The sequence below is a fragment of the Arthrobacter sp. FW306-1B-F12A genome (assembly GCF_058781865.1).
On sequence record NZ_JBYSXD010000004.1, the window covers coordinates 49020 to 160830 of the forward strand.

General features: G+C 64.2%; 113 protein-coding genes and 1 riboswitch (1 of these 114 running past the window's edge). Of the genes, 69 read left to right on the forward strand and 44 right to left on the reverse strand.

From position 1 onward, the window contains the following. The coding region (locus tag AC3WJU_RS03280) for an LGFP repeat-containing protein (protein ID WP_492259105.1) at window positions 1-605 on the reverse strand (605 nt) is incomplete at its 3' end. 400 nt (window positions 606-1005) lie between these two features. On the opposite strand from AC3WJU_RS03280, the gene AC3WJU_RS03285 reads away from it, so the two are divergent. Beyond that, the gene (locus AC3WJU_RS03285; protein WP_306964576.1) at window positions 1006-3654 is read left to right on the forward strand and encodes a DUF4118 domain-containing protein; all 2649 of its coding nucleotides are present in this window, start codon (window positions 1006-1008) and stop codon (window positions 3652-3654) included. Further along, on the forward strand, window positions 3651-4328 hold the full coding sequence (locus AC3WJU_RS03290; RefSeq protein WP_284988923.1) for a response regulator: 678 nt from the start codon (window positions 3651-3653) through the stop codon (window positions 4326-4328). The genes AC3WJU_RS03285 and AC3WJU_RS03290 overlap by 4 nt, the downstream gene beginning before the upstream one ends. On the opposite strand, the gene AC3WJU_RS03295 is transcribed toward AC3WJU_RS03290, so the two are convergent. Further along, window positions 4318-6204 carry an ABC transporter ATP-binding protein gene (locus AC3WJU_RS03295; protein ID WP_492259106.1) on the reverse strand — a complete coding sequence of 629 codons (1887 nt, stop codon included), beginning with the start codon at window positions 6202-6204 and terminating at the stop codon, window positions 4318-4320. The genes AC3WJU_RS03290 and AC3WJU_RS03295 overlap by 11 nt on opposite strands. Before the next feature lie 100 nt (window positions 6205-6304). Between AC3WJU_RS03295 and AC3WJU_RS03300 the strand changes: the two genes are divergently transcribed. From AC3WJU_RS03300 to AC3WJU_RS03310, 3 genes are all read left to right on the forward strand, one after another. Further along, window positions 6305-6736, forward strand: coding sequence for a MarR family winged helix-turn-helix transcriptional regulator (locus AC3WJU_RS03300; protein ID WP_284988925.1), 432 nt, complete (start codon window positions 6305-6307; stop codon window positions 6734-6736). Window positions 6737-6919: 183 nt separating this feature from the next. Beyond that, entirely contained in the window at window positions 6920-7198 is a 279-nt protein-coding gene (locus AC3WJU_RS03305) for a hypothetical protein (protein ID WP_284988926.1), read from the forward strand. A gap of 247 nt (window positions 7199-7445) precedes the next feature. After that, entirely contained in the window at window positions 7446-7760 is a 315-nt protein-coding gene (locus AC3WJU_RS03310; protein ID WP_492259107.1) for a carboxymuconolactone decarboxylase family protein, read from the forward strand. A gap of 71 nt (window positions 7761-7831) precedes the next feature. Here the strand turns inward: AC3WJU_RS03310 and AC3WJU_RS03315 are convergent, their stop codons facing one another. Both AC3WJU_RS03315 and AC3WJU_RS03320 read right to left on the reverse strand, forming a co-directional pair. Next, a complete protein-coding gene (locus tag AC3WJU_RS03315) occupies window positions 7832-8275 on the reverse strand; it encodes a tautomerase family protein (RefSeq protein WP_492259108.1) in 444 nt (147 codons plus the stop codon). 62 nt (window positions 8276-8337) lie between these two features. Continuing rightward, on the reverse strand, window positions 8338-9492 hold the full coding sequence (locus AC3WJU_RS03320; protein ID WP_492259109.1) for a hypothetical protein: 1155 nt from the start codon (window positions 9490-9492) through the stop codon (window positions 8338-8340). Between the two features lie 177 nt (window positions 9493-9669). Here AC3WJU_RS03320 and AC3WJU_RS03325 point away from each other — a divergent pair, with 177 nt between their 5' ends. Continuing rightward, window positions 9670-10611, forward strand: coding sequence for an NAD-dependent epimerase/dehydratase family protein (locus AC3WJU_RS03325; protein ID WP_492259110.1), 942 nt, complete (start codon window positions 9670-9672; stop codon window positions 10609-10611). On the opposite strand, the gene AC3WJU_RS03330 is transcribed toward AC3WJU_RS03325, so the two are convergent. Together AC3WJU_RS03330 and AC3WJU_RS03335 are read right to left on the reverse strand one after the other, a co-directional pair. Continuing rightward, window positions 10612-11316, reverse strand: a complete 705-nt coding sequence (locus tag AC3WJU_RS03330) for an alpha/beta fold hydrolase (protein WP_492259111.1) — start codon at window positions 11314-11316, stop codon at window positions 10612-10614. A gap of 74 nt (window positions 11317-11390) precedes the next feature. Then, window positions 11391-13307 carry an FAD-binding monooxygenase gene (locus AC3WJU_RS03335; protein ID WP_492259112.1) on the reverse strand — a complete coding sequence of 639 codons (1917 nt, stop codon included), beginning with the start codon at window positions 13305-13307 and terminating at the stop codon, window positions 11391-11393. Between the two features lie 206 nt (window positions 13308-13513). Between AC3WJU_RS03335 and AC3WJU_RS03340 the strand changes: the two genes are divergently transcribed. The 7 genes from AC3WJU_RS03340 (at window position 13514) to AC3WJU_RS03370 (ending at window position 20677) form a co-directional block, all read left to right on the forward strand. Next, window positions 13514-14971, forward strand: a complete 1458-nt coding sequence (locus AC3WJU_RS03340) for a fumarylacetoacetate hydrolase family protein (protein WP_492259113.1) — start codon at window positions 13514-13516, stop codon at window positions 14969-14971. Beyond that, window positions 14964-15638, forward strand: a complete 675-nt coding sequence (locus tag AC3WJU_RS03345) for a GntR family transcriptional regulator (RefSeq protein WP_284754785.1) — start codon at window positions 14964-14966, stop codon at window positions 15636-15638. The genes AC3WJU_RS03340 and AC3WJU_RS03345 overlap by 8 nt, the downstream gene beginning before the upstream one ends. Window positions 15639-15693: 55 nt before the next feature. Then, the gene (gene hpaE, locus AC3WJU_RS03350) at window positions 15694-17217 is read left to right on the forward strand and encodes a 5-carboxymethyl-2-hydroxymuconate semialdehyde dehydrogenase (protein WP_492259114.1); all 1524 of its coding nucleotides are present in this window, start codon (window positions 15694-15696) and stop codon (window positions 17215-17217) included. A gap of 147 nt (window positions 17218-17364) precedes the next feature. Further along, window positions 17365-18453 (forward strand): 3,4-dihydroxyphenylacetate 2,3-dioxygenase, encoded by a 1089-nt coding sequence (hpaD, locus tag AC3WJU_RS03355; RefSeq protein WP_307053200.1) that lies wholly within the window; start codon window positions 17365-17367, stop codon window positions 18451-18453. 53 nt (window positions 18454-18506) lie between these two features. Continuing rightward, complete coding sequence (gene hpaH, locus AC3WJU_RS03360; RefSeq protein ID WP_492259115.1) at window positions 18507-19292, forward strand: 2-oxo-hept-4-ene-1,7-dioate hydratase; 786 nt, start codon at window positions 18507-18509, stop codon at window positions 19290-19292. Next, on the forward strand, window positions 19277-20125 hold the full coding sequence (locus AC3WJU_RS03365) for an HpcH/HpaI aldolase family protein (RefSeq protein ID WP_492259116.1): 849 nt from the start codon (window positions 19277-19279) through the stop codon (window positions 20123-20125). Before hpaH ends, AC3WJU_RS03365 begins: the two co-directional genes overlap by 16 nt. A gap of 117 nt (window positions 20126-20242) precedes the next feature. Then, the gene (locus AC3WJU_RS03370) at window positions 20243-20677 is read left to right on the forward strand and encodes a hypothetical protein (RefSeq protein WP_284988937.1); all 435 of its coding nucleotides are present in this window, start codon (window positions 20243-20245) and stop codon (window positions 20675-20677) included. A gap of 1 nt (window position 20678) precedes the next feature. On the opposite strand, the gene AC3WJU_RS03375 is transcribed toward AC3WJU_RS03370, so the two are convergent. Further along, on the reverse strand, window positions 20679-21209 hold the full coding sequence (locus AC3WJU_RS03375; protein WP_492259117.1) for a hypothetical protein: 531 nt from the start codon (window positions 21207-21209) through the stop codon (window positions 20679-20681). A gap of 294 nt (window positions 21210-21503) precedes the next feature. On the opposite strand from AC3WJU_RS03375, the gene AC3WJU_RS03380 reads away from it, so the two are divergent. Then, a complete protein-coding gene (locus AC3WJU_RS03380; RefSeq protein WP_332602841.1) occupies window positions 21504-22712 on the forward strand; it encodes an aspartate transaminase in 1209 nt (402 codons plus the stop codon). A 45-nt stretch (window positions 22713-22757) separates the two neighbouring features. Beyond that, window positions 22758-23432 carry a 4-carboxy-4-hydroxy-2-oxoadipate aldolase/oxaloacetate decarboxylase gene (locus AC3WJU_RS03385; RefSeq protein WP_059388748.1) on the forward strand — a complete coding sequence of 225 codons (675 nt, stop codon included), beginning with the start codon at window positions 22758-22760 and terminating at the stop codon, window positions 23430-23432. 130 nt (window positions 23433-23562) lie between these two features. Here AC3WJU_RS03385 and AC3WJU_RS03390 read toward each other — a convergent pair whose 3' ends face one another. Then, the gene (locus AC3WJU_RS03390; protein WP_492259118.1) at window positions 23563-23766 is read right to left on the reverse strand and encodes a hypothetical protein; all 204 of its coding nucleotides are present in this window, start codon (window positions 23764-23766) and stop codon (window positions 23563-23565) included. Window positions 23767-23907: 141 nt separating this feature from the next. Next, window positions 23908-24834 (reverse strand): LysR substrate-binding domain-containing protein, encoded by a 927-nt coding sequence (locus AC3WJU_RS03395; RefSeq protein WP_059388746.1) that lies wholly within the window; start codon window positions 24832-24834, stop codon window positions 23908-23910. Between the two features lie 611 nt (window positions 24835-25445). Here AC3WJU_RS03395 and AC3WJU_RS03400 point away from each other — a divergent pair. Genes AC3WJU_RS03400 through AC3WJU_RS03420 form a run of 5 tightly spaced genes read left to right on the forward strand, consistent with a single transcriptional unit; the run spans window position 25446 to window position 30173 of the window. Continuing rightward, on the forward strand, window positions 25446-26234 hold the full coding sequence (locus AC3WJU_RS03400; protein WP_332602844.1) for a LamB/YcsF family protein: 789 nt from the start codon (window positions 25446-25448) through the stop codon (window positions 26232-26234). Window position 26235: 1 nt separating this feature from the next. Then, entirely contained in the window at window positions 26236-26958 is a 723-nt protein-coding gene (locus AC3WJU_RS03405) for a 5-oxoprolinase subunit B family protein (RefSeq protein WP_307053205.1), read from the forward strand. Then, the gene (locus AC3WJU_RS03410) at window positions 26955-27968 is read left to right on the forward strand and encodes a 5-oxoprolinase subunit C family protein (RefSeq protein WP_492259119.1); all 1014 of its coding nucleotides are present in this window, start codon (window positions 26955-26957) and stop codon (window positions 27966-27968) included. Before AC3WJU_RS03405 ends, AC3WJU_RS03410 begins: the two co-directional genes overlap by 4 nt. 57 nt (window positions 27969-28025) lie before the next feature. Further along, window positions 28026-29366: an MFS transporter gene (locus AC3WJU_RS03415; RefSeq protein ID WP_492259120.1), complete on the forward strand. Its 1341-nt coding sequence runs from the start codon at window positions 28026-28028 to the stop codon at window positions 29364-29366. 57 nt (window positions 29367-29423) lie between these two features. Next, window positions 29424-30173 carry an SDR family oxidoreductase gene (locus AC3WJU_RS03420; protein ID WP_059388741.1) on the forward strand — a complete coding sequence of 250 codons (750 nt, stop codon included), beginning with the start codon at window positions 29424-29426 and terminating at the stop codon, window positions 30171-30173. 177 nt (window positions 30174-30350) lie between these two features. Here the strand turns inward: AC3WJU_RS03420 and AC3WJU_RS03425 are convergent, their stop codons facing one another. Further along, window positions 30351-30785, reverse strand: a complete 435-nt coding sequence (locus tag AC3WJU_RS03425; protein WP_084784486.1) for an acyl-CoA thioesterase — start codon at window positions 30783-30785, stop codon at window positions 30351-30353. Window positions 30786-31011: 226 nt separating this feature from the next. Here AC3WJU_RS03425 and AC3WJU_RS03430 point away from each other — a divergent pair, with 226 nt between their 5' ends. Continuing rightward, window positions 31012-31905, forward strand: a complete 894-nt coding sequence (locus AC3WJU_RS03430) for a cytochrome c oxidase assembly protein (RefSeq protein ID WP_306964614.1) — start codon at window positions 31012-31014, stop codon at window positions 31903-31905. A 33-nt stretch (window positions 31906-31938) separates the two neighbouring features. Here AC3WJU_RS03430 and AC3WJU_RS03435 read toward each other — a convergent pair whose 3' ends face one another. The 3 genes from AC3WJU_RS03435 to purB form a co-directional block, all read right to left on the reverse strand. Beyond that, window positions 31939-32442 carry a GNAT family N-acetyltransferase gene (locus AC3WJU_RS03435; RefSeq protein ID WP_059388739.1) on the reverse strand — a complete coding sequence of 168 codons (504 nt, stop codon included), beginning with the start codon at window positions 32440-32442 and terminating at the stop codon, window positions 31939-31941. Window positions 32443-32566: 124 nt separating this feature from the next. Beyond that, the gene (locus AC3WJU_RS03440; protein ID WP_059388738.1) at window positions 32567-33226 is read right to left on the reverse strand and encodes a histidine phosphatase family protein; all 660 of its coding nucleotides are present in this window, start codon (window positions 33224-33226) and stop codon (window positions 32567-32569) included. A gap of 50 nt (window positions 33227-33276) precedes the next feature. Beyond that, window positions 33277-34719 carry an adenylosuccinate lyase gene (purB, locus tag AC3WJU_RS03445; RefSeq protein WP_284988944.1) on the reverse strand — a complete coding sequence of 481 codons (1443 nt, stop codon included), beginning with the start codon at window positions 34717-34719 and terminating at the stop codon, window positions 33277-33279. Window positions 34720-34911: 192 nt separating this feature from the next. Between purB and AC3WJU_RS03450 the strand changes: the two genes are divergently transcribed. Together AC3WJU_RS03450 and AC3WJU_RS03455 are read left to right on the forward strand one after the other, a co-directional pair. Further along, window positions 34912-35220, forward strand: coding sequence for a hypothetical protein (locus AC3WJU_RS03450; protein ID WP_306964618.1), 309 nt, complete (start codon window positions 34912-34914; stop codon window positions 35218-35220). Next, entirely contained in the window at window positions 35220-36590 is a 1371-nt protein-coding gene (locus AC3WJU_RS03455; protein ID WP_492259121.1) for a hypothetical protein, read from the forward strand. Before AC3WJU_RS03450 ends, AC3WJU_RS03455 begins: the two co-directional genes overlap by 1 nt. Before the next feature lie 52 nt (window positions 36591-36642). On the opposite strand, the gene AC3WJU_RS03460 is transcribed toward AC3WJU_RS03455, so the two are convergent. Continuing rightward, on the reverse strand, window positions 36643-37068 hold the full coding sequence (locus AC3WJU_RS03460; protein ID WP_059388735.1) for a phage holin family protein: 426 nt from the start codon (window positions 37066-37068) through the stop codon (window positions 36643-36645). Between the two features lie 120 nt (window positions 37069-37188). On the opposite strand from AC3WJU_RS03460, the gene AC3WJU_RS03465 reads away from it, so the two are divergent. The 5 genes from AC3WJU_RS03465 to AC3WJU_RS03485 all read left to right on the forward strand — a co-directional run bounded on the left by AC3WJU_RS03465 (window position 37189) and on the right by AC3WJU_RS03485 (window position 42728). Then, entirely contained in the window at window positions 37189-38307 is a 1119-nt protein-coding gene (locus AC3WJU_RS03465; RefSeq protein ID WP_492259122.1) for a histidinol-phosphate transaminase, read from the forward strand. Window positions 38308-38450: 143 nt separating this feature from the next. Then, complete coding sequence (gene pdhA / locus AC3WJU_RS03470) at window positions 38451-39659, forward strand: pyruvate dehydrogenase (acetyl-transferring) E1 component subunit alpha (protein ID WP_306964623.1); 1209 nt, start codon at window positions 38451-38453, stop codon at window positions 39657-39659. Beyond that, window positions 39659-40639, forward strand: coding sequence for an alpha-ketoacid dehydrogenase subunit beta (locus AC3WJU_RS03475; protein WP_284988948.1), 981 nt, complete (start codon window positions 39659-39661; stop codon window positions 40637-40639). Before pdhA ends, AC3WJU_RS03475 begins: the two co-directional genes overlap by 1 nt. Window positions 40640-40696: 57 nt before the next feature. Further along, the gene (locus tag AC3WJU_RS03480; RefSeq protein WP_492259123.1) at window positions 40697-42280 is read left to right on the forward strand and encodes a dihydrolipoamide acetyltransferase family protein; all 1584 of its coding nucleotides are present in this window, start codon (window positions 40697-40699) and stop codon (window positions 42278-42280) included. Continuing rightward, complete coding sequence (locus AC3WJU_RS03485) at window positions 42273-42728, forward strand: hypothetical protein (RefSeq protein ID WP_350224959.1); 456 nt, start codon at window positions 42273-42275, stop codon at window positions 42726-42728. Before AC3WJU_RS03480 ends, AC3WJU_RS03485 begins: the two co-directional genes overlap by 8 nt. Here AC3WJU_RS03485 and AC3WJU_RS03490 read toward each other — a convergent pair. The 3 genes from AC3WJU_RS03490 to AC3WJU_RS03500 form a co-directional block, all read right to left on the reverse strand. Next, complete coding sequence (locus AC3WJU_RS03490) at window positions 42725-43063, reverse strand: hypothetical protein (RefSeq protein WP_113990649.1); 339 nt, start codon at window positions 43061-43063, stop codon at window positions 42725-42727. The genes AC3WJU_RS03485 and AC3WJU_RS03490 overlap by 4 nt on opposite strands. 155 nt (window positions 43064-43218) lie before the next feature. Further along, on the reverse strand, window positions 43219-43647 hold the full coding sequence (locus tag AC3WJU_RS03495) for a universal stress protein (protein ID WP_059388730.1): 429 nt from the start codon (window positions 43645-43647) through the stop codon (window positions 43219-43221). Beyond that, the gene (locus AC3WJU_RS03500; protein ID WP_492259124.1) at window positions 43644-44951 is read right to left on the reverse strand and encodes an aminotransferase-like domain-containing protein; all 1308 of its coding nucleotides are present in this window, start codon (window positions 44949-44951) and stop codon (window positions 43644-43646) included. The genes AC3WJU_RS03495 and AC3WJU_RS03500 overlap by 4 nt, the downstream gene beginning before the upstream one ends. 114 nt (window positions 44952-45065) lie before the next feature. Here AC3WJU_RS03500 and AC3WJU_RS03505 point away from each other — a divergent pair, with 114 nt between their 5' ends. Next, entirely contained in the window at window positions 45066-45893 is an 828-nt protein-coding gene (locus tag AC3WJU_RS03505; protein ID WP_492259125.1) for an isocitrate lyase/PEP mutase family protein, read from the forward strand. Between the two features lie 9 nt (window positions 45894-45902). On the opposite strand, the gene AC3WJU_RS03510 is transcribed toward AC3WJU_RS03505, so the two are convergent. From AC3WJU_RS03510 to AC3WJU_RS03520, 3 genes are all read right to left on the reverse strand, one after another. After that, complete coding sequence (locus tag AC3WJU_RS03510; RefSeq protein WP_441433033.1) at window positions 45903-46289, reverse strand: GerMN domain-containing protein; 387 nt, start codon at window positions 46287-46289, stop codon at window positions 45903-45905. A gap of 486 nt (window positions 46290-46775) precedes the next feature. Next, window positions 46776-47174 carry a DUF1801 domain-containing protein gene (locus AC3WJU_RS03515; RefSeq protein ID WP_492259126.1) on the reverse strand — a complete coding sequence of 133 codons (399 nt, stop codon included), beginning with the start codon at window positions 47172-47174 and terminating at the stop codon, window positions 46776-46778. Between the two features lie 80 nt (window positions 47175-47254). After that, window positions 47255-47818, reverse strand: coding sequence for an NAD(P)H-dependent oxidoreductase (locus AC3WJU_RS03520; protein ID WP_306963624.1), 564 nt, complete (start codon window positions 47816-47818; stop codon window positions 47255-47257). Between the two features lie 123 nt (window positions 47819-47941). On the opposite strand from AC3WJU_RS03520, the gene AC3WJU_RS03525 reads away from it, so the two are divergent. The 5 genes from AC3WJU_RS03525 to AC3WJU_RS03545 all read left to right on the forward strand — a co-directional run bounded on the left by AC3WJU_RS03525 (window position 47942) and on the right by AC3WJU_RS03545 (window position 51860). Further along, window positions 47942-48553, forward strand: coding sequence for a TetR/AcrR family transcriptional regulator (locus AC3WJU_RS03525; RefSeq protein ID WP_059390272.1), 612 nt, complete (start codon window positions 47942-47944; stop codon window positions 48551-48553). A 42-nt stretch (window positions 48554-48595) separates the two neighbouring features. Beyond that, window positions 48596-49642, forward strand: a complete 1047-nt coding sequence (locus AC3WJU_RS03530) for a Gfo/Idh/MocA family protein (protein ID WP_492259127.1) — start codon at window positions 48596-48598, stop codon at window positions 49640-49642. 136 nt (window positions 49643-49778) lie between these two features. Further along, window positions 49779-50450 (forward strand): hypothetical protein, encoded by a 672-nt coding sequence (locus AC3WJU_RS03535; protein WP_492259128.1) that lies wholly within the window; start codon window positions 49779-49781, stop codon window positions 50448-50450. Between the two features lie 133 nt (window positions 50451-50583). Then, window positions 50584-51135, forward strand: coding sequence for an RNA polymerase sigma factor (locus AC3WJU_RS03540; protein ID WP_059388725.1), 552 nt, complete (start codon window positions 50584-50586; stop codon window positions 51133-51135). Continuing rightward, window positions 51132-51860 (forward strand): hypothetical protein, encoded by a 729-nt coding sequence (locus tag AC3WJU_RS03545; RefSeq protein ID WP_492259129.1) that lies wholly within the window; start codon window positions 51132-51134, stop codon window positions 51858-51860. Before AC3WJU_RS03540 ends, AC3WJU_RS03545 begins: the two co-directional genes overlap by 4 nt. Before the next feature lie 320 nt (window positions 51861-52180). Here the strand turns inward: AC3WJU_RS03545 and ald are convergent, their stop codons facing one another. Next, the gene (gene ald / locus AC3WJU_RS03550) at window positions 52181-53299 is read right to left on the reverse strand and encodes an alanine dehydrogenase (RefSeq protein ID WP_284988959.1); all 1119 of its coding nucleotides are present in this window, start codon (window positions 53297-53299) and stop codon (window positions 52181-52183) included. 220 nt (window positions 53300-53519) lie between these two features. Here ald and AC3WJU_RS03555 point away from each other — a divergent pair, with 220 nt between their 5' ends. Next, window positions 53520-54734: a PucR family transcriptional regulator gene (locus AC3WJU_RS03555; RefSeq protein ID WP_306963614.1), complete on the forward strand. Its 1215-nt coding sequence runs from the start codon at window positions 53520-53522 to the stop codon at window positions 54732-54734. 158 nt (window positions 54735-54892) lie between these two features. On the opposite strand, the gene AC3WJU_RS03560 is transcribed toward AC3WJU_RS03555, so the two are convergent. Both AC3WJU_RS03560 and AC3WJU_RS03565 read right to left on the reverse strand, forming a co-directional pair. Continuing rightward, window positions 54893-56008, reverse strand: a complete 1116-nt coding sequence (locus tag AC3WJU_RS03560; RefSeq protein WP_492259130.1) for a hypothetical protein — start codon at window positions 56006-56008, stop codon at window positions 54893-54895. Between the two features lie 14 nt (window positions 56009-56022). After that, window positions 56023-56168, reverse strand: a riboswitch (cyclic di-AMP (ydaO/yuaA leader). Between the two features lie 84 nt (window positions 56169-56252). After that, window positions 56253-57347, reverse strand: coding sequence for a flavin-containing monooxygenase (locus AC3WJU_RS03565; RefSeq protein ID WP_492259131.1), 1095 nt, complete (start codon window positions 57345-57347; stop codon window positions 56253-56255). Window positions 57348-57417: 70 nt separating this feature from the next. On the opposite strand from AC3WJU_RS03565, the gene AC3WJU_RS03570 reads away from it, so the two are divergent. Beyond that, on the forward strand, window positions 57418-58038 hold the full coding sequence (locus AC3WJU_RS03570; protein WP_441437720.1) for a TetR/AcrR family transcriptional regulator: 621 nt from the start codon (window positions 57418-57420) through the stop codon (window positions 58036-58038). Window positions 58039-58043: 5 nt separating this feature from the next. Here the strand turns inward: AC3WJU_RS03570 and AC3WJU_RS03575 are convergent, their stop codons facing one another. Beyond that, entirely contained in the window at window positions 58044-58439 is a 396-nt protein-coding gene (locus AC3WJU_RS03575; protein WP_059388722.1) for a helix-turn-helix domain-containing protein, read from the reverse strand. Between the two features lie 60 nt (window positions 58440-58499). Between AC3WJU_RS03575 and AC3WJU_RS03580 the strand changes: the two genes are divergently transcribed. After that, on the forward strand, window positions 58500-59276 hold the full coding sequence (locus AC3WJU_RS03580) for a TetR/AcrR family transcriptional regulator (protein WP_492259132.1): 777 nt from the start codon (window positions 58500-58502) through the stop codon (window positions 59274-59276). Between the two features lie 112 nt (window positions 59277-59388). Beyond that, on the forward strand, window positions 59389-60645 hold the full coding sequence (locus tag AC3WJU_RS03585; RefSeq protein ID WP_492259174.1) for an acyl-CoA dehydrogenase family protein: 1257 nt from the start codon (window positions 59389-59391) through the stop codon (window positions 60643-60645). 174 nt (window positions 60646-60819) lie between these two features. Here AC3WJU_RS03585 and AC3WJU_RS03590 read toward each other — a convergent pair whose 3' ends face one another. Together AC3WJU_RS03590 and ptsP are read right to left on the reverse strand one after the other, a co-directional pair. Continuing rightward, window positions 60820-61098, reverse strand: a complete 279-nt coding sequence (locus AC3WJU_RS03590; protein ID WP_492259133.1) for an HPr family phosphocarrier protein — start codon at window positions 61096-61098, stop codon at window positions 60820-60822. 41 nt (window positions 61099-61139) lie between these two features. After that, a complete protein-coding gene (ptsP, locus tag AC3WJU_RS03595; protein ID WP_492259134.1) occupies window positions 61140-62828 on the reverse strand; it encodes a phosphoenolpyruvate--protein phosphotransferase in 1689 nt (562 codons plus the stop codon). 117 nt (window positions 62829-62945) lie between these two features. Here ptsP and AC3WJU_RS03600 point away from each other — a divergent pair, with 117 nt between their 5' ends. The 3 genes from AC3WJU_RS03600 (at window position 62946) to AC3WJU_RS03610 (ending at window position 66841) form a co-directional block, all read left to right on the forward strand. Then, window positions 62946-63668 carry a TetR/AcrR family transcriptional regulator gene (locus AC3WJU_RS03600; protein ID WP_059388720.1) on the forward strand — a complete coding sequence of 241 codons (723 nt, stop codon included), beginning with the start codon at window positions 62946-62948 and terminating at the stop codon, window positions 63666-63668. A gap of 69 nt (window positions 63669-63737) precedes the next feature. Beyond that, complete coding sequence (locus tag AC3WJU_RS03605) at window positions 63738-65693, forward strand: PTS mannitol transporter subunit IICBA (RefSeq protein WP_492259135.1); 1956 nt, start codon at window positions 63738-63740, stop codon at window positions 65691-65693. Then, entirely contained in the window at window positions 65693-66841 is a 1149-nt protein-coding gene (locus AC3WJU_RS03610; protein WP_492259136.1) for a mannitol-1-phosphate 5-dehydrogenase, read from the forward strand. The genes AC3WJU_RS03605 and AC3WJU_RS03610 overlap by 1 nt, the downstream gene beginning before the upstream one ends. Before the next feature lie 219 nt (window positions 66842-67060). Here the strand turns inward: AC3WJU_RS03610 and AC3WJU_RS03615 are convergent, their stop codons facing one another. Then, window positions 67061-67549, reverse strand: a complete 489-nt coding sequence (locus AC3WJU_RS03615; RefSeq protein ID WP_284756083.1) for a MarR family winged helix-turn-helix transcriptional regulator — start codon at window positions 67547-67549, stop codon at window positions 67061-67063. 60 nt (window positions 67550-67609) lie between these two features. Between AC3WJU_RS03615 and AC3WJU_RS03620 the strand changes: the two genes are divergently transcribed. Further along, entirely contained in the window at window positions 67610-68341 is a 732-nt protein-coding gene (locus tag AC3WJU_RS03620; RefSeq protein WP_459342989.1) for an NAD(P)-dependent oxidoreductase, read from the forward strand. A gap of 181 nt (window positions 68342-68522) precedes the next feature. On the opposite strand, the gene AC3WJU_RS03625 is transcribed toward AC3WJU_RS03620, so the two are convergent. Beyond that, a complete protein-coding gene (locus AC3WJU_RS03625) occupies window positions 68523-69995 on the reverse strand; it encodes an amino acid permease (protein WP_059388717.1) in 1473 nt (490 codons plus the stop codon). Between the two features lie 158 nt (window positions 69996-70153). Between AC3WJU_RS03625 and AC3WJU_RS03630 the strand changes: the two genes are divergently transcribed. From AC3WJU_RS03630 to AC3WJU_RS03640, 3 genes are all read left to right on the forward strand, one after another. Continuing rightward, the gene (locus AC3WJU_RS03630) at window positions 70154-70657 is read left to right on the forward strand and encodes a GNAT family N-acetyltransferase (protein WP_059388716.1); all 504 of its coding nucleotides are present in this window, start codon (window positions 70154-70156) and stop codon (window positions 70655-70657) included. An 82-nt stretch (window positions 70658-70739) separates the two neighbouring features. Continuing rightward, window positions 70740-71186 carry a MarR family winged helix-turn-helix transcriptional regulator gene (locus AC3WJU_RS03635; RefSeq protein WP_306963595.1) on the forward strand — a complete coding sequence of 149 codons (447 nt, stop codon included), beginning with the start codon at window positions 70740-70742 and terminating at the stop codon, window positions 71184-71186. Between the two features lie 28 nt (window positions 71187-71214). Then, a complete protein-coding gene (locus tag AC3WJU_RS03640; protein WP_492259137.1) occupies window positions 71215-72441 on the forward strand; it encodes an MFS transporter in 1227 nt (408 codons plus the stop codon). Window positions 72442-72518: 77 nt separating this feature from the next. Here the strand turns inward: AC3WJU_RS03640 and AC3WJU_RS03645 are convergent, their stop codons facing one another. The 3 genes from AC3WJU_RS03645 to rraA all read right to left on the reverse strand — a co-directional run bounded on the left by AC3WJU_RS03645 (window position 72519) and on the right by rraA (window position 76479). Beyond that, window positions 72519-73979 carry a sugar porter family MFS transporter gene (locus AC3WJU_RS03645; RefSeq protein WP_492259138.1) on the reverse strand — a complete coding sequence of 487 codons (1461 nt, stop codon included), beginning with the start codon at window positions 73977-73979 and terminating at the stop codon, window positions 72519-72521. 258 nt (window positions 73980-74237) lie between these two features. After that, the gene (locus AC3WJU_RS03650; RefSeq protein ID WP_284988974.1) at window positions 74238-75890 is read right to left on the reverse strand and encodes an MDR family MFS transporter; all 1653 of its coding nucleotides are present in this window, start codon (window positions 75888-75890) and stop codon (window positions 74238-74240) included. 106 nt (window positions 75891-75996) lie between these two features. Beyond that, complete coding sequence (rraA, locus tag AC3WJU_RS03655; protein ID WP_492259139.1) at window positions 75997-76479, reverse strand: ribonuclease E activity regulator RraA; 483 nt, start codon at window positions 76477-76479, stop codon at window positions 75997-75999. Between the two features lie 163 nt (window positions 76480-76642). Here rraA and AC3WJU_RS03660 point away from each other — a divergent pair, with 163 nt between their 5' ends. From AC3WJU_RS03660 to AC3WJU_RS03680, 5 genes are all read left to right on the forward strand, one after another. Further along, on the forward strand, window positions 76643-77971 hold the full coding sequence (locus AC3WJU_RS03660; protein ID WP_332602871.1) for an MFS transporter: 1329 nt from the start codon (window positions 76643-76645) through the stop codon (window positions 77969-77971). A gap of 121 nt (window positions 77972-78092) precedes the next feature. Then, on the forward strand, window positions 78093-78695 hold the full coding sequence (locus AC3WJU_RS03665) for a TetR/AcrR family transcriptional regulator (protein WP_059388712.1): 603 nt from the start codon (window positions 78093-78095) through the stop codon (window positions 78693-78695). A 239-nt stretch (window positions 78696-78934) separates the two neighbouring features. Next, a complete protein-coding gene (locus AC3WJU_RS03670) occupies window positions 78935-80128 on the forward strand; it encodes an NAD(P)-dependent malic enzyme (RefSeq protein ID WP_492259140.1) in 1194 nt (397 codons plus the stop codon). A gap of 363 nt (window positions 80129-80491) precedes the next feature. Further along, entirely contained in the window at window positions 80492-81874 is a 1383-nt protein-coding gene (locus AC3WJU_RS03675; RefSeq protein WP_492259141.1) for a sensor histidine kinase, read from the forward strand. After that, window positions 81867-82541, forward strand: coding sequence for a response regulator transcription factor (locus tag AC3WJU_RS03680; RefSeq protein WP_332602874.1), 675 nt, complete (start codon window positions 81867-81869; stop codon window positions 82539-82541). Before AC3WJU_RS03675 ends, AC3WJU_RS03680 begins: the two co-directional genes overlap by 8 nt. A gap of 83 nt (window positions 82542-82624) precedes the next feature. Here the strand turns inward: AC3WJU_RS03680 and AC3WJU_RS03685 are convergent, their stop codons facing one another. Beyond that, window positions 82625-83095, reverse strand: coding sequence for a DUF4383 domain-containing protein (locus tag AC3WJU_RS03685; RefSeq protein WP_059388710.1), 471 nt, complete (start codon window positions 83093-83095; stop codon window positions 82625-82627). 198 nt (window positions 83096-83293) lie between these two features. On the opposite strand from AC3WJU_RS03685, the gene AC3WJU_RS03690 reads away from it, so the two are divergent. Together AC3WJU_RS03690 and AC3WJU_RS03695 are read left to right on the forward strand one after the other, a co-directional pair. Next, entirely contained in the window at window positions 83294-84286 is a 993-nt protein-coding gene (locus tag AC3WJU_RS03690) for a hypothetical protein (protein ID WP_492259142.1), read from the forward strand. A gap of 53 nt (window positions 84287-84339) precedes the next feature. Beyond that, on the forward strand, window positions 84340-84510 hold the full coding sequence (locus AC3WJU_RS03695) for a hypothetical protein (protein WP_492259143.1): 171 nt from the start codon (window positions 84340-84342) through the stop codon (window positions 84508-84510). A gap of 75 nt (window positions 84511-84585) precedes the next feature. Here the strand turns inward: AC3WJU_RS03695 and AC3WJU_RS03700 are convergent, their stop codons facing one another. Further along, window positions 84586-85221, reverse strand: a complete 636-nt coding sequence (locus AC3WJU_RS03700) for a LysE family translocator (protein WP_059388707.1) — start codon at window positions 85219-85221, stop codon at window positions 84586-84588. Window positions 85222-85324: 103 nt separating this feature from the next. Between AC3WJU_RS03700 and AC3WJU_RS03705 the strand changes: the two genes are divergently transcribed. Both AC3WJU_RS03705 and AC3WJU_RS03710 read left to right on the forward strand, forming a co-directional pair. Next, on the forward strand, window positions 85325-85780 hold the full coding sequence (locus tag AC3WJU_RS03705) for an Lrp/AsnC family transcriptional regulator (RefSeq protein WP_284989253.1): 456 nt from the start codon (window positions 85325-85327) through the stop codon (window positions 85778-85780). 125 nt (window positions 85781-85905) lie between these two features. Beyond that, window positions 85906-87693: an HNH endonuclease signature motif containing protein gene (locus AC3WJU_RS03710; RefSeq protein ID WP_492259144.1), complete on the forward strand. Its 1788-nt coding sequence runs from the start codon at window positions 85906-85908 to the stop codon at window positions 87691-87693. Between the two features lie 2 nt (window positions 87694-87695). On the opposite strand, the gene AC3WJU_RS03715 is transcribed toward AC3WJU_RS03710, so the two are convergent. Continuing rightward, window positions 87696-88154 (reverse strand): Lrp/AsnC family transcriptional regulator, encoded by a 459-nt coding sequence (locus tag AC3WJU_RS03715; protein ID WP_306963577.1) that lies wholly within the window; start codon window positions 88152-88154, stop codon window positions 87696-87698. Between the two features lie 266 nt (window positions 88155-88420). Between AC3WJU_RS03715 and AC3WJU_RS03720 the strand changes: the two genes are divergently transcribed. The 8 genes from AC3WJU_RS03720 (at window position 88421) to AC3WJU_RS03755 (ending at window position 96080) form a co-directional block, all read left to right on the forward strand. After that, complete coding sequence (locus tag AC3WJU_RS03720) at window positions 88421-89053, forward strand: RraA family protein (RefSeq protein WP_332602877.1); 633 nt, start codon at window positions 88421-88423, stop codon at window positions 89051-89053. Window positions 89054-89098: 45 nt separating this feature from the next. After that, complete coding sequence (locus tag AC3WJU_RS03725) at window positions 89099-90448, forward strand: MFS transporter (RefSeq protein ID WP_441433617.1); 1350 nt, start codon at window positions 89099-89101, stop codon at window positions 90446-90448. A gap of 114 nt (window positions 90449-90562) precedes the next feature. Continuing rightward, window positions 90563-91366 (forward strand): LamB/YcsF family protein, encoded by an 804-nt coding sequence (locus AC3WJU_RS03730; RefSeq protein ID WP_441433616.1) that lies wholly within the window; start codon window positions 90563-90565, stop codon window positions 91364-91366. A 47-nt stretch (window positions 91367-91413) separates the two neighbouring features. Further along, window positions 91414-92205, forward strand: a complete 792-nt coding sequence (locus AC3WJU_RS03735; protein WP_492259145.1) for a carboxyltransferase domain-containing protein — start codon at window positions 91414-91416, stop codon at window positions 92203-92205. Continuing rightward, a complete protein-coding gene (locus AC3WJU_RS03740; RefSeq protein WP_492259146.1) occupies window positions 92192-93229 on the forward strand; it encodes a 5-oxoprolinase subunit C family protein in 1038 nt (345 codons plus the stop codon). The genes AC3WJU_RS03735 and AC3WJU_RS03740 overlap by 14 nt, the downstream gene beginning before the upstream one ends. Before the next feature lie 111 nt (window positions 93230-93340). Continuing rightward, window positions 93341-94153 carry an SDR family oxidoreductase gene (locus AC3WJU_RS03745; RefSeq protein ID WP_492259147.1) on the forward strand — a complete coding sequence of 271 codons (813 nt, stop codon included), beginning with the start codon at window positions 93341-93343 and terminating at the stop codon, window positions 94151-94153. Between the two features lie 92 nt (window positions 94154-94245). Continuing rightward, window positions 94246-95415: a pyridoxal phosphate-dependent aminotransferase gene (locus tag AC3WJU_RS03750; RefSeq protein ID WP_492259148.1), complete on the forward strand. Its 1170-nt coding sequence runs from the start codon at window positions 94246-94248 to the stop codon at window positions 95413-95415. Window positions 95416-95489: 74 nt separating this feature from the next. Further along, a complete protein-coding gene (locus AC3WJU_RS03755) occupies window positions 95490-96080 on the forward strand; it encodes a TetR/AcrR family transcriptional regulator (RefSeq protein ID WP_268020064.1) in 591 nt (196 codons plus the stop codon). A gap of 334 nt (window positions 96081-96414) precedes the next feature. On the opposite strand, the gene AC3WJU_RS03760 is transcribed toward AC3WJU_RS03755, so the two are convergent. Then, window positions 96415-96732: a S1 domain-containing protein gene (locus AC3WJU_RS03760; RefSeq protein ID WP_492259149.1), complete on the reverse strand. Its 318-nt coding sequence runs from the start codon at window positions 96730-96732 to the stop codon at window positions 96415-96417. Between AC3WJU_RS03760 and gluQRS the strand changes: the two genes are divergently transcribed. From gluQRS to AC3WJU_RS03780, 4 genes are all read left to right on the forward strand, one after another. Then, the gene (gene gluQRS / locus AC3WJU_RS03765) at window positions 96731-97639 is read left to right on the forward strand and encodes a tRNA glutamyl-Q(34) synthetase GluQRS (protein WP_492259150.1); all 909 of its coding nucleotides are present in this window, start codon (window positions 96731-96733) and stop codon (window positions 97637-97639) included. The two genes, AC3WJU_RS03760 and gluQRS, sit on opposite strands and share 2 nt — an antisense overlap. Beyond that, entirely contained in the window at window positions 97640-98656 is a 1017-nt protein-coding gene (locus AC3WJU_RS03770; RefSeq protein ID WP_307053240.1) for an NADP-dependent oxidoreductase, read from the forward strand. Window positions 98657-98792: 136 nt separating this feature from the next. Next, window positions 98793-99920, forward strand: a complete 1128-nt coding sequence (locus AC3WJU_RS03775) for a serine hydrolase domain-containing protein (RefSeq protein ID WP_492259151.1) — start codon at window positions 98793-98795, stop codon at window positions 99918-99920. 9 nt (window positions 99921-99929) lie between these two features. Continuing rightward, window positions 99930-100463: an HD domain-containing protein gene (locus AC3WJU_RS03780; protein ID WP_492259152.1), complete on the forward strand. Its 534-nt coding sequence runs from the start codon at window positions 99930-99932 to the stop codon at window positions 100461-100463. A 27-nt stretch (window positions 100464-100490) separates the two neighbouring features. Here the strand turns inward: AC3WJU_RS03780 and AC3WJU_RS03785 are convergent, their stop codons facing one another. The 9 genes from AC3WJU_RS03785 to AC3WJU_RS03825 form a co-directional block, all read right to left on the reverse strand. Next, entirely contained in the window at window positions 100491-101030 is a 540-nt protein-coding gene (locus tag AC3WJU_RS03785) for a DUF1003 domain-containing protein (RefSeq protein WP_084784483.1), read from the reverse strand. A 95-nt stretch (window positions 101031-101125) separates the two neighbouring features. Then, complete coding sequence (locus AC3WJU_RS03790; RefSeq protein WP_113990647.1) at window positions 101126-101272, reverse strand: lmo0937 family membrane protein; 147 nt, start codon at window positions 101270-101272, stop codon at window positions 101126-101128. 171 nt (window positions 101273-101443) lie between these two features. Then, entirely contained in the window at window positions 101444-102637 is a 1194-nt protein-coding gene (locus AC3WJU_RS03795) for a type II toxin-antitoxin system HipA family toxin (RefSeq protein ID WP_492259153.1), read from the reverse strand. Then, window positions 102634-102867 carry a helix-turn-helix transcriptional regulator gene (locus tag AC3WJU_RS03800; RefSeq protein WP_113990646.1) on the reverse strand — a complete coding sequence of 78 codons (234 nt, stop codon included), beginning with the start codon at window positions 102865-102867 and terminating at the stop codon, window positions 102634-102636. Before AC3WJU_RS03800 ends, AC3WJU_RS03795 begins: the two co-directional genes overlap by 4 nt. Window positions 102868-103084: 217 nt before the next feature. Next, a complete protein-coding gene (locus AC3WJU_RS03805; RefSeq protein ID WP_492259154.1) occupies window positions 103085-104332 on the reverse strand; it encodes a low temperature requirement protein A in 1248 nt (415 codons plus the stop codon). A 3-nt stretch (window positions 104333-104335) separates the two neighbouring features. Then, window positions 104336-104995 carry a transmembrane-type terpene cyclase gene (locus tag AC3WJU_RS03810; protein ID WP_492259155.1) on the reverse strand — a complete coding sequence of 220 codons (660 nt, stop codon included), beginning with the start codon at window positions 104993-104995 and terminating at the stop codon, window positions 104336-104338. Window positions 104996-105074: 79 nt separating this feature from the next. After that, window positions 105075-106400 carry an ATP-binding protein gene (locus AC3WJU_RS03815; protein ID WP_492259156.1) on the reverse strand — a complete coding sequence of 442 codons (1326 nt, stop codon included), beginning with the start codon at window positions 106398-106400 and terminating at the stop codon, window positions 105075-105077. Between the two features lie 93 nt (window positions 106401-106493). Further along, entirely contained in the window at window positions 106494-107243 is a 750-nt protein-coding gene (locus tag AC3WJU_RS03820) for an SDR family NAD(P)-dependent oxidoreductase (protein WP_284991965.1), read from the reverse strand. Continuing rightward, a complete protein-coding gene (locus tag AC3WJU_RS03825; RefSeq protein WP_284991966.1) occupies window positions 107240-108151 on the reverse strand; it encodes a fumarylacetoacetate hydrolase family protein in 912 nt (303 codons plus the stop codon). The genes AC3WJU_RS03820 and AC3WJU_RS03825 overlap by 4 nt, the downstream gene beginning before the upstream one ends. A 144-nt stretch (window positions 108152-108295) precedes the next feature. Here AC3WJU_RS03825 and AC3WJU_RS03830 point away from each other — a divergent pair, with 144 nt between their 5' ends. The 3 genes from AC3WJU_RS03830 to AC3WJU_RS03840 all read left to right on the forward strand — a co-directional run. Further along, window positions 108296-109621: an L-fuconate dehydratase gene (locus AC3WJU_RS03830; RefSeq protein ID WP_492259157.1), complete on the forward strand. Its 1326-nt coding sequence runs from the start codon at window positions 108296-108298 to the stop codon at window positions 109619-109621. 57 nt (window positions 109622-109678) lie between these two features. Beyond that, on the forward strand, window positions 109679-110917 hold the full coding sequence (locus AC3WJU_RS03835; protein ID WP_492259158.1) for an ABC transporter substrate-binding protein: 1239 nt from the start codon (window positions 109679-109681) through the stop codon (window positions 110915-110917). A gap of 73 nt (window positions 110918-110990) precedes the next feature. Next, window positions 110991-111811, forward strand: the 5' portion of a protein-coding gene (locus tag AC3WJU_RS03840; protein ID WP_492259159.1) for a carbohydrate ABC transporter permease. The gene runs 139 nt beyond the window's last position; only the first 821 of its 960 coding nucleotides appear in the window; the start codon lies at window positions 110991-110993; its stop codon lies off the right edge, out of view.

A 111811-nucleotide genomic window follows, 5' to 3' on the forward strand; every position in this document is an offset into this window, starting at 1 on the left:
GTGTCTGCGGACAGCTGTTGGTAGCGGCCGTTGATCGCGCCCCAAACTGCGAACGTCCCGTATCCCGGGACGAAGTAGATGGATCCGCGTTGGAATTGCTGCCGGCACGCCCCTCCAGGCAGTCCGCATTGCTCGTCGCTGCTCGGGTACCCCAGACCGCCCGTGTCTGCGGACAGCTGTTGGTAGCGGCCGTTGATCGCGCCCCAAACTGCGAACGTCCCGTATCCCGGGACGAAGTAGATCCACCCCCTCTGGAATTGCTGCCGGCACGCCCCTCCGGGGAGATCGCACTGTTGCTCCGCAATCGCCGGGCCGAGTACGCCGGCGTCACCGCCGAGGCTTTCGTGCTTGGCGCCGATCGCGCCAGGGACGGCGAAGCCGGATGCCTTTACGGTTGTGGAGGAAGGTGCAGGGGTGGCTGACGTGGCGGGCGAAGGTTCGATTGCCTTTGGCGGCGTGGCGCCCGGTGTCGGAACCGGCGTCGCGGTGGGAGCCGGCGTCGGGGCCGGCCCGGTCGGCCCGGGCGCGGGTAACGTCGTCGATGATGGCGACGGCGTCACAGGCACCTGCGCGGGGACCCCGGTCCCGGGAACCTGTGGTGCCACGGAGTCCGTGGAGGCTGAGGGTGACGGTGCAGGTGTTGGGCTTGCCATGGCCGGGGCGGGCAACAGGGACAGGCAAACGCCAATTGCTATTGCGGCTCCGAATCGATGGAGGCGCTGTGTACGGGGGAATTGAAGGCGTGCGCGCCCGGTGGACATCCTGGGGCTATCTTGTATGCCAGTAATTGCTTTCTCCTTTACCGCCACGCTCAAACCGAAGCCACGGTCGGCAAGGACAGTGGCCGCGGTGACGCAGCCGTAAAGAGAACCATCCCCCGAGGCACATGTATTGCTGATCGTGAGACTACCGCTCCGAAAGTTCCCCGGCGGGCAGACGCGCCGGTCAAAAAGGCTGGCTTTCTTGCGGGCAACCGACGCGTTAAACAAGTGAAAGAATGACCACATGGCACGGGCAACGTTGCGCATTTTCCTCGGGGCAGCCCCGGGAGTAGGGAAGACCTACGCCATGCTTGAGGAGGCTCACCGGCTGCGCGGCCGCGGTGAAGACGTGGTGGTGGCCTTCGCCATGGACCATGGGCGCAGCGACACCCGTGCCTTGATGGACGGATTGGAAGTCATCCCGCCGCACACGATTGCGTACCGGGACACCAGCTTTGAAGAGATGGACGTCGACGCAGTCTTGGCACGCAAGCCGCGCATCGCCGTCGTCGACGAATACGCCCACTCGAACATCCCCGGAAGCCGCAACGCAAAGCGCTGGCAAGACGTCGAGGAACTGCTCGACGCCGGCATCAACGTCCTCTCCACCGTCAACGTGCAGCACCTGGCTTCCCTTGGTGACGTCGTGAGTGCCATCACCGACGTCCGGCAGGCGGAGACAGTGCCCGACGACGTCGTGCGGCGTGCCGATCAAATCCATCTTGTGGACATCTCACCGGAGCTGTTGCGGCAACGGTTGGGCGACGGCAAGATCTATTCGGCGGACAAGATCGACGCTGCCCTGTCCAACTATTTCCGGATGGGCAACCTGACGGCATTACGGGAACTGGCGCTGCTGTGGCTGGCCGACCGCGTGGACGAAGGGCTCGCGAAGTACCGTTCGGAACAGGGGATCGAGGCGAGCTGGCCCGCCCGCGAACGCATCGTCATCGGCCTCACAGGCGGGCCGGAAGGGGAGGTCCTTGTCCGCCGGGCCGCCCGGATCCTCAAGCGCGTCAATGGCGGCGACCTGCTCGCCGTGCACGTCCGCGCCGCTGATGGTGTGGCCTCGGAATCTCCGCAGGCGCTGGAAGCCCAGCGCCTGTTGGTCCGGGACTTGGGTGGCAGCTACCACACGGTGGCAGGGGAGGACCCGGCGAAGGCCTTGCTTGACTTTGCCCGCAGCGTGAACGCGACGCAGATCGTCGTCGGGATTTCCCGGCGCCGGAGCCTCGTCGCCAGGCTGACCGGGCGGGGGATCGGCAACCGGGTGGTGCGTGACTCCGGCGATATTGACGTGCACATGGTTTCGCATCCCTTGGGCGGCCGGGGCGTGGACCGTCCACGGCAGCGGGACCTTGGCCGCACAAGGGTGGTCGTCGGGTTTGCTATGGCGGTGGTCCTGCCGGTTCTTTTGCAGCTCCTGCTGGCGGCGAGTCCTTCCCACAACATCACGACGGCGGTGCTCCTCCAGTTGACGGGCTCGGTTGCCGTCGCCCTGGTGGGCGGGTTGTGGCCCGCTCTGCTCGGTGCCTTGTGGAGCAGCCTGTTGGTGAACTTCTTCTCCATACCGCCCGTGGGGACCCTGACCATCAGCGACCCCGAGAACATCATCGCGTTGCTGGTTTTCGTGGGCGTTTCAGCCGCTGTTGCGGCCGTGGTGGACGTCTCGGCCAGGCGCTCCAAGGAAGCCGCCCGTGCCCGTGCCGAGGCCACCACCCTGGGTGACCTCACGCGCGGGGCATCGAGCGCCGAGGACACCGTCGAAGGACTTTTGAAGCAAGCGTTGGACGTATTCCAGATGCGCGGGGCTGCGTTGTACAGGGCTGGCACGGCGGGCCCGGGCGGCGGGACGGCGGGCGGCTGGCGCCTCGTCGCCAAGGCCGGAGAGGCCGCACCCCTCCCTGCCGACGGCGGCGAAAACACCGAACAGATCGACGCCGGAACCCGCCTGGTCCTGTCCGGCCGCATCCTGCCAGCCAGCGACCGCCGCCTACTCAGCGCCTTCGGCGCGCACCTTTCGGCCCAGCTCGAGCGGCGGCAATTGGCGGCAAGCCGACGTGAAGTCAGGCGCTTGGCCGAAAGCAACACCATGCGAACCTCCATCCTGCGCGCGGTCTCCCACGACTTGCGGACTCCGCTGGCCGGGATCAAATTGGCCGTCGGCGGCTTGCGGCAAAGCAACGTCCACTACACACCGGAGGAGGAACAGGAACTGCTGGCAACCATCGAGGAATGCTCGGACAGGCTCGACGTCCTCGTGGGGAACCTCCTGGACATGTCCCGCATTACCTCGGACTCGGTGAACGCCCTCATTCGCCCGGTGCGCTGGTACGAAGTGATCCCCACGGCCCTCCACGGCATGCCGCCGGGGCGGGTGCGCGTCGACCTGCCCGGGAACATGCCGGAGATCGACGCCGACGCCGGGATGCTGGAACGCGTTATCGCAAACATCGTGGAGAATGCCATCAAGTACGCTCCGGATTCCGATGTTGTGCTGGTGGGAGCCGCTGGTGGCTTCAGCTCGTCCACCCTGGACGGGAGGCCGTCCGGAGAACTGCGCATCATCGACCACGGCCAAGGAGTCCCCGCCGAAAGCGTCGTCAGGATGTTCCAGCCGTTCCAACGGCTCAACGACGTCCCTTCCACCACCGGGGTTGGCTTGGGGCTCGCCGTGGCCAAGGGATTCACGGAGGCGATGGGAGGCACGCTCACCGCGGAAGAGACTCCGGGCGGCGGCCTGACCATGGTCATCCGGCTTCCGCTATCCACAGGGGTCGCGATCCCGCACGAGGAGGCGCAAGCTCCCTTGGAGGCGCAATCCGTTCTTTTGCAGCACCGCCACATGCCGCCGTCGGGCAGTCCGGATAGCGCCTCCGGGGAGGCGGGATGAGCCACGTCCTGGTGGTGGACGACGATCCCCACATCGTCAAGGCCTTGCGGATTACGCTCCAAGCCCACGGTTACACTGTGGCCACAGCGTCCGACGGCGAATCGGCCTTGCGCTCTGCCGCCCAGCACCCGGTTGGCGTCTTGATCCTCGACCTGGGGCTGCCAGACATCGACGGAACCACAGTCATCACCCGCTTGCGTGAGTGGAGTAGCGTACCCATCCTGGTCCTCTCCGCGCGTCACGGCTCGGACGACAAGGTGGAAGCCTTGGACGCCGGCGCGGACGACTACATCACCAAACCGTTCGGGCTCGACGAGCTGCTCGCGCGCCTCCGGGCGATCCTGCGGCGCACCTCTGACCCGGGCGAAGAAGCGCCCGTGCTGGTCACTGAATCGTTCACTGCGGACCTTGCCATGAGACGCGTGACGCGCGACGGCGAAGACGTCCGCCTCACGCCGACGGAGTGGAGGATCCTGGATCTTTTCGTGCGCAATCCCGAGAAGCTGATCACCCAACAGCAGCTCCTCAGCGAGGTGTGGGGCCCGGCCTACGCCAAGGAGGCCAATTACCTGCGCGTGTACATGGCCCAGCTCCGCCGGAAACTGGAACCGGAGCCCGGGAACCCGCGCCATCTGATCACCGAGGTAGGGATCGGGTACCGGTTCATGCCGTGAGCCTTGCTGCGGCAGCATGACCGGCAAACCCGACAGTCTCCCCGGCCTCGACAAGCCGCGCATACGCGCCGCCTGAATCGCGAAGGTTTCCGGGCGTTCCGAACTCCACGATGGCACCGCGCGAGAGCACTGCGAGCTGATCGGCTTTCTCCACGGTGGAGAGCCTGTGGGCGATGGTGAGCGTAGTCCGGCCGACGGCCAGCCGGTCGAGCGCCGCCTGGACATGGGCCTCGGTTGCGTTGTCCAGGGCGGAGGTAGCTTCGTCGAGGACCAGCACTTTCGGATTGCGCAGGATGGTTCGGGCAATCGCCAAGCGCTGCTGTTCTCCTCCGGAGAAGCGGTGGCCCCGAGCGCCGACCATGGTGTCCAGGCCGTCGGGCAAGCTTGCGATCAGGTTCGCGATCTGTGCCGAGGCCAGCGCGCTCCACAGCACTGCGTCGTCCGCGCCGGGTGCAGCCAGCAGCAGGTTTTCCCGGATGGTGTCGTGAATCAAGTACGTCTCCTGGGACACCACGCCAACGATTTTCGTCAGGTCCTCAGGGGCGATGTCGCGCACGTCGACGCCGTCAATGGTGATCCGCCCGGCGGTGGCGTCATGCAGGCGCGGGACCAGCGAGCCCAGCGTCGATTTGCCGGAGCCCGTGGGGCCCACGATCGCGGTACTGGTGCCGGCCGGAAGCTTAAGGTCGACGTCGAGCAGAACGTCCGTGCCGCCGTCGTACGCGAAACGGACGCCCTCAAAGCGGACCTCGCCGCGCACTGCGGCCGGGTCCAGCGGGACGGGCCGCGCCGGGGGAGTGATCTCGGGAGCCAAGTCCAGGTACTCAAAGATGCGGCTGAACAGGGCCATTGCGGTGACCCATTGGACGCCGAGATCCAGCAAGCTCATGACCGGGCGGAAGATGGCGCCTTGCAGCGCGGTGAACGCCACGAGCGTGCCGATGGTCATGCCGCCGCTGGTGACGGGCAGTCCGGCGGCGAGGTAGATCAGCGCCGGAATGGCCGAGAAGATTATGCCCATGGTGGCCATGCGCCAGCGGCCGGCCAACTGGGAGCGCATCTCCAGGCCGATCAGCCTTTTGGAGCTTTCCGTGTAGCGGTGGGCGTCGCGCTTGGTGGTTCCGAGGGTTTTGGAGAGCCTGACGCCGGAGACTGACAGCCCTTCCTCGACCTGGGTGTTCATGGTGGCCAGCTCGCTTTGCAGCGTTGACGTGATGTTGCGCCGGAGCAGGGCCACCCGGCGGGTGAACCAGACAGCCGGCGGTATCACTATCAGGGACAAGAGCGAGAGCCCGGGCGAAATGGCCACCATGGCGATGGCGGTGGCAATGGCCGTGGTCAGGTTGGACGCAACACCGGTCGCGGTGGAGGTGATGACTTGCTGCAGGCCGGAAATGTCGTTGTTCAACCGCGACTGCACCTCGCCACTGCGGGTCCGGGTAAAGAATCCGAGCGATTGCTTTTGCAAGTGGGTGAACAGGCGCGTGCGCAAGGTGTGCATGATCTTCTGGCCCATGCCCGTGGTCATCCACGTCTGCAGCACGCCGATCAGCGCGGTTGCGGCGGCCACGGCGATCAATCCGGCGGCCAGCCACGCGAGCAGCGGCAGATCCTTGCCGGGCAGCGCGACGTCGATGATGTGGCGGACCAGGAACGGCTGCGCCAGGCCGATGATGCTGGAAGCGCTGATGAGAAGCACGACGACGGCGATGGTCGCCTTGTGCGGGGTGAACAGCCCGGCGATCCGTTTGAGGCTCACGGGGTGCTGTTTCAACTGGGTACGGTCCGCGGGATTGAGGCGGGCGGGGCCGCGGCCGGGACTTCGGGCTCCGACGCCCGGTCGATGGGGATTTTGGGTGAGGATGTTCTCCGTCATAAGCACCACCTCCAGTGGCGAGCGGGGCGCGGGAATCGCGCCTACTAATACAGAGGTTACCTCACTATGTGGCTACAGGTCAAATTGCTAGACTGACAGAATGCAGTCACAGCCCTCAGATTCTGCCGACCTTGGCGATCTCTTCCATGCCGCCTTCCGGGGGCTGCGCCGGACCTGGGCCGAGCAGCTGTCTCCGTGGGAGCTGACGCCGCACCAATGGCGGGCGCTCATGACTCTTATGCGCCCGGCGCCAGGGGACCCGATTCGGCTGAAAGACTTGGCGGAACGGCTGCGCATTGCGCCACGATCGGCCACGGAAGTGGTGGACCAGCTCGAGGTCAAAGGCCTCGTCCGCCGCGATCCGGACCCCACGGACCGGCGCGCCACCCTCGTCGCCGCCACCAGGGACGGGCAGCAACTCTTTGCGAAGATCAGCGCTGAAAGGCGTGGCAAGTCTTCCGAGTACTTTGCCCGGCTCAGCGCAGAAGATCGCGCCGAATTGGCCCGGATTCTGGGTCAGCTCGGGGACTGAAGCGAACGCCGCCCGCCTGCCAAGTTGCCGCAGAGTAGGTAGAGTCGAAGCCATGACTCGCCGGAAGGTTCCAGTTGCCCTCGTCGCGCTCCCTTTCGCGTTGTGCCTGATCGCACTTGCGCCAGCAGAGAGAGCGGGGGCCGCAAACTGCGATTCGCAAGGGCTTCTGGGGGTGGTTGGCATGTGCTCTCCCGCCAACTCCCCATCTCCCCGGCCATCGGAAAAACCCACTCCGTCGGCCACGGCTATCCCGCCTGTACAACCGCAACCCCAGCCGGATCCCGGCGTCGCGGTTCCGTCCGGTGGCGCTTCAACGCCTTCGACGGCGGTGACCGTGCGGGCGGACCCAACTCAGGCCGCGCCACCGGCGGCAACCACAGCTACAGTGCCTTCGCCGATCGTTTCCAGCCTGAGCCCCTCGACGCAAAATTCAACCTCTGCGGCGACCGCTACCCGGATTGACCCGGGCGCCCCCGCCCAGAGTGACCATCCCATTGCTCCAAGCGTTTCAGTGGCTGGAATCCTGCTGGCCTTCGGCGGAACCCTCATCGCCGCAGGCGGAGTGGTAGGCCTCAGAAGATATCCGCCGCTCTAACCCCGGCCCGCGGAGTTCATCGGGAAACAGGTAATAGCGGACCCTGCCTCATTCCGGTGGCCATTCCTAGGATTGAAAGCAAGTCGACAAGCTTTCACTAACAAGGAGAACCCCATGGCCGAACCATCCCGTGCCCAGCAACTCGTCGGAGACATCTCGCCCAAACTTGCCTCACTCACCGACGACGTTCTCTTCGCTGACGTCTGGGAACGCCCCGAATTGGCCAAGCGGGACCGGAGCCTCATTACCGTTGCCTGTCTCGTGACAAGCGGCAGCACTGAACAGCTTTTTGGCCACCTGCGTCTCGCGAAGGCAAACGGACTCAGCGAAACCGAATTGAGCGAGGCTATTACGCACCTGGCGTTCTATGCGGGCTGGCCCAAGGCGATGTCCGCCATGGCGGTCGCCAAGCAGGTGTTTGCCGAGTAGCCAAGTCCGCGCGAGTAGCCAAGTCCGCGTCAGGGGCGCTTGGCGCCCCTAGCCAGGCTTGCTGCCGGAAGTCAGGCCTGCGGGGTGTGCCCCTGGAGTGAGGCAATCTGTGCACGCGCGGCTGCGATGAGTTCCTCGTTAGTGTTGGCGTGGCCGTTGAGGCCCCAGCCGCCGTCGGGCGCTTCCGTGAGCAGGACCCAGGTTCGATCAGGCAGCGTCGGGTCCGCGGCCGACGTCGCGACGAGCGCGGTGAGTTGTTCGACAACGGCGAGCTGCTTTTCGCGGTTCAGCGCGCCCGCGTTCGTGAGCACCTGGACGCGCACGTAGTTGCTGTCGCCGTCGACATTCGACAGATCCCCCGCCGGGAGTTCATGGATGAATGCCGCCGTGTTCTTGCGGAACATCGGGATATCCGGCACCTGCTCCACACGCATCACCGTCGACGCCAGGTCAATCGCGAGCTGGTGTTTGTCTGCGAAAGTCCCTGCGGTGGCGTACACGTCGATCATGGGCATGGTGCTTCTCCTCTTCGATGCAGTTCAACCGTCATGTGCGTTGCCATCCTTGCACCTTGCTGTCACCGTGTCTTCCTCTGGGCAATCATTTGCGGATCGTCCGGCTTGACGTCCTTGGAAGTGCGGTTCTTCGGCCTGTGCGGCATGACCGGTTCGGATGCGAAGCGTCGTGGGCCGCTCCACATTGATGGTGGGGCATCGATCGCGTAGGCAAGGGCGTATGCGACCCGTTCGTAGTTGACGCGCCAGCCCCTGAAATGTGGCCATGCTTGCTCCGCCGTTACCTCAATCGGGTAATCGACGGTCCGCATGAGTTCCACGGCCGCTTGAAAGTCTTCAAAGGTCACATCGAGTTCGGAATCGGGATCGGGGTCTTCGTCGACCGGGATCCGGATGGCCCGGGCCACTTGGTTCAGGCAGGTGAATCCCATCCGAATGACCAGCCGAGCCCGGGTGCTCGGGGCGGACCCCGGACTCAGGGAAAGCTGCAACGCGGCCGCGTCCATGACGCTGAGGAGGGAGTTGAGCCAGTTCGATTGCGGTGAAGGCGAACGGAACCATACCAGCGTCAGGTAGGTGCTGTGTGATTCGGCGACATCCGCGGCCCATCGCTCCCACCTTTGGTAAAGCTCGCTGAGCTCGCTGGTGCTGGTTTGGGCGGCCATCCCAAACCGTGTGCGCACCAGAAGCTCGGGTCCCCATGAGGGTGAGCCTGCCCTCGATACGAGGAGGGTCACCTCCGCCTCCCGCCTGTTGAAAGCTGCATACAGCGTTGGCAGATAACCGATCTGCAGAGCGATCACGATCAACCCGGTATAGGCGGCGACGTAAACCAACACGGTGTTGCCGACATTCGATGGAGCAGCATAGCCAAGCGTGAACATCGCGGAGCCAGCCTCGCTTGCGGCTTGCCAGAGGTCACCGTCGACGAAGGGAAGAAGCAGGAGACTGAACGACAAGTCGAACACGATCACCCAAACCAGCAGGCGGACGAACAGCGCCATGGGGGACTGCCAGGCAAGGATCCGATCACGTACTTCGTACGAGGAGACGGGCTTAGTGATGACAAAGAAGATTTTCGCAGTGACCAAATGGGTCATCCGTGAAAGGTTGCTGTGCAGCGGACGTGGCACGATCAGTGTTCCGATCACGCTCATCCAGTTCAGGAGCAACGCAAGCAACCCGACTGAAAAACATGCCCACACGAATACAGTCAATGTGCTCTTTCGACATTGTTAGACACCAATTCAGCTATTGACCACCGGTAGGTACAAAGCTGATGAGGCTCGTATCATTCATTCCACCCTCGGATCTTGTCAAGGGTAAGCGGCTGCGCCGTACTTCGGTGCGACGTCACCAGCAAAGCATCGCCGGAGAGTTAGGGAGAAACCATCGTGGCACGCCATCTTATCCTCGGCGCCGGACTCGTAGGCGGGACGCTCGCGAGGCAGCTCTCCGCCCGTGGAGACCAGATAACTCTCGGCACGCGCAGCGGCACTACGGTCCCCGGGGCGACTCCCGTGAAACTGGACGCGAGCAGCCCGGCCGACGTGACAGGGGCTGCGCGGGGAGCCGACACGATCTTCGTTTGCACCAATCCGCCCTACACCAATTGGGTAGCCGATTGGCCTCCGATCTTCGACGCTGTGATCAAGTCGGCGCGTGACTCCGGGGCCGGTCTTGTGCTCATGGGCAACCTCTATGCGTACGGCCCGCCGGACGGTCCGATGACCGAGCATTCACAGCTCGCCACCACCGAGAAGAAGGGCCTTGTGCGCAAAGCGGGTTGGGAGAAAGTCCTTGCCGCGCACGAACGCGGTGAAATCCGGGCCGTGGAGGTTCGGGCGAGCGACTACTTCGGTCCTGGGGCGGCGGGGATGTCGACTCATCTTGGCGGCGGCTTTTTTCAACCACTCCTGGCCTCCAAAACGGCGCGTGTCGTGGGGGACCCCGTACTGGAGCACAGTTGGAGCTTCCTGCCCGATATCGCCGCGACACTTATCGCGGCCGCAGACCACCCGGGCGAATGGGGACGGGCCTGGCATGTGCCGAGTGCATCCGTCCCGCGCTCGGAAATCGCGCGGCAGGTGAATGAGCGTTGGGGCGTGAATGGCCGGGTGGCCCCGATCCCGCAGTGGTCACTTAAAGCCCTCGGCACCGTCATTCCGATCATGCGCGAGATCTCAGCTTCCAGCTACCAATTCACGATGCCCTTCGTGATCGACTCCGAGGAGACGCGGAAGATGCTGGGTGTTAAGGCAACATCGTGGGACCAAGCACTGGAGGTCACTGTGGACAGCTACCGTAAGCCCGAAACGAGCCATTCGGTGCGGTGACTAACCCGTCCGCTCAACCGCCGCAAGAATGGCCTCGCCGAGTTCATGCGGCTTCGTGAACTGGGGCCAGTGTCCGGTGGGCAGATCCATGAATTCCACGTCGTTGATGCGTGCGAGCTCGGCCACGAACGGGTGGCCGGATTCGATCCACTCGCCGAGCAGGCTGGAGGGGAACTCGCACGCGATGATGGTGGCGGGGACGTCGTAGCGGCGCGCATCGTGCAAGCGCTGCTTATCCGTGGTCACGTTCTTTGGCTCCGGGATGGCGCGTGCCCGGAACGCGGCCCGCAGCTCCTCGTTGAGGTCCACGAGGTCCTCATTTTCGAACAGCTCCCATGGCGGCAAGGGCACGGCATCGCCCTCGACAGGCAGTTCGTCGTTGATGACGCCGCCCTCGCCAAGCGGTCCGCTGTCCACGTAGACCGCCCGGACCACCCGGTCCGGGCGGGCGTCGACGGCGCCGTGGATGATGGCACCTCCACCGGAGTGGCCGACCAGTACAACAGGACTGCCAACGGCGTCGACGGCTGCCACTACTGCCTCGATGTGATCCCTGAGGCCGATACCGGACCTCGGGGCGTCAATTGCCTCCAGCCCAGGCAGCGTGAGCGGGTGGACCGTGTGGCCCGCAGCAACGAGCGGCGGCGTGACCTCCGACCACGAAGAAGCGTCCAACCAGAATCCGGGAACCATGATGATGTCCATGCCGGTACCCTACGACGGGCCACCGACAGAATGAACCCTTGCGTTGGTCCCGCACGCCGGAACGCGCCAACAGCTCAGACCGCTGCGGTCCGTCCCGATCGAAGGAGGGGCGCGAAGAACGCGGCGAGTTCCGCCGTCGCGGTCAAGGGCAAGACGTTCGCCACGTACTGGTCCGGCCGCACCACCACCACGACGCCGCCGCGGTCAAGGCCGCGCAACTCGAAGATGTCTGCCGAAGGATCGGTGCCGTAGACGTTCTCAAGGTAGGTGAGCTTGAACGGTCCGACCTCCGGCTTGAATGCTTCCGGCACCGCTCCGATGTCGACGCTCGTGTGCTCCTGCTGGTAGATCACCTTCACGTCGAACCACGCGTCCCGGTCAGCGCCCGACGGCGTTGCGGCCAGCGGCGAGTCCGGCGAGTTCGCGATCCACTCGGCAAAGTCGGCGACGGCGGACGCTCCCCCCTGTGCCGTTCCCGCACCCGCAGCGTCCGCGAAGACGTAGATGCGCCACCGTCCGTCAGCCTTGGCCTGGTGGCCGAGCTGTAGCGGGTTGGTATCGCAGACGCGCACCACGGGCGCGGACTTGAAACGCTTACCGATGGTGAATCCCGTGGCCAGGCCTTGATGTGTTGGCTCGGCGATCAGCGGCGAGGGAGCGTAATGGGTCATGAAGCCGGCAGGGAACTCTGCGGTGCTCACGTAGAAGTTCTCCAGCTCGGTGGGGTCCTCAAATTCCTCGGGCTTCTTCGCCATGAGCGTGGACCACTCTTTGTCGAAGTCGATGAGGTTCTTGGCAATGACTTGGCGCTCGGCGGAGTACGTGGAGAGGAGGCTCTCCGGGCTGCGGCCTTCGAGTACGTGTCCGAGCTTCCATGCCAGGTTGAAGCCGTCCTGCATGGAGACGTTCATTCCCTGTCCGGCCTTCGCGCTGTGGGTGTGGCATGCGTCGCCGGCAATGAACACGCGCGGTGTGCGCGTGCCGCGCTGGTCCGGCAGGATGTCGTCGAACCTGTCCGTGAGGCGGTGGCCCACTTCGTACACGCTGTGCCAGGCGACGTTACGCACATTGAGCGTGTAGGGATGGAGGATGTCGTTGGCCTTGGAGATGATCTCCTCGATGGTGGTGTTCCGCACGGAGCGGTTGTCGTTCCGATCCACCTCGCCAAGGTCGACGTACATGCGGAAGAGATGGCCGCCTTCGCGCGGGATCAGGAGGATGCTGCCGCCCGTGCCGGACTGGATGGCGCACTTCGTGCGGATGTCGGGGAAGTCCGTGACGGCAAGGACGTCCATGACGCCCCAAGCGTGGTTGGCCTGGTCGCCGGCGAGGGTGCAGCCGATCGACTCGCGCACCTTGCTCCGCGCGCCATCCGCGCCCACGACGTATTTGGCCCGGACAATGCGTTCCTGGCCCTCGTTTGGTCCGGCGGTGTGGAGGAGCGTGACGGTGACTGGGTAGTCACCGTCATTGGTGACTTCGAGGCCGCGGAACTCGTATCCGTAGTCGGGGGTCATGCGGGTGGGGGAGTTCGCCATGTACTCGGCGAAGTAGTCCAGCACGCGCGCCTGGTTGACGATCAGGTGCGGGAATTCGCTGATATCCCCGGTCGGATCGTCGAGGGCCCGCGCGGTACGGATGATGCGTGAAGGGTCTGACGGGTCCGGCTTCCAGAACGCCATCTCGGTGATCCGGTACGCCTCGGCAATGATCCGCTCGGCGAATCCGAAGGCTTGGAATGTCTCCACGCTCCGGGCCTGGATCCCGTCGGCCTGCCCGATCGCGAGCCTGCCGGGGCGACGCTCCACGATACGGGTTGTGACGCCCGGGAACTGGGACAACTGCGCGGCGGCGATCATGCCGGCGGGCCCGCTGCCGACGATGAGTACGTCGACCTCGTCGGGAAGATCAGTGGGTCTGTTGATGCCGACGCCGGCGGCCGCCTGGACACGCGGGTCGCCGGATACATAACCGTGGTGGTGGAACTGCATGGGCTTTCCTCACTTCATTGTGCGGTTGTTCAATTATAGAACTGTGAATTCTTTATTTGAACCTTTGTCTGGATTCATACTGTACGGCAGGCGTGACGGGGGCTACAAGGGCCTCGCGATCCGTCCGGGGATGCAGGGGGTTGACGTCCCGAAACTCCAGGGTCATAGTTATCGTATACGATTTCGTACTCGATGAGGAGTGAAACTTGGAACAGGTCACCGACCACACCCTGGCCGCGGCCCGCAAGGTCATCGCGGTGCATATCAACTACCCCAGCCGGGCAGCGCAGCGCGGACGTACGCCGGAGCAGCCTTCGTACTTCCTGAAGCCTTCGTCGTCCCTTGCCCTCAGCGGCTCAACGGTGGAGCGTCCGGCTGGCTGTGAACTCCTCGGCTACGAGGGCGAGATCGCGCTGGTCATCGGCACGCCCGCCCGCCGCGTGGGTCTGGAAGACGCCTGGAGCCACGTCCAATGGGTCACGGCCAGCAACGACCTCGGCGTCTACGACCTCCGCTACGCGGACAAGGGCTCCAACCTCCGGTCCAAGGGCGGCGACGGCTTCACCCCGGTAGGCCCCGCGCTCATTCCGGCCGCCGACGTCGACCCCTCCGGGCTGCGGATCCGCACCTGGCACAACGGCGAACTCGTCCAGGACGACACCACCGAAGACCTGCTGTTCCCCTTCGCGCGCCTCGTCGCCGATCTGTCCCAGCTCCTCACCCTCGAAACCGGGGACATCATCCTGACCGGCACCCCGGCCGGCGCTTCCGTCGCCCAACCCGGCGACGTCGTCGAGGTTGAAGTCACCGCTGGCGACTTCAGCAGCGGTCGCTTGGCCACCACCGTGACGGAAGGTACGACGGCGTTCGCGGACTTCGGCGCTCGGCCCAAATCCGACGACACGCAGCGGGAGGAAGCATACGGTTCTCGGGAAGCAGCGGGGCTTCCCGCCGTCGTGCCTGTCCTGACCCCGGAGCTGAAGAAGAAGCTCGAAAGCGTGGCGACCGCGACGTTGTCCAGCCAGTTGCGCAAGCGCGGGCTGAACAACGTGAGCATCGACGGCCTGCAGGCCACCCGCCCGGACCGCCGCGTCGTCGGGCTCGCCCGGACGCTGCGCTATGTCCCCAACCGTGAGGACCTCTTCACGACCCACGGCGGAGGGTTCAACGCCCAAAAACGGGCGATCGACTCCGTGAACGAAGGCGAGATCCTGGTCATGGAGGCCCGGGGAGAAAAGGGCACAGGGACCGTCGGAGACATCCTGGCGCTGCGTGCCCAGATGCGCGGTGCCGCGGCCATCATCACCGACGGCGGCGTGCGGGACTTTTCTGCCGTGGCAGGACTGGACATGCCCACCTACTTCGCCAACCCGCACCCCGCCGTGCTGGGCCGGCGCCACATCCCGTGGGACACGGACATCACCATCGCCTGCGGCGGGGCCACGGTCCAGCCCGGGGACATCATCGTGGCCGACTCGGACGGGATCCTGGTGATCCCGCCGGCCATCGCGGAGGAGCTGGTGGATGAGTGCATCGAGCAGGAGAAGGAAGAATCGTTCATCTTCGAGATGGTCAAGCAGGGCAACAGCGTGGACGGTTTGTACCCGATGAACGCCCAGTGGCGTGCCCGTTACCAGGAGTGGGAAGGAGCCCAAGGTGACTGAAACCGCCGTCGGGAGCAAGTCCGAGCAGGCCTATGCCGCCGTGAAGGCGCGCATCGTGGAGGGCACCTACACGCCGGGATACCGGCTGGTGCTGGCCAAGATCGCCGAGGACCTCGGCGTGAGCGTGGTTCCGGTCCGGGAGGCGATCCGCCGCCTGGAGGCCGAGGGGCTCGTGAAGTTCGAGCGCAACGTCGGCGCCACGGTCTCCGGGATCGATCCGACGGAGTACCTGTACACGATGCAGACCCTGAGCATCATCGAGGGAGCGGCCACGGCATTGTCGGCCCCCTTGATCGACTCCGTGGCCATCGCCCGGGCCCGTGCGGTCAATGCCGAGATGCGCGACTGCCTGGAGCATTTCGATCCGGTCCGCTTCACGGCGCTGAACCAGGATTTCCACAGCGTGCTCTTCGAACACTGCCCCAATCCGCACATCCTGGACCTCGTGCACCGGGGTTGGAACCGGCTGGCCTCGATCCGGGCCTCGACATTCCGCTTCGTCCCTGGCCGTGCGCAGGAATCCGTCAAAGAGCACGAGGCGCTGCTTCAGCTCATCGAAAGCAATGCCGACGCCGACACCATCGAACAAGCCGCCCGCCGCCACCGCAGCGCCACCCTCGACGCATACCTCGCACAAACCAACGCGGGGTCACTTAGCGCCCATTAAGCGCCCCGACATGGGCCGTAAGTGACCCCGCGTTCCAATAGCAAAGGAGAAAACAATGACGTTCACTGCACCAGAAACCACCCATTACGTCCCGAAGGACCTTCCCACCCACATCCAGCACTTCATCAACGGCGAATTCGTTGACTCGGTCAGCGGGAAGACCTTCGACGTCCTGGACCCGGTCTCCAACACCAACTACGCCACCGCCGCGGCCGGGCAGAAGGAAGACATCGACCTCGCCGTTGCCGCGGCCCGCGAAGCCTTCGTGAACGGCCCGTGGCCGAAGATGAAGCCGCGCGAGCGTGCCCGCGTCCTGAACAGGATCGCCGACGCCGTCGAAGCCCAGGAAGAACGCCTCGCCGAACTCGAAACCTTTGACACCGGCCTGCCGATCACCCAAGCCAAGGGCCAGGCCCTGCGTGCGGCGGAGAACTTCCGCTTCTTCGCGGACCTGATCGTGGCCCAGTTCGACGACGCCATGAAGGTCCCGGGCTCACAGATCAACTACGTCAACCGCAAGCCGATCGGCGTCGCGGGCCTGATCACGCCGTGGAACACCCCGTTCATGCTCGAGTCCTGGAAACTCGCCCCCGCCCTGGCCGCCGGCAACACCGTGGTCCTCAAGCCGGCCGAGTTCACCCCGCTCTCGGCCTCGCTCTGGGCGCAGATCTTCAAGGATGCCGGCCTGCCCGACGGCGTGTTCAACCTGGTCAACGGGCTCGGCGAGGAAGCCGGTGACGCCCTCGTCAAGCACCCGGACGTGCCGCTGATTTCCTTCACGGGCGAGACCACAACGGGCCAGACGATCTTCCGCAACGCCGCCGCCAACCTCAAGGGCCTGTCCATGGAGCTGGGCGGGAAGTCCCCGTGCGTCGTGTTCGCCGACGCCGACCTGGACGCCGCGATCGATTCGGCACTATTCGGGGTCTTCTCCCTCAACGGAGAACGCTGCACCGCCGGTTCGCGGATCCTCGTCGAACGCGCGATCTATGACGAGTTCTGCGAGAAGTACGCCGCCCGCGCGAAGAATATCGTCGTCGGCGACCCGCACGACCCCAAGACCCAGGTCGGCGCCCTCGTCCACCCCGAGCACTACGAAAAGGTCGCCTCGTACGTGGAGATCGGCAAGTCCGAAGGCCGGCTGCTCGCCGGCGGCGGACGCCCGGAAGACTTGCCCGCAGGGCTCAACAACAGCAACTACATCGCCCCGACGGTGTTCGCCGACGTCGCGCCCGACGCCCGGATCTTCCAGGAGGAGATTTTTGGCCCGGTCGTCGCGATCACCCCGTTCGAGAACGACGACGAAGCCCTCGCCCTGGCGAACAACACCAAATACGGCTTGGCGGCCTACATCTGGACCCAGAACCTGACCCGCGCGCACAACTTCGCGCAGAACGTCGAGGCTGGCATGGTGTGGCTCAACAGCCACAACGTCCGGGACCTGCGCACCCCCTTTGGCGGGGTCAAAGCCTCGGGCCTGGGCCACGAAGGCGGCTACCGCTCCATCGATTTCTACACCGACCAGCAAGCCGTGCACATCACCCTCGGCGCTGTGCACACCCCGAAGTTCGGCGCCTGACCCCGCCCGGCCCAACTACCTCGCACTTGTTGTCGTTATGGGGCTCCAAAACGACACTTACTGCGAGTCAGTTGGGCGGCACCCGGCACCAAAGGCGAGCATCCCGCCGTCGAACACCACAGACCCTTTCGAAGAAGAGAGAACCCCATGAGCAACTTCGTCCCGACCCCCACCGTCCCGGCGCCGGATATCGTCCGCTGCGCCTACCTTGAACTCGTGGTCACGGACCTCGCCAAGTCCCGCGAGTTCTACGTTGACCTGCTCGGCCTGCACGTCACCGAGGAAGACGAGAACACCATCTACCTGCGTTCCTTCGAGGAGTTCATCCACCACAACCTGGTCCTGCGCAAGGGACCGGTCGCCGCCGCGGCAGCGTTCGCGTACCGGGTGAAGTCCCCGGCCGAGGTCGACGCCGCCGAGGCCTACTACCGCGAGCTCGGCTGCCGGGTGGAGCGCCGCAAGAACGGCTTCACCAAGGGCATCGGGGACTCGGTCCGCGTCGAGGACCCTTTGGGCTTCCCGTACGAGTTCTTCTACGACGTGGAGCACGTCGAACGCCTCACCCAGCGCTACGACCTGTACTCCGCCGGTGAGCTGGTCCGCCTGGACCACTTCAACCAGGTCACCCCGGACGTTCCCCGCGGCCGGGCCTACCTGGAGGACCTGGGCTTCCGCGTGTCCGAGGACATCAAGGATTCCGACGGCGTCACGTACGCCGCGTGGATGCACCGCAAGCAGACCGTGCACGACACCGCCCTGACCGGGGGCAACGGCCCGCGCCTGCACCACATCGCCTTCTCCACGCACGAGAAGCACAACATCATCCAGATCTGCGACAAGATGGGCGCCCTGCGCATCAGCGACCGGATCGAACGAGGCCCGGGCCGGCACGGCGTGTCCAACGCGTTCTACCTGTACATCCTGGACCCGGACGGGCACCGCATCGAGATCTACACCCAGGACTACTACACCGGTGACCCGGACAACCCCACGGTCACCTGGGACGTCCACGACAACCAGCGCCGCGACTGGTGGGGCAACCCCGTGGTCCCGTCCTGGTACACCGAGGCCTCCCTCGTCCTGGACCTGGACGGCAACCCGCAGCCGGTCGTCGTCCGCGAGGAAAAGAGCGAAATGGCGGTCACCGTGGGTGCCGACGGCTTCTCGTACACGCGCCAGCCCGAGGACGGCCCCGCGGGGGAAAAGAAGGGCTTCAAGGTCGGCTCGCAGCTCTAGGCCGGCGGCCCTCAACGTATGCTGACCGCAGGATGGCCGAACGGAGTGTGGAGATGCTTGACCCGAAGACGATAGAAACCATTGCCGACGAACTAGTAGAAGCAGGCCGGAGCCGGACCCCGGTTCCGCGCCTGACCGCCCGCTACCCGGAGATGACGGTGGAGGATTCCTACGCCGTGCAGCAGTTATGGCGGCGCCGGAACGAGGACGCCGGCCGGAAGCTGGTGGGCCGCAAGATCGGGCTGACGTCCAAGGCCATGCAGGACGCCACCGGCATCACCGAACCGGACTACGGCGCGATTTTCGATGACATGGTCCTGGACACCGGTTGCTCCGTGCCGTGGGACCAGTACACCCACCCCCGGGTCGAGGTGGAACTGGCGTTCGTGCTCAAGAAGGACCTCTCCGGGCCCGGCTGCAGCATCTTCGACGTCCTGAACGCCACCGACTACGTGGTTCCGGCCCTTGAGATCCTGGATTCCAGGATCGAGATGGAGGGCCGGACCATCGTGGACACCATCTCGGACAACGCGGCCATGGGTGCCATGGTGGTCGGCGGACGCCCGGTCCGCCCGGACGCCGTCGACCTCCGCTGGGTATCGGCGATCCTGTACAAAAACCAGGTGGTGGAGGAAACCGGCGTCGCCGCCGGCGTCCTGGACCACCCCGCCAACGGCGTGCACTGGCTCGTTAACAAGATCGCCCCGCACGGTGATGGGCTGAAGGCCGGGGAGATCATCCTCGCCGGCTCCTTCACCCGCCCCCTCTGGGTATACAAAGGCGATACCGTCCACGCCGACTACGGTCCCTTGGGAGTTGTCACATGCCGCTTCGAGTAGAACCAGACCGCACGTTCCGTCAAGCCCTGGCCGAACAAGCCGGGCCCGCGGGCCGGCCACTCGCCGGGATGTGGGTGTGTTCCGGCAGCCCGCTCATCGCCGAACTATGCGCCGGGGCCGGGCTGGACTGGCTCCTGATCGACGCCGAACACAGCCCCAACGGCCTCGAATCCATCCTCGCCCAGCTCCAGGCCGTCCGCGGCTACCCCGTCCAAGCCGTGGTCCGCCCGCCGGTCAACGACACCGTGCTCCTCAAGCAATACCTGGACCTGGGCGTGCAGGACCTGCTCATCCCCATGGTCAACTCCGCCAAGGAGGCACAGGCCGCCATCGCCGCCGTCCGCTACCCGCCGCACGGGGTCCGCGGCGTCGGCTCCGCCCTGGCCCGCGCCTCGCGCTGGAACCGCATCCCGGACTACCTCGCCCGCGCCGCCGAAACCATCAGCGTCACGGTCCAGATCGAAACCGGGGCCGCCGTCGCCGCCGTCGAGGAGATCCTCGCGGTCGACGGCGTCGATGCCATCTTCCTCGGCCCCTCCGACCTTGCCGCGTCCATGGGCCTCCTCGGCGAACAGGAACACCCCACGGTGCGCGCCGCCGTCGAGCACTGCCTCGCCGCGGCAAAGACCGCGGGCAAACCGGCCGGCGTGAACGCCTTCAACGAAGCCACCGCACGCGCGTACATGGACGCCGGTGCCTCGTTCGTGCTGGTCGGCGCGGATGTCGCGCTGCTGGCGCGCGGCAGCGAAGCCCTCGCGGACAAGTTCATCCCAACAAACCCCGACGGCGGAGCGCCCTTAGGCGGGACAGGTGACGCCCCGTCGAGCTACTGAACTAGGTAGGTAGTCGGTACTCTTCCGGAGGTCCTTGGACGGAGCTACATTGGATATCCCGAGGCCGCTCGGGGGCGGTCGAGGAGGGGGTCGGCCGCAATTTCAATGGAGCATGCCGTGGTCCCGCAACCAGATCTCAATCCTCAACAAGCCGCAGCCATCGCCGAATCGCCGGCTGCAAGGCGTCCAGGCCCCGTGGAGTACGATCTGCGGGCTGTTTACGTCCCGCAGTCCGGGCTGTTCCTGGATGATGAGGGGCGCGAATTCTTTGTAACCGCCGTGGAATTCTGGGAGCACGCGACGGTAGTCAGTCTGTGCTGGAAACGCAGGCCCATGGCAGGGCAGGGAAGTCCGCCCTTGGTTGCGACGGATGAGCACGACCGGGTGCTGGGCGTGAAGCGCATTTGGAACGTTGGTGCGCGGTCGATCCAGCATTTTGAACCGATCTCGACGTCGGCCCGCGCATTGACGGTGCTCATCGCGAGGAAAACGGGAACACAGGAACTGTTTAGCTGCAGGACGCCCCCGGAAAAGAAAGACGCAACGAAGTAAGCTAGGCGGAGCGCGCGATGCCCCGCGTTGACCTGCGGATATGCTCGGGGGTGAGGCCGGTCAGCGAGGCAAGTTCAAGGTCATCGCAGGCTTGGGAGCGGAGCGCCGTGACAATCAACGCTTCCCGCTGATTAACGATCCGGTCGCGATGCCTTTCGGCTGCTTTGAGTTGCTCGCTTTTCGCCCTCAGGCCATCCACATGCGCGCCTCGCGTGAGCCCGCTCGGGTGAAGGTCGTCATAAGCCAAACCGATGGTTCGGACAGCCCGAATGTTTTCCCCGGTCACCGCCGAAATTGTGGCCAACGTGAGCCCGTCTTCAAGGGCCTGGGCGATCATCTCGTTGCGGGCAGCGGTCAATGTGCGGATGGCGCTCGAAGCATGGGACAGGAGTTGCCTGTGCGCCGCGAGGGCGTGCGTGAGCTTGGCACGCTCTCCTTTGGCCACGGTTTGGGACCGGGCTGGAACCTTGGCCCGGTAGGTATACCTGCCGGTGGTTGACGGGCCCGGAAGGGACCCGGATTGGGCTGGCATTGGATCCCTTTCGGACTCTTCGCGAACTTCTGATCTATGAAATCTAGGCGGTGCTCGCAGCGCCGCGGAAATACCAATACCGCGTGAACCCATAAGCGAAGTGCATGGAAGATTCCCATATAGGGTTGAAATGTCCCAAAACGACCACAGAATCCCTATATAGATCGGGTGGTCATAAGGGCCTCTTATTGATCCACGCACATTAGGTCTTATCCACGGCGCCCGGCAGTGCCTAGTCTCGAAATTGGGGATTCGACACCCGAATCCTGAGTTTCACGATTCTGGAGAAGACAAATGTCCGAGTACCTGCCGGCGTCGAGGGTCACACGCATCAAGTCCTCAGCGAGCGTTGCGGCCGCCGCCCGCGTCCGTGAACTACGAGCCGAAGGCATCCCGATCATCGACCTGACCGTCGGCGAGCCGGACTTCGACACCCCTGACCACATCAAGGCGGCAGCGATCGAAGCGATCAACGCCGGCCAGACCAAGTACACCTCGGTGACTGGAACGCCGGAACTGCAGACCGCCATCCTCCGCCGGATTGAAAGCCACACCGGCGTGCATTACGCAGCGAACCAGCTGACCATCGGCGGCGGTGCCAAGCAAGTCCTCTACGTAGCACTCATGGCTTCGCTCAACGAGGGCGACGAGGTCATCGTCCCCGCACCGTACTGGGTGTCCTACCCGGACATGGTCCTCGCCAACGACGGCACGCCCGTGATCGTCGCTTGCGGAGAAGACACCGGCTTCAAGCTCACACCGGCCGCCCTCCGCGAAGCCATCACGCCCAAGACGAAATGGCTCATCCTCAACGCTCCGTCCAACCCGACGGGAGCCGTGTACACACGCGAAGAACTCCAGGCCCTGGGTGCCGTCCTTGAGGAATTCCCGCATGTCTACATCCTCACGGACGAGATCTACGACGAAATCCACTTCGGCGACGGCCGGGTGACCAGCCTCGTCACGGCGGTTCCGACCCTCCGCGACCGCATCCTCCTGGTCAACGGAGTCTCCAAGGCCTACGCAATGACCGGTTGGCGCCTTGGCTACGGCGTGGGCCCGGCGCCTTTGATCGCGGCCATGAACAAGCTGCAGTCGCAGACCTCATCCTGCCCGTCGTCGGTCAGCCAAGCAGCTGCGGCGGCCGCCCTGAACGGCGACCAGTCGTTCGTCCGGGACAGCGTGGAGGTGTACCGCAAGCGCCGGGACGTCGCCGTCGAAGGCCTCAACGCCATAGACGGACTTTCCGTCGCGCCGGCCGAGGGTGCCTTCTACGCCTACGTGAATTGCAGCGGCGTCATCGGCAAGACCGCTCCGGACGGCACGGTCATTGAGAACGACCAGGACTTCACGCTGTACCTCCTCAACGCGGCTGCGGTCGCCGTCATCCAGGGCTCGGCCTACGGCCTCGGCCCCTACTTCCGGATCTCCTTCGCCACATCGCTGGAGACCATCAATGCCGGCGTGGACTCGATCCGCAAGGCAGTCAGCGCCCTCAACTAAGCCCCACGGGCACCCCAGAAGCCAGCCAAGAGAAAGATTCAGGAAATGATCCACGTCAAGACAAAATTCCAGAGGCCCGACGCCGACGTCGTCAGCCGCCTCGCGGCGTTCTCCTCCGCGACCATCCACGAAGCCCAGGGCCGCCGCGGCGCCCTGAGCTCCAAGATCAAGCCGATCGACCGCTCGATGTCCTTCTGCGGCCCGGCCGTGACGGTGGCCTGTGCCCCGCAGGACAACCTCATGCTGCAGGTTGCCATCCACTACGCCCAGGCCGGCGACGTGGTCCTGGTCGGTGCCCAGGAATTTTCCGACGCCGGAACGTTCGGCGACGTCTTGGGCAATGCCATGAAAGCCAAGGGCATTGCGGCGATGGTGACGGATTCCGGCGTGCGGGACACCCAGGACCTCATTGAATTGGGCCTGCCGGTATTCTCGGGCAGCGTCTGCATCAAAGGCACGGTCAAGGAAACCCTCGGACCCATCAACCACCCCCTGGTGTTCGGCGATGAGATCATCTACCCCGGAGACATCCTCCGCGGTGACGCAGACGGCGTCGTTGTCGTCCGCCGTGAGGAAGCGGAGGAGGTCATCGCGCTCTCCCAAGCCCGGGACGACGCCGAACGCGAGCTCATCAAGGCCTACCACGCCGGCGGCACCACCATCGAGTTGTGCGGACTAACGGAAAAGCTGAAGGCCAAGGGACTGCTGGTCGAAGACTGATTGTCACGCTGGGGCCGGTCACCGAATGCGGTGGCCGGCCTTTTGCGCGCCCGTTTCCGGGCACGAAGAAGGCGCCTTGCCTGGGGCAAGGCGCCTTGGGTGGTTAGTCGAGTCAGTCCAGTCCGGGGTGTCAGGGCCGTGCGTCGACCAGGTACCACTCGATGCTGTGTCCGGCATGGGGCGGCATGAGGCTTCCTTCGAAGACGAAGAGGGGCTCGCCCACGCCGCCCAAAGGACGCCAGAAACCGTTCCTAGGGCAGTGGAATCCGGTCCGTGCGCTGATCGTTCCGAGGGCTGGATTCGAAACCCACCGGGTCTGGCTGATCTTTTTCACCGCTGTTTCCTTTGATTGGGTTCACGGAATCCGCGAGCCGCTTTCGAATTATTTGCTAATTCGATAATAGGAAATAAAAATGCCCGTGAATAAGACCAAAGATGTCTGTCCGGATAAGGCAATGTTATGGATGGATCAACCCTAGGATGGATCGGCCGCGTACTTGCTGATCAACTGTTGCTGCAGCATCTCCTTGACCAGGATGAGCACGGCCGAGGCGGCCTCTGACAGCGGTTCGTGGTCGGGGGTGCACAGGGCGATCTTGCTCTGCAGGGCCGGTTCGACGATCCGCAGGACCTTGAAGTTCTCATCAGGGAAGAGCGCATCGGCAGCCGATTTCGGCAGCACGGTAGCCCCGAGGTTTGCGCGGATGAGCCGGACAAGCGACGGAACCGACTCCACTTCTCCTACGAGCCGCAGGGGCAACCCGTGCTCGGCCAGTCCCTTTTCGATGATCTGGCGAAGGGTGTGGTTCTTTTCGGGGAGGAACAGTCCAAGGGTGCTGGCTTCTTCAAGAGTGACAGTAGTGCGGCCCTGGGCAACATCGACGTCTTCGTGGGTGACCAGGTGCAGGTCTTCCACGATCATAGTGGTGAACTGAACCCCGCGGATCTTCCCCGGCTCGTAGATCAGGGCCATGTCGAGGCGCCCGTTCTTGATTGCTTCGCTCAGCACGCCCCCGAAGATCTCGGTCAAATGCACCACGATGTCCGGGTATCGCCGGCCGACCTCCCGGATGATCTGCGGCGTGAGGCTGGAGGCCATGCTGTACGGTGCGATGGCGATGGACACCCTGCCCGATGGTGCGGCCCCGGATGTCGCTACGTCCTGCCGCGCTTGTTCAACAAGCCGCAGGATGGTCTGGGCATGGCGGTAGAGTGTGTGCCCCGCGGCGGTCGGCTCGACACCTTGCTTACTGCGGATCAGCAGGCGCTGCTTCAAATCGCTTTCCAGTGCCGACACCTGCTGGCTGAGGGCAGGCTGGGCGACGTGGAGCGCTGCAGCGGCCTTGGTGATGCTCCCCGAATCGACGATCTTTACAAAATATGAGAGCTTCCGCGTATCCATCGGTCTGCCTTCCTCCAAGTCCACTTGGGGCCTGGATGCCATAAGGAAATTCTATGTAGGGACACACAATCCGTCTTTGTGTGACCTGTCTCTCAGCGACTAATTTGAGATCCACATCCCCATGGTGGCGTTTCCCAACCATTTACTGACAGTTCGTTGACTCCCCATCATCCGAATTGTCCCGATACCCAAATATAGACGCATTCGGGACGCTGCCTCACAAATCGATCGTCACGTAAAGAGCACCCTATGAGACTTTCGGGCACATCGCCCTCCGGCAACAGCGGCAGGTCCACCGCGCGCGCCGCCGCCCGCCGTCGTCGACCTTCACCACGGAGGACGACGACGGCGGCCCGGCAGCATGCCGTTTCCGCCACCAGCATGTGTGCCGTAGGTCATAACCGGGAGCTATCCCGTGATAGGGAATAGGTCTTTGTGCCCGAAGTTCGTGGGTGCGAGACTTCTATCACCAAAGAATTACCGACAGTTCCCCGGATTGAAGAATTTTAGCTAAACACTTTCAATCGAAAAGGCAACTGAGTTTACCGGATATTCCAGCCGTTCGAGCGGAATTGCCGGACCCCAATGCAGAACCACGGAAAGAGAACCACGTGAACCCGACAATTGATCTTGTAGCGGATCTTGGAGAGGGATTCGGTGCCTACACCATAGGCAGCGACACCGATCTTCTGGAGATCGTTTCAAGTGCCAATATCGCTTGCGGGTTCCACGCGGGCGATCCGGACATCATGGACGCCACGGTCGCCGAATGCGTTCGCCGCGGAGTGGGAATCGGAGCCCACCCGAGCTTCCCGGACCTGCGTGGTTTCGGCCGCCGGGACATGGGCCTGACTGCCAACGAAGTGCGTGCGGATGTGCTCTACCAACTGGGCGCCCTGAACGGCTTCGCTGCCTTCCACGGAACCAAGGTGACCCACATCGCGCCGCACGGCCGGCTGGGAAATCTCGTCGCCGTCCGGGCGGATTACGCGGAGGCCGTGGCTGAGGCCGCTGCCCGCGTGGACAACGAACTGATCGTGGTCGCGCAGGAGGGCGAGTTGGCCAAGGCGGCACGTTCCGCCGGCCTGGACGTGGCGATTGTGGGCATCGTCGATCGTGCCTACCAGGAAGACGGGACCCTGGTCCCGCGCAGCCAGCCCGGCGCCGTGCTGCACGATCCCTCGGCTATTGTCGAGCGAACCGTCCGCATGGTGTGCGAGGGCAAGATCCGATGCGCCAACGGCACTGACATCGACATCTCCGCGGACACCGTCCTGCTTCACGGGGACAACCCCGGCGCCGTCGAGCTCGCCCGGCTGATCCGTTCGGAGCTCATTTCGGCCGGCGTCCGTATTGCCCCGTTGACCGAAGTCATGGATGCCAAGAGGAAGGCGGCCTGACATGTCCGTTCTCATGGCGGCTCCCACCGAGATCTACGAATCAGGAGACTCCGCATTGCGCGTCGTCGCCCTTGCCGAAGCAAGCGAGGACAACTGGCTCACGGTCCACCGTCTTGCCGACTGGCTGGAGAGCTGTGGCGCCGAGGGCCTTCACGGCGCGGTACCCACCTACGATTCCGTGCTGGTGGAATTCGACCCCGTCCTGGTGTCGGCCCGTCAGGTGCGCGCGTTCGTCAAGCTGGGACTCCTCGAAATGGGCCGGTCCGCCGGCGCAGCAAAGGCACCCCGTGAATTTGATGTTCCGGTGGTCTATGGCGGCGAATACGGTCCCGACCTGGAGAAAGTAGCCGAATACCAGGGCATCTCCACCGAGGAAGTCATCCGCGTCCACACCGAGAAGACTTACACCGTCCGCTGCCTGGGTGCTCCTGCCGGCTCGCCCATGATGGACGGTCCCGCCTTCCCCAAGCCTGTGCCCCGCCTCAAGGATCCCCGGCTCAGCGTCCCGGCCGGGGCAGTGGCTGTGGCCGGACGCCAAGCCGTCATCGCTCCCGCGTCCGCACCGGGTGGCTGGTGCGTCATCGGTCAGACCCCTTTGACTGTCCTGAACATTCGCCGTGAACCACTTGTCCCTTACAAGCCAGGAGACATTCTCCGTTTCCGTCGCATCGAGGCCGGAGAGTTCGGCTCTTACGTCGGCAAGGAACTGGAACCAAGGCCATGAGCGGGCACATCCTCATCCAGCAACCCGGTAACGCCGTGGTCACAGACCTTGGCCGGTTCCGTGGACCCCGCTTTGGGCTTCCGGTCAACGGCGCCCTGGACCAGTACTCGGCCCGGGCCGCCAACATCCTTGCCGGCAACGCGGACAACGATCCCCTGGTGGAGATCACGGCCCTCGACTTCAGGATGAAAGCGCAGTCAGACATCCTGATCGCAGTCACGGGGGCTCCGTTGAACCTCACCGTCGGAGGGCGTCCGTGCAGCCAGTGGGAACCGGTTTCGGTCCGTGCTGGCGAGACGGTGGCCGTCCGGGGAATCAACCGGGGCCTCCGTGCCTACCTGGCCGTCCACGGTTCCGTGGAGGCGCCGACGCTGCTGGGTAGTTGTGCCCCGGACACCGTTGTGGGCTTCGGCCTGCAGCTCAAGGAAGGAACCACCCTCCTGACCCGCCGCAGCGTGGGCCCTGTTCGCCAACCGTACTTCGACCTTCCGCTCTTCCGGCTTGGTCTTGAACGGCCGGACATGGGGCAGGAATTGATGGTCGATGTGACTGACGGTCCGGATGTCGCCGAGTTTGGCGATTCCGCCGAGCTGCTCTTCACCTCGGAATACGCCGTAAGTGGCCGGAGCAATCACATCGGCCTGAGGCTCGGGGGTGAACTTCCGGAAAGAACCTCGAGTGGCGAAGTGCTTTCACGCGGGGTACCGGTGGGCGCCGTCGAGGTTCCCTCCCGGGAAGAGTTGCTGGTACTGCACCGGGGACGCGGCGTCACCGCCGGATATCCAGTCCTCGCCGTGGTCACCAGCAATGGGCTGGACGTCCTTGCCCAAGCCCGCCCGGGCGACAAGGTCCGCTTCAGGAAAACAACAGTGGCGGAGGCAACTTCCGCCCACCGGCGCTCGCGGGCGCAGCTTGAAACCCTCCGCGAATCCGTCAACACAGTCTTCGGACTACTTGGCATTGGATGCCGACCCCAGTGGCAGGACCTCCCGGTTGCGGCATGCAGCTAAAAACCTGTCGTCAAAACCAATAGGCGTTGCTACGCTCAACATCAAGAAGGAAATGTCATGACCGCTAACACCAACGCTGCACAAGTGCAGCATGAACGGCTCACAGGCCGTCAAACGCGCAAGGTTGTCACCGCAGGCTGCGTTGGCATCTTCGTGGAACTTTATGACAACGGCATCTTCGCGTTTATGGCCGGAACACTTGCCTTGGTGTTCCTCGCCCCCGGTAACCCGGACAACGCCTTGTTGTTCGTCTTCGCCGGCTACGCAGTCTCGTTCTTCGTCCGTCCCCTCGGCGCGGTTGTTTGCGGCTACCTGGGCGACCGGATCGGCAGGCAAAAGCTACTGGTCTTCGTCATTCTGCTGATCAGCGTCGCCACAGCCGGTATCGGAATCCTGCCCACGTACGCGGCCATCGGCATTGCGGCTCCCATCCTGCTCGTCCTACTGCGGCTCCTGCAGGGCTTCTCGGTCGGCGGCGAAGCCGCCGGCGCCATGACCTTCCTCGCTGAACATGCCCCCGAGGGCAAGCGCGGCATCATCACTTCCTACGCGCAGATCGCTTCGTTCGCAGCCCTCCTCACCGGCACCCTTGTGGCGTTCTCCATGTCTCCGTGGCTCACCCAGGCCGCGATCGACGGCGGTGGCTTCGGCTCCTTCGCATGGCGCATTCCTTTCCTGGTCGCCATTCCCATGGGCGTCATCGGCTGGTACATCCGCAAGGCCATCGCGGACACCCCCAACTTCACCAAGCTCAAGGAAGAAGGCGGCCTTTCCAAGAACCCGCTCAAGGAAGCCTTCCAGTCCGCTGAGCACCGCCGGGCCATGGTTCTTGCCCTCTTCATCCCGCTCATGAACGGCTCCGGCTACTACGTCCTGTTCTCCTACATGCCTACGTTCCTCAAAGGCAAGCAGCTCAACTTCACCATCGGCGAGGCACTGTTCATCACCGCCTGCAGCCTGGTTGTCATCTGCATCGCCATTCCTTTCATGGGCGCCCTCTCCGACCGCATCGGCCGCAAGAAAGTCATCGCCGGCTCCGCCATCGCCATGACCATCCTGGGCATCCCGTCCTACGCCCTCATCGCAACGGGAAACATGGGCCTGGCCATCCTTGGCGCCTCGATCATGGCCATCGTCTTCGCCGGCCACACGGCAGTCATCCACATCCTGATCGTTGAGCTGTTCCCCACCCGGGTTCGGTACTCCGCCTACGGCCTCGGCTACAACATCTCCTCCGCGCTCTTCGGCGGAACCGCTCCGTTGCTGATGACCTGGCTTATCAGCAGCACCGGCAACATCTACATGCCGGCCTTCTACGCAGTCGTCACGGCACTCGGCACGCTCGCAGCCGTGAGCACGGTCAAGGACCGGGCACACGAACCCCTGCGCGACGCTTAGGCGCCGCTGACCTCCGGGCACACTTCGTGCCTTCCATTTCCACTCTTTGGAGAACCGATGTCTTTTTCCGACTACACCACCGCCCTCGTCACCGGAGCGTCAACCGGTATGGGTGCCGCGATCACGGAGCGCCTGGCCAAAAGGGGCCTGACCGTTCACGCCGTGGCCCGCAACGAGGAACGCCTCAGCGAACTGGCCGATCGTACGGGTGCCATCCCGCACGTAGTTGACCTGACCGACACAGCTGCCCTGACCGCCGTCGTGAGCGAGCTGAAGGTCGACGTCCTGGTCAACTGCGCCGGAGTTTCCCGGCCCGGGAACCTCCTGGACTCGTCCGAGCAGGACATCGACGAGCTCATCGACGTCAACCTTCGCGGCCTGCTTCAGCTCACGCGGCTGGTCCTGCCGGGCATGGTGGAGCGCGACCTTGGCCACGTCATCAACATCAGCTCGATCGCAGGCGTCTACAACTTCTATGGCCACACGGTGTACCACGCCACGAAAGCCGCCGTGCACCAGATCTCCCGCCAGCTCAGGAACGATACGGTCGGCAAGCGCATCCGCGTGACCGAGATCTGCCCGGGGCGTGTGGAAACCGAGATCTTCGGCCGGAACATGGGCGGCACGCCTGAAGCCATGGAAGAAGCATGGAAGACGTACTACGAAGGCTACGAGTCGTTGACCACTGACGACATCGTCAACGCGCTCGATTACGCCATCGAAACCCCGCGCCACGTCAATGTGGGCATGCTGGAACTTATGCCGACGTTCCAGGTCCCCGGTGGTCTCACCTTCGACAGGCGCTGACCCCCGCCTCCCTTGAGGCGTCGCGCCCGTCTGGGCGCCCCGAAGTTCCAGTGACATCACTCCCGTTGCTGGAAATACAAGCTGGCGGCCGCGAATTTCGCGGCCGCCAGCACCCGTTTCCGGGGAAAGGAGCTTTGGTGCGGGCCCGCCGCTTAGGGAGGGCCCGACGTCGGGCGCTCAGTCCTCGTGGAGGGCTTGCGTCAGGTGGTGTGTCGGGATGCGGTCACGGTCATAGGTGATTTCCGTGTAGCCGTGCGGTTCCGGGCGGCCGTCGTGGCCGAGATTGACGAACACGATTTCCTCGATGGTCAGGATGCTGTCGCGAGTGATCATGTTGCGCACCTCCGCGCGCATGGTCAGAGACGTCCGGCCGAAACGGACCGCCGTCAGGCCCATCTCCACCAGGTCGCCTTGGACGGCCGAGCTGACGAAGTTGATTTCGGAGATGTACTTGGTGACGGCGCGGCCGTTTCCAAGCTGGAGGATTGCGTAGATTGCCGCTTCCTCGTCGATCCATTTCAGCAGGCTTCCACCGAACAGCGTGCCGTTGGCGTTGAGGTCCTCCGGGCGTATCCACTTGCGCGTCCGGAACGTGATGTCAGCCTTTTCCATAATGCGAGATTAGCCGAGGCCGGGCGCCTGCGTCTCCTGCGGCGTGCCATGCTTGGCGCGACTCCGTAACATGGATACGGTGCACCCGGTTCAGGGCACAAAACGACACGCCGATTCGCGCACCATGCGGTACACCGGGAACGCGCTGGAGGAACACCATGAAGATCGACAAAACCCGCCGTAGCGCCTGGCTGAGCGCCCGGCCTTCCGGCTTGGATCACTGACCATGCCACCGTTGGACGCTGTATTGGGCGCCTGGTCCATGAACTGGCCTGCCCTGGTCATTCTTATTGCCGCAGTCGCCCTGTATTCAAAGGGCCTGATTGCTGCCAAGCGCCGTGATATTCGCTGGCCCCTGTGGAACTCCTTTGCCTTCTTCGCCCTTGGCCTGGGGAGCTTCGCGGCACTGAGCTTTGGATTCCCGGGAACCTACAGCCACGACCTGAGGTGGGCATTCACCCTCAAAGTGACGTCCTATCTGTTTGTGGTCCCGCTGTTGGTTGGCCTGGGCAAGCCGCTAACCCTTGCCAGGCAGACCCTTGGCCCCGCGGGTGCGGCGAGGGTGGAAGCTGTGCTTGGGCACCGGCTCGTTCGCATGCTCAGCAACACGCTCGTGGCGGCGCTTCTGGGGCTCGCAATGTTCACAGTGTTCCTGACCCCGTTTTTCTACGTGTTGCGGACCAACCCCGCCGCCGACGTCATCCTGACGTTGCTCGTGCCCGTCATGGGCCTCCTCATGACCGTACCGATCATGGAAGACGGCGCAGGACGCACCTCATCGCTCATTGTCGTCGAGTTCATCTTCGTATTCATTGAGCTGCTTGCCGACGCAGTGCCTGGGGTCCTGATGCGGCTCAGCCCGGGAATTCTCGACGGCGCCACGTCGGTTTTGGGCAATCAGCCAGGCTGGTTCCCCTCACCCTTGCGCGACCAGCAACTGGCGGGAGACCTGATGTGGTTCCTCGCAGAGATTGTGGATCTTCCCCTCATCATCCTGATGTTTGTCCGCTTCTCCCGGAGCGACAAACACGAGGCCAAGAGCTTCGACGACCTGAGCGACGAAGAAATCGAAGCCCTGAATCGGGCGCATCTGGGCCAAGGCGGACGCAGCCTGGATTGATCCGGTCCCGTCCTTAGGCCATCCCCGTGTGCCTCACGCCATTGCCGTGTGCGATGCGCTGTGCGAATCGATCGGCTTGGCGTAGCACTGCGAGTGGGTGACACCGATGTAGGGGCCGAAATTTGGCACCGCAGCGAACCCGGCGCTTTCGTAGAAGCTGCGGCCGTCCGATTGGGCCGAGCCCGCTTCCGCGGTGATCATGCTGAAACCGTGGGCATGTGCCTGCGCCTCCAACGCGGCAAGGATTGAACTGGCCACTCCTGAGCCCCTGGCGTACGGGACGACGTATAGCCGCTTGATTTCGGCCGTCTCGGCATCCAGGATCCTTAGCCCTCCGCAACCCAGGGGCTGGCCGGAACACTTTTCGTAGGCCACAACGAAGACGGCGGTATCTGCTTCCGACGGCGCGGGTCCGGGCTCGTGGTCCGAGTTGCCGAAACGTGCGTCCAGTTCCGCTTGCTGCGCTGCGCGGAGGTCCGCACCCACCGGGTTTGCCCAGGTGACCTGTCTGATGTTGAGCCGCGGATTTGTCTGCATCGGAACCTCTTTCGCCGAAGGGGGTTATGCCTATCAAGCCTAAGAAGCGGGGGTTACCGCGGTGTTTCCTCCGCGTAAGCGTCCGGAGAAATACCGGTGAGGCGGAACTGACCCCAATCAGCCCTTATTCGACGGCGTCGCCGGTGGGATCCTCGACCGTCCGGTCGGCCACGGCAAGTCCGCCTACGGGGCTTTGGTCCCAGTGCAGCAGCCGCCACCCGGTCTCCGGATCGCCTTCGAGCACCACGATTCCGGTGTTCTGCAGTTGGTGGGTGGCGGCGAACTCACGGCCAACATCCACAGCACGGCGGCCTGCCCAACAGCGGATCGCGGCACCATGGCTGACCACGACGGCGGTTTCGTCGCCCGACGCTGCCACTTTGGCAATGGCAGCGTCGTAGCGGGCGAAGAACTCGTGTCCATCACCAGCTCCCGGCATGCGGACGTCGAGTTCCCCGTCGGTCCAGTCGAAAACGGTGCTCATGTACCGGTGGTGCGACTCGTGGTCGGTGAGTTTCTCCAGGGCCCCGGCCTCAATCTCCTGCAGGCCGTCCAATACAGTGGCCTCGAGCCCGAGGGCTTTTGCAAGCGGGGCGGCGGTCAGCTGGGTGCGGACCAGCGTGGATGCATAGATGGCCGTGATGTCTTCGTTGGCGAGGGACTCCGGGAGCGCAGCGGCCTGGCGTTCGCCAAGTTCAGTCAGTCCCGGACCGGGAAACGCCGTGTCCAACTGCCCCAAGACGTTTCCAGGGGTTTGCCCGTGGCGGATAAGCAAGAGCCTCATGCTGACACAATTCCTTACGTCGATTCGGAAACGCAGGGCCCATGTGGCCGCTACTTCAGGTGGTCCACCAACTGGTCCGCGATGCCCGTGTACTTGCCTGGAGTAAGCGCCAGGAGGCGTGCCTCGGCTTCGGGAGACAATCCCAGGCTCGAGACGAACTCCTGCATGCGGACGGCATCGACGCGCTGGCCGCGGGTGAGATCCTTGAGCCGCTCGTACGGGTTTTCCATTCCAGCGACCCCGGCGATGGCCTCGGCGCGCATGACCATCTGGATCGCTTCGCCCAGGACTTCCCAGTTGGTGTCGAGGTCGGCCGCCAGTACGTCCTCGGCAACGTCCAGGGCTTTCAGCCCCTTGGCGACATTCGAGATCGCAAGGAGCGAGTGTCCGAATGCGACGCCGATGTTACGTTGCGAAGAAGAGTCGGTCAGGTCTCGCTGCCAGCGGGAGGTAACCAGCGTGGCGCCCAGGGTGTCCAACAGGCCGTTGGAAATCTCGAGGTTGGCCTCGGCATTTTCGAAGCGGATCGGGTTGACCTTGTGCGGCATGGTGGAGGAGCCGGTGGCGCCTGCTACCGGGATCTGGCGGAAGTAGCCAATCGAGATGTAGCTCCAGATATCCGTGCAGACGTTGTGCAGGATGCGGTTGAAGCGGGCGACGTCCGCGTAGAGCTCGGCCTGCCAGTCGTGGCTCTCGATCTGGGTGGTCAGCGGGTTCCACGTCAGCCCCAGTCCCTCAACGAAGGACTGCGCTACGGCCTGCCAATCGGCGCCGGGAACGGAAGCGACATGCGCAGCATACGTGCCGGTAGCGCCGTTGATCTTGCCCAGGTACTGGGTCTTGGAAACGCGGTCCAGCTGGCGGCTCAGGCGATGCGTGATGACGGCCAGTTCCTTGCCAAGGGTAGTGGGAGTGGCCGGCTGGCCATGCGTGCGGGAAAGCATCGGGACGGCGCGGTTCTCCTCGGCCATTGCCTCGATCTGCTTCACCAAGGCGCGGGCTGCAGGGAGCCAGACGTCTTCCACGGCGCCCTTGACGCCCAGGGCGTAGGAAAGGTTGTTGATGTCTTCCGATGTGCAGCCGAAGTGCACCATCGCGGTCAGCTTCTCGATACCGATCGCCGGGAGGCGGCGGCCTATGTAGTACTCGACTGCCTTGACGTCGTGGACCGTGACGGCTTCGATTTCAGCGAGTTCCGTGACCGAAGCGGCGTCGAACTCGGTGACGATGGCGCGCAGCTTCTCCTGCTGCTCGGCGGTGAGGGGTCCGGCGCCGGGAAGTACGTTGTTGCTGGTCAGGTGGATGAGCCACTCGACCTCGACGGCAACGCGGTCGCGGTTCAGCGCGGCCTCGGACAAGTAGTCGACCAGGGGAGCGACGGCGGACTGGTACCGGCCGTCCAGCGGGCCCAGGGCGATCGGCTCCGGCGACGCGGCGAGGGCCAGGCGTCCAGAGGGCGTACGGGTAACAGCGGCGGCGACGGTTTCAGGCATGGGGCAATTCTTTCATGAACTCGGCTCGCGCCCTTAAGCCGGACTTCTCTATGTGAATAACGTCGCAGCTTCCCCTCCCCGACCACGTTTCCTACAGGTTATCCACATAGCCCATCACGGCGGTTCCGAGCCGTCGGGGCACAACGTAGCGTCGGTGCCACAACATCAATGGACACGGAGGAGGGCAACGTCTTGAGCGGCATTCTTATGGCGGCCGGAGGAACGGATCTGGATTCGCAGCAGTGTATTTCACGAGGCGCGGAGATCCAGAGGCTCGGATGGCGGATGAGGATCTGCGCCGACCAAGCCGATGCCGTTCTTGCAAGGCTTGCTCAGTTGCAACTCGAGCAATGGGAGTCGCCGGCCGGCCGTGCCTACCGGACCACGCTGGCTTTGCAGGCCGCCTCCCTTCGAAGGGGGCGTGATGCCTTGCATGAGGCAGCTGAAGCGACCCTTCGCCATGCCCAAAATGTGGCTACGAAACTCCAGCCTGGCTTCTGATGGCCGAGGTCGCTCCTATCGGCGCGGGCGGAACACCCCACCCCCGAGCACCCGAGCCGGATGGCACATTGCGGATACGCGGCGGAGTCGGGGGAATCCATTTCCAATTCGAAGAGCTGCTTGCTGGCGCCGCCGCGCTGGACGCACTGGTGCTCCAACTGCAGGCCATTGAAGGGGAGGCTGAAGCGGTGAGGGTGGCTCTCTTCCCGCACCAGGCCTCGTCCTACGCGAGCGGCAGCAACGCAATCATCGCGGTTGGTGAGAGCGGCCGGGACATTGGACGCGTCCGCGAACAGCTTCAGCGGATCGGCAACGGGGTCAGGGCGAGCCATCGTGAATACGAGTTTGCGGAATCACATGCGGCGATCAGGTTGCGGATGGGATTGGGAATGCCAGGTCCTGCGACTGGTCCTGCTCCCCTCGACATTGGCTTGAGGGGCGCCACCGAAGGAGCCGTGCGGGACCTGACCCGGATATTGGAGCTGCTGGTGGGGATACCGCCGGCCGCGGCCAACCTTGCAGGGGCAATCGTCGGGCCCACTGATGTCGGTGCAGTCCTGAGAGCGATCGTCGCGATTCCCGCATTGGCTTTCCTCAAGCCACGTCCCATTACGGTCAGCCGGGGAGAGGCAACCACCAAGAGCGTGGACCTGTCGGCAGCAGGAATGCTCAGGGAACTGGATCACGTCGGCGCCACGTCGGAGGGCGAAATTGAAGTGATGCAGGTAGATAAGGGCGGCGAACGGGCGTGGGTGGTGCTGATTCCGGGCACCCAGCCAGGCAACCCGCCGGGAGGGGGAAATCCATTGGACGAGGCCGGGATTGCCGAAGCGCTGGGTTACAACTCGATGGAAACCAGCAAGGCCATCCGTCAGGCGTTGCTCGAGGCTGGCGCCGCGGCCGGCGAAACGGTGGTGGCAGTCGGCCACAGCCAAGGCGGAATCCACGCCATGAACCTGAGCAAGGACAAAGCGTTCCTCGCCGAGTATGACCTCAAGTTTGTGGTGACAGCTGGATCGCCCGTCGGCGGGATTACCCCGCAGGCCCGCATCGGGAGCCTGCACTTGGAGCACGAACAGGATTGGGTACCCGGCGCGGAAGGCAAAGCGAATCCGGACATCAAGGACAGAGTCACGGTCACCATGACCAGTCCGGTGATCCTGGAACCCGGTGAGGACCCAGGCATTGGGCCGGCACACAAGCTCTCACGCTATGAGGAAGGGGCGAAGCTGGTGCAGCTCAGTTCCGATCCTTCACTGGCCGCTTCCACTGCCGCTCTGGGCGGGATACTGGGCGCCGGGGGAGTGGCCAAGGTGAGCCGGTTCAAGCTGAACCGCGAAGCGCCCCCGGCCCCTCGGGGAGGGCGGTGAGGAAAGCCGAGGAACATGCTGGCGAAGGCCACTTACGGCCTCTCACGGCCTGTTACCGCCTACCGCCTGGAATCCAGCTGGCCACCATGGAGATCAGGCTGATGATGATCGCCGCGAGAACTGCGGTCCAGAAGAAACGGTCGATGGTGAGGTGTACCGGCGTGTAGCTACTGAGCCAGGCTGTCAGGGACAGCATGGCCGCGTTGATGACAATCGTGAACAAGCCGAGGGTGAGGATCGTGATCGGAAGGGAGAGTAGCTTGACCAGAGGCCGCACGAAGGCGTTGACGATGCCAAAAATGAGCCCTATGAAGAGATAGGCAAGAACCACGCCCAAAGTGTCGCCCCCTTGAGTGACCCCCGCGTTGCTTACCGCATTGGTAGTTGCCGACGTGGAAATATCCATCCCAGGCAGAATCCAACTGGCAACCCAGAGGGCCAGTCCGTTGATCAGGACACGCACAATGAATGAACCCATACGCCCATGCTTTCACACGCGCCGGTTTCACACGCGATCGTTTTCACATGCGCCGGTTTTCATGTGCACAGGCCCGGGGGCTTCGAGCATGGCCCGAAGCCCTGCAAGTAGGCTGGTGCCATGAATTCTTCTGACAACGCACCGGAGGGCGTGCGTCCCCGCCCGGTGGTGGACAGGCTCCCCAAATATGCCGCAGGCAAGCCGCCCGCCGCGATTGAGGGCGTGACCAGTTACAAACTGTCGTCCAATGAAAACCCGCTACCCCCGATCCCCGCCGTACTCGAGGCGATCGCTGATCAGTCGGACATCAACCGGTATCCGGACCCGCTGTCCACCAAGCTGCGCACGGCGCTCGCTGACTTCCTGGGAATTCCCGCTGACGACGTTGTCACCGGAGCCGGAAGCCTCGGGGCCCTCAACCAAATCTTGTCCACCTTTGCCGGACAGAACCACGACGGCAAGTCTGATGAGGTCATCTACGCCTGGCGTTCCTTCGAGGCCTACCCCATTTCCGTAGGACTGGCCGGTGCCGAGAGCGTCCAGATCCCGTTGCTTTCCGATGGGCGTCACGATCTCGAGGCCATGGCGGCCGCCGTGACCGTCCGCACCAAGGTGATCTTGCTTTGCACGCCGAACAATCCCACGGGTCCCATCCTCACGGCCGAGGAAACTGAACGGTTCATCCAGTCGGTTCCGGCGGGCGTCGTCGTGGTCATCGATGAGGCCTACCAGGAGTTCGTCAGGGACGAGAACGCCGTGGACGGTATCAAGTTGTACCGCAAGTACCCTAACGTCGTGGTCCTCCGTACCTTTTCCAAGGCTCACGGCCTTGCCGGGCTGCGCGTTGGATACAGCGTCTCCGGTCCGGATCTCACCCAGCACCTGCGCGTCGCTGCCACCCCATTTGCTGTCTCGCAGATTGCGGAACGCGCCGCCATTACTTCGTTGGAGAATTTCGACCAAGTTGTTGAAAGGGTACAAAGCCTGGTGGACGAGCGGGACCGGGTTACCGCGGGACTTCGCGAGCTCGGATGGTTCGTGCCCGAGGCCCAAGGCAACTTCGTATGGCTGAATCTTGGCGAGAATAGCGCCGAATTTGCCGGACTGGCAGGCGAGCGGGCGTTGTCCGTGCGGGCCTTCGGCAACGAAGGTGTCCGGGTCAGCATTGGAGAGGTCGAGGCCAATACTCGATTCCTGGAACTCTGTGCGTCCTATACAAAAGCGCCGCTGCCTTCCTAGCGGTTAACAAATGCCCCTGCGTCCCTTACTGCGGATAAAGTAAGGGACGAAAGCCAAGATATGCCGATTCCGGAATGCATTCCGGAATCGGCATATATCAGCGAATATTGCTCAGCATCGGCTGTGGCAGGCAAGGAGACGGAATGGGCGCAACTCAATTGCCCACCCCCGGGATCAACGGAACGGGACTGGATCAGCAGTCTCCTGCGGGAGGCGCTTCAAGCGATCCCGCTGCCGAGATGATCCAGCTGCTGGGGCCGGACGGCAAGCTAGGGACAGATCCAGTCTTCTCGGACTACGCCAAGCGCCTTGATCCTGAGCAACTCCGGGGCTTCTATGCCGACATGGCCAAGGTCCGCCGCTTCGACCAGGAGGCCACTGCACTCCAGCGCCAAGGCGAGCTGGCACTTTGGGTTCCCCTCACCGGCCAGGAGGCCGCCCAGATCGGTTCCGGGCGGGCTACCCAACGGCAGGACTACATCTTCCCCACGTACCGGGAACACGGCGTCGCATTGACCCGCGATGTGGACCTGGCGGAACTCCTCAAGTTGTTCCGCGGAATTTCGAATGGTGGCTGGGATCCCACCGAGAACAACTTCCATCTCTATACCCTCGTCCTTGCGGCCCAGACGCTGCACTCCGTCGGTTACGCCATGGGAATCCAGCGCGACCAGAAGCTTGCGGAAGCCAATGGTTCCAACGACCCGAAGGCTGCTGTGGTGGCCTACTTCGGCGACGGTGCCAGCTCCGAAGGCGACGTCCACGAATCCATGGTCTTCGCGGCTTCCTACAATGCTCCCGTGGTGTTCTTCTGCCAGAACAACCACTGGGCCATCTCCGTCCCTACCGAGGTCCAGACCAAGGTTCCGCTGTTCAACCGGGCCAAGGGATACGGCTTCCCGGGCATCCGCGTTGACGGCAACGATGTCATCGCAGTCCATGCGGTCACCGAGTGGGCGCTTGAGCACGCACGGGAAGGCCGTGGTCCGGTGCTCATTGAGGCATACACGTATCGCGTTGGTGCCCACACGACGGCGGACGACCCCACCAAGTACCGCGAATCCGCCGAGGAGATTTCATGGCGGGGCAAGGATCCCTTGGATCGTCTTGAGAAGTACCTCCGCAACGAGGGCCTCGCCGACGAAGCTTTCTTTGAGCAAGTCAGGGTCGACGGCGACAAGCTCGCCGCTCACGTCCGCAGCACCACGCAAGGCCTGCAGGGTCCCAACTTCCGCGAGTCATTCGCGGGTGTCTATGCCGAGCCGCACCCACTGGTGGCCGAGGAACTTGCTTGGTTCGAGGAATACTCCGCCGGATTCGAAGGCAACGAGGAAGAGGGGGCAGGCAACTGATGACCACTATGACCATTGCCAAGGCCATCAACGAAGGCCTGCGTGCCTCGCTCACCAATAACCCGAAGTCCTTGCTCATGGGCGAAGACATCGGCCCGCTGGGCGGCGTCTATCGCGTGACCGACGGACTCATCAGGGAGTTCGGCGCAGACCGGGTGGTGGATACCCCACTGGCTGAGTCCGGCATCGTCGGCACGGCTATTGGCCTCGCTTTGCGCGGCTACCGTCCCATCTGCGAAATCCAGTTCGACGGTTTTGTGTTCCCCGGGTTCAACCAGATCACCACCCAATTGGCCAAGATGCACTCCCGCAGCGGCGGCAAGTTGACTGTCCCCGTAGTCATCCGCATTCCTTACGGTGGCGGCATCGGCTCGATCGAACATCACTCGGAATCACCGGAAGCACTGTTCGCCCACACCGCCGGCTTGCGCATCATCACCCCGTCCAACGCCCACGACGCCTACTGGATGATCCAGCAGGCCGTTGACTGCACGGACCCGGTCATCTTCTTCGAGCCCAAGCGCCGCTACTGGCTCAAGGGCGAGGTGGATACCGAGAACGCCGGATTGGCTTCGGACCCCTTCCAAGCGCACGTCCTGCGCGAAGGTTCCGACGCCACCATCGTGGCGTACGGGCCGCTGGTACCGGTCGCGCTGGCCGCAGCAGCGGCCGCGGAAGAGGACGGGCACAGCATCGAAGTGATCGACCTGCGCTCGATTTCCCCCATCGACTTCGACACCGTCACGGCTTCCGTCAAGAAGACCGGCCGCTTGATCGTTGCCCACGAGGCACCGACGTTCGGAGGGATCGGCGGCGAGATCGCTGCGCGGATCAGTGAGCGTGCCTTCCTGCACCTGGAGGCTCCGGTCATCCGCGTGGGCGGTTTCCACATGCCATATCCCGTGGCGAAGGTGGAAGAGGACTACTTGCCGGACATCGACAAGATCCTCGAAGCCCTGGACCGTTCCCTGGCCTACTAGCCGCCCCTGATTGCACCCGCCGCCACGCGGACGGGCCAGCCGAGATCGAGGACCTAAGTGACTGTTAAGAAATTCAACCTGCCGGATGTCGGCGAAGGCCTGACCGAGGCGGAAATCGTCTCCTGGAAGGTCAAGCCCGGCGATACCGTGGCCATCAACGACGTCATCTGCGAGATCGAGACCGCCAAGTCCCTCGTGGAATTGCCGTCCCCGTATGCCGGCACCGTGGCGGAATTGCTCGTTGCCGAAGGCATCACGGTTGAAGTAGGGACCGCGATTATCGGAATTTCGGACAATGCGCCGGGTGACACCGCGCCCGCGTCAGCGCCCGCCGCGCCGCTCGCCGAGCAGCCTGCGGCTCCGACCGCCGCCGCGACGCCCCCCGCCGCGCCTGCAGCGGAACAGGTCTTCGAAGCCTCGATGTACGGCAAGTTGCCCGACGACGCCGGAACGTCCGACGCCGGAACGTCCGACGGCGGTCCGGCCGGCGGCCCGCTGGTTGGCTCCGGTCCCAAGGCCGACGCGGTCAAGCGCCGCCCGCGCAAGCGCCCGGAAGGTGCTGCTTCGGTACCCGCCGCCGTCGAGACCGCCGTCGAGCGAGTGGCAGAGCCCAGCGCTCCGGCCCTGCCGCCCGTTGCCGCACAACAGCCCGCAACCGCAAGCCAGACATCCGCAAGCCAGACATCCGCAAACCAGGCGCCGGGTCTCACCGGCATCGGTGCAACGGTCAGTGGCCTCGTCAACCGGGTGCTGGCCAAGCCGCCCGTGCGCAAGATCGCCCGTGAACTTGGGATTGACCTGGCCGACGTCGTTCCCACCGGAGCCCGCGGCGAAGTGACCCGTGAGGACCTGGTCAGCTACCAGTCGCAGCGCGATGCCGAGGTGGACCAAGCAGACACGTTCTGGGGTGCGTCCAAGAAGCCGCAGGATCAGCGAGTGGAACGGATCCCGGTCAAGGGCGTCCGCAAGGCCACTGCCAAGGCCATGGTGGAGTCGGCGTTCACGGCGCCGCACGTGAGTATCTTCGTTGACGTGGATGCCAGCCGCACCATGGAATTCGTCAAGCGGCTCAAGGCCTCCAGGGACTTTGAGGGCATCAAAGTATCGCCGCTGCTGATCCTCTCGAAGGCTGTGATCTGGGCCGCGGCGCGCAATCCGAGCGTTAACGCGACCTGGGTGGAGAACGCCGATGGCAACGGAAACGCGGAGATCCACGTCAAGCACTACATGAACCTGGGTATTGCCGCGGCGACGCCGCGAGGGCTTATGGTTCCGAACATCAAGGATGCCCAGGATCTTTCCCTCAAGGAACTGGCCCTCGCCCTCAATGAGCTTGCCAGCACGGCACGCGCCGGCAAGACCCAGCCGTCGCAGATGCAGGGCGGCTCGCTGACCATCACGAACATCGGCGCCCTGGGCATCGACACCGGAACGCCTATTATCAACCCCGGTGAGGTGGCAATCGTCGCGTTCGGCACCATCAAGCAAAAGCCGTGGGTGCTCGACGGCGAGGTCATCCCCCGCTGGATCACAACGCTTGGCGGTTCGTTCGACCACCGCGTGGTGGACGGCGACCTCTCTGCCCGTTTCATGGCCGACGTAGCATCCATCCTCGAAGAACCTGCCCTGCTGCTTGACTGAGCATCGCGGCATCAAGGACGGGCGGCGCGGCGTTAGGGGAGAGCGGCACCGTGTTGCCAGGGTCCTGACGGAAGTCTTCCAGCCGCCCGCCGTCGTATCCGTCCTGCTGCTCATGAGCCCTGCGGTGGAACCAGGCTTCCCGGGCACGATATGGTTCGGTGTCCTGGCGGCGCTCTTTGTCTGCGTGCTGCCGCTGGCCTACGTCCTGCTCATGGTGCGGCTCGGCAAACTCAGCGACCACCACGTCAGTGATCGCAAGGAGCGGGCGCCGTTGCTGATGCTTGCGCTCGTGTCCGTGGTCGTGGGGCTGGTGGTCCTCAATCTCATCCACGCCCCGACGAGCGTCTCAGCGATGATCCTTGCACTGATTGGCGGCATCACGGTGTTGGCCGCGGTCAGCCTCGTGTGGAAAATCAGCGGCCATGCCTCGGCAATTTCCGCGGGCTAGTAGGAGGTGTAGCTGAGCGCGAGGTCGCGCAGTTGCTGATCGCTCATGCTGCCGATCATTCCGAATGACAGCACCATCGCCAGGGCTCCGACGGCGAGCATCGCGGAAGCAACCACAAGCAACAATTTCCAGTCGGAGCGAAGGATGCTGCGGAAGGTCTCCGGCATCTGGAGCAACGGGGAGATCATGTTCGGGGCGCTGTCTACCGAGCCGTCGTCGAGAAGTGCCACGATGCGGTCATTCGCCCGGTCGAAGCGCATGGAACTGATGTGGTTGCCATGGCGGGCGAGCAGAATGTCGTGTCCGACGCGTTGGCGCGGCTGCAGAGTAAGCAAAAGGGATCCCCTACGGGTTGATGTGATGGGCGGCTCGCGCCCTTGGGGGCCACTTCAATTTTATCGGCGGCATCCTAGCCGCACGGCCAAAATCGGGGTGAGACCGCCCACCACAACGCGTGATCCCCGTCAAAGTCCAGGGGTCGGCGTGTTCCCTACGGTTCGTCCGTCTTGGCAATGTAGACGTCGCACGGCGCGTTGTGCGCCACCGTGTTCGCAACGCTGCCGAGAACCCTTGCCAGTCCCTGCATACGGCGGTTACCGACCACGATCACTTGTGCACCCACTCGTTCGGCTTCCTTGACCAAGGCCTCTCCGGCTTTGCCGAAGACGGCCCCGTAGCTGGTGGTCAATTGCTCGGAGGCGAGTTCTGCGGCGACTTTGCTGGCGACCTTCTCCGCGGCGTCGGCGTCGGAGAGAATCCACTTGTCCCCTCCGCTTTCGACGACCTCCACGTGGGCGCCTTCAAAAGCGGTGATGACGCGGAGTTCCGCGCCCAGTGCGGTCGCCAAATTCTTTGCCGAATCGGCGGCCCTTCTCGCTGTTACGCTGCCGTCGACTCCGACGAGGACTATTCCGCTCATATATCTGCTCCTTTGCTGATGACATCAATGGCTTCTTGCAAAACCGGCGCCAATCGGCGGACACCTTCGGCGATGGACTCCGGTGGCACTGCGCTGAAAGCCAACCTCAGTTTGTTGGATGGTTCGTCCGAGTGCGTGAACGCCGCGCCGGGGATGAACACGACCCCCGCCGCGATTGCCCTCTTGAGCAGCGGATACGTGTCGACGCCGTCGGGCAAAGTGACCCAGACGAAGAAGCCGCCCTCGGGCATGGTCCAGCTGAGCCCGGAAGGCATGTGCTCTTCCAGCGCCACCAGCAGGGCATTGCAGCGTTCCTCGTACAGGGCCCGGTAGGTGTCAATCTGCCCGCGCCAGTCGTAGTCCCGAAGATATGCGGAGATGATCATCTGGTTCAGGGTGGGAGGGCATAGGGTCACGGCTTCCGAAGCCAGGTAGAAGCGCCGCTGCAAGTGCTCGGGTACCAGTGCCCACCCGATGCGCAGTCCCGGGGCAAAGATCTTGGAGAACGAGCCCATGTAGATGACGTCGTGCTCATTCGCGGCACGCATTGGTTCCAACGGCTTGCCGTCGAAGCGCAAAAGACCGTAAGGGTTGTCTTCGAGCACCAGAATATTCGCATTGCGGCATATATCGACAATCCGCTGACGCCTCGCCGGAGCAAGCGTGATGCCGGAGGGGTTGTTGAAGTTGGGGATCGTGTAGAGGAACTTGATGGTCTTGCCCTCGGCCTGAAGCTCAGCGATCTTGGCTTCGAGGAGCTCCGGAACCAAGCCGTCGTCGTCCATGTCCACGGTCTCAACCTGGACCTGGTAGGCCTCGAAGGTGTTCAGGGCACCCACGTAGGTGGGGTTTTCCACGAGGACGACGTCGCCAGGATTGCAGAAGACTTTCGTGGCGACATCCTGGGCCGACTGGGAACCGGCGGTGATCACCACGTTCTCCGGGCGGGCGTCCATGATGCCCTCCGCGGCCATGATCTCGCAGATCTGGGTACGCAGTTCCTCGGTGCCTTGGCCGCCGCCGTACTGCAGTGCCGTCATGCCTTCTTCCGCGATGATGCGGGCCGCGGTCTGGCCGAGCTTCTCGAGGGGCAGGGACTGCAGATAGGGGTTTCCGCCAGCGAGGGACACGAGTCCCGGCCGCATTGAAATGTCGAAGACGTCACGCACAGCGGACTGCTTGATGTTGGCGGCGCGCTCCGAGAAAAGTTCCTCGTGGCGGTGTGCGGCAGTTGCTGCTCGCTCTATTGCGTCGATTGCTTCCGCGGGCAATTCAGGCCCGGCGTCCAATGTTTCGTGGGTCACATGGAAAGGATACTCCCCGGAGTTGCCAATTGGGCAACGGATGTTTCATCCCATTTTTTGGATTCGCGGTGCGAAGCGCTTTACGTCCGGACAGAGGAAGGCTGGAATAGAGCAATGACGACGCACCCCGAACTCGAATCCAAGGCCCTCCGCTTCCACGAGCTCCATGCCGTGCCGCATGCGCCGTTGGTGCTGGTGAATGCGTGGGATGCCGCATCTGCGCGGATGGTCGAGGAAGCGGGCGCGACGGCGGTGGCGACTTCCAGCTCGGGAGTCTCCTGGAGCCTGGGGTACCGGGACGGCGACCACCTTCCGCGGCACCTCGCAATGGAGGCGCTGGCCCGGATAGCGAAGGCCACCCGCTTGCCCGTGACCGCGGATATCGAGACCGGGTACGGGCGCGCAGATGAAGAACTCCAGGCCACGGTTCGAGCGGTGCTGAACGCGGGCGCCGTCGGGATCAACATCGAGGACTCGGCGGACCAGCCGTTGAGCGAGATCACTGAACAGTCGAGGCGCATCGCGCTGATCAGGCAGACTGCCGAGGACGCGGGCGTCCGGCTGTTCATCAATGCGCGAACGGACACTTATTGGTCTGGAAAGTTCCCGGACACTGCATATGAGGAAACGCTGCGCCGGGCGGATGCCTATCAGCGGGCAGGGGCGGACGGAATATTCGTGCCCGGCTTGGCGGACCTCCATGTCCTGCACGAACTTTCCCGGCGGATCGGCGTACCGCTCAATGCGTTGGCCGGCTTGGGTTCGCCGTCGCCCGGAGAACTGCACGACGTCGGCGTGCGGCGGATCAGCATCGGCGGCAGTACTGCCAGGGCGGCCTACGCGAAGGTCTCCAGGCTGGCCATGGAAGTTCTTGGCGACGGGAACTGGTCGGGCCTCGCCGGAAGCCGGAGCTACGCAGATATGGATGCGCTCTTCGAGTGACTGGCCACCTCAGCGCAGACTCAGGACGTCCGCCAGGGCATTCCCGTCGATGTAGATCGCTGCCTGGGATGCTCCCGTAGCCGCCACCGCGGTTTGCGCCAGCTGAGTCTCGATCCGCGGGTTGTCGCACACGCCTCCAGGGCGAAGTGAACCGCTCAGGTTCACGACGGCGGTGGTGCCGTCGAGGTAGCCCGAAACGTAGCGCAGCGCGGAACCCGAGAGCGCGTTGTACAAACCTGCCCGGGACGCTGTGCCGTCGGGCGCCAGCAACTGCGCCATTGCCCCTGCTAAGCGGTCGCTGCCGGGAGGGGTGGTGACGTGGACGGCCACGAGGCTGTCGTCACAGCCGAACCGCACGCCGCGGCTGCCGCCGTCGCCGATTGCCACGAAATACACGAAAGTCCCAGTCGCTTCTCCGGCGGTCGGGAGGGGCGCGGGAACCGGCGCTGCTATGGGCGCCTGCGGGCTCGCAGCGGTCGGCCGCGGAGCCGCCGGCGGCGGGTTGATATACGGGGGAGGCGCCGGGAGGGGCATGGGAATCGGGCCAGCTACCGGCTCCTGCGTCACCTGGACGGAGCCCGGTGAGGCCGGTTGTGTGGAGAGTGAGCCGCCCGGATCGGTGCCGCCGGGGGAAGCGCAGCCAGCCAGGCAGGGCGCGAGGGATAGGCACAGCGCGGCGACCGCCGTCGTCGTGCATTTCACGCCGCGTCCGACCCGCATGAAAGCCCCCGCGCTTTGCCCTGATCACTCCTGGTGCCTGTAACTCAACGTTACGGCTGGCCGATCGGGTGTGGGCCGCTCCGTCCATGACGGTTCGGCCTCAGCTCAGTCACGGAATGGTAGCGGCGCGGCGACGCGCTTCCGTTCCGAAGCGCGTTCCGGCTAGTCCGTTCCCTTGATCTTCCGCCAACCGCCGGCACGGTTGTTCGCCGCGATCTGCCGCAGCATGGTGATGAGGGGCGCGCGGGGAATCGGCCCGTGCTGGTGGAAGGTGATCATGCGGGCGGTCTTGTTGTCGTGACCCGATGTGATGATGTTGTCCGGGTCGGGAACAATCGCACCGTCGTAGAGGAACAGGTTGACGTGGTCCTTGGCTGCGAGAAACGCGCAAACGTTGCCCTCGAGGACGAAGTAGGGCCGGGTGCGGCGCTTGATCGTTTCGACGATTTCAGGCTCGGCTTCGTGGATGAGATCGCGTAGTTGCTCTCCGATGGCGCGCTGCCAGTCCGGGAGGGCCTCAAGGTAGGCATCGACGTCGGGATGGCGGTTGTAGTCGGCCATGCCGCCATCGTATCGACAAAGAACGCCCCCGCCCACGCCTCAACGGCTGGACGGGGGCGTTCTCGCGGCGAGCTGGGAAACTAGGCTGCGACGTCTTCCTGGACGGCGGTCAACGGCTCGAAGATGCCCTTGATCTGCTCGACAACTTCGGCGTCGTCCTTCGGGTGCAGTTCAGCGAAGCGGATCATGGAGCCGGGAACGGCAAGCTTGACGTCCTCGAGGACCTTGGCGCCGGCGATGCCAGCGGCCTTGCGGGCCTCGTCCTGTGCCCAGACGCCACCAAACTGGCCAAAGGCGGTACCGACGACGGCGGTCGGCTTGCCTGCCAGCGCGCCGGCGCCGAACGGGCGGGACAGCCAGTCGATGGCGTTCTTGAGCGAGGCCGGCATGGTGCCGTTGTGCTCCGGCGTGACGAGCAGGATGGCGTCTGCTTCGGCGGCGGCAGCGCGGAGGGCTGCGGCTTCGGCCGGAACCTGGCCTTCGACGTCGATGTCTTCGTTGTAGAACGGGATGTTGCCGAGGGAGCCGTGGATCTGCACTTCGACGTTTTCCGGGGCGTTGAGCTGGATGGCTTCGGCGAGCTTGCGGTTGTGGGAATCGGCGCGGAGGCTGCCAACAAGGGCGAGAACGGTGTTCTTGGACATGGGAACTCCTTGGGTCGGGCCGCGGACGGTGCCGCCGGCGCTCGGTTTTGGAGGCTTTTGCTGCCTTCGTAGATTCTAAACGGACTACGGTCCGCTTAATATTCCCAAGGCTAGAATGTTTCTGTGAGCCTCATCCCCATCCGGCCCGGTTCGCCTTTCGGGACGCCGCCGGAGCGCAGCGACGCCGCGCGTAACCGCGAACGGCTCCTTCAAGCTGCCAGGGATCTCGTGGCCGAACACGGAGTGGACGCCGTCACGATGGACATGCTCGCGTGCCGGGCCGACGTCGGGAAGGGAACGGTCTTCCGCCGTTTCGGCAGCAGGGCCGGACTCATGATGACCCTCCTGAGCGATGCCGAGGCGGAATTCCAGCGCGAGTTCATCTTCGGTCCGCCGCCCCTGGGCCCGGGAGCGCCCCCGCTCGAGCGCCTCATCGCCTTCGGCGAAGCGCGTATCAAATATGTCGAAGAGTACGGCGAGCTGGCCCGTGCCGCGGCGGAACATTCCCCGCAAAACCGGCACGACGCCCCGCCGGTGGTGTTGTGGCACCGGCACATCGAGATGCTGTTGCGGGAAGCGGGCCTGGACAGCGATCCTTGGCTTCTGGCTCTTTCCCTCGGCGCCACCCTGGATCCCGAGCGCATGCTCCATTCCCTCCGAGTTCACGGAGTTGCGCCGGAACGCCTGGCTGCGTCGTGGCGAGAGCTCGTCACTCGCCTACTGAAAGACTGCTGACATAACCTTCGCCGGGCCATCTTCGCCCGGTAGCGTAGCGGCATGACCCACACACCGATCCGTACCGCCGTCGTCGGCTTTGGCCTTTCCGGCAGCGTCTTTCACGCGCCGTTTATCGCAGCCAATCCCGCGTATTCCCTCGACGTCATCGCCACTTCGGACGCGGGCCGTAAGGCCAAAGCGCAGGAACGGTATCCCGGCACGAGGATCGTGGACAGTCCGGATGACGTCTTGGCGTTTGCCGGTGACCTCGACCTCGTGGTGCTCGGCACACCGCCTGCGACCCATCACCCGCTCACGAAAGCCGCGCTGGTAGCCGGGCTCGACGTCGTCGTCGACAAGCCGTTCGCGGTGACCAGCGCACAGGGGCAGGAGCTGATCCAGCTGGCCGCGAAGCTGGGCCGTGTGCTCACCGTCTACCAAAACCGCCGCTGGGACGGCGACGCCCTCACCGTGAAGAAGCTGCTCGACGCCGGGACGCTGGGCGACGTGATGCGCTGCGAGGCGTCAATGGAACGGTGGGCGCCCGAAATCAGCAAGGCGTGGAAGGCCGGCGCCACGGCCGACGACGGCGGTGGGCTGCTCTTCGACCTGGGAACCCACCTGCTTGACCTTGCCCTCCAGATGTTCGGTCCCGCCGAAGTCATCCATGCCGAAATCCTTGCCCGAAGGCCCCGGGAGAAAGCCGACGACGACGTCTTCCTGGTCCTTCAACACGCTTCCGGAGTGCTCAGCCACGTCGCCATGAACGTCAACAGCCAGCTTCACGCACCGCGCTTCCGCATCCTGGGGAGCAAGGGTGGATTCGTGAAGTTCGGAATCGACCCCCAGGAACCGTTCATCGTGGCGGGCGGCCAGCCCACGGATGGCGCCTACGGCGTCGACGATCCGCACCACTACGGCACCCTGGAAATCGACGGCGTGCGGACCACGGTACCCACCGAGCGCGGCGCCTACCAGGAGTTCTACCGGATCCTTGCGGAGAAGATCGCCGACGGCGGTGCCGCCTCCGCTTTGCCGCTCCCCGTGGATCCGGCCGGGCCAGTCGAGGTACTCAAGCTGATTGAGCAGGCCCGGACACTCGCCTGAAAGTTTTTTGGATAAGGGCGTAACTTCGACGGGACCGCCAGCGATGTAAGGGGAGTGTGGGCAACGTCCGCACTGATCATCCAGTAGCGACAAAGCCGCTGCCGGAGTAGTCCCAAAACGTTTGTCGGAGGGTTTCATGTCCTTGTTCACTGTCCTTGCCACTAGCAAAATCGCCGCCGGCGTCCTCGCTGCCGGAGCTGTAGCGGTTGGCGGAACCGGCGTCGCAGCCTTCAACGGAGCACTTCCCAACGATCTACAGAAGAGCGCCCACGAGCTGCTCGGCGCCCCGGCTCCGGTAGCGTCCAAAGCAGCCGAGTCCGCGCTGTCCAAGGCTGCCGACGCGTCCCAGACGGCAACGTCCAAGGCAACTGACGCCGCTGCCGATGCCAAGTCCAAGGCGACGGACGCCGTCGACGACGCAAAGTCCAAGGCCGCAGCGGCAGCCGCTTCGGCCAAAGCCACCTCGCCTGAGGCATTCGGCCTCTGCACCGCCCTCCTCAACGGCGGCCTGAAGGCTGACGCCAAGGTACCCGGTTACTCCTCACTGGTAGTCGCCGCTGGCGGCGAGGCCAACGTCAACGCACACTGCGCCACCGTCGTGAGCGAAGGCAAGGCCGCCGGCCTGAACGCTGACGGATCTGCTTCCGCCAAGGCCGACGCCGATGGAAACGCCGCAGTGCCGGCCGTACCGGCTGTTCCCGCCGTGCCGTCTGCACCGGCCGTTCCTGCTGTACCGGCCGTCCCGGCTGTGCCGTCCCACGTGCCGACCGCACCGGTGCACGTGCCGTCCGATTCTGTCAGCCCGTAACACTGCGGCTACGCTTGAACGGCGGGGCTCCTTGGCTAAATGACAAGGAGCCCCGCGACGCAACAGACGGCGGCAGTGGTCATTTCCTAGGCCAGGGACGATGACCGTGCTGCGTGGGATGGAGGGGTCGCGGGTGCTTGACCCTTTGGCTGACGAATATTTGCAGGCGGACGAGGAAGATCCCGCCCTGCTCTTCACGGCTGCCTACAACGAATTTTCCGGACCGGTGTTTGGATACCTGCGAGCCCGCGGCGTAGACGATCCGGAAGCAGTTACCCAGGACGTGTTCCTGGCCCTCTATCCCAAACTGGATTCCCTCCGCGGAGGTCTCCAGGGAGCCAAGACCCTCCTCTTCTCCATAGCGCACGCGCGAATGGTGGATCACTACCGGAAGCGGGAACGCACCCCTGATTCCGCGCCCTATGAATCCGATCTGGATTCGCGGCGCGCGCCTTCGGCCGAGGACCAGGCATTCGGGCATGGCGCAGGCCTGGGTGTAACCGAGCTACTGGCGGACCTCAATCCCGACTACCGGGAGGTCCTGGCACTACGGGTCGTGGCGGACCTTTCGTTGGAAGAAACAGCGGACATCATGGGCAAATCCCAAGGAGCCGTGAAGCAGTTGCAGCGCAGGGCATTGAGTGCACTGAGAGAACGTGCACTACTAAGGAATGGCACATCATGAGCGAAAAATCCGCATCCTTCGGCGAGCAAGGCGTTGACCGCCTGCTTGCTGAAGCCGGGCTCGACGAAGCGTACGAGATCCGGACCGAGCTGCTGGAACTGCGCGCCCTTGCGAGCACCCGGCCGCAGCCATCGGCGGCTGTGCAGGCTTTGATGGCACCTGCGGGCGTTGCGGCTACTCCTGTCGCGGCCACAACCCCGCTAGCCCGCGCCGCGGCCACCCCTGTTGATGAACTGGCCACTCGTCGCCGTCGTAAGCGCCGTGCCGGCATTGCGGCTCTTGCCGTTGCGGCTTCCCTTGCCGCCGGAGCTACCGCCGCGGCTGCGTCCGACGGCGGCATTCCGGGAACGATCGAACACTTGGGCGCCGTGGTGGGATCCGTTGTTTCGCAGCTCACCCCTGGATCGGGCGGCAACGCTCCACAACAGCAAGGAACCCGCCAGAAGCCGGTCCCTATGCCCACCCGGGAAACAAACGTTCCCGGATCGCCCTCTCCGGAGTCCTCTGCGCCTGGGGCCCAAAACACCGCGCATCCTTCGCCGCACGCGACTCCCGGCACTACCGCTCCGGGGTCCGAGTCGGATCCGCGTAATGGATTGCACGACATCGCAAAGGGCCGCCCGGGGCCAATTACGATCCCGACGCCGGAGGTCCCAACGCCCACGCTGCCGTTGCCCCAACCGGTTCCGTCCGAGATTCTTCCGGGCAGCCCGGTCAAGCCATAACTGGCGTCGTGGAGTGTCCGGCGTCGTGCTCGGACGAGCCGCTCAGGCGGCCGGGGGTACTCCATTAGACGCTCCTGCAGATCTGGCCTATTTTCACCCGACGCTCGCTCACCAATACGCCTGATACCTTCAACGCTCGCTCAGAAGATCTGAGCGAGCGTCGGGCCAAAATGCCCTAAAAGCGAGCGAGCGTCCCGCAAGAACCCCACATAAGTGAGCGAGCGTCGGTGGGGACCACGACGGCGGGGTGCCGCTTCCCGTGGAAGCCGCACCCCGCCGTCGTGATCGCTAAGCCGCCCCGGTGAGAGGCGGAGAGGAAACTATGCCGAGACCAGGTTGTGCCAATCGGCGACGAGGGGCAGGTTGTGCGCCTCGGAAACCGAGCGGTGCGTGACCTTGCCTGCCGCGATGTTGAGGCCGGCCGCCAGTGCGGGGTCGCGGTCGAATGCGGCCCTGACGCCCAGGTTGGCCAGTGACACCGCGTAGCGCAGGGTGACGTTGGTCAGGGCGTAGGTGGAGGTGTTCGGAACGGCGCCCGGCATGTTGGCGACGCAGTAGAAGATCGTGTTGTGGACCTTGTACGTGGGTTCCTGGTGCGTGGTGGGGTGCGTGTCCTCGAAGCAGCCGCCCTGGTCCACGGCGATGTCCACCAGCACGGAGCCGGGCTTCATGCGGGAAACCAGCTCGTTGGTGACCAGCTTGGGGGCCTTGGCGCCCGGGATCAGCACCGAACCGATGACGAGGTCGGCGTCGACCACGGACTTCTCGATCTCGTATGCGTTGGAGGCGACCGTCTTCAGGCGGCCCTGGTAGAGGGCGTCCAGTTCGCGGAGGCGGTTGATGTTGATGTCCAGGATGGTGACGTCGGCGCCCAGGCCCAAGGCCATGGCGGCGGCGTTGGTACCGGCAACACCGGCGCCGAGGACAACAACCTTGGCCGGGCGGACGCCGGGTACGCCGCCCAGCAGCACACCCTTGCCACCGGCCGGAGCCATGAGGGAGGAAGCGCCGACGACGACCGACAGGCGGCCGGCAACCTCGGACATGGGTGCCAACAGAGGCAGCGCGCGGCCGTCCTGGACGGTTTCGTAGGCGATGGCCGTGACGCCGGAGTTGATGAGTTCCTGGGTCAGCTCGGCCTCGGCGGCCAAGTGCAGGTAGGTGAAGAGGATCAGGCCCTTGCGGAAGCGGTGGTACTCGGCCTTGATCGGTTCCTTGACCTTCATGACCATGTCAGCGCGTGCCCAGACGTCGTCGGCCTCGGCCACGATCTCAGCGCCGGCAACCGAGTATTCCTCGTCCGTGATACCGGAGCCCAGGCCTGCGCCCCGTTCCACCAGAACGGTGTGGCCGTGGGTGCGGAACTCGTGAACGCCCGCGGCCGTGATGGCAACGCGGAATTCGTTGTTCTTGATCTCTTTGGGGACACCGATGATCATTTTGGGCTCCATCTTCGAAAGGCTTCAACGGCCTTTTTCTCTGCGGGGGACTGTGCTTCCAGAATAAATCCGCTGTGAGCCAGCCGACAGGAAAGGCGACCGTCACGGTTGCCGACTTCCCCGGAATTCCGCGGTTTTTGCCGCCTTCGACTCGACATTTGTCGATATTGAGGGCGTCAGGTGTCGCCTGATGTTCGTGGGGCAAAGTAGTGTTTTCTCCATGCAGCAAGACGTGGAGAAAATCGTCGAGGACGTAGCACTCAAGTTGGGCCGCGGCCTCTCCTTGGAAGACCTCGACGGCGTACTGCTCGCCTACAGTTCCAACCAGTCCCACGCCGACCGTGTGCGCGTGAATTTCCTCCTGAGCAAGCGTGTCCCGGTGGACGTCAGCGCCTGGCAGCTCTCGCACGGCATCGCAACCGCGGTGCGTCCCGTCGTCGTACCCGCCAATGAAGAACTCGGGATGGTCGGGCGGGTTTGCGTCCCGTTGCTGGTGCGCGGATTCCGTGTGGGGTACCTCTGGGTCCAGCAGGACCTTGACGAGCAGACCGCGACGGCGATACTCGCCGAATTGCCGGGGGTCCGGGACGAGTTGGACCTCCTCGCGGGGTTGCTGCTCGATTCCAACACGGCGGAATCGGAGTTCCGGCGACGCCGTGAGCAGGAATTCCTCGCTGCATGCCAAGGCGAGTCCAACGCGGTGGCGGCCGTGGCGGGATGGAAGGAGATCCAAGGCAGGGGACCGTGGCAGCTGGTGACCGTGCTCGATGCTGCGGACAGTGGCGGCGTCTCTGATCCGATCGCGGCGACCCTGACGCACCGCTCCGCCGCACTGCAGGCTACTATCGGGGTCGATTCCGTGCTTTTCAGCGCCGGGACTGAGACGCACTCGGTCCTGTTGTTCCGCGAAACGGGCGGACGGGCAGAGCATGCCCAGGTCCTGGTCCACTATCAGCTGGAACTCGCCAAGCGCGCCGGCCGAAAAGTGGACCGCGTCATTCTTGGCATCAGCGAGCCGTTTGCGGCTATTCGCCAACTGGGCCGGGCGTACCGGCAGTCGAAGCTCGCGGCCCAGGCTGCCGCCGTCGATCCTCCGCTCGGCGAGCTCGTGGACAGCCGCTCGGCCGGGATCTATCAGTTGTTCGAACGGCTACAGGCGCCCGGGGGCTGGGACGATTCGGGTTCCGTGCACTTCCAGGAGATCGAGGACGCCGACCGCAACGGCGAGCTGCTGCCCGTGCTCGAACTGCTTTACGACAGCGACGGCTCCGTTCAGGATGTGGCCTCGAAGCTCCACCTGCACCGCAGCAGCATCTACAACCGACTGGCCAGGGTCCGCCAGCTTATCGGAGCGGATCCGCTGAATGGCGCCACCCGGCTCGAACTCCACGCAACGCTCAAGGCGCGCCGCTGGGCTGGCCGACCGCGGATTTGAAGCGCAGGTACCGGAAACCGCGCTGGCCTACTTGTTGAACTGCCTCAACTGAAGGCTGCAGCGCCAGCGGTCCGGGCGGTGCTGAATCATCTGCGTCCGGGTGTTCCGGCAGCACCGTCCGTGCCACTCGACGGCAAATGCTCGATGCCCTCCCATCCTCACTGCAGTGCCTTGGTTGCTGCGTCCAGAATCGACCCAAGATCGACGCCCGGTTGGGTAGGCGGTGGCGTCGGTGTGGGGCTGGCCGGGGTCCGCGGCTTCCAAGAACCTGTGGGTGCGGGAGTCGGAGACGCTGGATCCGTCGGATCCGGTGTCGGGGTTGGGCTAGCGGGTCCGGTCGGACCGGGGCTGGGAGCAGGCGCAGGCTGGGCCGGAACCGGGGTGGAAGGAACAGGCGCCGGGGTGAGGCTTGGGGGCAGCGCTGACGGGAGGGCAGGAACCTGAACGGAGATCGACGGTGCAGGGACGCTCGACGATTCGACAGCTACCGGTCCTTGCGGCGAATGCTGCGCCGGGTCCCCGGCCTGGCCGGACTTGGCGCTCGGGGTAGCTGCCGAAGGTGATTCCGCAGCGCTGGGGGAGGTGCTTGGCGTCGTGGAAGGAGCGCCGGATTGCGTGGAGTCCTGGCTGTCTGCGCTGGCAGCGTCCTGGGCACGGGATTCCTGGCCGAAGAAGGGCAACTCGAGGGCTTGTCCCAGGGAGCCGGCGGCCAACAAGATGCCTAGGGCACCTGTCACCACTGCCATTCGGTTGCTCATCGTCCGGACGGCGGCGGCCTTCTTGAGGACGGCGTGTGGTTCACGGCTGAAGGAGGAACCGGTAAGGGTCGCCGGACCGGCGCCGGCGCGGGTTGCCGCGGGAAGTGCCGTTGTGGCTGCGTTCTCGGTTTTGGCCGACTCTGCTGCCGCGCGAGCCAAGGTCGCAGCAGACACCGTCGGTATGGCCGCAGTGGCCGGCTCAGCTGTCGCAGGAGCCGCGGTCTCGGCAGCGACAGTCGGTATGGCCGCAGTGGCAGGTTCTGCCGCCGCGGCAGGCACTGTTTGAATGGCCGCAGTTTCGCTGGCTTCTGAGGCCCGCTTCCGTTCGGCTGCGCGGGCGGCCGCGCGCGTTGTGGGTGCCGCCGTCGTCGGTGTTGCCGTGGGGGTGGGCGCCGCCGTCGAACTCAAAGGTTCGGAAGCCGCCGCAGCGATGAACGGTTCGCTGTCTGTGGCCCGACGACGTCCGGTTGGTTTGGTGCTCTCGCCCGCCACTTGGGCACGGCGAGGCTGATCCATGGTTGGGGACATGGTGATTGCCTCTCAACGCCTTCGAGGTTAGCTGTCGGGTTCGGACGAGGCCGTCCGGCCGCGCGTGGCGGCTTCACCCCAAGGGCCTGAAGTGGGCCCGGAGACTCTGGGTCCCCCGTCTCTGCCGTGGGTCTGGCGGATTCCGGGTTGCGGCAGAGCTCGGCGTCAACCCGGAAGCGGCCCGGTTGGGGACTGGGTCGCCCCTCGACGTTACAACAGCCGGCATGCAATGTCACATTTGAATAACGGGCGCGGTGACCCGTTTTTGCCCGGCCTGGCCGGCGATGAGTCCCGCGACGTGTTCGGCGTCGCGGCCGACCCCGCCCACGAGGCCGGAGGTCAACCCGTATTGGAAGGGCATGCCCACAAAGAACAGTCCTGGGAGTTGTTCCACGGCGCCCCGGAGGGTGAGCGGCCAGCCGTCCTCATCCGTGGGAAGTCCTTGGATCCAGCCAAAGTCCGGTTGGTAACCAGTAGCCCAGATGACCGTGGACACCGGTATCGCGTGGCCTTCATCGGTCAGGGGTTGGCCATCGCGCGTGCCCTTCAGGCGTGGTAGGCGGGTGACTCCCGCGGCGTCGAGCTCCCGCGTTGAGGTCCGGATCAGTGGCGCGCCGTGCTGGGTGAACCCGAGCGCGACCTTGCGGCCGATAGGGGTGGATCTGTTCAGCACCTTGTGGATGAAGAGCCACCAAAGCCCGCCGGCGTATCGCGTCACGGGGCCCGGAATGTGGAACGGAGGGTTTCCTGCGATGTAGGTGCGGTGCGTGGGTGCGAGCTCCAGGGCGATTTCGACGCCGGAGGTGCCGGAGCCGACCACCAGGACATCTCCGGGCGGAATTGAGTCCGGGTTGGAGTATTCCGCTCCGTGCAGTTGGTGGATGCCTGGATCGAGATCCCTGGCGAACGCCGGGACCCGTGGCTGTGTATTCGGGCCCGTGGCAACAACAACGTTTCTCGCCAGGATCGACCCGGCGATCGACTGCACCCGGAACCGGCCGTCCTCCCGCTCGATGCCGACGACGCGGGCGCCATGGCGTACCGGGAGTTCCCAGTTCGTGGCGTAATTCTCGAGGTATTCGGCCATGGCGTCTTTGCCGGGAAAGGTCCCCCGGGCGGCTGGAAATGGCAGGCCGGGAAGGGAATCGTGCTGCGCCGGGGTGAAGAGGCGCAAGGAATCCCATCGGCTCCGCCACACGTCGCCGACGCGGGCCTGCGAGTCCAGGATGAGGAAATCTTGCAGGTGTTTCTTCAGGTGGTATCCGGTGGCGAGCCCCGCCTGCCCTGCGCCCACAATTACCGTGTTCACTGCCTCATTGCTGTCCATCGCGAAGCCTCCTGAGGTGTCCGAGGTGATTAGAATAGCATTCCAGTCACTGGAATGCTATTCTTTTTTCGTGGAAATCCGGCACAATGACAGGCGCTTAGCTCAAGCTGTCGCAACCAAAGCTGCCGTGGTGGAGGCCGCCCGTCAGCTGTTTCTGAGCAAAGGGTATGTGGCCACCACTATCGGGGCCGTTGCCGAGCAAGCAGGTGTGGCCGTCCAGACCATCTACAACTCCGTGGGCAACAAGGCTGCGCTGCTCTCGGCCGTGGTTGACGCGACGGCGGCGGGTCCGGATGCTCCCCGTTCCGTGCCGGAGACCATGCGCGAGCGGACTGCCGCAGCCGCCGACGCCGGAGCGGTCCTGGCGCTGTTGGCCGACTGGTTTGCCGAGGTGAATCCGCGGAGCACCCAATTGTTCACCGTCATGCGGCAGGCCTCCGCTGTCGACGCCGAAGCCGCAAAAGTGGAGCGGGACCGGGCCGAAACCCGGCTACGGAACTATGCGGAAGCTGCGGCCGCGCTCAGGCGGCGCGGGGCACTGAGCTCCGGCATGAGCGACGAGCAAGCCGCTGCCGTGATCTGGTCGGTGGGTCATCCGGACACCTACCGGTCACTCGTGCTGGACTTCGCCTGGGGATTGGACCGCTACCGGGATTGGGTCCACGCTGCGCTCAAGGCGGCCCTCGCGTAGCTTTTCTACTTGTTGCTTTCCTCTTCCGCCGCGGCCGTCTTCTTCTGGGTTTCCAGCCACGTCATGATGTCCGCGAGCCTGATGCGCCGATGCGTGCCGCGGTATTCCACCGGGATTTCGCCACGGTCAGTCATGTTCCGCAGGTAGGTGTGCGAGATTCCCGCGAGTTCGGCCGCCCTCGACGTCGTGAGCATTTCCTCGACGCTGCTCACCGTCACAGCTTCACCTCGGCCCAGCCTGCCAAGGAGGTCGACGACGGCGTCCCTCGCCTCATCCGGCAGCCGGTGGACCGTGCCATCCACGAAGACGGTGATGTCGTTGCTGTCCTGGAGTGAGCGCGCCAGGTTACGGGCGTCGTCCGCGGGCAAGCCAGGCGTCACGCGGGGAGCTATCAATGCCATGGCAGAAGCCTAGTCGCGCTCAAGGCTGTGCGGTTACGCCGCCGTGTTAGATTCACGCCTATGGTCAACTACCCCGCCAATCCGGATCCCGCGCTCGCCGTGGCCGCGGCAATCGATCTACTGGTGCGGCAAGGCTATGACGCGACCTCCGTGGACGACCTTGCCGATGCCGCAGGGATCAGCCGGAGCACGTTTTTCCGCAAGTTCGGCTCCAAAGAGGACATTGTTTTCGCTGATCACGACCGTATTCTGGCGCGGGTCCAGGACCTCCTTGCGCGGACGACGGCGGATCCGTTGCGTGCCGTCGTGGATGCCGCGCTCTTGGTTTTTGGCCACCATGTGGGCAACTGGAGAACCTCCCTCGCCCGCTACGAGCTTCTGCATCAAGTGCCGGCCCTTCGTGATCGTGAACTTGTCATGACGCATCGCTATCAACGGGCTTTCCGGAATCATCTTCTTTCCGCGTTGCCCGAGGGCGAAAGCCGCGAGGTCACGGCCGTGGCCTTTGCCGCTTCGGTGGTTGCTGTGCACAACAGCGTCCTGCGCCAATGGCTGCGGGCGGTTTCTGCTGGCGAACGCGAGGCGGATGCGGAGCGCGTCACGGGCGCGGAGCGCGATGTGCGGGAAGCTGAAGCCGAAGAGCTGGCCGCGCGGCTCGGGCGTGAATTGGGCGCGTTGGCGGACACTTTCGCCCATGTTTCAACCGGCGAGGCGGGTAGCGACGCAGCCGGTGCCGCGTCCGCGCCAGGCGGCCGGCCCGTCGTCGTGGTTGCCGTCCTGGATCCGGCAGCGGGTACGGAACGGATCCTTCAAGCGGTTCGGGACGCCCTGGCTTAGTTCGATCCAGCAGAATCCATGGTGGAACTGAGTTCCTTGACATGAAACTGAGTGTCAGCGCATGCTGGGAGTCGTAGATCGCAACCCCGAGCGAGGATCCCCCATGACGACGATGTCCAACAGCGCTTCCGAGGAACTGGATGCCATATTCCCGGTCGGCGCAGCTTTTCCGGCTGGCACCATGGAGCCCGAGTATGTCCTGAACGAATCCCTGGACCCGGACCCGGCCTCCGTCTTCAAGGACGTTAGCCGCGAAGACCGCGCCTACTGGGACCGCGCGCGGACCTTTGTCCAGGACGACGTGCTCCCGGTCATCGCGGGGTACTGGGAGCGCGCGGAGTATCCGCTCCATCTGGTGAAGCGCCTGGGTGAACTTGATCTGCTGCGCGACGGAATCAACGTCGACGGGTTCCCGGCCATGAGCAAAACCGCCGCCGGACTGGTCACCATGGAACTGAGCCGCGGGGACGGCTCCATCGGCACAGTCGTCGCAGTCCAGGGCGGCTTGGCTTTGCGGTCCGTGGCGGAATGCGGTTCCCCAGAGCAGCAGGACCGTTGGCTTCCCGCGCTTTCCCGGGCCGAGGAATATGGCGCTTTCGCCTTGACCGAGCCCGCGCACGGTTCCGATTCGGTGGGACTCGAGACGACTGCGACCGCCGTCGACGGCGGCTATGTGCTCAACGGTGAAAAGAAATGGATCGGCAACGGCTCGATCGGCGGGCTGACCGTCGTCTGGGCCCGTGGCGACGACGGGCAGGTTCACGGATACCTCGTCCCCCAGGATTCCCCCGGGTACTCCGCCACGACCATTGAAGGCAAGCTGTCACTCAGGGCAATCTGGCAGGCACACATCCGCCTTGAGGATGTCTTCGTCCCGGCGGAAAACGCGCTCCCGGGTGCCCGGAGTTTCAAGGACACAGCCCGGGTGCTCTTGGCGACCCGGCTGGGAGTGGCCTGGTCCGCCGTCGGGCACGCCACTGCCTGTTACGAAACCGCGGTGCAGTACGCGGCCCAACGCCGGCAGTTCGGCCGCCCGTTGGCCGCTTCGCAGATTGTGCAGGAGCGACTTGCCCGGATGCATTCGGAGCTCGCCACCATGCAGCTCATGGTCATGCAGATGACCAAGCTGGACGATGAGGGCGTGCTGACTCCCGCGCAGGCGGCGCTCGCGAAGTTCACCTGCACCCGCACTGCCCGCAGCATCGCCTCGAACGCCCGCGACCTGCTCGGTGGCAACGGGATCTTGTTGGCCAACCGCGTGGCCCGGCACTTCGCCGACATAGAGGGAATCCATACCTATGAAGGCACAGAGACTGTCCAAGCGTTGATCATCGGACGCTCGATCACGGGCATCTCCGCCTTCGCCTAAAACGGTATCCCCCGCCCCCGGCGCGGCCCCCCAGACGCTCGCTCAGATATGAGCCCAAAATCCCGGACGCTCGCTCAGATATGAGCGCAATCGACGTAACGCTCGCTCGCCAATCAACGGCGAGCGTCTGGCGGGAGGCCACCATATGTGAGCGAGCGTTTGAGGGGGAGGCGCCTACTCCGCGTCGAGGTCTGTTTCCAACAGTGTCACCAGGGAATCGAGGGCAGCGTCGGCGCCGTCGCCCTCGGCCCGAAGCACCACGACGTCGCCCTTCGCCGCGCCGAGCGTCATGAGCGAAAGGATGCTGGCGGCGTCGAGCGCGTTATCGGCAGGCGAACCGGCCATGGCGATGGTCACTTCGACCGGGGATTCCCCTGCGGCTTCGGCAAAAATCGCCGCCGGACGGGCGTGCAGTCCGGAGCGGCTGGCGATGGTGGCGGTGCGTTCGGGCATGGTTTCTCCTTGTGTTCAGGTAGGGGGCAGTACGGCTGGGCTCAGAGCCCGAGTTCTTCGAGGATCGGCAGTTTGGCGCGGACCCAGGCTTTCGCGTCAAGCGCATCGGGTGCGCTGAGCGCCAGCCGGGCCAGCTCTTGCGCTTGTTCCAGCGTCACCGTTTTGAGCACGGTTCCGACGGCGGCCAGCGAGCGGGCGGTCATGGAGAGCGTGGACACGCCCAAGCCAACGAGCACGACGGCGAGGGCCGGGTCCGCGGCAGCCTCACCGCAGACACCAACCGGTTTGCCGTGGCCCTCTTCCGCCGAGCCCGCCACCGTCAGCTGAACGAGGCGCAGGACGGCGGGCTGCCACGGGGTGTTGAGTTCGGCGAGGGGGCCGAGTTGCCGGTCGGCGGCCATGGCGTACTGGGTGAGGTCGTTGGTGCCGAGGGACGCGAAGCCCACGTGGCGCAGGACCGACGCCGAGGTCAATGCCGCGGAGGGAACTTCCACCATCACGCCGGGCGTCTTGATGCCCGCGGCATCGCACATCGACGCGAAATGGGCGGCCTCGGCGGCGGTCGAGATCATGGGTGCCATGACCCACACCTCGGCTTCTGTTTCGTCGGCAGCGATGGCGATGGCCTCAAGCTGGCGATCCAAAACACCGGGCGTGGTGAAATCGGTGCGGTAGCCGCGCACCCCGAGGGCAGGGTTGGGCTCAGTGGCGTCGGTGAGGAAGGGAAGGGGCTTATCGGCGCCTGCATCGAGGGTCCGGAGCACTACTTTCTTGCCCGGGAAGGCGTCGAACACGCCCCTGTACGCGGCGGCCTGTTCCAGCACGGTCGGTTCGGTGTCGCGTTCCAGGAAGCAGAATTCGGTGCGGAAAAGGCCCACGCCCTGCGCGCCAAGCGCGGCGGCCGCGGCAGCGTCCTTGGCGCCGCCGACGTTGGCGAGGAGGGGCACCAAGTGGCCGTCCGCCGTCGTGCCGTTTCCGTCAAAGACCGCCAGAGTGGCGGCGTTTTCGACCCATGCGAGGGCAGCCGCGCGCTGTTCTTCGCTGGGTTCGAGGGAGAGTGAGCCGGCTGCGCCGTCCACAAAGACTTCTGCGCCGTCAGGAATTTCGTCCACTCCGCGGGCCGCGACGACGGCGGGCAGGCCGAGCGAGCGCGCGATGATCGCCGTGTGGGACTGCGGTCCGCCGCCCGAGGTGACCAGTGCTGTCACGACGGCGGGGTCCAGCGTTGCGGTGTCGGCGGGAGCGAGGTCTTCGGCCACGAGGATGAACGGAGTGTCCGACGCCGGGATCCCCGGGGCGGGGACTCCGCGAAGTTCGGCGACGATCCGCGCGCGGACGTCCAGGACGTCGGTGGCGCGCTCGGCCATGTATCCGCCCAGGTTGTGGAGCATTTCGGACACGGAGGCGCCGGCTTCCCAGATGGCGCGTTCGGCGGAGCTGCCGTTGTTGTTGATGAGCTTGGTGGCCGATTTCAGGAGCATGGTGTCCTTGGCCATGAGCGCGGTGGCTTCCAGCACGGCCTTACCGTCGCCGCTGGCCTTGTCCGCGCGTGCTTTGAGTTCGTCGTGGACCGACTGTGCTGCCGCTTTGAGGCCCGCGACGGCGTCTTCCGCGGTGGTGGATGCCGCTAGCTTCTCGCCCGACGGCGGTTCGCTGACTGGTTTGGGCATCTGACGGATAGTGCCAATGACGCGGCCCGGGCTAACGCCTACTCCTTGGAAATTCTGCACTGAAATCCTCTGTTCCTGCTCTCGGATCGGACCCACCGGCTGCGGCGCCTCGAGGTCCGAAAAAATCTCCTGTGACTCACTTCATATAGCGTTGCTATAGGTGCTAGGGTAGCGGCTATGAGTTTCGATGACCAGCTTCCGCCCAAAACTCGGCTGCTCCGTGCAGCTGCCGAGTTGCTGGCGAATTCGGATGGGTCGCCGGTCTCTACGCGCCAAATCACCAAACTTGCCGGCGTCACGGCGCCCACGCTTTACCACCACTTCGGCGACAAGGAGGGGCTGTTCGACGCCGTCGTTGCAGCCGGCTTCGAGGAGTACGTGGCGGGAGAGCGGGACTTCGCACCCTCCGGGGTACCCCTGGAGGACGTCCGCCGGATGTGGGACAACCACGTCCAGTTCGGACTTACCCAACCGCACCTTTACCTGGTGATGTTCGGCAACATCCGTCCGGAAAGCAGGCCGGCCATCGTGGCTGATGCCGAGTCGCTTCTGGAGGAGATGCTGAGCAAGGCGGCCATTGCCGGGCAGATCAACGTACCCCCGCGTGAGGCGGCCAGAAGCATCCTGGCGGCCAACGTTGGCGTCACGCTCATGCTCATCGCAGAGCCTTTGGAAGACCGGAACCTCGAACTCTCCACCATGACCCGGGATTCCATGATTTTCGCCGTGTCCACGGAAACAGCCCGTGGCGCCGCAGCAGACGACTCCGGCAAGTCGTCCGTTGTTGTTGCGGCAATCGCGCTGAATGCGGCACTCCAAGCCTCGCATTCAGACCAGCTATCCAGTTCGGAACTGAAGCTGTTCCTTGAATGGCTTCACCGAATCTCCAGCAGCTCCTAGAGCTGTCCTCCTTCGATAGATATCGACTGATTCCGCATTGATGCGGGACTCACGTTAGGAATTCACACAATGGCAACAGCGTCAGTTGCGAAACCGCGCACCAGCGTGCGCGTTGGTGTCCAAAAGTTCGGAACGTTCCTCTCGGGCATGATCATGCCCAACATCGGGGCCTTTATTGCATGGGGCATCATCACCGCCCTGTTCATCCCGGCAGGGTTCTTCCCCAATGCGGACCTGGCCAAACTCGTGGGCCCCATGATCACGTACCTGTTGCCGCTGCTGATCGGCTATACCGGCGGCCGGGCGGTCCATGGCATCCGCGGCGGCGTGGTTGGAGCCGCCGCCACCATGGGTGTGATTGTGGGTACGGATATTCCGATGTTCATCGGTGCCATGCTCATGGGCCCGCTGACGGCCTGGATCATGAAGAAGCTCGACAAGGTGTGGGAGGGCCGGGTCAAGCCGGGCTTCGAGATGCTGATCGACAACTTCTCCGCAGGCATCGTCGGTGCCGCACTGGCCATCTTCGGCATGCTGGTGATCGGTCCGGTAGTTAAGGCCTTCAGCGACGGCGCGAGCAACGTCGTCGAGTTCCTGGTCCACAACGGACTCCTGCCGCTGACCAGCATCTTCATCGAACCCGCCAAGGTCCTGTTCCTCAACAACGCGGTCAACCACGGCATCCTCACTCCGCTCGGTACGGAACAAGCGCTGCAAAACGGCAAGTCCATCTTGTTCCTGCTCGAGGCGAACCCCGGCCCGGGCGTCGGCGTCCTGCTCGCGTACATGTTCTTCGGCAAGGGCCTGGCACGGGCATCCGCTCCCGGCGCCGCGCTCATCCAGTTTGTCGGCGGTATCCACGAGATCTACTTCCCGTACATTCTCATGAAGCCGATCCTCATCCTCGCCACGATCGCGGGCGGCATGACCGGCATCTTCACCTTGGTGGTCACCGGCGCGGGCTTGCGTTCGCCGGCAGCCCCTGGCAGCATCATCGCCGTCTTTGCCGCGACAGCGAAAGACAGCTATTTCGGTGTCGCCCTGTCCGTGCTCCTCGCAGCCACAGTGTCCTTCCTGATCGCCTCCGTGATCCTGCGGACCAGCAAGACCACCGATGTGGACGCGCTGGGCCAGGCAACGTCCAGGATGGAAGAACTCAAGGGCAAAAAGAGCTCCGTTTCCTACACCCTCCTGGGCGCCGGCGGCGGTACCGCCGTCCTGACCCGTCCTATCCAGAACATCGTGTTCGCGTGCGACGCCGGCATGGGCTCCAGCGCGATGGGTGCCTCGGTCCTGCGCAACAAGATCAAGGCAGCCGGTTTCCCGCAAGTCAAGGTCACCAATTCGGCCATTGCCAACCTCAGCGACACTTACGACGTCGTGGTCACGCACCAGGACCTGACAGAACGCGCGCGTCCGGTCACCTCCAGCGCCGTGCACGTCTCCGTGGACAACTTCATGAACAGTCCCCGGTACGAGGAGATCGTGGAACTGGTCAAGAGCAGCAACGCCGGATCCGGCGCTGAGGGCTCGACGGCGGTTGCCGAACCGGCCGCCGCTGCCCACGCGGCCCAGCCAGCCGTCGTCGGGGGCAAGGATGTCCTGCTCCCCGAAAGCGTGATCCTCACCGGCACCGCGACGGATCGTGACTCGGCCATCGACGAAGCAGGCAAGCTCCTGCTGGACCGCGGCGCCGTGGACATGGGCTACATTCACGCCATGCATGAGCGCGAGGAATCGGTGTCCACGTACATGGGCAGCTTCCTGGCCATCCCGCACGGCACGAACGCTGCCAAGAACCACATCCTGCACTCCGGTGTGTCGATCGTCCGCTATCCCGAGGGCATCGACTGGGGCGGCAAGCAGGTCAAGTTCGTCGTCGGCGTCGCCGGCATCAACAACGAGCACCTCCACATCCTGTCCTCCATCGCCAAGATCTTCACGGACAAGGCGCAAGTGGCCCAGCTTGAACAGGCCACGTCGGTTCAGGAAGTGCTGGATCTGTTCGGGAAGGTCAACGCATAGTGAAGGCAGTCCATTTTGGGGCAGGGAACATCGGACGGGGATTCGTCGGCTTGCTGCTGCACGAGGCCGGATATGAGGTGGTCTTCGCCGATGTCGCGGATGCCTTGATCAGCCAACTCGCCTCCGCGTCCTCCTACGAGGTCCACGAGGTCGGAGAAAACGCGGCGGTCAAGACCGTGTCCGGTTTCCGGGCCCTGAATTCGGGCACCGAAGAGGTTGCCGTCGTCGCGGAAATCGCGACGGCGGACCTCGTCACCACGGCGGTCGGGCCGCACATCCTCAAGTTCGTGGCACCCGTGATCGCGCGCGGCATCGCCGGCCGCTCGCCGTCGTTGGCTCCGCTCCAGGTCATGGCCTGCGAGAACGCCATCAACGCCACGGACCTCCTGCATTCCGAAGTGGAAGCCGCTTGGGACGGTGCCGCCGGTGACCTGTCCTCCGTTGCTGTTTTTGCGAATACCGCGGTGGACAGGATTGTCCCCAACCAGGCGCCGGGCCAAGGCCTGGACGTCACTGTGGAGACCTTTTACGAGTGGGTCATCGACCAGACGCCGTTCGCGGGGGAGGCGCCGGTTATCCCCGGCGCGACCTTCGTGGACGAGCTCGGTCCGTATATCGAACGGAAGCTCTTCACGGTCAACACGGGACACGCCTCGGCAGCATACTTCGGCTACGGCGCCGGCTTGGAGAAGATCTCCGATGCGATGGCCGACGCCTCGGTGGCCGCCCGGGTGCGTGCCGTGCTGGAGGAGACCAAACAGCTTCTCGTGGCCAAGCACGGCTTCGTCGAAGCTGAGCAGGAAGCGTACGTGCAGAAGATCCTGTCCCGCTTCACCAACCCGTACTTGCCGGACACCGTGAACCGGGTTGGCCGTGCTCCGCTCCGGAAGTTGGGCCGGCACGAACGGTTCATCGGCCCGGCAGCGGAACTGGCCGAGCGCGGAATAACTCCCGTTGCCTTGCTCGACGCGATGTCGGCTGCCCTTCGTTTCGACGACGGAGCCGACGACGAAGCCGTGGAACTCGCCCGGATGCTTTCGGAGATGGACGCCGCCGAGGCGGTTGAGCGGATCACTGAACTGCCGCCGTCGCACCCGTTGTTCCCGCAAGTGCAGAAGCTGATCGAAGACCGCAAGGCCGAGGCCTAGCCTTTCCGGCGACGCCCGCTGGCGGTCCGGTGCGCCCGCGTGCCAGCCGGCCCGGTGCGCCCGCGTGCCAGCCGGCCCGCGACGCCCGCTCAGATATGCGGGCCTTTTCCGGGACGCTCGCTCGGATATGCCGGCTTTTTCCTGAACGCCCGCTCACCCTCCTTTACCGGATGTGAAGGAGGGTGAGCGCTTTGGGCTCCAAAAGTGAGCGAGCGTCGATCAATTGCCGAGTTCTTCCGACGCCGTTCTTCCGGCGGCCTGGACGCGCCGCAGGAAGTCGGTAATGACTGCGATTTCAGCGTCGTCGTAGTCTGCGCAGATGGTGTCCATGAGGCTGTTCATTCCCGAGTAGAGGCGGAACATCTCGGCGTTTCTGTCGGGAAGAACCCGGATCACTACGGCGCGCCGGTCGGACGGATCGCGGTCCCGGACAATCCAGCCTCCGCGTTCAAGCCGGTCGAGGATGCCAGTCATGGTGGCCGGGTGCAGGCCCGCGTGTTTGGCCAACATGCTCGGGCTGAGCGGCCCGCGGCTTGAGATCAGGTCAAGACAATCAAGGTCAACGTCCTTCAGCTCGGCTTGGGTGCCGACCTGGTGATTGAGTACGGCTAGTTGCACGCGCACGCCCCGAAGCTCGGCTTTGAGCTCAGCGACAGCACGCCGCCGACGGCGCGGAGTTGCCGCCTCTTGATTTGATATGGAACTCATATGATATCGTTTCTGTATTGTATGGTTTTCCTAGGACAAGAATACCGGAGGCCGCATCACATGAAGATTGCAGTATTCGGGGCGAACGGCCCCACCGGAAGGATTCTCACCGCACAAGCGCTCGACGCCGGACACGTCGTCACCGCTGTCACGCGCAGGCCGCACGAATTCCCGATTTCCGCTCCCGGCCTAAGTGTGGTCGGCGCCGATGTGTACAACTTCGAGGACGTGAGCGCCGTCGTCGAAGGAAGTGATGCCGTCCTCTCAACCCTCGGCGTTCCATACAGCCGACAGCCGATCACGGTCTATTCAGTGGGCACCGGCAACATCATCCGGGCAATGGGCAACCACGGCGTCCGTCGATTGGTCTGCGTGAGCTCCAGCGCCACCGACACTACGGCCGGCCCGCATGGAGGGTTCCTTTTCGAGAAATTGCTGCAGCCACTCGTTACCAAGCTGCTGGGGAAGACCCTGTACGAGGACATGCGGCGAATGGAATCTGCTGTCGCCGCCAGCGGCCTGGATTGGACAATCATGCGGCCTTCCGGTCTTTTCGAAACCGATTCCGTGACTGAATACAAGATGGCCGTTGACTACATAAATGGCACTTTCACGTCGCGGGCCGACCTTGCGGACTCAATGCTCAGGCAACTCACTTCGGACGAGTTCGTGCGCAAGAACGTAGCAGTTGCAACCTTTTCGCAGAAGCCGAGCCTCATTCAGCTGCTTTTCCGCGAGGCCAGCAGCAAGAAGGCCGCGCCGGATAGCGTCCCCGAGGGAAAGTTGTCATGAACTGCCACAGAATGCCCGAAACCCTCCTTCGCGTGATGACGTGAAGGAGGGTTTCGGGTTTTGCCCATATAGGTGAGCGCGCGTCCGAAGGATGGCCGCTATATGTGAGCGGGCGTTGCGTCGAAAAGGCTCGTTTGTGAGCGCGCGTCGGAAGGATGGCCGCTATATGTGAGCGGGCGTCCTAGCGGGCGGCGGTTTCGACTGCGGCCGTCTCGGTTTCGGCCATGGCCTTCCACTCGGCGACGCGGGCTTGGTGCAATGGCGATTTCCGGACCAAGGCGTAGGCGACGGCGAGGATCGCGAACCAGATGGGCGTTACGAGCAAAGCCGTGAGGGTGTCCGGCTGCGTCGTCAGGGCCCAGACCAGGAAGCCGAAGAAGGCGAAGACCACCCACACCATCACGATCCCGCCGGGCATCTTGAACGTCGATGCCTCGTGCAGTTGGGGCCGGCGCTTTCGGAAGACGAGGTAGCTGGCCAGGATGATCGACCACACGAACATAAAGCAGACGGCAGACACCGTGGTGACCATGTCGAAAGCTGCTCCGATGTCCTTGCCCGCGTAGAGCAGGGCGACGCCGCCAAGGAGAAGCACGCAGGATAGGAACAGGGCGTTCTGCGGAACCTTGCGGCTCGAAAGACGGCCGAACATCTTGGGGGCATCGCCGTCGTTCGCCAGGCCAAACACCATGCGCGACGTCGAGTAGATACCGGAGTTGGCCGAGGACATGGCGGAAGTCAGGACCACGAGGTTCACCACGGTGGCCGCAATGCCCAGTCCGGCCAGGGAGAACATGGCGATGAACGGGCTGTGGCCGGCTTTGAACTCGGTCCACGGGATGACGGACATCAGGATGATGAGCGCGCCGACGTAGAACAGCATGACCCGGACCGGGATGGCGTTGATGGCGCGGGGCAGGTTGTGCTCCGGGTTCTTGGTCTCGGCCGCGGCGGTGCCCACCAGTTCGATACCCACAAAGGCGAAGACGGCGATCTGGAAGCCGGCAACGAACCCCATGAATTCCTTGGGGAAGAAGCCGCCGTGGCTCCAGAGGTTGGTGAAGCTTGCGGCGCCGGCGTCGGACGTGAAGCCGGTGGAAATCATCACGATGCCCACGATGATCAACGCGGCAATGGCGATGATCTTGATGAGCGCGAACCAGAACTCAGTCTCGCCGAAGGCCTTCACTGTGGGGAGGTTCAGGAGGAGCAGGATGACTATGGTCGCGAGCCCTGGAATCCAGAGCGGCACGCCCGGCCAGAGCTCATTGGCGTAACCCGCGATGGCGATGACATCGGCCACGCCAGTCACCACCCAGCAGAACCAATAGGTCCAGCCGGTGAAGAAGCCTGCCCAGGGACCGAGGAGGTCGCCCGCGAAGTCGCTGAAGGACTTGTAGTTCAGGTTGGACAGCAGGAGTTGGCCCATGGCGCGCATGACGAAGAACAGCATGAAGCCGATGATCATGTACACGAAGATCACGGACGGCCCGGCGACAGAGATGGTCTTTCCGGAGCCCATGAACAGGCCTGTTCCGATGGCGCCGCCGATGGCAAGCAACTGGATGTGGCGGTTGCTCAGTGAGCGTGCCAGATGCGGCTCGCTGTCTTTGCTGGAGGCAGTGCGTTGCCCCGTTGTTGTCTGGTCGGACATATCTGCATCCTTCGGGTGATTCGCCGCATGGTGACGTGGCTAACAATTCTGCTAGTCCAAACTAACTCGAACCATTCAAAAATTTGTGATTGATCGTTTCACCTAGAATTCATGAAGGCACGTAAACCGAAGCCGCCAGCTTGTGTCAGGCTGGTGTTATGAGTCACGCAAATCCAGGAGTGAAGCCGCTGTTGAGCATGGTTCTGGACGAAGGCGTCTTCACGCTCCGCCGGGCCCATTGGGAGGACCTCCCTGCCATCCTGAGACTGCTCGCCGCCGATCAATTGGGCAGTTCCCGTGAAAATGCCGAGGACGTCGGCCCCTATCTGCAGGCGTTTCAGCAGATCAACGAGGATCCGGCCCAACTGTTGGTGGTGGGCCACTTGAACGGCGCTTGTGTTGCAACTTTCCAGCTGAGTTTCATCCCGGGCTTGGCCCGGAAGGGCTCGCTGCGCTGCCAGATCGAGGCCGTGCGCGTCGCCGCCGAGTTGCGGGATCACGGTGTCGGTGCGGCCATGATGCAATGGGCCATCGAAGAGGCGCGGAACAGGGGCTGCACCCTGGTCCAGCTCACCAGTGACAAGTCCCGCAAGGACGCCCATCGCTTCTATGAGCGGCTTGGTTTCGTGGCAAGTCACGAGGGAATGAAGCTGGCGCTGTAGCGCGGGCGGCCTGGAGGCCGCGCCAAACCAAAGGCACGCACCCCTTGATATTTAGGCAGCCTAACTGTTAGGATACCTAAATATGAATACCAATCACGTTGACGACGCGCTCCTTGCCCTCGCCCAATCATTCCGGGAAGCTTTGCGGCAGAGCGTCTACGTGATGCGCCGCCTCGATTCCGAGGAGCAACTCAGCTCGGCCCAGCTTGGCGTCCTCAAGATGGCGCTCGACGGCGGTGCCCGCGTCGGTGGGATCGCACGGAACCTTGGGGTCAAGGTTCCCAGTGCCACGGAGCAGATCATCAAGCTTGAGCGCGCGGGCCTGGTCAAACGCGAAGCGGACCCGGACGACTCCCGTGCCGTCCGCGTCGCCGCGACGGCAGCGGGGCGTGCCGCCGTCGAGAACGCAGACCGTCGCCGTAACGAATTCATCGCCGGGATCCTCGGAACGCTAAGCCAGGCGGAACGCGACGCCGTGGAAGCCGCCCTTCCGGTGTTCGACAAGATCAACCATTCAGTCCAGAACTGAACAAGCCAAGAAACTAGGAGAGCAGTCCATGAAAGGCCAGCTCGCAGAGCAACTGCAGCCAGCGGAAGAAACCCTCGAGGCCGAGAAGGCTTCGTTCCTCAAGCAGCCCAAGGCTGTGTGGGCCACGGCGATTGCCGCCGTCTTCGCCTTCATGGGCATCGGTTTGGTGGACCCGATCCTGCCGGCCATCGCCAAGAACCTCCAGGCCAGCCCCAGCCAAGTGTCGTTGCTCTTCACGAGCTACTTCCTCGTGACTGCGGTCGCGATGCTCGTGACGGGGTTCGTCTCTTCGCGGATCGGCGGCAAGAAGACGCTCATGATCGGCCTGGCCTTGATTGTCGTGTTCGCCTCGCTCTCCGGCCTGTCCGGAAGCGTGGGTGAGCTGGTCGGATTCCGCGCGGGTTGGGGACTTGGCAACGCTCTCTTCGTGGCCACCGCGCTTGCCGTGATTGTCGGCGTCGCGAGCGGTGGAACCGGAACTGCGATCATCCTGTACGAAGCAGCCCTTGGCCTGGGCATTTCCCTCGGCCCGTTGCTCGGCGCGCTTCTGGGCGGCTGGCAGTGGCGCGCGCCGTTCTTCGGCACCGCCGTCCTCATGGCCGTTTCCTTCATCGCCTTGCTGGCCTTGTTGCCCAAGACCCCGACGCCGGCAACGAAGGCCCGTTTGCGTGACCCTCTCCTTGCCCTGGGTCACAAGGGCCTCCGCACCACTGCGGCCAGTGCCCTGTTCTACAACTACGGCTTCTTCACGATCCTTGCCTTCACGCCCTTCATCCTTGGAATGGACGCCTACGGTATCGGCGCCGTGTTCTTCGGTTGGGGCGTAGCAGTGGCCGTGTTCTCGGTCTTCGTGGCTCCCCTGCTGCAGCGTCGCTTCGGAACCACCAACGTCCTGGTCGGCACCCTCGCCGCTCTTTTGCTGGACCTCGTCGGGCTGGGACTGGCCGCGGGGCACTCGGTGACTGCCGTCGTCGTGCTTGTCATTGTGGCGGGCGCCCTGCTGGGCATCAACAACACGCTCTACACCGAACTGGCCATGGAGGTCTGCGATTCGCCGCGTCCCGTGGCTTCGGCCGGCTATAACTTTGTGCGCTGGATGGGCGGGGCGCTGGCTCCGTTTGTCGCGGCCCAGCTGGGTGAGCACTTCGGCCCGCAGGTTCCGTTCTTCGCGGCCGCCCTTGCCCTCGCGTTCGCGATCCTCGTGGCCGCTGGCGGCCGCCGCTTCCTGAAGTCCCACGAACCGCACCTCGTGTAGGAGGGCCCAACTAGCTCGCATTCGTTGTCGTTTTGAGGCCTCATAACGACAACGAATGCGAGTCAGTTGGGTGGGGGCTACTGGGGTGTGACCGCGAGCTCCGCAGGCTTGGAGCCCTTCGGGACGAACAAAGTGTCGGCCTGTTCGAGGGACATGCCGTTGGTTTCTGGCACCTTGAACATGACGAAGAAGAACGACGCCGCCGCGAACAGTGCGTACATGCCGTACGTCAGCGGAAGCGAACCGGCCGCCATGACGGGGAAGCTCAAGGTGATGGCGAAGTTGGCGATCCACTGGGCTGCGGCGGCCAGGCCGAGCGCACGGGCCCGGATGCGAGACGGGAAGATCTCGCCCAGGAGCACCCACACCAACGGTCCCCACGAAGCGCCGAAGCTCACCACGAAGACGTTGGCGGCACCGAGGGCCACAGGACCCCAGGCGCCGCTCAAGGAAACCGAAGAACCCGTCCCGCTCGCGGAAGAAAAGGCCAGTGCCATGGCGCCCAGGGACACAGCCATACCAATGGAGCCCGTCAGCAGGATGGGCCTGCGGCCAATGCGGTCCACGAGGGCGATGGCCACGAGCGTGACCAGGATGTTGGTGACGGACGTTGCCACCGAGATCGCCAGCGAGTCCTGCTCGTGGAAGCCGACTGCCTTCCACAGGGTGGTGGAGTAATAGAAGATCACGTTGATACCCACGAATTGCTGCAGCACCGACAGGATGATGCCGATCCACACCACGGGCTGCAGGCCAAAAGCCTTGCCGCGGAGCGAGCCCTTCTTGGTGGAGAGTTCGTCCTGCTTGATGGAGTCGCGGATTTCGCGGATATGGCGTTCGGTATCGTCGCCGGGCATCAGCGTGTCGAAGATCTTGCGTGCGGTGTCTTCCTTGCCGTTGAGGACCAGGAAGTGCGGGGACTCGGGCAGTCGGAAGGCGATCAGGCCGTATATCGCTGCGGGCACGGCGCACGCGATGAACATCCAGCGCCAGGCCTCAATTCCGAGCCACAAGGCGTGGTGTGCGCTTCCCGCGGACGTTGCCAGGACGGCGTCGGACAGCAGGGCCGCGAAAATGCCGGTGGTGATCGCCAGCTGCTGCAGCGACGCGAGCCGGCCGCGGACCTGGCGCGGGGAGATTTCCGAGATGTATGCCGGCGCGATCACCGACGCAAGGCCGATGCCCAGGCCGCCAACCAGTCGCCAGAAAACCAGGTCCCAGACGCTGAAGGCCAAGCCCGTCCCGATGGCGCTGACCAGGAAGAGTGCGGCACCAAGCTTCATGGCCGGGATGCGGCCATAGCGGTCTGCCACCTTGCCCGCTAGATACGCCCCTGCCGCGCAGCCGAGCAACGCGATCGCCACAGCGAAGCCCGTGACGGCTTCGCTCAGCATGAATTCGGCCTTCATCGCATCGACTGCCCCGTTGACCACGGAGGAATCGAAGCCGAAGAGGAAACCGCCCACAGCTCCGGCAACGGCCAGGCCAATTACCTTGCGTGGGACGCCGGAACGGCTGTCGGAGCTGGAATTGGGCATGGCTCTCCCTTGAGGAAATGTGGTGGATTGTGCGGCGCGGTCGTCGTCGGCAGCTGGTTCCGACGGGGACGCCGGTGCACTCGCGCTACACAGTGTGGCACGCTGCCAGCGTGACTTCCAGTCAACCGGGCCAGCCACACCGGACGTGTCACGCCACGCAAACCTTCACGCCGCCGTCGGGCACGCCACCGCGCGAACACTGGAAACGACAACGGCAGGCAGTCCAAAAGACTGCCTGCCGTGACGCGGATCGAGATATTAGTGCGCGGAAACGGATTCCTTCGCTGCCGCCTTCGGATCCGTGAGTTTCTTGTTCGGCAAGGCGAACGTGATGAGGAACGCGAGGCCGGTGAGCGCCGCGGCGGTCAGCATCACAGTGTCGATCGACTGCGCGAAGCCTTCAAGGATAGGCCGCGTGAGCGCCGGGTTGGCGTGGTGCAGCCAGCTGGTGTCGTTCAGCGAATCGTTTGTGGCGCCGTTCTTGAAGAAGTCGTACAGCTTGGCGTTGGCGGGATCCGCGGCAACCGCAGGATCCTTGAGCACCTTGAGGTAGTCCGCGCTGCCCATGGCGTCCTTCATGCCCGAGGCGATCTTGTCGGCGGCCAGACTGAAGAGCATCGAGATGAACACGGCGGTACCCACGGCGCCGCCCATGGATCGGAAGAACGCCGCGGTGGACGTGCCCACGCCCATGTCCTTCGGCGGCACGGAGACCTGCATGGCCAGAGTGAGCGGCTGCATGCAGAAGCCCAGGCCCATGCCGAAGAAGACGGCGATCAGGCCGGGAACCCAGAGGCCGGTGTCCACGCCGAGGGACAGGCCCATGACGATTGCGGCGGCGGTCAGGATGCCGGTGCCGAGGATCGGGAAGATCCGGAAAACGCCCGACGCCGAGATGGTCCGTCCCGCTGTAATGGAACCGAAGAGGATGCCCACCGTGAAGGTGATCATCATGAGGCCGGCCTCGGTAGGGGTGAGGCCCTTGACCAGCTGCAGGTACATCGGGAGCATCGCGATGGCCCCGAACATACCGATGCCAATGATGAAGTTCAGCAGGGAAGACAAGCCGAAGGTGATGTTCCTGAAGAGCCGAAGGGGGATCAGCGCGTAGTCGCCGGCACGCCGCTCAACCAGCAGGAAGGCGATGATGCCGATGACGCCAAGCCCGTAGCAGATCCATGCGTTCCCGGAGGTCCAGCCCCAGCTGCGGCCTTGTTCGGCCACGAGCAGCAGCGGAACGATTGCCAGCGTGATGGCTGCCGCGCCCCAGTAGTCGATCTTCTGCTTGACGTGCTTCGCGGGCAGGTGCAGATAGAAGAACACCACAGCCAGTGCGGCCAGCCCGATGGGCAGGTTGATGAAGAAGACCCAGCGCCAGCCGTCGAAGCCAAGGATGTTGGCCGAGCCTGCGAAGGCACCGCCGACCACGGGCCCGAGCACCGAGGAAACGCCAAAGACGGACATGAAGTAGCCCTGGTACTTGGCACGATCCTTCAGGGCAACGATGTCGCCGATGATCGTCAAGGCGAGGGCCAGCAGACCGCCGGCGCCCATGCCCTGGATGCCGCGGGCGATGGCGAGCTCGGTCATGGAATGCACGGAACCGGCGTACAGGGATCCGGCGAGGAAGATCAGGATCGCGGCGAGGTACAGCGGGCGGCGGCCGAAGATGTCGCTGAGCTTGCCGTACAACGGGGTGGTCACCGTGGATGTGATGAGGTAGGCCGTAGTGGCCCACGCCTGCAGGGACAGGCCGTCCAGGTCGTTGGCGATCGTGTAAATGGACGTGGACACAATGGTCTGGTCCAGGGAGGACAGGAACATGCCGAGCATGAGGCCCACCATGACGGTAAGCGTCTGACGGTGTGTCAAGACCTCTCCGGCGGCCCGCACAGGCGTGGCGTTGGACATTGCTTCTCCAAGGGTGGATGTAAGGGGACTAAGCAGGATAGTTGCTTTCAGTAACTATCCTAATGGCTCCTGTATTCCCTGTCCTACCCGATTGGCGAGAAAAATGTCACCGCTCCACCAGAATCCCGTCAGGATCGCAGTAGATCAGGTTGCCGGGTTCGATGTGCACTCCGTCAATCACCAAGGCGATGTCCACTTCGCCACGGCCCACTTTGGAGCTCTTCTTGGGGTTGCTCCCAAGGGCTTTGACGCCCAAAGGCAGCTTCGCGATCGCCACGCGATCGCGGATGGCGCCATTAATCACGACGCCGGCCCAGCCGTTCGCGACGGCGCCTTCGGCAATCATGTCCCCCATGAGGGCGGTGCGCAGGGAGCCATAACCATCCACCACCAGCACGGCGCCCTCGCCCGGTGTTGCCAGAATGGTCTTCACCAACGCATTGTCCTCAAAGCATTTGATGGTGCGAACGGGGCCGTTGAAGTGGGACATGCCGCCGAGGTCCTGGAACTGCAGTGATATCGACTCGACTTCTTCGGCACGCTCGTCGTAGAGATCGGCGGTGTTGATGGGGTTCGCTGGGCTGTTCATCGTTGATCCTCCTCGGTCCGTTGGAGTTACCCTAACGCGTGCGGACGAGCCATAGCGGGTCCTGGGCTTGCCGGTTGTCCACATACGCGCCTTCATGACAGCCGGGCAGGCTCCCTCGGCGCTAGGCTGAATTCACACGTCCAGAGGCTAGGGGAGTACCGTCATGAGCCTGTCCGATCTGCCCGGTTCATTGCCTGAAAGACCGGTGGCGGATCCTGCCCTCGATCCTTCGCGAACGCAAGGCCCGACGACGGCGCTCGCCGAGCCCGTGGAGCGCGTCCGGTCGCTGTGGGTCACCGGAGTAGTGCTCGTCAATGTTGGCATCAACGCCGCCTTCTTCGGCCCGATCCAGGTTCTGCTTGGACAGCAGGCCATCCACTTTGACGAAGGCCAGAAGGAAGCCATCCTTGCGCTCGTTACGGGATGTGGTGCGGCGGTGTCTATGGTCGCGAATCCCCTGTTTGGAGCGTTCAGCGATCGAACCACGTCCCGCTTCGGACGGCGAGTCCCTTGGGTGCTTTTCGGGGCCATCCTGGGTACCGCCGCATTGCTTGCGCTAGCGGGAGCTCCCAACGTGGCGGTCATGACTATTCTGTGGTGCCTTGTCCAAGGCGGCTGTAATGGGGCCTATGCGGCGATCACGGCGGCTATTCCGGACCGCGTGCCTGTGCCCCAACGCGGCGCGGTCGGCGGCCTTGCGGCCATGGGCCAGACGGTGGGCATTCTCGTTGGCGCAGTCATCGCTTCCGTAGTTTCGGGGAACTTTGCCCTCGGCTACATCCTGTGCGCCGCTGCGCTGCTGGCCGGCGTCGTGCTCTATCTTTTCAAGAATGGCGACGTGCCTCTCGCTCCCGAGGCCAGGCCACCGTTCAAACTGTGGACATTCGTCAAGGGCTTTTGGATCTCGCCTGTCAAATACCCGGACTTCGCGTGGGCATGGTTGACGAGGTTCCTGGTCAATGTCGGCAACCACATGGTCACTTTGTACTTGCTCTTCTTCCTCAAAGATGCCGTGCATATCGAGGAAATGCAGGGGATCAAGCCGGAGTTTGGCGTCCTCATCCTGACAGGCCTTTATGCCGTCATGGTGATCATCACCAGCGTGGTGGGCGGTGCCATCAGCGACCGCATGGGCAAACGCAAACCGTTGGTCATTGCTTCCTCCGTCGTCATCTCGATAGCTGCGTTGATCCTCGCGTTCGAACCCACGTGGACGGGGGCCATTGCGGGTGCCGTGGTGCTCGGCGTGGGCTTCGGTGCGTATCTGGCGGTCGACTTCGCCCTCATTACCCAAGTGCTGCCTGCGGCCTTGGATCGGGGCAGGGACCTTGGGGTCATCAACATCGCCAACTCTTTGCCGCAGGTGATCGCGCCGGCGATTGCCTCGATTTTCGTTGTGTTCTGGGGTGGTTACGTCTCGCTGTATGTGGCCGCAGCGGTCATTGGCTTGCTGGGAGCGGTATTCGTGGTGAAGATCAAGGGCGTCGCGTAGACCTGGGAATCCGTTCTCAGGGAACTGACAACTTGCTGCCGTATCATTGTCAGGACGCGCTCGGTCTATGGGGGGCCGCGCAATCTCCCCGAACGAAGCCCAAACCAACAGAACGCCGGAAATGTCCGAACCGAACTCCTTGGAACCGTATTCGCTGGATCTGGCCGCGGGGTTGCCCCAAATGGCGGCTGCTCCCACCACGCCGAGACAGCTATTGCGCTACGCCCGGATACTGAAGACTGCCGCGGGATTCGCCCAGCGGCAGTTCGATACTGTGAGCCTCTCGGATGTATCCACTCGGGCCCACGTTCCGCTGGGGACGCTCTACCGTTACTTTCCGTCCACCGTCCATCTGATGCTCGCCGTCTACCGGCAGCAGCTCCGCGAACTCAACGACGCCAAGCCGGCATCTTCGAGGTGCAGCCAGCAAGAGCTCACCGGTCTCGGGATGGAAATTTTCCATATGCGAGTCATGCAACCCGCTGTAGAACACTGCCTTTCCCGCACGTGGGACACCCGCGATGGTGACATCCCCGTACTCTTGCGCGATATCGAGGCGCTTTCGGCCGAGATGGTCGCTGCTGCGATCGGCGATGCCGGGAGGGCTCGGATACTGCTCCACGTCATCAGTGGTCTGGTCCAGTCCGTCAACTGCCGCCGGATCTCACTTTTCGACGCAGAGAAGGACCTCAAGAACGCCTGCAAGTTGATTGCGGACGCGTAGCTTTTCGGGGAATCACCGTAATTGGTCTAGACCACTACGACCAAAAGTATGAGTTTAAGACTGGATGTCTCTAGTCTTCCTATCAGGCCCCTGTCTACGAAGACAGGACCCAAGCGGCTAGCAGCCCATATCCGCAGGAGTTTCACCGCACGGACCAGCCACCCTTGGTCCGGCACCGAAGCCTCTATACCTGCCCGAATTGTGCCGTGGGTTCACGGCTAGCCTGAGGAGACAACGACGTGTCCGTCGAGACCATCACCCCTGAACAGAATCTGACTGCCCTGGCGCTGAGTGAAGAGGAAATCTTCACCGCCCACGAAGGCGGCAAGCTCTCCGTGTCCAGCACCGTGCCGCTTTTGAACAAGCGGGACCTTTCTATCGCCTACACGCCCGGCGTCGCCGAAATGAGCCGCGCGATCCACGCGAACCCGGAGCTTGCACGCACGCACACCTGGGCAGAGCGGCTCGTTGTGGTCGTCAGCGATGGGACCGCTGTCCTGGGCCTGGGCGATATCGGACCCAGCGCCTCCCTCCCCGTCATGGAAGGAAAGTCCGCGCTCTTCAAGGCCTTCGGTGATCTTGACTCCATCCCCTTGGTCCTCAACACCACCAACGTGGACGAAATCATCGAGACGCTGGTCCGTCTGCGTCCTAGCTTCGGCGCCGTGAACCTCGAAGACATCTCAGCACCTCGCTGCTTCGAACTCGAAGAGCGCCTCATCGAAGCCCTCGACTGCCCCGTCATGCACGATGACCAACACGGCACCGCCGTCGTGGTTCTCGCGGCCTTGACGAACGCCGCCAAGGTGACCGGCCGTGAGCTCGAAGGACTGAAAGTTGTGGTCTCCGGCGCTGGCGCCGCGGGGATCGCGGTCTCCGAGATCCTGCTGACCGCAGGCGTCAAGGACGTTGTGCTCCTGGATTCCAAGGGCATCATCAACGCCGAGCGCGCCGACCTGGTGGCCGATTCGGGCAGCGTCAAGGCCCGCTTCGCCCAGCGCACCAACCCCCGCGCCCTTTCCGGCGGACCCGCGGAGGCCCTGCAGGGCGCCGACGTGTTCATCGGCGTTTCTTCGTCCAAGCTGGCCGAGGAACACTTGAAGCTCATGAACGAGAACTCGATCGTGTTCGCCCTGTCCAACCCGGACCCGGAAGTCCTGCCCGAGGTCGCCGTCAAGTACGCCGCCGTCGTGGCGACTGGCCGGAGCGACTTCCCGAACCAGATCAACAACGTCCTGGCCTTCCCCGGAATTTTCCGCGGAGCCTTGGACGCCGGCGCACGCCGCATCACACCGGCCATGAAGATCGCCGCGGCCCGCGCCATCGCCGCGCTGGCGGAGGAAGAACTCTCGGCAGACTACATCGTGCCCAGCCCGCTGGATCCCCGTGTTGCCCCTGCGGTCACCGCGGCGGTCGCCGCGGCGGCTGAATAGTCCGCGCGCTTAACCCTACGAGCCGACGACGGCGACCCTCCCGTGCTGGGGAGGGTCGCCGTCGTTCTTTTTGTTCCGCCGTTCGGGATAAGTGAGCGATGGTTTGGGATGTGGGCCGAATAGGTGAGCGAGCGTTTGGGATGTGGGCCGAATAGGTGAGCGAGCGTTTGGGATTTTGGCCCGATATGTGAGCGCGCGTTGGGTTCGACAGACGCTCGCTCACTTATGCCGGCATTTTCCCAAACGCTCGCTCACGTCTCGCGCTGGCTCCAAGGATGAATCCGCTGGCTTCCGGGTGGAGATCGAAGCCCGGAGCGCGGAATCGGCGTTCCCCCGTGCTTGGCCGTGGATAGGGTGGCTGACATGGAACAGACACTGAAAGTTGTACGGCATTGGGGCGCCCCTGCGGCGGCCGTCATTTTCTTCACGCTGTGGTGCGTGGCGGAAGCGGGAAGGATGGGGCCGTGGCCGGGGCTGAACTATTGGCCCGGCACCTGGATGCTCGTTCTGATGACCTTGGCTATAGCTACGGCGGTGTGGAAACCCTATGTGTCACTCGGGCTGACCGCCATCCTTTTGCTCGGTCAATTGATCCATTTCATCCGTGCGCCTTGGCCCAATCATTGGGCGATCTACATCGGTTCGTTCATTGCGCTGGCGTTCATTCTGTGGACCGGGTCCCGCAGGCAGCGGTCGATCGCAGGAGTAGCCAACCTCGTGTTCACAGCCGTCATAACGTTTTTGATGTTGTCGTGGCGATACGGGCAGGGCGTTGGCTGGTTCAGGCCACTATATTCGGGAGACCGGGGCGCCCTGAGTTACTACGGCTGGCAGCTCTTCTCCACCCTGATTTTGATCGCCGCTGGATGTGCCGCCGTCGGCATCGCCTTGGCTCTGTATGAGGACCGGGGCAAGCTCTTCCAGTCCAAGGTCCTCGTCCAAGCAAACCTCAAGGAGACCGAGGTCGAGCTTGTCGTGGAGCAGGAGCGCACGCGGATCGCCCGCGACCTTCACGACGTCTTGGCGCACTCGCTCGCTGTGATCGCCGCGCAGGCCGACGGCACCCGTTATCTCAGCCAGGACCAACCCAAAGCGGTGCTCGACGCCTTGGAGAATATCGCGGTGTCAGCCCGCCACGCACTCGTGGACGCCCAGCGCGTCATTGAGGGAGTGCGCGACGACGGTCTGGTGGCTCCGCAGCCCCGGCTCACCGACGTCGGGCCTCTTGTGGAGCGGATGCGCCAGGGGAGCCTCAAGGTCCAGCAGAGCGAAACCGGAACCCCGGTGGACCTTGGCGCGGGCCAGCAACTCGCGGTATTCCGGATTGTGCAGGAATGCCTGACGAACGCCCTCAAGCACGGCGGACGCGGCACCGCCGTGCGCCTTCATTTCGACTGGAGCGGCCCCGGGCTGACCATGCACGTCGCGTCGGAATTGCCGGCGTCCGTTTCGATTGGGGGGACGGACGACGGCGGTACCGCCGAGCGCGTGGGGCGCGGCATCCCCGGAATGCGCGAGCGTGCCCACCTAGCCGGCGGCTGGCTCAGTTCCGGGCCCGACGGCGAGCAGTTCCGCGTGACGGTGTTCATCCCCTATGGTTCGCGGCCGGCAGCGCTCCTTCCGGAAGGTGGAGCGGAAGAGGAGGGTGTTCCGTCCGTTGAGGGGCTGGAGCAGGAGCCGGCACTGGCTCTCGAGGCCGCCTCGCCGTCGTCGGGCACTGAGCGGGAAAGCGTCGGACGTGGCTGAAACACCGATCACGGTGGCCTTGGTGGACGACCAACCACTGTTCCGCTCCGGCATCCGCATGCTCGTCCAGAGCCAAGCGGACATGGACATGGCTTGGGAGGCCGACGACGGCGAACAAGCCGTGGCGCTCGCGGCCAGGCAGCGGCCGGACGTGATGCTGATGGACCTTCGGATGCCGGTGCTTGACGGAGTGGAGGCCACGCGCCGCATCACGGAGGAAGCCGATGCGGCCGGGGTGGACAAGCCAAAGATCATTGCCTTGACGACCTTCAACAGGGATCAAGCCGTGGTTGACGCCGTGCAGGCGGGCGCGAGCGGATACCTGCTCAAGAGCGCCGAACCGGAATTTCTGCTGGCTGCCATCCGGACCGTGTATTCGGGATACTCGGTGATCGCGCCCGGTTCGGTTCACGAACTCTTCCAGCACGCGGCCAGGACGGTGCCGGTCGCCGGGCCGGACCTCGCCGTGATGGACGAGTTGTCGCCGCGCGAGCGGGATGTGTTCCTCCTGGCGGCCAAAGGCTTGGGGAACGCCGAGATGGCGCAGAGCCTGTTTGTCTCCGAGGCGACAGTGAAATCCCACCTACGCAGTGTGCTCAGCAAGCTCGGGCTGCGTACCAGGCTTCAGCTAGTGGCCTTTGCCTACGAACATCGGCTTCTCGGGTAGGCACCCCGGACGCAAAGGCGGCGGCCGCCCGAAAGGGACGGTCGCCGTCGTGCAACTGCAGAGTGCTGCAGAGTGAGGGGGCGCTACATGGCGCGGCCCTTCGACTCCTCCCTTACATCGCGTCCAAGCCATAGCCCAACGGCAACCATGACAACACCGAGAACCAGGTGCAGCCAGTCGTCCGCAGCGTTCATGGGCACGAAGTCAGCGCTCATGTTCGACATGGTGATCAGGCCGTAGATCCACAAGACGAGGTAGATTGCGCCGCCACCGATGAGGTAACCGCGCGCCATCCTTCCAGTCCTTGCGAAGTACAGGCCTGCTGCGCCGAACAGCAAATGGACAATATTGTGCAGGACGGATACTTGGAAGACTCCAAGAAGCATGGCGCCCGAGTCATGTCCTGCGAAGGTCATGGCGCCGTAATTGCTGGTGATGCCCGGGATAAATCCCAAGACGCCAACAGCCAGGAAAACCCAGCCCAAAATCAGTGCTGAGTTGTGGAGCGTCAGCCCCATCGCGTGGTGCTGCGCGGGGTGTGAAGCAGTAGTCATAGCTCCTCCCGATCACGATTTCCATCGGCCCTTCAAATGGAGGGCCGTATCGCGGCAAGGAGTCGGAAACCCTGCCGACGAGGATATCTTACTCCCGAAAACCCCGGAAATAGAGGGGAGAGGCCGGGACAAGCGCAGTTAGCATGGTTCTGTGATGCCCGATTCTGCGACGCTTTATCCCGTGATGGCAGTGCAACCGTGAGTGAGCCATCGGTTCCCGGAGTGCGCGGAGCGATTTTCGGGGACACCCGGGACATCACGCCGTTCCGGAACGGACATGTCCGCACATCGGTAGGTGGACTGGCTGAGGGCTTGGGCGGTGCGATTTGGGGCGTCCTGAGAGGAAAAGCCGCAGGCCGGATCGACATCGCGGGGGACGTCCCCAGGCTCAAACGGCTGGCTGGCAAGACCGCCAAATCGGTGTACGACGCGGTCTTCACCAGCACGGAACCGGATCGGCTCATCACCCTGGCGCGTACCTACCCGGGCTGGGCTGGCCTCTGCTACGTGATTGCCGGGCTGCTTGTGTACAAGCACGGAGGATATCTCCGGGCCTCGGAACTTCTGCAACGGGGCTTGTCCATCCGGATCGACGACGCCGCCAGCCAGTTCTCATCAAGCTACCTTCGCAGGGTGGTGACGCGGATCGAGGTGGCGGAGCGGATCGACGTTTCAGTGCTGTTCAGCGAGGAATCCGTGTTCCTCGCCCTCTCGCATTGCTTCAGGGAGACGGGCCAGACGGCGGAAGCGCTGGACTCCCTGGCCAGCTTGCCGCCGTCGTTGCCCTCCGCCTTGGCCCGCTGCACCGCGGCGGCGGCGCTCGAGCGGCACGCCGACGTCGTCGCCTGGACTGAGGGGCTCCGCAACACGGACGACCTCTCGGCGGCGCTGCTGCTGATTCGGGCACAGTCGCTCAGGATGTTGGGGGAGCGGGAGGCGGCGCAGGCCGCGCTTGAGGAGGTACTCCGCAGGAAGAAGACCAGCCTCGCCTTGCGGAACGACGCCCTCACGGACCGGGCCCTCTCGAAGCTTGAGGTCAGGCGGAGGACGCCCAAGCCGAGGCCCTTTGTCGCTGAGCGGGTCCGGCGCGGCAAGACGGAGGACGCTGAGCTGGATGCGGTCGATGGGATTCGCAAGGACATCGAGATACGCCGAATGTGGAACAAGGGCTTCGGCGAGCCGGGCGACTAAAGCAGGGGCCAATGCAGGGCGGCTACGCCCGACGCGTGCGAATGATTCCCCGAATGGAGACCCCCACGGCGCCGACAAGTGGGAGCAGCATTGCCCCCATCGCTGCCTCCGCCGAATCCAAAGGACACCAGCGCTACCGGAATCAGTTCTTCTCCGGCGATCTGCAGGGGCGGGCCGTACGCCCTCGATACGCCGACCTTCTTGAAGGCCTCCACGAGAGCTGAAAAGTCATCGGACATGAAGCCGACCATAGGCTGCCTCGCCCAAGAACACCAGAGCGAGATAGCCCAGCGGCCGTGTCACCGGAGCATCGGAAGTAGCTGCTCGCCGAGCAGGACAGCCCCGAGGCCCACCATGATGATGCCGCTCGCAAGGGTCACCACACGCGCGGCCGAAGGCCGGGACTGCAGCAGCTTCCGCGAGCCGAGGGCCACCACCGTGTAAATGATGCCTGCGAATAGGACGAACGTGAGGCCCAGCACGCCTGACTGCACCGGCACCGGCAACGACGCCTCCGGGCTCACGAATTGCGGCACAAGCGCCAGGAAGAACAGCAGGCCCTTGGGGTTGATGCCGCTTGTACCCATGCCTTGCAGGAAGGTGCGCAATTGGTTTCGGGACTGCCCGACGGCGTCATCCGCACTGAAGCTCGCGCCGCGCCACGAGCGCATGGTGCTCACGCCGAGCCAGAGCAAGTACGCGGCACCCGCGATCGTCAGCCAGCCAAGAAGCCCCGGAACGCCCGTCAAAACGGCGGCGAGTCCGGCCACCAGGAGGGCCGTGTGCAACACATAGCCGCTGCACAGGCCGGCCACAGCGGGGAGGAAACTGCGCTGCCGAAGGCCAGCGGCAATCGAATACGCCCAATCGACGCCCGGGGTGCACGCCAAGGTGACGGCGACAATGACGAAGGCGAGGAAAAGCTGGGGATTCATGATGGCTCCTGGCTGGCGGTTACACCATGAACTTTATGGAAAATCGGCCCATAAGTGTTCCTATTTTTAGCCAGGCTTGCCGGGGTTTCGGTAAGATATTTGCGTGATTGATGGAATCGATAGAACTATTTTGCGCCACCTCAAAGAGGATGGCCGAATGACTGCCACCGCGCTCGCCGCAAAGGTGGGACTGACCGTGGCTCCGTGCCATCGCAGACTGCGGGATCTCGAAGCTTCCGGGGTCATCCGTGGGTACAGGGCAGACATCGATCCTGGGGCGATTGGCCTCGGATTCGAGGCGATAGTCTTTGTGACCCTGCGCCAGGCTGACCGCACCACGATGTCGGAGTTCGAAGACCGGGTGGCAGCCATTCCGAACATCGTCGAGGCCCAGAGACTCTTCGGCTCGCCGGACTACCTCCTCCGCGTGATCGCAGCCGATCTCCCGGCCTACCAGCGCTTCTACGACGACCAACTCTCGGCGCTTCCCGCCGTCGAGCGCCTCAACTCGACGTTGGTGATGAAGAACCTCAAGCCGAACGCGGGACCGCCGGTCTGAGTTCGGTTTCCACGACGGAACCGGTCGGGGCCTTGGGATTCGTTGCCGAGCCAACGTCGGTAGGTATCGGTGGCTTGGTTCCGGGGCCGGCTAAAAATGTCGTAGCCTCCTGGCAGAGTGTTTCCATGGAAGCGATCGGATGCGTCGACACCCGGCAGGGCCTTGGGTCCGGTGGGCTTTTCGTGGCGTCGCATCGTGCCCGTGGTCGGCGCGTGGCCGGGGGCCCGGGCACGCCTCCGGGCGGGCTGGTGTTGGTGGATCCGCGCGGGCGGGGCGGCCGGCTGGCCGTTCTGGACGGGGCCGTGGCGGCAGCGAGGTCTTTGGCGGACAAAGCCGCGGACGACGTCGGAGTCCTGGGTTTCGAAGAGGCTGTTGCGTTCGCGTCCGGGGTGGAGGAGCTCTCCCGGACCCTGGACTATCTCCAGGTGGCCGCCGCTGCCGGGCTGGACAGGGCCCGGAACGATGAACCCGTCAGCCGGCAGGGCTGGACAACGGGCTGGGCCGCCGGCGCGGATCCAGGCGCCGGCGCGGGCTGGACGTCCGGGACCACGGCGGGCCCCGCGGACGTGCAGGCCGGTGCGGCTTCTTCCCCGGGAACGGGCAGCGCCCGGGGCGGGGAGTTCAGGTCCACGGCCGAGCACCTGCGGTCCTTGCTGCGGATCGGTGCCGCCGAGGCCAGGCGCCGGCTCGCCCTCGCCCGGGAGCTGCTGCCGGGCCGGAGCCTCACCGGGCAAACGGTCCCTGCCCGGCACGGGGAAACCGCCGCGGCGCTGGCGTCCGGGGTGATCGGGTCCCGCTCGGCCGGGATCATCACGATGGCCGTGGCGAAGGTGCGCCCGCTGTGCAGCCCGGAAAAGGCCACGGAAATGGAATACGCCCTGGCCCGCACCGCGGAGGAAAACGACCAGGACTTCCTGGCCAGGGTGGCCCGGCGCTGGATCGAGGCGATCGACCAGGACGGACCGGAACCGTCCGAAGAATCCCTCCGCCACCACCAAGGAGCGTTCCTGCGCCGCCCCAAACACGGCCTGGCGCATGTGGAGATCTTCGCCACCACCGAGCAATACGAACACCTGCTCACGGTCATGAACACCGCCACCAACCCCCGAACCCGCACACCCCAGGGCGCAGCAACCCAGGGCACAGCTCAGGTCTGCGCGGAGCCTTCCGGCGATTCGTCCGGCGAGGCATCCGGCGATTCCCCCGGCGAGTCGTCCGGGAGTGCCGGGGCGCCGGACCGGCGGTCGCGGGCGCAGAAGCTCCTGGACGGTCTGGTCGGTGCCTGCAAGATCGCCCTGGCCGCGGGATCCCTGCCTGCCACGGGCGGCCACCGCCCGCAGATCCTGGCCACCATCGACCACCGCGACCTCTTCCCCCAGGACCACCGGGATCCGCACACCGGGCAAGCTTCGCAAGACGGGCAGCCTTCCCGGCCCGGCCACCCCGCACTCTTTGGCGTACCCGCCCGGCCCGGGCAACCCGGGCGAGGTCTGGACACCGGGTCCTTCACGTTCACCGGGCCCGCCCCGGCCGCCACGCTGCGCAAACTGGCCTGCGACGCCGACATCATCCCCGTGGTCCTGGGCGGCGAGGGCCAGGTCCTGGACATCGGACGGGCCTCACGGATCTTCCCGCCGCACATCCGCAAGGCCGTCACCGCGCGGGACAAGGGCTGCGCTTTCCCCGGGTGCACCATGCCGGCCCCTTGGTGCGAGGCCCACCATATCGAGTACTGGTCCCGCGGCGGAGTCACGAGCGCCGCGAACGGGACGTTGCTCTGTAGCCATCACCATCATCTGATCCACAAGGAAGACTGGCACATCCAGGTCCAAGCGGGCGTGCCCTGGTTCATCCCGCCACCGCACATCGACCCGCACCGCAAACCCCGCAGAAACCACTACTTCCAAATATGACCTCAGCCTTGCAGCAACCCTGTCGTCCGGTACGGAATCACCTCGCGCAGGAACATGCTGGTGGACGTGCGCACGATCCCCGGGCACAGCCTGATCTCTTCGGACACCCGGTATAGATCGTCCGGGCTCGTTGCGACCACGCGGATGATGAGGTCGGTGTCCCCGGCCGGCGCATGGCATTCAAGCACCTCTGGGATGTTGCGCAGGGCCGCGATCGCCTCGTTCAGCCGGCTCTGATCCAGCTCCGCACTCACCGCCGCCGCAACGCCCCGTCCGAGTGCGGAAGGCAGTACGCGGCTGCTGTTCGGACGCAAGGCGCCTGACGCCGTCATGCGCTCCAGGCGCGACTGGACCGTCCCGCGCGCCAGGCCCAAGCGCTGGGCGAGGACCATGATCGGCACACGGGGGTCGTCGTCGAGCGCGGCAAGGATGCGCTTGTCCGTTGAATCCAATTCCTGCATCGCTGCTGCTTTCTGCCTGGTCGCTCAAGGTTCGACTGGTCAAAATGTCCAACCAGATACCATTCTCCCGCACAATCCCAGCACCGAGGCCCGACGACGCGAGCGAGCCGCCCCGAGCCGTGGTTGCGAATCATTTACATGCCCGTAACGGGAAACCCTTGACGGCGTGAATTTAAAACGCGAAACTCTTCTCATATGTGATTGACGTCTCAAGACGATCGACGCCCAAAGCGCCGGCTCTTGGGAAGAAACCAAAGGCGAAGAAAATGGCAACAACACTCGAACTGACCGTCCGCACCGCATCCTGGACCCGGCCGCCCCGCGAACTGGTCCGAGCGTTCGAGGCGTTCCCCGTGGCAAACATCGGTGACGCTATGGAGCGGCTCGGAATCGTCGACGGCGGGATCAGCCCGGTCTGGGAAGGCGCCCGCTGCGTCGGCTCGGCCCTCCCCGTGCTGGGCGCCGCCGGCGACAATGCCGCCGTCATCGAAGCGCTGAACTACATCCAGCCCGGCGATGTGGTGGTCATCAACGGCTTCGGCCACGAACACCGTGCCTTGGTGGGCGAGCAGCTGTCCCAGCGTTTCGAAGCCGCGGGCGCCACCGGAGCCATCATTGATGGCTACATCCGGGACCGCGCCACCATCACCGAAATCAAGTTCCCCGTCTTTGCCCGGGGTGTCACCCCTGCGGGTCCGTTCAAGAACGGCCCCGGAGTCATCGGCGAACCCGTCGCCATCGGCGGCATCGTCTGCTCGGCGGGCGACATCGTCGCCGCCGATGACGACGGAGTGGTCATCATCCCCCAGGCCCGTGCCGCGGAAATCCTGGAACGAGTCATCGCCGTGGCCGCGCACGAGGCCGAGATGACAGCGGAAATCACCCGCGAATACAGCTAGCGCTTTCTCCCACCCCAGCCCCCTCATAGACTGAAAGCACCCACCATGACAAAGCAATCGACGGACTCAGTGGAACTGAACACCGCTCAAATCAAAGTCGTAACCGCTGACGGCAGGATGGTGCGCAAAGCAACCTTTGCCGGCACCATGGGTTCCTTCGTGGAATGGTACGACTACGGCATCTACGGCCTGCTCACCACGTACCTGGCCATCAACATCATGGGTTCCAAGGACATCGGATCCTTGCTCCTGACCAACGTCGGATTCCTGGTGAGCTTCCTGGCCCGTCCCTTCGGCAGCGTCATCTGTGGATTCCTGGGCGACAGGCTGGGCCGCAAGAACCTGCTCGCTGTGCTCCTGCTCCTCATCTCCGGGGCCACGGCCTGCATTGGCCTCATCCCGTCGTACTCGGTCATCTTCTGGGCCGCTCCCGCATTGCTGATCCTGTTCCGGATCCTCCAGGGATTCTCGGCCGGTGGCGAAGTGGCAGGCGCCATGGCCTTCGTCGGAGAGTATGCCCACAACAAGCACCGCAACTACTCCATGAGCTTCATTGCGGTCGGTTCCTTTTGCGCTCTCCTCTTCGGCAGTGCCATTTCCGCAGGCCTCATCACCGCCCTCGGAGATTCCACCATGGAGGCCTGGGCCTGGAGGATTCCGTTCCTCTTCGCCCTGCCCCTGGGCTACGTCGGCTTCTATATCCGCTCCAAGATGGAAGACACCCCCCACTTCGCGGCACTGCGTGAGCGCAACGAGGTGGAACGCAACCCGCTGCGCACCGTCTTCACCTCCAAGCGCCACCTCAAGGCCATCGCCCTGACCATCTTCCTTCCGGCACTGAACGGTCCCGGCTACTACCTCCTGTTCGCCTACATGCCCACGTACCTGAAGACCCAGCTTGGCTCCGGACACAACTTCACGATGCTCCAGGCGCTCCTCGTCACCGCCGTCAGCCTGGTGGCCATCATCATCGCGATCCCGCTCATGGCGCGCTTGTCCGACCGCATCGGCCGCAAACCCGTATTGGCTCTCTCCGCCGTGCTCATGGCCGTGGTTTCGTACCCGATGTTCGCCATGATCACCACGGGCAACATGCCGCTGGCCTGCGTTGCCACGATCGTGATGGCTATCGCGTTCTCCGGCCACGCCGCGGTCGTCCACACCGTCCTGACCGAAATGTTCCCCACCACGGTCCGCTACAGCGCGTACAGCATCGGCTTCAGCATCAGCACCATCATCTTCGGCGGAAGCGCCCCGCTGGTCATGACGGAACTCATCAAGGCCACCGGCAACAGCATGGTTCCCGCCTACGCCTCGATCGGGACGGCCATCATCACGCTCGTCTCGGTCTACTTCCTGAAGGAAACCAAGGGCCAGCCCCTGCAGACTCACTAGCCAGACCAGAACCCCGACGGCGGTGGCCGCCCGCCACTGGAACGGCAGCCGCCGCCGTCGAACCCTAAGCAAGACAACAGAACCTCCTAACCAGGAACAGAAGCAGGAGCCACCTTGAGCATCAATTCAGTCGCCGTCGTCGCAGACCTCGGCGAAAGCTACGGTAACTACACGATCGGCGACGACGACGCCCTGCTCGGCCTCGTCACCGCCTCCAACATCGCCTGCGGCTTCCACGCCGGCGATCCGAGGGTCATGGATGCCACCGTCAAGGCCTGCGTGGAGCGCGGCATCGAACTCGGCGCCCACCCCGGATACCCGGACCTGGTGGGCTTCGGCCGCAGGCTCATCGAAGCCAGCGAAGAAGAAATCCGCACCGACGTCCTCTACCAGATCGGCGCCCTGGACGCGTTCGCCCGCATCCATGGCGGCAAGATCAGCCACGTAGCCCCGCACGGCCGGATGGGTAGCATCGCCCAGACCGACGCCAAGCACGCCCGCGCCATCACGGATGCCATCAAGGCCTACGACCCCTCCTACATCGTGATCTGCCAGAACGGCCTCCTGGCCGATGAATCCCGCAAGCGCGGACTTCAGGTGGGCTACGTCTTCCTCGCAGACCGCGGCTACGGCGAAGACGGCATGCCGGTCTCGCGAAACAGGGAAGGCGCACTCCTGCACGACCCCGAGGAAATCGGCCGCCGCGTGGTCCAGGTGGTGACCGAAGGGACCGTTCGCGCCGTCACCGGGAAGGTGGTCCCGCTGGGCCACGATGCCGACGTCGTCCTCCTCCACGGCGACCACCCGCAGGTCCTGCAGAACGGCACCGCACTGCGTGCGGCCCTCGACAAGGCGGGCATCAAAGCCACAGGCCTCCAGGAAGTCCTCGCCGAAAAGGCCCGGCTCGCCACGGTCTGAAGCTGAACAACCCCCGGATCCATCACCCGCACCACCGAGCAGGACTCATGACCACGCACACAGCACCCGCGGAGCGGCTGCACCACCCGCCCGAACTGGAAGCCGAGCCGTTCGGCGACTCAGCCCTCATGCTCCGGGTCAAGAACGACGACGGCGACCTCCGCCGGGCGGGGGCCAGACGGCTCCGCGACGTGCTGCTGGAGGTGCGGCCGTACGGGGTGCTGGACATCGTGGCGGGCGTCGAGTCCTTGTTGGTCGAGTTCGATTGCCTTGCCGTGACACACGAACAATTGGCCCAGATCATCCGCTTGGCCGTTGCCGGCAAAGGCCTGGAACCGGGAGCACCCGGCGCCTCGCAATCACTTTTTGTCATACCGATGGTGGTCAGCGAGGAATTCTCCCCCGACCTTCCGGGGGTCGCCCGGGAACTGGGCCTGAGCCCGGATGCCGTGCTGAAGCAGTTCCAGTCCTCGGTGCTGACCATCAACCTGTTGGCCGCGGCCATGGCCCCCATGATGGGCGGCGTGAAATTCCCGGGCCAGGTCAGCCGCTGCGTCGAGCCCCGGACCAACGTGGAACCCGGGTCTGTCATGGTGGCCGGCACCAACGCCATCATCCAGCCGTTCCCCGGACCGAGCGGCTGGAAGGTGATCGGCCGGACTCCACTCACCATTTGCGATATCCGGGAAGACCCCGCCACGTCATACAAACCGGGGGATCTGGTGCGTTTTGAAGTGGTTCCGGAGGGTGAATGGGAACGGCTTGAAGGCCGATTCCTGCGTGCTTCGGGCGGCGCTGGCTCGGATGGCTCGGATGGGAGCAACAGTGACCTTCCCTGAACACGCGATCGGCATCAAAGTGAGCGAGGCTGGTTGGCTGTCCACGTTCCAGGACCTGGGTCGCGAGAATTCCGAGTTCATGGGCATCCCCTGCGGAGGTGCGGCAGACCAGCACTCCGCGGCGGTCGCCAACATCCTGGTCGGCAACAGCCGTAAGGCCACATGCCTGGAAATCATGGGCGGACGGTTCGCGTTCACGGCCACGCACGACGTGATGTGCGCCGTGACCGGGGTCCCGGCGGAGGTCAGGGTGAATGGCGACGCGGTGGCCATGTGGGAGCCGCTTTGTCTTCCTGCAGGAGCACGGGTTGTGATCGCCAAGGCCAACGGCGGCATGCGGAATTACCTGGCGTTCAGCGGCGAACTGGAAACCGCCCGTTTCATGGGCAGCGCAGCGCCGGAATCGCGCATGGGATTCCCCCAACAACTCGCTCCCGGGCAGACGCTCACCCTCCACAGCCGATACCACGGATTCACGCACCCGTTCCTGACCCAGCCACTGTTCCGGCTGCCTGTTCCCGTGCCGGACTTCAACCCCGAGGTGTGGACCATCGACGTCGTCGACGGTCCCGAAACGAACCGGACGCCCGGCATCCGGAAATTGCTCAGCTCCAGCCACTACACGGTCGGCGCCAAATCCAACCACGTCGGCCTCCGCCTGGACGGGCCCGTGGTGCATCCGGAGGGACTCGGGGAAATCGTGTCCCATGGGGTCCCCATCGGGGCATTCGAAATCCCGCATGGCGACGAACTCATCATCCTGGGCCGCTCAAGGACGTTGACCGCCGGCTACCCGATCGTCGCAGTGGCAGCCAAGGCTTCTTTGTCCATGCTGGGCCAGGCCAGTCCCGGCAGGAAGATGACCTTTCGCTGGATCAGCAACGCCGAAGCGGTGGAGCAATACCGCGAACAGCAGCGCGGTTTGGCACATCTGGAGGAGCGCGCGCACGCCCTGTTCGCCGCCGTCGGGCTCCCCCTCTACGCAAGTTCCGCGGCTCCCTCGCCGAGTCCCGCCGCGGCGTGACTCGCAGTCCCCGAAGAAAACACTTGACCATCATCTTCTGAAATGAGAAACTCTTCTCATATGTGATTGGCATCTCAAATGATTCACACTAAAGCGCAAGGAACTGACACCATGGGACTTCTGGACGGCAAGCTCGCGATCATCACCGGCGCCGGTACCGGCATGGGACGCGCGACGGCGGCCCTGATGGCTGCAGATGGCGCGGCAGTGGTGCTCGTGGGGCGTCGTGAGGACGTTCTGCAGGAGCTCGCCACCGAAATCGTCGCCGACGGCGGACGTGCCTTTGCCCGCGCTGCGGACATCACTTCCAAAGACGATGTAGACGCCCTGCTGGAATGGGTCCACGAAAGCCTCGGTCCGGTGGACATCCTCGTCAATAATGCGGGTAGCTCCAGCAAGGTCCTCAACGTCCGGTGGATCAGCCAGGAGGAATGGAACGGCGTCCTGGACGTCAACCTCAACGCCGTCTACCTGCTCAGCCAGGCAGTCCTTCCGGACATGCTGAGCCGCAAGACCGGAACCATCATCACGGTCTCCTCGCTCGCCGCAGTGAATCCGAACCTTCTCGGCGGCGCCGCGTACGGCGCGGCCAAGGCCGCGGTCCGGAACTTCATGACGTACCTTCACAACACCTTCCGCAACGACGGGCTGCGCGCGGTGACCATCCTGCCCGGTGAAACGGCGACGCCTATCCTGGACAACCGCGCCCGCCCGCCTCGCGCGGAAGAGCGCGATGCCATGGTCCAGCCGGAGGACGTGGCCCGGGCCATCCACCTTGTGGCGACGCTGCCGCAGCGCACCGTGGTCCAGGAATTGGTCATCGCCCCCACCATCCAGCGGGATACCTCCGGCGACATCGAGATCAGCCGCTGGGCCGGAGCCCCTGCCGACGAAGCCCCCGCCGACGAGGCGCCGCAGCGATGAAACCCCGCCGGCTGTACGCGCCCTCCCGCGGAATCAATACCAAATCGCCCGCCCCCAAAACAATCTCAGCAACCACCCAGATCAGGACCCTCATGACACTCGAGCCAGCCACCGCCGTCGCCGATTTCCAGCCCTCCGAGGCGGTGCAGCGCATCCAGCGCACATCGCTGCGGGTGCAGCAGCCCCAATCCAAGGGAGACCTCGTCTCCTTGGCGATGGGCGAGCCGGATTTCGACACGCCGGCCCAGGTTCGAGCAGCAGCCGCCCGTGCCCTCGAGGACGGCTTCACCCACTACTCGCCGTTGCTCGGCGAGCTGGTGCTTCGCGAGGAGCTGGCTGCCCGTATCGGCCAGCTCCTCGCCGGAGTGGCCAGCCCCGGCGACGTGCTCATCACGCAGGGCGGCACGGCCGGCCTGTCTGCGGCGATCCTTGGCATCGTCAACCCGGGCGACAAAGTGGTCATCCCGGACCCCACCTATTCCCTCTACGCGGACCTCGTCAGCATGGCCGGGGGCATCACCGTGCCGGTGCCGCTGGCCGATGACCTGCACTGGGACCTCGAAGCCTTGGCCACCGCACTTGAAGGCGCCAGGATGTTCGTCTTCTGCAACCCCTCCAACCCCACCGGCATCGTGCACTCCCGCCGCGAACTCGAAGCCCTCGCAGACATGGTCGCCGGAACCGACACCCTGATCCTTTCCGACGAGGCCTACAGCGATCTCGTCTACACGCCCGAACCCTTCACCTCGGCACTGGAAATCGAAGCCCTGGCCGGCCGGACCATCTACTGCCAGACCTTCTCCAAGAGCTATGCCATGACCGGATGGCGCGTCGGCTACCTCTGGGGCCCGTCCGACGTCATCGCCTCCGCCGCCCGGATCCACAACACCTTCAACGGCTCCATGAACCAGGCCGTGCAATACGCGGCGCTCACCGCCCTCAAGACGTGCGGCCCCGACATCGAACGCATGCACGCTTCCTATGCGTTGCGCAGGGAGCTCATGGCCACCGGTCTCCAGCAGATTCCGGGTCTCACGGTCAGCTCGCCGGAAGGTGCGTTCTACCTCTTCCCCAAGTACGACGTCGAGCTGCCGGCAGCCGCGATGGTCGCCCACCTTCGCAACCACGGCGTCGCCGTCCGTCCCGGCAGCGAGTTCGGCCGGAACGGCGAGTTCCACTTGCGCTTGTCCTACGCCGCCAGCTCCGAGGCCATAACCGCCGGTGTGGAGCGGTTGGCGGCCGGTCTGGCCGAGCTCCGGTGAGTGCCCCGGACGTGGCCAGCGTTGCGCCCGCCGCTCAGGCGATACGCTGGGATCTGACACGGAAGGGGGCGCCCATGCGCAGCGACACCCAACGCAACCGCCGCCAGCTGGTGCGGGCCGCCGGGAAGCTCTTCGCCAAGGCCAAGGGCCCGGTGAGCATGACGGACATCGCCCGCGAAGCCGAGATCTCTCCCGCGACCGCGTATCGACATTTCGCCTCGGTGGAGGACGTCCTGGCCGCATTCCGCTTCGGTGTTGGCGAGAAGCTGCGCGATTTCAGCGTTGCACAGACCACGTCCGGGGTGGAACTGCTGGAAAGCGTCAGCCGGCACTGGGTGGGTCTCGTCATCAAGCATGGCGGTTCCATGGTCCACACCCGTTCCGGCGAGGGGTACCTGGCCCGTCTTCGCTCCGGCGCGTACTACCTGACCATCCAGGCCGAGGCTTTGGAACGGCCGCTCCGCGAGGCCTGCGAGGAACTCGGGCTCCCACCTCTCGGGGACGAAGCCATGTTCCTGTGGAACATCCTCTTCGACCCCCGGGAAATTTTCGATCTGCTCAACACCGTCGGCCTGGACAAGGACCAAGTGTCCACCAAGCTTTGTGCTGCGCTCCGTGGCGCGATGGCCGCGTGGGCAGCTGCGGAGCCAACTTCGGCAAAGTGACCACATCCTGATCGCCTTCCGTCGAGGAACCGGTCAGATTGACCAGTGGCGATTGAGTCCGTTGCGCCAGTTGTAGTGTTTCTGTTCAAATAGTGGCAACGAAGGGAAAGGCTACCGCCGGACCCCACAGGCTACGGATCCTCCGGTACACCACCCGGCCACCCGAAACACCGTCCCGCAAAGACGCAGCCGCTGATTGACTCTTGTTCACGCATCGTCATTCCGCACCACGTCGGCGTCGCCATGAAGGGTGGCCGGCACCACCATAAGAGCCCCTGAGCCACCGAACGCGTTGCGGTAGCTGAGGGGCTCTTGTGCTGCCCGGGTCGTGTTCTCAAAAAGGCTGAATCGACACCGCGACAAAGTCGTATTCATCTTGGGAGGCGGCGGTCCACTCGACGTCCACTAGATCACCCGCCTTGAGGGACCTGTATCCGCCTGATTGCTCGATGACCGAGAAATGCGCGAAGCATTTCTTCCCGTCGGGAAGAATAAGTTCGCCCCCAACCTTCTTCGGCTTTCCATCGCCTTGGCTCGAGCTGAGCTCAACGTTGGTCCTCTCTTTGGAAACTAAAGGTACCCAATTCTCCCAGCGGCCCCGACCTCCCCGGAATCCTGCAGGCACGCCCGGCGGCGCATAGTCTTGTGCCATGACTTCCGCTGGCCGCTTCGCTCCGAGCCCCTCCGGCGAGCTTCACGTGGGCAATCTGCGCACCGCCATGCTCGCCTGGCTCTTCGCTCGTTCCACGGGCCGCGCCTTCCTGCTGCGCGTGGAGGACCTCGACCGGGCTCGGGCCGGCGCCGAGGAAGTCCAGCTCCGCGATCTTGGGGCCGTCGGCGTGACGTGTGACGGCGCCGTCGTCCGCCAGACGGACCGTTCCGGGCTGTACAACGACGCGATCGAGCGGCTCGCGGACGCAGGGCTGACGTATGAATGCTTCTGCACGCGACGCGAGATCCAGGATGCGCCGTCCGCCCCGCACGCGCCACAAGGCGCTTACCCGGGCACGTGCAGGAACCTTTCGACGGCGGAGCTCGAGATCCGCCGGGCCTACCGCCCTGCAGCCATCCGGCTCCGCGCTGAAGCCCACGAATGGACTGTCGAGGACAAGTTGCACGGTTCATACACGGGCGACGTGGACGACTTTGTGCTCCGCAGGAACGACGGCGTCACTGCCTACAATTTGGCCGTGGTGGTGGATGACGCGGCACAGGGCGTGGACCAAGTGGTCCGCGGATACGACCTCCTGTCCTCCACACCCCGCCAGGCCTATTTGGCGTCCTTGTTGGGCATTGCCGTTCCGGAATACGCCCACGTCCCCTTGGTGCTGAATCGCGACGGCGCCCGCCTGGCCAAGCGCGACGGCGCGGTGACGCTCGGCGACCTTGCCGCCGTCGGGCTGTCTGCCGCGGAGGTGCGGGACGTGATCTTGGAATCGCTCGGCTTGCCGGGAGGGCCGCTTGGCGAGGCCTTGGATGGATTTGATCCGGCCCGATTGCCACACGGGCCATGGATATGGAATGGCATTCAGCAATCAACCCTCCGGAAAGGGGCCTAAGTGCTCGCCTATGTGCTGACCCGCTACGGCGGCGCCGACGCAATGGAGCTGCAGGACGTCCCCAGGCCGGTTGCCGGTCCGGGCGAGGTCCTGGTCAGGGTGTTTGCCGCGGGACTCAATCCCGTGGACTACAAGCAACGTGAAGGTGCAGTCCGGGTGATCACCAGGCCAAGGCTGCCCTTGGTGGCTGGAAGCGAACTGGCCGGGATCGTGGAAGCTGTAGGCCCGGGCGTCACCCGCTTCGCCACGGGAGACCGGGTGTTTGCCCGCGTGGACAAGACCCTGCTGGGCGCTTTTGCCGAACACGCCGCCGTCCACGAGGATTTCGTGGCGCTCATGCCAAGGTCGCTCAGCTACACCGAGGCCGCGAGCCTTCCCTTGGCGGGCCTCACCGCGTTGCAGGCACTGCGCGACGAGCTCGAGATCAAGCCCGGGACCAAGCTGTTCATTTCCGGGGGCGCGGGCGGAGTGGGAACCCTTGCCATCCAGTTGGCCAAGTACTTTGGCGCCGAGGTGACCACCACTGCGTCTCCCCGTGGGGAAGAGTTGGTGCGGCGGCTCGGGGCGGACGCCGTCGTCGACTATACGAAGGAGAACCTGGCCGAAGTGCTTCATGGCTTCGACGCCGCGCTGGATCTCGTGGGCGGCGAAACGCTGGACCAGACGTTCAAGATCCTCAAGCCGGGCGCGAAAGTGGTCAGCATCGCGGGGATGCCCGAACCGCAGACGGCCCTGAAGGACCTTGCGGCCCCGGCCTGGATGACCGCGCTGTTCTGGGCGATCAGCCTCGGAATCCGGAGCCGCGCCCGTGAAGCCAACGTCCGGTACCGCTACCTTTTCATGCACCCCAGTGGCGAAGACTTGAAGTTCCTGTCACGCCTCGTTTCCGAGGGAAAACTGAAACCGGTGGTGGATAGCAGCTATCCGCTCGAAAAGATCGCCGACGCTTTCGCCGCGCTGGAGCAGGGACGCGCCAAGGGCAAGATCGTGGTGACCATGGACACTCGCGGCAGTTAGTGGGCGGAAGGTGGGCCCATTCTGCCGGGTTCCCTGGCCGAGCTAGCGAGGTTAGGGGGCGGAAGGTGGGCCCATTCTGCCGGGTTCCCTGGCCGAGCTAGCGAGGTTAGGGGGCGGAAGGGATTAGGCTGTCCGGGTGGATGCACAGACGATTGCCCCTGGATTCGAACCGGTAGCCGAACTCTTTGGCCGTTTCCTCAGCGAGGACCCGGAATATTCAGCCCAGCTTGCGGCCTACCACCGCGGCGTCAAGGTATTGGACATCAGCGGCGGCCCGCACCGCCGCCCGGATTCGGTAACCGGTGTTTTCTCCTGTTCCAAGGGAGTGTCCGGGCTGGTCATCGCGCTTTTGGTCCAGGACGGCTTCCTGGACCTTGACGCTGAAGTGGTCAAGTACTGGCCGGAATTCGGCGCCGAAGGAAAGGCCACCGTTACCGTGGCCCAGTTGCTCTCCCACCAGGCCGGTCTTCTGGGAGTCGAAGGCGGACTCACCCTCGAGGAATACAACAACTCCGAGCTGGCCGCCGCCAAGCTCGCGCAGATGCGGCCGCTCTGGAAGCCCGGGACCGCATTCGGGTACCACGCCCTGACCATCGGCGTCTTCATGGAGGAGCTTTGCCGAAGGATCACCGGGTCCACCCTCCAGGAAATCTACGAACAACGCATCCGTTCGGTCACGGGCGCCCACTTCTTCCTGGGACTGCCTGAGTCCGAGGAGTCCCGCTATGCCACCCTCCGTTGGGCCGAGGACCCCTCCCAGCCGTGGATTGATCCCGCGAGCCATTTCGGACTTTCGGCCAACTCGGCGGTGGGGGACATCCTTGACCTGCCCAACATCCGCGAGGTGCGCGCCGCCGGCCTGAGTTCCGCCGCCGGGGTCGCCAGCGCCGAAGGCATGGCCCGCGTCTACGCTGCGGCACTCACCGGACTTGCCGCCGACGGCGACCGGCCCGCCGTCGCGCCCCTCCTCAGTGAAGAGACCATCCAGGCTGTCTCGGCCGAGCAGGTTTTCGGCATCGACCGCGTGTTCGGCGAGACCAGCTGCTTTGGGACCGTGTTCATGAAATCGCATGCACGCTCGCCATACGGGAGCTACCGGGCGTTCGGGCACGACGGCGCCAGCGCATCTTTGGGATTCGCTGACCCCGTGTATGAACTCGCTTTCGGGTACGTGCCGCAACAGGCCGAACCCGGCGGAGCCGGATGCCGCAACCTCGAACTGAGCGCCGCCGTGCGGAAGGCAGTCACCGAACTGGCTCAGTAGGATGAAGCCATGACCGAACCGAGATTCACCGTTGAAACAGCCATGGTCCTTGCCGAAGTGGCGCACAATCGCCAGAAGGACAAGCTGAAGCGGCCTTATCGCGAGCACGTGCTGGCTGTAGGGGATGCGCTCGCCGATTTCGACGACGACATCCGGATCGCTGGCTACCTGCACGACATCGCCAAGGACACACCGATTACCAAGCAGGCGCTGCTCGACATGGGCGTTTCCGAACGTGCCGTGGGCATCATCGAACGCGTAACCCGCCGCTTCCAAGATGACTCGGACAACGATGAAGCCGTGGTCCTGCACATCGCACAGGACCACGACGCCACCCTGGTCAAGATCGCCTGCAACGCCCACAGCTCCGTGCCGGAGCGCGTGCGGGCGCTCGCCGAGAAATGGCCGGACAAGGCACCCACCACTCGGTACGCAGACGCCCGGGAAGTGCTTTACAAGGCTGTGCCCCGTGGCGAAATCCACTTGGTCCTGCAGCGCATCAACCCGGATCTCCTGTCCGAAATGGACCGATTGGCCGACTAGCGGTCCGATTTGGCAGCTCCCGCCTGCCTAAGGTTTGGTCGGGTCATCCTGTATCGGGCTGGCTGCGGACGCCGAGCTGCTGGTGGATGCGGTGACTTCCGCCAAGACCCGCTGGTGGATCTGGGCGGTGAGCTCGTGAATCGCGCGCGTGAGGTCGGTGTTCTCTTCGAGCAGATGCTCCTGGGCATTGTAGTCATGGTCGGCCTTCACCTGTTGGAAAGCCGCTTGGCGGTTCTGTCCGATCATGACGAAGGTCGAGAGGAAGATCGCTTCGAGCGAGACGATCAGAGTCAACGTCGGCCACGGACTCTGCTCGAACACGAGCATCCACACAGCGAAAAGCAGAATGTGCAGGTAGACGAAATTCATCGATCCGGCGAAGGCCGTAATTGCGTCCGCGACTCGAAGCTGAATGCTTGCGGCCCGGCGCTCGGCCTCCGCCAGGACCGATGGGTGGAGCTTTTCCCGCTCGCTTTGAGAGAGCAACCGTGTAGGTCTCAGATACGAGCGTGAATGCGGAAGAGTGCCCGTGGTGGATGTCGATTGGTGTCCGGCCTGCTGTGCCATACGTTCAATCCCTTGGCTCGCGGCGAGCCCATCTCGCCTCTGAGAGCGAGCCTAGCGTCGCCATGCGCTTGAACCTAGGACCGAACGCCCGGTACTTAGGCGCGGGATCTTCCCCGGAGGAAGTGGAAGATCAGGACGATCACGGCAATGACCAAAAGCAGGTGAATGAACCCGCCGCCGATATTGCCGATAAAGCCGAGAAGCCAGAGAACAGCGATAATGATGGCTATCCAAAGCAACATGAGGGTCTCCCTTTTGTGTACGAATGGAAATGCTGACTCCGCGCTCCGCTGGTCTGCGGGCCGCGCAGATACCGTTTGGTGCCCTTACTTTATGCCACGATCGGGTTGGTGTTAACGGGTACGCAATAAGCGATAGTTCGACTGCCCCTTTGACGCCCGGTGCGGGGAAATCTACCCGCCCATCAACCTTCGCCGATGCTTTAGCTCCTTGATCCAGTCCCTCGTCTGCAGCGGCCCGAAAGGCGAGGCGCCGGCGTCGAGCTCTGCGATGAGCGGGCCCGAGGCCGTGAGCGCGAGTCCCAAAATTCCTTCCGCTGCGCGCTCCGTCAGGCCGAGCTTCGCGGCCCAGGCAAGGAAGTGCTTACGGGAGATTCCGCTCTTCTTGCCGCCGATGCCCAGCGCGAGCGTCTTGTCCCCGTAGACCACTGTGGAGGGGATGTCGTAGACCGGGGCAACGGTGTATTCGCCCTGCGGCGACTGAAGCATGGACACGTTCTTCGCATGCAGGTCGCCGTTGCCGCTCAGCCAGGCGAAAGCCAGCTGGATGGCGAGGTTCCGCAAGGCAGGGAGTGGTGCGGAACAGTGTGCCGCCAGCGCCGCGCAAACCTCGCCGAACGGCACGCTGTACTTGTCCGCGGGGTACAGGCCCAGCACTTGGGCTCCGTCCTCGACGGCGAGGCGCACGGGAGCGCCGTCGGCTCCGGTGAGGCGATCGAAACGCTCGACGAGCAGCCCCGCCCGCCCGCCGACGTCGTGCACCAACTGCACGCTGCTCACCGGTATCCGGAGCTTGCGGGCAAAACGGAACATGAGGAACTCGTTTTCCACCACGAACGGGAACTCGGGAGCATTGAGCTTGAGGATGAAGCGCTTGCCGGCTTGCGCTACCGGGAGCGAAATCATCCCGGCCGATAACTTGTCCTGTACCCCCGCCAGCGCCACTGGGTCGATGAGGCCCGAATCGCCGAGCAGCGCATCGAAGTCGAGCGGCAGCTTCGAGTCGAGCACGACGGCGGAGCCTCCTTCCGTGGGCGGCTCGCCGTGGGGGACCGTCTGGACATCGCCCACGGCGTCCCCGCCCGCGCCCATGAGGAGCGCGAGCTCGTCGTCGGCGCTGGCCTTGACCGCCCGGCGCAGGGAATTCAGGCGGCGGCCTTCCGGGAGGAGGCCCGTGAAATAGGGCGGAACCGCGCCGCTCGGGGTGAACACTGCTTCACGCGTCAGCGGGAGCGTCGTGGCAACGGCCGGACCGCCTGAGTCGAAGTACCGCGGCAAGTAGCTGAACTTGGTGCCGCCTTCATGCCGCTCGATGCGCGCGGCCAGGACGCCTTGCTTGTAGACGTCGGCGATGCGGTGGAAGGTCATGGCAGCTTGGATTGCTTGCTCGCGGGTTGCACCTTGAGCTCAAGGCCCAGAGTGCCGAGGACCGCAAGGAGTGGCTCCAATTGGACCGTGGTCTTCCCCTGCTCCACGAACCGGACGAATCGCTCCGAGACTCCTGCGAGGTCTGCGAGGTCGGACTGGCTCAGGCTCAGGGAGCCGCGGCGGGCACGGACCTTCGCGCCAAGGGACTCGGTGAATTCCCTGGAGGACATGTCCATCCTTCCTCGCCTTTTTGTGGGCATGCGCGTTGTCCGCGCTCCGGTACGTTCGTGCCGGTTTCACCATTTTCCGCCTCCATGGGAAGCGAATCAAGGGTCGATCGCTGGGAATCGGTACGTTCGTGCCGATGTGCCGCGCCGCGGCATCGTGGGTGCAGGCCGTTCGCTGCGTTCCGGTACGGCGGTTTGGGGCCAGGACCCACGATTTCGCCTAGGTGGCCGGGTGTGCCCCCAGCCTTTCCAGCGCAGCTTCCCGGCGCGCCGCCCCGCGCCTTTCGTCGATCACGATCGAGAGGGCCAGAGCCGCCACAATGACCATCATGCAGACAGGAACAGAGACGTCCAGGGCGGCCAGGCCCACACTGCCGCAAAGCAACACGACCACGAGGGCCGTGACCCCGAGGAGCGCGCGGTCGAAACCCAGCAGGTAGCCGTAGAGCGAACTCAGGGCTACCTTGAACAGGGCCACCGGGACGGCGATGGTGGCCACTACAACGGTGGCGCTGATGAGGGCAGCATGATCAATGAAGAGCGCGGCCACATGAAGTCCGCCACCAGTAGCGGCGATTGACCCAAAGATGAACATGTGGCCGTATCCGAAGGCGAATGCCCGGTGCCGTTGGTGATGCAGGGCGTGGCCAGCCGGGAGGATGAAGTAGATCCACCACATTCCAAAGGCCAGCCCGGTCCCGCCGAGACCCACGAGGGCTGCGTCAACAGACCAGCCATGAAGGGCCACGATTGCCCGAAGGGATTCGATGGCTCCGATCAGGCACTCGCCCAAGGCGATGATCGCCAGGAGTCCGTAGCGTTCCGCGATGTGGTGCGCGTGCCACGGTGTCTTGGCTTTGCGCTCGGCGATGGTCGGCGTCGCCATTTCCAGCAGGAAGAGCGGGGCAGCCATGAGGAAATTCGTCAGGATGTCGGCGTGGACAATCAGCACCACCACCCAGCCGATCTGTGCCACCACCAGGAACTTCGCGTAGGTGAGGCAAGCGCTTCTGCGCTCCGGATCCTGCTTCGCCGCGCGTAGCCACTGAAAAACCAACGCCAAGCGCATGATGATGTAACCCAGCACCATGGTCGAGTTGTCCACGCGGTGGCCTTCGTCGAGCGATTGGAACATCGGCTCGATGCCCATGGCAAGGATGAGCACACCCACCATCTGCACCATGGTGACAACCCGGAAGACCCAGTCGTCAGTGTCGTAGGCGCTGGCAAACCACGAGAAATTGATCCAGGCCCACATGACGGCGAACATCGCGAAGGTGAAGCCCATCAACCCGGAGCCGAAACGGGCTTCGGCCAGCTCATGAGCGAACTGGCTGCCGGCCACCTCGAAGGCGATGACAAAAGTGAGGTCAAAGAAGAGTTCCAGGGGTGTGGCGGTGCGATTTAGCTCCTGGGGATCGCGCCCGCCCATGCGCGACAATGCATGGCGCAATGGATTCATGGACATGGTTCAGGGTACCGCCGGGAGGCCCCCGGAGTCCTGAACCCGGGAGAGGGCGCCGGGGTTCCTCTTGGCCCACAACAGCAGCCCGATGTACGTCAGGTCGAAAATGCTGCACAGGACGCCAATGCCCAGGATGAACAGTGAATTCTCGAGCACCCCGAAGGTGATCGTTGGGGCGAGGGTTCCGATCCACTTCGCCACAGCGATCACCAGGGACTGGCCCCGCAGGCTGCGTCGGGCAGCGAACATCGCAATAAACAGGCCGGACATCAGGAGATTCTGCAGGAATGCCGCGTACCGGGAGGCCGGATCCCAATCGAACTCGGTGATGAACAGCCACTGCACCGCGAACGACGCCAAGCCCAAGAGAGCCGCCCACCCGATGAACAGCGGCCGTGTGACAAATCCGGGAAGTTCCCGCCTGCCGAACGCGAAGAACGTGTACACAATCGCGACGTCGGCCAACGCCCAGGCAATGTTGATGACGCCCTGCACGGAGAGCCTCGTGCTGAGCGAATGCACCGAGTAGATGACTTCCCACGCGAAGTTCAAACCCAGCGCCGCCGCCGGGATCGCGTACGTCTTATCGCGAAACCCGATCCGGATCGCGCAAATGTAAACCGTAGTCCAAGCGACCCCGCTCAGGATGGTCAGAAACAGGTTCACGGTTCCTCCTTCTCCAACGCGGGGTCACTTACGGCCCATCCGGGGCGCCAACATGGGCCGTAAGTGACCCCGCGTTGCTCTAAACCCGGGCGAGAGAGTCGATGTCCTCGAGGAAGTCTTGGTGGACTTCGTCGCTGACGGTGGTGCGGGTGTCGGCGATCGCGTCGAGATAGTCCTGCGTGACTGGTCCCTTGCGGGCGTTCGACGCCGGTGCGGCGCCCCCGGAGGAGGCGCCGTCACCGGGAGCGTCGGCTGTGTAGACGGCTTTTTCCAGGGCACGCTGGGATGCGCTGCGTGCCGCGTACTCTATGTCCGCAGGGGAGAAGCCCTCCGTCCGCGACACCAGCAAGGCCACGTCCACCGAGTCCACCACGCTGGCCGGGATGAATCGCTGCCACATGGCCTCGCGGGCATGGACGTCGGGCAGGCCGATGGGGATGACGTAGTCGAAGCGGCCGTGGCGCAGGAACGCGGTGTCCAGGGCCCGGATGAAGTTGGTGGCGCACACCAGGAGGCGGCCGGGTTGTTCCCGGAAGGCCGGGATGATCTTGAGGAGCTCGTTGGTGACGCCCTGCAGCGGGGACGGCGGCTCGCCCGAGCGCTGGGACGCGATTTCTTCCACTTCGTCGATGAACACGACGGCGTGCTCCAGTTCGGCGATTTCCAGGAACGTCTCGCGCAACGCCCCGGCCAGGCCCTTGGGGTCGGAGGCCAGGCGGGAGGGGAAGACCTCCACGAACGGCCATTCGAGCCGGGACGCGATCGCTTTCGCAAAGGTCGTCTTGCCGGTCCCGGGAGGGCCGAAGAGCACGACGGCGCGCGGCGGCACCACGCCGAATTGGTCGGCGAGGTCAGCCTCGGCCAGGGGTAGGACCAGACGGCGTTCCAGCAGCTCCTTTTCGCGGCGCATGCCGGCGACGTTTTCCCACAGGTCCCGGGCCAGGATGCGGCCGCCGAGCTGGCTCAACGGCTCGAGTTCCTGGCGCTGCACCGGGATGGTCCGCTCAAAATAGTGCAGGTTTTGCTTGAGCAGGAAGCCGCGGCCCAGGAACGCCTCGACTCGGGTTTCGGACTCGGGCATGAGCGCCGAGAGCTTGTTGAGCCCGTGCGGAGTCATCCGGTTCTCGACGGCGGCCAGCAGCGAAGTGCCGATCCCGCGTCCACGGAATTCGGGCAGCGTGGCCAGGAAAACGATCCAGCCCTGGTCATGGGCCGCACGTCCGACGGCGGCACCAACCACCTGCTCGCCCTGCACCGCCACCACCGTGTGGTCCTTCTCGCATGAAGCAAGGACCTCGGAGAGCGCATAGACAGGGTCCACGTTGTCGGCTTTGAGCGACTCCCAAAGGTGCAGTATCCCGTCCATGTCCGAGGAATGGAAGTCCCTGATGCGCCAATTGCTCATGCCTGCTCCTTGGTGGATCGCCATCGATTGCCTGGTGTTGAGCATAGGCGAACCGGTGGTGGAGAGGGGTTGCGCGGGCGTTGCGTTACGCAGCTATCCCACCGGGCGCAACCGCAGCCCCTGCATGCCGCCGTCGATCGCCAGGGACGTGCCCGACGTCGAGCCGGACAGCGGGCTTGCGAGGTAGGCGACGGCGCCGGCCACCTCGGCGGCCTCCACGAGACGGCCGTGTGGCTGTCGGGCGTTGAGGGCAGCGCGTTCGGCGGCGGGATCGGCGGAGGATTCGAGCAGCCTGCCTACCCATGGCGTGTCCACCGTGCCGGGGTTGACGCAGTTGACGCGGATCCCTTCGCGGACGTGGTCGGCCGCCATGGCCAGCGTGAGGGACAAGACTGCGCCCTTCGACGCCGAATACAAGGCCCGCTGCGGCAGCCCTGCCGTCGCGGCGATGGAGCACGTGTTCACGATCGCGGCCGCGGGCGATTCGCGCAGGTACGGCAGAGCCGCACGGCTGACGCGGGCGATGCCCACCACGTTGATGTCGAGTACGCGGTGCCATTCGGCGTCGTCGTTTGCAGAGATGTCCCCTTGGGCGCCGATCCCTGCGTTGTTGACCACCACGTCGAGCCGGCCGAACTTCCGGACGACGGCGTCGACGGCGGAGCGCACCGAGGCGTCGTCGGCCACGTTGCATTCGACGCCGAAATGCGGGGTCCCGGAGGGGTTGAGGTCGAGCACGGCGACCTGCGCCCCGCCGTCGGCGAGCCGGTCCGCGATCGCCGCGCCGATGCCTGACGCCCCGCCGGTGACCAGCGCTACGAGTCCCTCGAACTCCGTGCTCACCGCGTTGCCTTGTCAGTGCCTACTGAAGCAAGCGAAGCTGCGTGGGCTCTGTAGAACTCCTGGCGCTGGCGGCCGAGTCCTTCGACTTCGAGCTCCACCACGTCGCCGGGCTGGATGTACGGGAAGCGGCCGGAGAGCGCCACGCCTTCCGGGGTGCCCGTGAGGATCACGTCGCCGGGCTCCAGCACCATGTACTGGCTGAGATGGTGGACCACGGTCAGGGCATCGAAAATCATGTCAGAGGTGTCCGACGATTGACGGATCTCGCCATTGACCCAGGTGCGCAACGCGAGGTGTCCGGCGTCGAGCCCATCCGCGGGAACCAGCCACGGGCCCAGGGGAGTGGACTGAGGAAGGGACTTGCCCTTGGTCCACTGGCCCGCGGCGCCGGGCAGCTGGTAGTCGCGTTCTGAGAGATCATTCGCGACGACGTAGCCCGCGATGCAGTCCGCGGCCTCGTCCGTGCTGGAAAGGTATGACGCTTCGCGACCGATCACGATTCCGAGTTCCACCTCCCAGTCGTACTTTTCCGACGACGGCGGGATGGGCGCGGGGTCGAACGGGCCACTGACCGTGTTGCTTGGCTTCAGGAACACAACGGGTGATTCCGGGGGCGTTGCTCCGGATTCGGCCGCGTGGGCCGTGTAATTGAGGCCGATGCAGACGACGTTGCCGGGCCGGGCGATGGGCGAACCGATCCGGAGTCCTTCGGCAGAAATCTCGGGAAGATTACCGGCATCAAGGGCTTCGCGGGTGCGTGCGATGCCGTCCGTGGCGAGGAACTCTCCGTTGATGTCCTTCGTCAGCGGGTCAAGGCTGAAGTACTTTTCGGTGCCGTTGGCGTTTTGGGCGATGACAACCGGCTTTTCATTTCCGGCAGTGCCCAGCCGGGCGAATTTCATGTTCATGTATTCCTCCGTGCTCTGGCTCTAACATCCGAGCTCTAGTCTGCTGTTGCTCTCCATAATACGGAAATGTGACCCATTGACAATGCAGACATCGGATGTTTACGCTCTTCCCAGCAAACTACCTGCTGCCAAGCAAGGAGCACAATGAGCGTCATCACCGCGGTGGACACCTTCGATATCCGTTTTCCCACCTCCCTGGAACTGGACGGATCGGATGCCATGAATCCGGATCCGGACTATTCGGCGGCATACCTGGTGATCCGCACCGACGCGGGTGACGGTCATGAGGGCCACGGTTTCGTCTTCACCATCGGGCGCGGCAACGAGGTGGAGGCAGTGGCGATCCAAGCACTCCGCCACCACATCCTGGGCCGCAACGTCGAGGAACTGCTCGGCGACATGGGCGGCACCTGGAAGCTCCTGGTCCACGATTCCCAACTCCGTTGGCTTGGCCCCGAAAAGGGCGTGATGCACATGGCGATCGGCGCCGTCGTCAACGCCCTGTGGGACCTCAAAGCCAAGCGGGCCGGACTGCCTCTCTGGGAGCTGCTTTCCCGGATGAGTCCGGAGGAGATTGTGGCGCTCGTGGACTTCCGGTACCTCAGCGATGCACTCACGCCGGAGGACGCGCTGGGGATAGTGCGGACGGCGGAGCCGGGGCGCGCCGCCCGCAGGGCAGCACTTCTCGCGGAGGGATACCCCGCATACACCACGACGCCGGGCTGGTTGGGTTACAGCGACGACAAACTTGTGCGGCTGGCCAAGGAAGCCGTTGCAGACGGTTTCGGGCAGATCAAGCTCAAGGTGGGAGCCTCGCTGGAAGACGACATCCGGCGCGTCCGCACGGCCCGCGACGCTGTGGGGCCTGATATCAAGATCGCCGTGGATGCGAACCAACGCTGGGACGTCCAGGAAGCGATTGACTGGATGGCGCATTTGGCTCCCTATGACATTGCCTGGATTGAGGAACCCACCAGTCCGGATGATGTTCTCGGCCATGCCGCGATTGCCCGGGGCGTGGCGCCGATCCCCGTGGCCACGGGTGAGCATGTCCAAAATCGCGTGATGTTCAAGCAGATGCTGCAGGCCGGATCCCTGCAGGTCTTGCAACTGGATGCGGCGAGGGTGGCGGGAGTGAACGAGAACATCGCCATCCTCCTGCTCGCGGCGAAGTTCGGCGTCCGCGTCTGCCCACATGCAGGAGGAGTCGGCCTCTGCGAGGCCGTCCAACACTTGTCGATGTTCGATTTCGTGGCGGTATCCGCCGACAAGGATGGTCGGATGATTGAGTTCGTCGACCATCTGCACGAGCACTTTGTCACTCCGGTGGATGTCCACGACGGCTCGTACTGGCCGCCGTCGGCACCCGGTGCCGGCAGTGAAATGGTCGGCGGCACGTTGGCCGGCTACAGCTTTCCCGATGGCCCTGTGTGGGCCGCGGGATCCCCTCCTTTGACTCCCCAGCAATAACCTTTATCGAAATTCCTCGAAAGCACAGTTCCCTACTGAAAGCACGTGGTGAAAGATATGCGCAAAGAAGCGTTGGTGGCAGGTGCCTTGGCACTGGGCCTCATTGGACTCACAGGCTGCGGGGGCAGCTCGTCCGGCAGTACCGCAGACGGCAAGACCGCCATGACGTGGGCCATGTGGGTCGGCGGCACGGAAGACCAGAAGAACTGGGAGAAAGTTGCCGATGACGTCAGCAACACCTTGGGCGATGTGAAGATCACCCTGCAGGGTTCTACCTTCCAGGACTACTTCACCAAGATGAGCACCCAGCTCAGCTCGAACACAGCCCCGTGCCTGGTGGCGGTCCAGAGCCTGCGGACAGCGCAGCTCAAGGATGGCATGCTGCCGCTCGATGACCTGGTGAAAAAGAACAACCTGGATTTGAGCGCCTTCGACTCCTCCATGATCAAGGGGCTCAGCGCCGACAACAATCTGTACGCCCTGCCGTATGACGTGGGCCCGGTGATGATGTTCTACAACAAGGACATGTTCGACGCCGCGGGCGTGCCGGTCCCGAAGGCGGGCTGGACGGCCGACGAGTTCGTGGCAGCCGCGAAGAAGCTGACGGCCAACGGCAAACATGCGATCGCACCGAACACGGCCGATCTCTTCGTTGAATCGCAAGTCCTCGCCTACAACGGCGGACGCGTCTTGAAGGAAGACGGCACCATGGACGCGAGCGATCCGACCTTCGCCAAGGGACTCCAGTGGGTTTCCGACCTGACAAGCAAGGAGAAGGTCTCCCCCGAACTGCCCGGCGGCGACACGGCATTCAGCGCCAATGAATTCATGGCCGGCAATACCGCGATGAGTATCGACGGTCCGTGGTCCCTGCTGGACGTCAAGGCCAAAGCCAAGTTCAAAGTCGGCGTCACCACCCTTCCCGCCGGCCCTGGCGGCGGGAAGACGTTCAGCGCCGGCTCCGGCTGGGGCATCTCCAAGCAATGCGCTACTCCGGACAAGGCCTTTGCCGCTCTCAAGGAAATGACCGGCGACAAGGTCCTGGGGAATCTGGCGGCAGCCGGGCGCGCACTGGCCGCACGCACCGCCCAGCAGACAAAGTGGATTGACAACGCGGGCATTCCCGGAGTCGCGGAGACCCTTAAAAGCGCCGAGGCCACGGCAGTGCCGATGCCAAGCAACACCAACAGCGACCAACTGGGCCAGCTTTTCAACCAGTACCTCGTCAAATCCATCAATGGACAGCAGAGCGCAGCGGATGTCATGAAAGACATTACGGCCCAGCTGCCCCGATGATCAGTGTGATGCCTGCCTGGCAGTGCCCGACTAACAGCCGGGCAGGCACGCACTCTTCGCAAAGGAATGAGAAATGACACTACTCAAGCCCGCAAAGGCGCCGCTTCCTGAAGCAACGGCTGCCACCGTCAGTGGGAAGGCGAAGGCCGAGACGGATGCACAGCTCGGCCGGAGGACAATGTGGGGACCGGCCTTTGCCCTGCCGCATGGCCTCGGTCTCGCGATCTTCACGCTGCTGCCGATCGTTGTCTCCCTCGTCATCAGCTTCTTCCGCTGGCCGCTCCTGGGAACCCCGAGTTTCCTCGGCCTGGGCAACTACGAGAAGCTGTTCAGCGATCCGATCTTCGGGCAGGTTGTCGGGAACACCGTGTTGTTCGTGGTCCTCTATGTGCCCCTGAATCTGGTTGTTTCCCTCGGCCTTGCCGCGTGGTTGACTCCGCGCATCAAGGGGCGCCACATCTTCCGGGTCATCTTCTTCATTCCTTCGATCACCCCGGTGGTGGCCAACGTCGTCGTCTGGAGGATGCTGTACCAACCCGGTGGATTCATTGACGGCACCCTGCAAAGCGCCACGGGAATTTCAGCGCCGAACTTCCTCGGAGACGAACACTGGGCAATGATGGCCATTGTCGTCATGAGCGTGTGGCAGGGGTTCGGCTACAACATGCTGGTGTTCTCCGCCGCCTTGGACGCAGTTCCTGAGAACCTCACCGAAGCGGCCGCAATCGATGGCGCCAACGCTTGGACCATCTTCTGGCGCATCAAGCTCAAGCTCATTTCGCCGTCCATCTTCTTTGGCACGATGATGACCCTCATTACCTCGTTCCAGGTCTTCGCCCAGCCGTTCATCCTCACCAAGGGAGGGCCGGGTTCGGCCACCTCGACGATCGTCCT

What these genes read in the sequence shown, in the direction of transcription:
- AC3WJU_RS03285 (WP_306964576.1), top strand. Translation starts at nt 1,006, where the DNA reads ATGGCACGGGCAACGTTGCGCATTTTCCTCGGGGCAGCCCCGGGAGTA.
- AC3WJU_RS03290 (WP_284988923.1), top strand. Translation starts at nt 3,651, where the DNA reads ATGAGCCACGTCCTGGTGGTGGACGACGATCCCCACATCGTCAAGGCC.
- AC3WJU_RS03295 (WP_492259106.1), bottom strand. Translation starts at nt 6,204, where the DNA reads ATGACGGAGAACATCCTCACCCAAAATCCCCATCGACCGGGCGTCGGA.
- AC3WJU_RS03300 (WP_284988925.1), top strand. Translation starts at nt 6,305, where the DNA reads ATGCAGTCACAGCCCTCAGATTCTGCCGACCTTGGCGATCTCTTCCAT.
- AC3WJU_RS03310 (WP_492259107.1), top strand. Translation starts at nt 7,446, where the DNA reads ATGGCCGAACCATCCCGTGCCCAGCAACTCGTCGGAGACATCTCGCCC.
- AC3WJU_RS03315 (WP_492259108.1), bottom strand. Translation starts at nt 8,275, where the DNA reads ATGCCCATGATCGACGTGTACGCCACCGCAGGGACTTTCGCAGACAAA.
- AC3WJU_RS03330 (WP_492259111.1), bottom strand. Translation starts at nt 11,316, where the DNA reads ATGGACATCATCATGGTTCCCGGATTCTGGTTGGACGCTTCTTCGTGG.
- AC3WJU_RS03335 (WP_492259112.1), bottom strand. Translation starts at nt 13,307, where the DNA reads ATGCAGTTCCACCACCACGGTTATGTATCCGGCGACCCGCGTGTCCAG.
- hpaE (WP_492259114.1), top strand. Translation starts at nt 15,694, where the DNA reads ATGACGTTCACTGCACCAGAAACCACCCATTACGTCCCGAAGGACCTT.
- hpaD (WP_307053200.1), top strand. Translation starts at nt 17,365, where the DNA reads ATGAGCAACTTCGTCCCGACCCCCACCGTCCCGGCGCCGGATATCGTC.
- hpaH (WP_492259115.1), top strand. Translation starts at nt 18,507, where the DNA reads ATGCTTGACCCGAAGACGATAGAAACCATTGCCGACGAACTAGTAGAA.
- AC3WJU_RS03365 (WP_492259116.1), top strand. Translation starts at nt 19,277, where the DNA reads ATGCCGCTTCGAGTAGAACCAGACCGCACGTTCCGTCAAGCCCTGGCC.
- AC3WJU_RS03375 (WP_492259117.1), bottom strand. Translation starts at nt 21,209, where the DNA reads ATGCCAGCCCAATCCGGGTCCCTTCCGGGCCCGTCAACCACCGGCAGG.
- AC3WJU_RS03380 (WP_332602841.1), top strand. Translation starts at nt 21,504, where the DNA reads ATGTCCGAGTACCTGCCGGCGTCGAGGGTCACACGCATCAAGTCCTCA.
- AC3WJU_RS03385 (WP_059388748.1), top strand. Translation starts at nt 22,758, where the DNA reads ATGATCCACGTCAAGACAAAATTCCAGAGGCCCGACGCCGACGTCGTC.
- AC3WJU_RS03395 (WP_059388746.1), bottom strand. Translation starts at nt 24,834, where the DNA reads ATGGATACGCGGAAGCTCTCATATTTTGTAAAGATCGTCGATTCGGGG.
- AC3WJU_RS03405 (WP_307053205.1), top strand. Translation starts at nt 26,236, where the DNA reads ATGTCCGTTCTCATGGCGGCTCCCACCGAGATCTACGAATCAGGAGAC.
- AC3WJU_RS03410 (WP_492259119.1), top strand. Translation starts at nt 26,955, where the DNA reads ATGAGCGGGCACATCCTCATCCAGCAACCCGGTAACGCCGTGGTCACA.
- AC3WJU_RS03415 (WP_492259120.1), top strand. Translation starts at nt 28,026, where the DNA reads ATGACCGCTAACACCAACGCTGCACAAGTGCAGCATGAACGGCTCACA.
- AC3WJU_RS03420 (WP_059388741.1), top strand. Translation starts at nt 29,424, where the DNA reads ATGTCTTTTTCCGACTACACCACCGCCCTCGTCACCGGAGCGTCAACC.
- AC3WJU_RS03425 (WP_084784486.1), bottom strand. Translation starts at nt 30,785, where the DNA reads ATGGAAAAGGCTGACATCACGTTCCGGACGCGCAAGTGGATACGCCCG.
- AC3WJU_RS03430 (WP_306964614.1), top strand. Translation starts at nt 31,012, where the DNA reads ATGCCACCGTTGGACGCTGTATTGGGCGCCTGGTCCATGAACTGGCCT.
- AC3WJU_RS03435 (WP_059388739.1), bottom strand. Translation starts at nt 32,442, where the DNA reads ATGCAGACAAATCCGCGGCTCAACATCAGACAGGTCACCTGGGCAAAC.
- AC3WJU_RS03440 (WP_059388738.1), bottom strand. Translation starts at nt 33,226, where the DNA reads ATGAGGCTCTTGCTTATCCGCCACGGGCAAACCCCTGGAAACGTCTTG.
- purB (WP_284988944.1), bottom strand. Translation starts at nt 34,719, where the DNA reads ATGCCTGAAACCGTCGCCGCCGCTGTTACCCGTACGCCCTCTGGACGC.
- AC3WJU_RS03455 (WP_492259121.1), top strand. Translation starts at nt 35,220, where the DNA reads ATGGCCGAGGTCGCTCCTATCGGCGCGGGCGGAACACCCCACCCCCGA.
- AC3WJU_RS03460 (WP_059388735.1), bottom strand. Translation starts at nt 37,068, where the DNA reads ATGGGTTCATTCATTGTGCGTGTCCTGATCAACGGACTGGCCCTCTGG.
- AC3WJU_RS03465 (WP_492259122.1), top strand. Translation starts at nt 37,189, where the DNA reads ATGAATTCTTCTGACAACGCACCGGAGGGCGTGCGTCCCCGCCCGGTG.
- pdhA (WP_306964623.1), top strand. Translation starts at nt 38,451, where the DNA reads ATGGGCGCAACTCAATTGCCCACCCCCGGGATCAACGGAACGGGACTG.
- AC3WJU_RS03475 (WP_284988948.1), top strand. Translation starts at nt 39,659, where the DNA reads ATGACCACTATGACCATTGCCAAGGCCATCAACGAAGGCCTGCGTGCC.
- AC3WJU_RS03495 (WP_059388730.1), bottom strand. Translation starts at nt 43,647, where the DNA reads ATGAGCGGAATAGTCCTCGTCGGAGTCGACGGCAGCGTAACAGCGAGA.
- AC3WJU_RS03505 (WP_492259125.1), top strand. Translation starts at nt 45,066, where the DNA reads ATGACGACGCACCCCGAACTCGAATCCAAGGCCCTCCGCTTCCACGAG.
- AC3WJU_RS03515 (WP_492259126.1), bottom strand. Translation starts at nt 47,174, where the DNA reads ATGGCCGACTACAACCGCCATCCCGACGTCGATGCCTACCTTGAGGCC.
- AC3WJU_RS03520 (WP_306963624.1), bottom strand. Translation starts at nt 47,818, where the DNA reads ATGTCCAAGAACACCGTTCTCGCCCTTGTTGGCAGCCTCCGCGCCGAT.
- AC3WJU_RS03530 (WP_492259127.1), top strand. Translation starts at nt 48,596, where the DNA reads ATGACCCACACACCGATCCGTACCGCCGTCGTCGGCTTTGGCCTTTCC.
- AC3WJU_RS03535 (WP_492259128.1), top strand. Translation starts at nt 49,779, where the DNA reads ATGTCCTTGTTCACTGTCCTTGCCACTAGCAAAATCGCCGCCGGCGTC.
- AC3WJU_RS03545 (WP_492259129.1), top strand. Translation starts at nt 51,132, where the DNA reads ATGAGCGAAAAATCCGCATCCTTCGGCGAGCAAGGCGTTGACCGCCTG.
- ald (WP_284988959.1), bottom strand. Translation starts at nt 53,299, where the DNA reads ATGATCATCGGTGTCCCCAAAGAGATCAAGAACAACGAATTCCGCGTT.
- AC3WJU_RS03555 (WP_306963614.1), top strand. Translation starts at nt 53,520, where the DNA reads ATGCAGCAAGACGTGGAGAAAATCGTCGAGGACGTAGCACTCAAGTTG.
- AC3WJU_RS03560 (WP_492259130.1), bottom strand. Translation starts at nt 56,008, where the DNA reads ATGGATCAGCCTCGCCGTGCCCAAGTGGCGGGCGAGAGCACCAAACCA.
- AC3WJU_RS03565 (WP_492259131.1), bottom strand. Translation starts at nt 57,347, where the DNA reads ATGGACAGCAATGAGGCAGTGAACACGGTAATTGTGGGCGCAGGGCAG.
- AC3WJU_RS03575 (WP_059388722.1), bottom strand. Translation starts at nt 58,439, where the DNA reads ATGGCATTGATAGCTCCCCGCGTGACGCCTGGCTTGCCCGCGGACGAC.
- AC3WJU_RS03580 (WP_492259132.1), top strand. Translation starts at nt 58,500, where the DNA reads ATGGTCAACTACCCCGCCAATCCGGATCCCGCGCTCGCCGTGGCCGCG.
- AC3WJU_RS03585 (WP_492259174.1), top strand. Translation starts at nt 59,389, where the DNA reads ATGTCCAACAGCGCTTCCGAGGAACTGGATGCCATATTCCCGGTCGGC.
- AC3WJU_RS03590 (WP_492259133.1), bottom strand. Translation starts at nt 61,098, where the DNA reads ATGCCCGAACGCACCGCCACCATCGCCAGCCGCTCCGGACTGCACGCC.
- AC3WJU_RS03600 (WP_059388720.1), top strand. Translation starts at nt 62,946, where the DNA reads ATGAGTTTCGATGACCAGCTTCCGCCCAAAACTCGGCTGCTCCGTGCA.
- AC3WJU_RS03605 (WP_492259135.1), top strand. Translation starts at nt 63,738, where the DNA reads ATGGCAACAGCGTCAGTTGCGAAACCGCGCACCAGCGTGCGCGTTGGT.
- AC3WJU_RS03615 (WP_284756083.1), bottom strand. Translation starts at nt 67,549, where the DNA reads ATGAGTTCCATATCAAATCAAGAGGCGGCAACTCCGCGCCGTCGGCGG.
- AC3WJU_RS03620 (WP_459342989.1), top strand. Translation starts at nt 67,610, where the DNA reads ATGAAGATTGCAGTATTCGGGGCGAACGGCCCCACCGGAAGGATTCTC.
- AC3WJU_RS03625 (WP_059388717.1), bottom strand. Translation starts at nt 69,995, where the DNA reads ATGTCCGACCAGACAACAACGGGGCAACGCACTGCCTCCAGCAAAGAC.
- AC3WJU_RS03630 (WP_059388716.1), top strand. Translation starts at nt 70,154, where the DNA reads ATGAGTCACGCAAATCCAGGAGTGAAGCCGCTGTTGAGCATGGTTCTG.
- AC3WJU_RS03635 (WP_306963595.1), top strand. Translation starts at nt 70,740, where the DNA reads ATGAATACCAATCACGTTGACGACGCGCTCCTTGCCCTCGCCCAATCA.
- AC3WJU_RS03640 (WP_492259137.1), top strand. Translation starts at nt 71,215, where the DNA reads ATGAAAGGCCAGCTCGCAGAGCAACTGCAGCCAGCGGAAGAAACCCTC.
- AC3WJU_RS03645 (WP_492259138.1), bottom strand. Translation starts at nt 73,979, where the DNA reads ATGCCCAATTCCAGCTCCGACAGCCGTTCCGGCGTCCCACGCAAGGTA.
- AC3WJU_RS03650 (WP_284988974.1), bottom strand. Translation starts at nt 75,890, where the DNA reads ATGTCCAACGCCACGCCTGTGCGGGCCGCCGGAGAGGTCTTGACACAC.
- rraA (WP_492259139.1), bottom strand. Translation starts at nt 76,479, where the DNA reads ATGAACAGCCCAGCGAACCCCATCAACACCGCCGATCTCTACGACGAG.
- AC3WJU_RS03660 (WP_332602871.1), top strand. Translation starts at nt 76,643, where the DNA reads ATGAGCCTGTCCGATCTGCCCGGTTCATTGCCTGAAAGACCGGTGGCG.
- AC3WJU_RS03665 (WP_059388712.1), top strand. Translation starts at nt 78,093, where the DNA reads ATGTCCGAACCGAACTCCTTGGAACCGTATTCGCTGGATCTGGCCGCG.
- AC3WJU_RS03675 (WP_492259141.1), top strand. Translation starts at nt 80,492, where the DNA reads ATGGAACAGACACTGAAAGTTGTACGGCATTGGGGCGCCCCTGCGGCG.
- AC3WJU_RS03685 (WP_059388710.1), bottom strand. Translation starts at nt 83,095, where the DNA reads ATGACTACTGCTTCACACCCCGCGCAGCACCACGCGATGGGGCTGACG.
- AC3WJU_RS03695 (WP_492259143.1), top strand. Translation starts at nt 84,340, where the DNA reads ATGGAGACCCCCACGGCGCCGACAAGTGGGAGCAGCATTGCCCCCATC.
- AC3WJU_RS03700 (WP_059388707.1), bottom strand. Translation starts at nt 85,221, where the DNA reads ATGAATCCCCAGCTTTTCCTCGCCTTCGTCATTGTCGCCGTCACCTTG.
- AC3WJU_RS03710 (WP_492259144.1), top strand. Translation starts at nt 85,906, where the DNA reads ATGGAAGCGATCGGATGCGTCGACACCCGGCAGGGCCTTGGGTCCGGT.
- AC3WJU_RS03715 (WP_306963577.1), bottom strand. Translation starts at nt 88,154, where the DNA reads ATGCAGGAATTGGATTCAACGGACAAGCGCATCCTTGCCGCGCTCGAC.
- AC3WJU_RS03720 (WP_332602877.1), top strand. Translation starts at nt 88,421, where the DNA reads ATGGCAACAACACTCGAACTGACCGTCCGCACCGCATCCTGGACCCGG.
- AC3WJU_RS03725 (WP_441433617.1), top strand. Translation starts at nt 89,099, where the DNA reads ATGACAAAGCAATCGACGGACTCAGTGGAACTGAACACCGCTCAAATC.
- AC3WJU_RS03735 (WP_492259145.1), top strand. Translation starts at nt 91,414, where the DNA reads ATGACCACGCACACAGCACCCGCGGAGCGGCTGCACCACCCGCCCGAA.
- AC3WJU_RS03745 (WP_492259147.1), top strand. Translation starts at nt 93,341, where the DNA reads ATGGGACTTCTGGACGGCAAGCTCGCGATCATCACCGGCGCCGGTACC.
- AC3WJU_RS03750 (WP_492259148.1), top strand. Translation starts at nt 94,246, where the DNA reads ATGACACTCGAGCCAGCCACCGCCGTCGCCGATTTCCAGCCCTCCGAG.
- AC3WJU_RS03755 (WP_268020064.1), top strand. Translation starts at nt 95,490, where the DNA reads ATGCGCAGCGACACCCAACGCAACCGCCGCCAGCTGGTGCGGGCCGCC.
- gluQRS (WP_492259150.1), top strand. Translation starts at nt 96,731, where the DNA reads ATGACTTCCGCTGGCCGCTTCGCTCCGAGCCCCTCCGGCGAGCTTCAC.
- AC3WJU_RS03760 (WP_492259149.1), bottom strand. Translation starts at nt 96,732, where the DNA reads ATGGCACAAGACTATGCGCCGCCGGGCGTGCCTGCAGGATTCCGGGGA.
- AC3WJU_RS03780 (WP_492259152.1), top strand. Translation starts at nt 99,930, where the DNA reads ATGACCGAACCGAGATTCACCGTTGAAACAGCCATGGTCCTTGCCGAA.
- AC3WJU_RS03785 (WP_084784483.1), bottom strand. Translation starts at nt 101,030, where the DNA reads ATGGCACAGCAGGCCGGACACCAATCGACATCCACCACGGGCACTCTT.
- AC3WJU_RS03790 (WP_113990647.1), bottom strand. Translation starts at nt 101,272, where the DNA reads ATGTTGCTTTGGATAGCCATCATTATCGCTGTTCTCTGGCTTCTCGGC.
- AC3WJU_RS03795 (WP_492259153.1), bottom strand. Translation starts at nt 102,637, where the DNA reads ATGACCTTCCACCGCATCGCCGACGTCTACAAGCAAGGCGTCCTGGCC.
- AC3WJU_RS03800 (WP_113990646.1), bottom strand. Translation starts at nt 102,867, where the DNA reads ATGTCCTCCAGGGAATTCACCGAGTCCCTTGGCGCGAAGGTCCGTGCC.
- AC3WJU_RS03805 (WP_492259154.1), bottom strand. Translation starts at nt 104,332, where the DNA reads ATGTCCATGAATCCATTGCGCCATGCATTGTCGCGCATGGGCGGGCGC.
- AC3WJU_RS03815 (WP_492259156.1), bottom strand. Translation starts at nt 106,400, where the DNA reads ATGAGCAATTGGCGCATCAGGGACTTCCATTCCTCGGACATGGACGGG.
- AC3WJU_RS03825 (WP_284991966.1), bottom strand. Translation starts at nt 108,151, where the DNA reads ATGAACATGAAATTCGCCCGGCTGGGCACTGCCGGAAATGAAAAGCCG.
- AC3WJU_RS03830 (WP_492259157.1), top strand. Translation starts at nt 108,296, where the DNA reads ATGAGCGTCATCACCGCGGTGGACACCTTCGATATCCGTTTTCCCACC.
- AC3WJU_RS03835 (WP_492259158.1), top strand. Translation starts at nt 109,679, where the DNA reads ATGCGCAAAGAAGCGTTGGTGGCAGGTGCCTTGGCACTGGGCCTCATT.